This is a genomic window from Streptomyces sp. NPDC050564 (assembly GCF_044457265.1).
Classification (GTDB): domain Bacteria; phylum Actinomycetota; class Actinomycetes; order Streptomycetales; family Streptomycetaceae; genus Streptomyces.
The window spans coordinates 1-115,343 of record NZ_JBITGS010000016.1 but is presented as its reverse complement, the minus strand read 5'-3'; the positions used below and the strand labels follow the sequence as shown (position 1 = coordinate 115,343).

91 protein-coding genes, 1 tRNA gene and 1 rRNA gene (1 of these 93 running past the window's edge) are annotated in these 115,343 nt (G+C 69.8%); 28 read left to right on the top strand and 65 right to left on the bottom strand.

The features are described 5' to 3' along the window. Together ACIBK0_RS25410 and ACIBK0_RS25405 are read left to right on the top strand one after the other, a co-directional pair. On the top strand, window positions 1-179 hold the final stretch of the coding sequence (locus ACIBK0_RS25410; protein WP_399084233.1) for an ATP-binding protein. 1,573 nt of this gene lie to the left of the window's left edge; the window shows 179 of its 1,752 coding nt (coding positions 1,574-1,752); the start codon falls outside the window, past its left edge; it ends in the stop codon at window positions 177-179. After that, a complete protein-coding gene (locus tag ACIBK0_RS25405; protein ID WP_399084230.1) occupies window positions 176-856 on the top strand; it encodes a response regulator in 681 nt (226 codons plus the stop codon). The genes ACIBK0_RS25410 and ACIBK0_RS25405 overlap by 4 nt, the downstream gene beginning before the upstream one ends. Before the next feature lie 136 nt (window positions 857-992). Here ACIBK0_RS25405 and ACIBK0_RS25400 read toward each other — a convergent pair whose 3' ends face one another. Genes ACIBK0_RS25400 through ACIBK0_RS25390 form a run of 3 tightly spaced genes read right to left on the bottom strand, consistent with a single transcriptional unit; the run spans window position 993 to window position 3,785 of the window. Then, window positions 993-2,054 carry an ABC transporter substrate-binding protein gene (locus ACIBK0_RS25400; protein ID WP_399084227.1) on the bottom strand — a complete coding sequence of 354 codons (1,062 nt, stop codon included), beginning with the start codon at window positions 2,052-2,054 and terminating at the stop codon, window positions 993-995. 50 nt (window positions 2,055-2,104) lie between these two features. After that, window positions 2,105-2,980: an ABC transporter permease gene (locus ACIBK0_RS25395; protein ID WP_399084224.1), complete on the bottom strand. Its 876-nt coding sequence runs from the start codon at window positions 2,978-2,980 to the stop codon at window positions 2,105-2,107. Beyond that, on the bottom strand, window positions 2,970-3,785 hold the full coding sequence (locus ACIBK0_RS25390; protein ID WP_399084221.1) for an ABC transporter ATP-binding protein: 816 nt from the start codon (window positions 3,783-3,785) through the stop codon (window positions 2,970-2,972). Before ACIBK0_RS25390 ends, ACIBK0_RS25395 begins: the two co-directional genes overlap by 11 nt. A 161-nt stretch (window positions 3,786-3,946) precedes the next feature. Here ACIBK0_RS25390 and ACIBK0_RS25385 point away from each other — a divergent pair, with 161 nt between their 5' ends. Continuing rightward, window positions 3,947-4,639 (top strand): response regulator, encoded by a 693-nt coding sequence (locus ACIBK0_RS25385; RefSeq protein ID WP_399084218.1) that lies wholly within the window; start codon window positions 3,947-3,949, stop codon window positions 4,637-4,639. A gap of 60 nt (window positions 4,640-4,699) precedes the next feature. Here ACIBK0_RS25385 and ACIBK0_RS25380 read toward each other — a convergent pair whose 3' ends face one another. The 6 genes from ACIBK0_RS25380 to ACIBK0_RS25355 form a co-directional block, all read right to left on the bottom strand. Continuing rightward, window positions 4,700-6,292 carry a cation acetate symporter gene (locus ACIBK0_RS25380; protein WP_399084215.1) on the bottom strand — a complete coding sequence of 531 codons (1,593 nt, stop codon included), beginning with the start codon at window positions 6,290-6,292 and terminating at the stop codon, window positions 4,700-4,702. Continuing rightward, on the bottom strand, window positions 6,289-6,777 hold the full coding sequence (locus ACIBK0_RS25375) for a DUF485 domain-containing protein (protein WP_399084212.1): 489 nt from the start codon (window positions 6,775-6,777) through the stop codon (window positions 6,289-6,291). The genes ACIBK0_RS25380 and ACIBK0_RS25375 overlap by 4 nt, the downstream gene beginning before the upstream one ends. A 104-nt stretch (window positions 6,778-6,881) precedes the next feature. Further along, entirely contained in the window at window positions 6,882-7,571 is a 690-nt protein-coding gene (locus ACIBK0_RS25370) for a response regulator (RefSeq protein WP_399084209.1), read from the bottom strand. After that, window positions 7,568-8,719 (bottom strand): sensor histidine kinase, encoded by a 1,152-nt coding sequence (locus tag ACIBK0_RS25365; RefSeq protein ID WP_399084206.1) that lies wholly within the window; start codon window positions 8,717-8,719, stop codon window positions 7,568-7,570. Before ACIBK0_RS25365 ends, ACIBK0_RS25370 begins: the two co-directional genes overlap by 4 nt. Further along, window positions 8,716-9,240, bottom strand: a complete 525-nt coding sequence (locus tag ACIBK0_RS25360) for a DUF1453 domain-containing protein (protein ID WP_399084203.1) — start codon at window positions 9,238-9,240, stop codon at window positions 8,716-8,718. The genes ACIBK0_RS25365 and ACIBK0_RS25360 overlap by 4 nt, the downstream gene beginning before the upstream one ends. Window positions 9,241-9,606: 366 nt before the next feature. Then, window positions 9,607-11,730: a type IIA DNA topoisomerase subunit B gene (locus tag ACIBK0_RS25355; protein WP_399084200.1), complete on the bottom strand. Its 2,124-nt coding sequence runs from the start codon at window positions 11,728-11,730 to the stop codon at window positions 9,607-9,609. Between the two features lie 440 nt (window positions 11,731-12,170). On the opposite strand from ACIBK0_RS25355, the gene ACIBK0_RS25350 reads away from it, so the two are divergent. Then, entirely contained in the window at window positions 12,171-12,401 is a 231-nt protein-coding gene (locus ACIBK0_RS25350) for a hypothetical protein (RefSeq protein WP_327432225.1), read from the top strand. A gap of 275 nt (window positions 12,402-12,676) precedes the next feature. On the opposite strand, the gene ACIBK0_RS25345 is transcribed toward ACIBK0_RS25350, so the two are convergent. The 7 genes from ACIBK0_RS25345 to ACIBK0_RS25315 all read right to left on the bottom strand — a co-directional run bounded on the left by ACIBK0_RS25345 (window position 12,677) and on the right by ACIBK0_RS25315 (window position 23,271). Beyond that, window positions 12,677-13,495: a S1 family serine peptidase gene (locus ACIBK0_RS25345; RefSeq protein WP_399084197.1), complete on the bottom strand. Its 819-nt coding sequence runs from the start codon at window positions 13,493-13,495 to the stop codon at window positions 12,677-12,679. Between the two features lie 131 nt (window positions 13,496-13,626). Further along, entirely contained in the window at window positions 13,627-15,162 is a 1,536-nt protein-coding gene (locus tag ACIBK0_RS25340) for an RNA polymerase sigma factor (protein ID WP_399084194.1), read from the bottom strand. Between the two features lie 408 nt (window positions 15,163-15,570). Then, window positions 15,571-16,458, bottom strand: coding sequence for a FadR/GntR family transcriptional regulator (locus tag ACIBK0_RS25335; RefSeq protein WP_399084190.1), 888 nt, complete (start codon window positions 16,456-16,458; stop codon window positions 15,571-15,573). A 162-nt stretch (window positions 16,459-16,620) separates the two neighbouring features. Next, the gene (locus ACIBK0_RS25330) at window positions 16,621-18,381 is read right to left on the bottom strand and encodes an ATP-binding cassette domain-containing protein (protein WP_399084187.1); all 1,761 of its coding nucleotides are present in this window, start codon (window positions 18,379-18,381) and stop codon (window positions 16,621-16,623) included. A 124-nt stretch (window positions 18,382-18,505) separates the two neighbouring features. Next, complete coding sequence (locus tag ACIBK0_RS25325; protein ID WP_388877077.1) at window positions 18,506-19,264, bottom strand: NUDIX domain-containing protein; 759 nt, start codon at window positions 19,262-19,264, stop codon at window positions 18,506-18,508. 131 nt (window positions 19,265-19,395) lie between these two features. Beyond that, complete coding sequence (locus ACIBK0_RS25320; protein ID WP_399084182.1) at window positions 19,396-21,528, bottom strand: glycogen debranching N-terminal domain-containing protein; 2,133 nt, start codon at window positions 21,526-21,528, stop codon at window positions 19,396-19,398. A 354-nt stretch (window positions 21,529-21,882) separates the two neighbouring features. Beyond that, window positions 21,883-23,271, bottom strand: a complete 1,389-nt coding sequence (locus tag ACIBK0_RS25315) for a DUF4192 domain-containing protein (protein ID WP_399084179.1) — start codon at window positions 23,269-23,271, stop codon at window positions 21,883-21,885. A 505-nt stretch (window positions 23,272-23,776) separates the two neighbouring features. On the opposite strand from ACIBK0_RS25315, the gene ACIBK0_RS25310 reads away from it, so the two are divergent. Continuing rightward, a complete protein-coding gene (locus tag ACIBK0_RS25310) occupies window positions 23,777-25,957 on the top strand; it encodes a RecQ family ATP-dependent DNA helicase (protein ID WP_399084175.1) in 2,181 nt (726 codons plus the stop codon). A 222-nt stretch (window positions 25,958-26,179) separates the two neighbouring features. Beyond that, a complete protein-coding gene (locus ACIBK0_RS25305; protein ID WP_399084172.1) occupies window positions 26,180-26,815 on the top strand; it encodes a hypothetical protein in 636 nt (211 codons plus the stop codon). A 331-nt stretch (window positions 26,816-27,146) separates the two neighbouring features. Here the strand turns inward: ACIBK0_RS25305 and ACIBK0_RS25300 are convergent, their stop codons facing one another. The 3 genes from ACIBK0_RS25300 to ACIBK0_RS25290 all read right to left on the bottom strand — a co-directional run bounded on the left by ACIBK0_RS25300 (window position 27,147) and on the right by ACIBK0_RS25290 (window position 29,249). Beyond that, window positions 27,147-27,773, bottom strand: coding sequence for a hypothetical protein (locus ACIBK0_RS25300; protein ID WP_399084169.1), 627 nt, complete (start codon window positions 27,771-27,773; stop codon window positions 27,147-27,149). Between the two features lie 68 nt (window positions 27,774-27,841). Next, window positions 27,842-28,543 carry a ribonuclease HII gene (locus ACIBK0_RS25295; RefSeq protein WP_399084166.1) on the bottom strand — a complete coding sequence of 234 codons (702 nt, stop codon included), beginning with the start codon at window positions 28,541-28,543 and terminating at the stop codon, window positions 27,842-27,844. An 82-nt stretch (window positions 28,544-28,625) separates the two neighbouring features. Continuing rightward, window positions 28,626-29,249 carry a TetR/AcrR family transcriptional regulator gene (locus ACIBK0_RS25290; RefSeq protein WP_399084162.1) on the bottom strand — a complete coding sequence of 208 codons (624 nt, stop codon included), beginning with the start codon at window positions 29,247-29,249 and terminating at the stop codon, window positions 28,626-28,628. Window positions 29,250-29,423: 174 nt separating this feature from the next. Between ACIBK0_RS25290 and ACIBK0_RS25285 the strand changes: the two genes are divergently transcribed. Then, complete coding sequence (locus ACIBK0_RS25285) at window positions 29,424-30,971, top strand: MFS transporter (protein ID WP_399084159.1); 1,548 nt, start codon at window positions 29,424-29,426, stop codon at window positions 30,969-30,971. A gap of 118 nt (window positions 30,972-31,089) precedes the next feature. On the opposite strand, the gene ACIBK0_RS25280 is transcribed toward ACIBK0_RS25285, so the two are convergent. From ACIBK0_RS25280 to ACIBK0_RS25265, 4 genes are all read right to left on the bottom strand, one after another. Then, entirely contained in the window at window positions 31,090-32,529 is a 1,440-nt protein-coding gene (locus ACIBK0_RS25280; protein ID WP_399084156.1) for a DUF4153 domain-containing protein, read from the bottom strand. A gap of 614 nt (window positions 32,530-33,143) precedes the next feature. Beyond that, a complete protein-coding gene (locus tag ACIBK0_RS25275; RefSeq protein ID WP_399084153.1) occupies window positions 33,144-34,073 on the bottom strand; it encodes an ADP-ribosylglycohydrolase family protein in 930 nt (309 codons plus the stop codon). 12 nt (window positions 34,074-34,085) lie between these two features. Beyond that, window positions 34,086-34,745: a histidine phosphatase family protein gene (locus ACIBK0_RS25270; RefSeq protein WP_399084150.1), complete on the bottom strand. Its 660-nt coding sequence runs from the start codon at window positions 34,743-34,745 to the stop codon at window positions 34,086-34,088. 105 nt (window positions 34,746-34,850) lie between these two features. Further along, window positions 34,851-35,456, bottom strand: a complete 606-nt coding sequence (locus ACIBK0_RS25265; protein WP_399084147.1) for a DUF4937 domain-containing protein — start codon at window positions 35,454-35,456, stop codon at window positions 34,851-34,853. Between the two features lie 153 nt (window positions 35,457-35,609). On the opposite strand from ACIBK0_RS25265, the gene ACIBK0_RS25260 reads away from it, so the two are divergent. Continuing rightward, window positions 35,610-36,143, top strand: a complete 534-nt coding sequence (locus ACIBK0_RS25260; protein ID WP_399084144.1) for a TerD family protein — start codon at window positions 35,610-35,612, stop codon at window positions 36,141-36,143. 138 nt (window positions 36,144-36,281) lie between these two features. On the opposite strand, the gene ACIBK0_RS25255 is transcribed toward ACIBK0_RS25260, so the two are convergent. Together ACIBK0_RS25255 and nrdR are read right to left on the bottom strand one after the other, a co-directional pair. Beyond that, window positions 36,282-39,176 carry a vitamin B12-dependent ribonucleotide reductase gene (locus tag ACIBK0_RS25255; RefSeq protein ID WP_399084141.1) on the bottom strand — a complete coding sequence of 965 codons (2,895 nt, stop codon included), beginning with the start codon at window positions 39,174-39,176 and terminating at the stop codon, window positions 36,282-36,284. Between the two features lie 151 nt (window positions 39,177-39,327). After that, window positions 39,328-39,891, bottom strand: coding sequence for a transcriptional regulator NrdR (gene nrdR, locus ACIBK0_RS25250; RefSeq protein ID WP_399084139.1), 564 nt, complete (start codon window positions 39,889-39,891; stop codon window positions 39,328-39,330). A gap of 519 nt (window positions 39,892-40,410) precedes the next feature. Between nrdR and lexA the strand changes: the two genes are divergently transcribed. Continuing rightward, a complete protein-coding gene (gene lexA / locus ACIBK0_RS25245) occupies window positions 40,411-41,187 on the top strand; it encodes a transcriptional repressor LexA (protein ID WP_189188217.1) in 777 nt (258 codons plus the stop codon). A gap of 733 nt (window positions 41,188-41,920) precedes the next feature. Here the strand turns inward: lexA and ACIBK0_RS25240 are convergent. From ACIBK0_RS25240 to ACIBK0_RS25220, 5 genes are all read right to left on the bottom strand, one after another. After that, window positions 41,921-43,897, bottom strand: a complete 1,977-nt coding sequence (locus ACIBK0_RS25240; protein ID WP_399084134.1) for an ATP-dependent DNA helicase — start codon at window positions 43,895-43,897, stop codon at window positions 41,921-41,923. An 88-nt stretch (window positions 43,898-43,985) separates the two neighbouring features. Continuing rightward, window positions 43,986-45,989, bottom strand: coding sequence for an IucA/IucC family protein (locus ACIBK0_RS25235; protein ID WP_399084131.1), 2,004 nt, complete (start codon window positions 45,987-45,989; stop codon window positions 43,986-43,988). Window positions 45,990-46,046: 57 nt separating this feature from the next. After that, window positions 46,047-46,943 (bottom strand): GNAT family N-acetyltransferase, encoded by an 897-nt coding sequence (locus ACIBK0_RS25230; RefSeq protein ID WP_399084128.1) that lies wholly within the window; start codon window positions 46,941-46,943, stop codon window positions 46,047-46,049. Window positions 46,944-46,982: 39 nt separating this feature from the next. Then, a complete protein-coding gene (locus ACIBK0_RS25225; protein ID WP_399084125.1) occupies window positions 46,983-49,070 on the bottom strand; it encodes an IucA/IucC family protein in 2,088 nt (695 codons plus the stop codon). A 341-nt stretch (window positions 49,071-49,411) separates the two neighbouring features. Then, window positions 49,412-50,881, bottom strand: coding sequence for a diaminobutyrate--2-oxoglutarate transaminase family protein (locus ACIBK0_RS25220; protein ID WP_399084531.1), 1,470 nt, complete (start codon window positions 50,879-50,881; stop codon window positions 49,412-49,414). A 310-nt stretch (window positions 50,882-51,191) separates the two neighbouring features. Between ACIBK0_RS25220 and ACIBK0_RS25215 the strand changes: the two genes are divergently transcribed. Together ACIBK0_RS25215 and ACIBK0_RS25210 are read left to right on the top strand one after the other, a co-directional pair. Next, window positions 51,192-52,421, top strand: coding sequence for a trypsin-like serine peptidase (locus tag ACIBK0_RS25215; RefSeq protein ID WP_399084122.1), 1,230 nt, complete (start codon window positions 51,192-51,194; stop codon window positions 52,419-52,421). 188 nt (window positions 52,422-52,609) lie between these two features. Beyond that, complete coding sequence (locus ACIBK0_RS25210) at window positions 52,610-53,794, top strand: trypsin-like serine peptidase (protein ID WP_399084119.1); 1,185 nt, start codon at window positions 52,610-52,612, stop codon at window positions 53,792-53,794. Between the two features lie 89 nt (window positions 53,795-53,883). Here ACIBK0_RS25210 and hflX read toward each other — a convergent pair whose 3' ends face one another. The 6 genes from hflX to miaA all read right to left on the bottom strand — a co-directional run bounded on the left by hflX (window position 53,884) and on the right by miaA (window position 62,464). After that, window positions 53,884-55,380 carry a GTPase HflX gene (gene hflX, locus ACIBK0_RS25205; protein ID WP_399084116.1) on the bottom strand — a complete coding sequence of 499 codons (1,497 nt, stop codon included), beginning with the start codon at window positions 55,378-55,380 and terminating at the stop codon, window positions 53,884-53,886. A gap of 195 nt (window positions 55,381-55,575) precedes the next feature. Beyond that, the gene (locus tag ACIBK0_RS25200; RefSeq protein ID WP_399084113.1) at window positions 55,576-57,072 is read right to left on the bottom strand and encodes a M1 family metallopeptidase; all 1,497 of its coding nucleotides are present in this window, start codon (window positions 57,070-57,072) and stop codon (window positions 55,576-55,578) included. Window positions 57,073-57,232: 160 nt separating this feature from the next. Next, a complete protein-coding gene (locus ACIBK0_RS25195; protein WP_399084110.1) occupies window positions 57,233-59,407 on the bottom strand; it encodes a RelA/SpoT family protein in 2,175 nt (724 codons plus the stop codon). Window positions 59,408-59,846: 439 nt separating this feature from the next. Further along, on the bottom strand, window positions 59,847-60,716 hold the full coding sequence (gene dapF, locus ACIBK0_RS25190) for a diaminopimelate epimerase (protein ID WP_399084107.1): 870 nt from the start codon (window positions 60,714-60,716) through the stop codon (window positions 59,847-59,849). A gap of 174 nt (window positions 60,717-60,890) precedes the next feature. After that, window positions 60,891-61,418: a hypothetical protein gene (locus ACIBK0_RS25185; RefSeq protein ID WP_399084528.1), complete on the bottom strand. Its 528-nt coding sequence runs from the start codon at window positions 61,416-61,418 to the stop codon at window positions 60,891-60,893. 107 nt (window positions 61,419-61,525) lie between these two features. Next, window positions 61,526-62,464 carry a tRNA (adenosine(37)-N6)-dimethylallyltransferase MiaA gene (gene miaA, locus ACIBK0_RS25180; RefSeq protein WP_399084104.1) on the bottom strand — a complete coding sequence of 313 codons (939 nt, stop codon included), beginning with the start codon at window positions 62,462-62,464 and terminating at the stop codon, window positions 61,526-61,528. Window positions 62,465-62,647: 183 nt separating this feature from the next. Between miaA and ACIBK0_RS25175 the strand changes: the two genes are divergently transcribed. Beyond that, window positions 62,648-62,905, top strand: coding sequence for a hypothetical protein (locus ACIBK0_RS25175; RefSeq protein WP_399084101.1), 258 nt, complete (start codon window positions 62,648-62,650; stop codon window positions 62,903-62,905). 24 nt (window positions 62,906-62,929) lie between these two features. Beyond that, complete coding sequence (locus ACIBK0_RS25170; protein WP_399084098.1) at window positions 62,930-63,193, top strand: antitoxin; 264 nt, start codon at window positions 62,930-62,932, stop codon at window positions 63,191-63,193. Between the two features lie 286 nt (window positions 63,194-63,479). Here ACIBK0_RS25170 and ACIBK0_RS25165 read toward each other — a convergent pair whose 3' ends face one another. The 5 genes from ACIBK0_RS25165 to ACIBK0_RS25145 all read right to left on the bottom strand — a co-directional run bounded on the left by ACIBK0_RS25165 (window position 63,480) and on the right by ACIBK0_RS25145 (window position 66,766). Beyond that, window positions 63,480-64,208, bottom strand: coding sequence for a class III extradiol dioxygenase subunit B-like domain-containing protein (locus tag ACIBK0_RS25165; RefSeq protein WP_399084095.1), 729 nt, complete (start codon window positions 64,206-64,208; stop codon window positions 63,480-63,482). Window positions 64,209-64,338: 130 nt separating this feature from the next. After that, window positions 64,339-64,467 (bottom strand): hypothetical protein, encoded by a 129-nt coding sequence (locus tag ACIBK0_RS25160; protein WP_399084092.1) that lies wholly within the window; start codon window positions 64,465-64,467, stop codon window positions 64,339-64,341. 87 nt (window positions 64,468-64,554) lie between these two features. Next, a complete protein-coding gene (gene miaB / locus ACIBK0_RS25155; protein WP_399084089.1) occupies window positions 64,555-66,081 on the bottom strand; it encodes a tRNA (N6-isopentenyl adenosine(37)-C2)-methylthiotransferase MiaB in 1,527 nt (508 codons plus the stop codon). Window positions 66,082-66,129: 48 nt separating this feature from the next. After that, window positions 66,130-66,252, bottom strand: a complete 123-nt coding sequence (locus tag ACIBK0_RS25150; protein ID WP_399084086.1) for a hypothetical protein — start codon at window positions 66,250-66,252, stop codon at window positions 66,130-66,132. A 109-nt stretch (window positions 66,253-66,361) separates the two neighbouring features. Then, on the bottom strand, window positions 66,362-66,766 hold the full coding sequence (locus ACIBK0_RS25145) for a MazG nucleotide pyrophosphohydrolase domain-containing protein (protein ID WP_399084083.1): 405 nt from the start codon (window positions 66,764-66,766) through the stop codon (window positions 66,362-66,364). A 324-nt stretch (window positions 66,767-67,090) separates the two neighbouring features. Between ACIBK0_RS25145 and ACIBK0_RS25140 the strand changes: the two genes are divergently transcribed. Then, a complete protein-coding gene (locus tag ACIBK0_RS25140) occupies window positions 67,091-68,086 on the top strand; it encodes a TAXI family TRAP transporter solute-binding subunit (RefSeq protein ID WP_399084080.1) in 996 nt (331 codons plus the stop codon). A gap of 37 nt (window positions 68,087-68,123) precedes the next feature. On the opposite strand, the gene ACIBK0_RS25135 is transcribed toward ACIBK0_RS25140, so the two are convergent. Next, complete coding sequence (locus tag ACIBK0_RS25135; RefSeq protein ID WP_399084077.1) at window positions 68,124-69,515, bottom strand: ATP-binding protein; 1,392 nt, start codon at window positions 69,513-69,515, stop codon at window positions 68,124-68,126. Between the two features lie 9 nt (window positions 69,516-69,524). After that, entirely contained in the window at window positions 69,525-70,211 is a 687-nt protein-coding gene (locus ACIBK0_RS25130; RefSeq protein WP_399084075.1) for a response regulator transcription factor, read from the bottom strand. A gap of 283 nt (window positions 70,212-70,494) precedes the next feature. Here ACIBK0_RS25130 and ACIBK0_RS25125 point away from each other — a divergent pair, with 283 nt between their 5' ends. The 8 genes from ACIBK0_RS25125 (at window position 70,495) to ACIBK0_RS25090 (ending at window position 77,356) form a co-directional block, all read left to right on the top strand. Then, window positions 70,495-71,271 carry an amino acid ABC transporter ATP-binding protein gene (locus ACIBK0_RS25125; RefSeq protein WP_399084071.1) on the top strand — a complete coding sequence of 259 codons (777 nt, stop codon included), beginning with the start codon at window positions 70,495-70,497 and terminating at the stop codon, window positions 71,269-71,271. An 81-nt stretch (window positions 71,272-71,352) separates the two neighbouring features. Continuing rightward, window positions 71,353-72,192 (top strand): glutamate ABC transporter substrate-binding protein, encoded by an 840-nt coding sequence (locus tag ACIBK0_RS25120; protein WP_399084068.1) that lies wholly within the window; start codon window positions 71,353-71,355, stop codon window positions 72,190-72,192. A gap of 96 nt (window positions 72,193-72,288) precedes the next feature. Further along, window positions 72,289-72,957, top strand: coding sequence for an amino acid ABC transporter permease (locus ACIBK0_RS25115; protein ID WP_399084065.1), 669 nt, complete (start codon window positions 72,289-72,291; stop codon window positions 72,955-72,957). Beyond that, window positions 72,954-73,862 carry an amino acid ABC transporter permease gene (locus ACIBK0_RS25110; RefSeq protein WP_399084062.1) on the top strand — a complete coding sequence of 303 codons (909 nt, stop codon included), beginning with the start codon at window positions 72,954-72,956 and terminating at the stop codon, window positions 73,860-73,862. The genes ACIBK0_RS25115 and ACIBK0_RS25110 overlap by 4 nt, the downstream gene beginning before the upstream one ends. 175 nt (window positions 73,863-74,037) lie before the next feature. After that, on the top strand, window positions 74,038-75,711 hold the full coding sequence (locus ACIBK0_RS25105) for an FAD-dependent monooxygenase (RefSeq protein WP_399084059.1): 1,674 nt from the start codon (window positions 74,038-74,040) through the stop codon (window positions 75,709-75,711). 479 nt (window positions 75,712-76,190) lie between these two features. Continuing rightward, window positions 76,191-76,346 carry a putative leader peptide gene (locus ACIBK0_RS25100; RefSeq protein ID WP_399084055.1) on the top strand — a complete coding sequence of 52 codons (156 nt, stop codon included), beginning with the start codon at window positions 76,191-76,193 and terminating at the stop codon, window positions 76,344-76,346. Window positions 76,347-76,421: 75 nt separating this feature from the next. Continuing rightward, window positions 76,422-76,961, top strand: a complete 540-nt coding sequence (locus ACIBK0_RS25095; protein ID WP_399084052.1) for a cysteine dioxygenase — start codon at window positions 76,422-76,424, stop codon at window positions 76,959-76,961. Further along, on the top strand, window positions 76,958-77,356 hold the full coding sequence (locus ACIBK0_RS25090) for a rhodanese-like domain-containing protein (RefSeq protein ID WP_399084049.1): 399 nt from the start codon (window positions 76,958-76,960) through the stop codon (window positions 77,354-77,356). Before ACIBK0_RS25095 ends, ACIBK0_RS25090 begins: the two co-directional genes overlap by 4 nt. A 142-nt stretch (window positions 77,357-77,498) precedes the next feature. Here the strand turns inward: ACIBK0_RS25090 and ACIBK0_RS25085 are convergent, their stop codons facing one another. The 4 genes from ACIBK0_RS25085 to recA all read right to left on the bottom strand — a co-directional run bounded on the left by ACIBK0_RS25085 (window position 77,499) and on the right by recA (window position 83,117). After that, window positions 77,499-80,033 (bottom strand): FtsX-like permease family protein, encoded by a 2,535-nt coding sequence (locus tag ACIBK0_RS25085; protein ID WP_399084046.1) that lies wholly within the window; start codon window positions 80,031-80,033, stop codon window positions 77,499-77,501. Continuing rightward, on the bottom strand, window positions 80,030-80,716 hold the full coding sequence (locus tag ACIBK0_RS25080) for an ArsR/SmtB family transcription factor (RefSeq protein WP_399084043.1): 687 nt from the start codon (window positions 80,714-80,716) through the stop codon (window positions 80,030-80,032). The genes ACIBK0_RS25085 and ACIBK0_RS25080 overlap by 4 nt, the downstream gene beginning before the upstream one ends. 370 nt (window positions 80,717-81,086) lie before the next feature. Then, window positions 81,087-81,989: a recombination regulator RecX gene (gene recX, locus ACIBK0_RS25075; protein ID WP_399084041.1), complete on the bottom strand. Its 903-nt coding sequence runs from the start codon at window positions 81,987-81,989 to the stop codon at window positions 81,087-81,089. Between the two features lie 3 nt (window positions 81,990-81,992). Continuing rightward, window positions 81,993-83,117 (bottom strand): recombinase RecA, encoded by a 1,125-nt coding sequence (gene recA / locus ACIBK0_RS25070; protein ID WP_399084037.1) that lies wholly within the window; start codon window positions 83,115-83,117, stop codon window positions 81,993-81,995. 358 nt (window positions 83,118-83,475) lie between these two features. On the opposite strand from recA, the gene ACIBK0_RS25065 reads away from it, so the two are divergent. After that, a complete protein-coding gene (locus ACIBK0_RS25065) occupies window positions 83,476-84,276 on the top strand; it encodes a hypothetical protein (protein WP_399084034.1) in 801 nt (266 codons plus the stop codon). Window positions 84,277-84,279: 3 nt separating this feature from the next. Here the strand turns inward: ACIBK0_RS25065 and ACIBK0_RS25060 are convergent, their stop codons facing one another. Next, window positions 84,280-85,494, bottom strand: a complete 1,215-nt coding sequence (locus tag ACIBK0_RS25060; RefSeq protein WP_399084031.1) for an AI-2E family transporter — start codon at window positions 85,492-85,494, stop codon at window positions 84,280-84,282. Window positions 85,495-85,556: 62 nt separating this feature from the next. Continuing rightward, entirely contained in the window at window positions 85,557-85,751 is a 195-nt protein-coding gene (locus ACIBK0_RS25055; RefSeq protein ID WP_189188176.1) for a DUF3046 domain-containing protein, read from the bottom strand. 80 nt (window positions 85,752-85,831) lie between these two features. Between ACIBK0_RS25055 and ACIBK0_RS25050 the strand changes: the two genes are divergently transcribed. After that, a complete protein-coding gene (locus ACIBK0_RS25050) occupies window positions 85,832-86,776 on the top strand; it encodes a hypothetical protein (RefSeq protein WP_399084028.1) in 945 nt (314 codons plus the stop codon). Between the two features lie 200 nt (window positions 86,777-86,976). Here the strand turns inward: ACIBK0_RS25050 and ACIBK0_RS25045 are convergent, their stop codons facing one another. The 3 genes from ACIBK0_RS25045 to ACIBK0_RS25035 are packed head-to-tail and all read right to left on the bottom strand — an operon-like array spanning window position 86,977 to window position 88,999. After that, window positions 86,977-87,285 carry an AzlD domain-containing protein gene (locus ACIBK0_RS25045; RefSeq protein ID WP_399084025.1) on the bottom strand — a complete coding sequence of 103 codons (309 nt, stop codon included), beginning with the start codon at window positions 87,283-87,285 and terminating at the stop codon, window positions 86,977-86,979. Continuing rightward, window positions 87,282-87,965, bottom strand: coding sequence for an AzlC family ABC transporter permease (locus tag ACIBK0_RS25040; RefSeq protein ID WP_399084022.1), 684 nt, complete (start codon window positions 87,963-87,965; stop codon window positions 87,282-87,284). Before ACIBK0_RS25040 ends, ACIBK0_RS25045 begins: the two co-directional genes overlap by 4 nt. Beyond that, entirely contained in the window at window positions 87,902-88,999 is a 1,098-nt protein-coding gene (locus ACIBK0_RS25035) for an AraC family transcriptional regulator (RefSeq protein WP_399084019.1), read from the bottom strand. The genes ACIBK0_RS25040 and ACIBK0_RS25035 overlap by 64 nt, the downstream gene beginning before the upstream one ends. A gap of 275 nt (window positions 89,000-89,274) precedes the next feature. Between ACIBK0_RS25035 and ACIBK0_RS25030 the strand changes: the two genes are divergently transcribed. From ACIBK0_RS25030 to ACIBK0_RS25020, 3 genes are read left to right on the top strand one after another with little or no spacing between them, the layout of a single operon-like run. Then, complete coding sequence (locus tag ACIBK0_RS25030) at window positions 89,275-94,266, top strand: ATP-dependent helicase (protein ID WP_399084016.1); 4,992 nt, start codon at window positions 89,275-89,277, stop codon at window positions 94,264-94,266. A 56-nt stretch (window positions 94,267-94,322) separates the two neighbouring features. Next, entirely contained in the window at window positions 94,323-95,165 is an 843-nt protein-coding gene (locus tag ACIBK0_RS25025; RefSeq protein WP_399084013.1) for a DNA-formamidopyrimidine glycosylase family protein, read from the top strand. Window positions 95,166-95,197: 32 nt separating this feature from the next. Continuing rightward, window positions 95,198-95,959, top strand: a complete 762-nt coding sequence (locus tag ACIBK0_RS25020) for an SDR family NAD(P)-dependent oxidoreductase (protein ID WP_399084010.1) — start codon at window positions 95,198-95,200, stop codon at window positions 95,957-95,959. A gap of 202 nt (window positions 95,960-96,161) precedes the next feature. On the opposite strand, the gene ACIBK0_RS25015 is transcribed toward ACIBK0_RS25020, so the two are convergent. From ACIBK0_RS25015 to ACIBK0_RS24970, 10 genes are all read right to left on the bottom strand, one after another. Continuing rightward, the gene (locus ACIBK0_RS25015) at window positions 96,162-96,431 is read right to left on the bottom strand and encodes a hypothetical protein (RefSeq protein WP_399084007.1); all 270 of its coding nucleotides are present in this window, start codon (window positions 96,429-96,431) and stop codon (window positions 96,162-96,164) included. A 103-nt stretch (window positions 96,432-96,534) separates the two neighbouring features. Next, window positions 96,535-97,005 carry a Dps family protein gene (locus ACIBK0_RS25010; protein ID WP_399084525.1) on the bottom strand — a complete coding sequence of 157 codons (471 nt, stop codon included), beginning with the start codon at window positions 97,003-97,005 and terminating at the stop codon, window positions 96,535-96,537. 255 nt (window positions 97,006-97,260) lie between these two features. Continuing rightward, a complete protein-coding gene (locus ACIBK0_RS25005) occupies window positions 97,261-97,632 on the bottom strand; it encodes a helix-turn-helix domain-containing protein (RefSeq protein ID WP_399084004.1) in 372 nt (123 codons plus the stop codon). A 109-nt stretch (window positions 97,633-97,741) separates the two neighbouring features. After that, entirely contained in the window at window positions 97,742-98,287 is a 546-nt protein-coding gene (locus ACIBK0_RS25000) for a CinA family protein (RefSeq protein ID WP_399084001.1), read from the bottom strand. Next, on the bottom strand, window positions 98,284-99,006 hold the full coding sequence (gene pgsA / locus ACIBK0_RS24995) for a CDP-diacylglycerol--glycerol-3-phosphate 3-phosphatidyltransferase (RefSeq protein WP_399083998.1): 723 nt from the start codon (window positions 99,004-99,006) through the stop codon (window positions 98,284-98,286). Before pgsA ends, ACIBK0_RS25000 begins: the two co-directional genes overlap by 4 nt. After that, window positions 99,003-100,478, bottom strand: coding sequence for a 30S ribosomal protein S12 methylthiotransferase RimO (gene rimO / locus ACIBK0_RS24990; RefSeq protein ID WP_399083995.1), 1,476 nt, complete (start codon window positions 100,476-100,478; stop codon window positions 99,003-99,005). The genes pgsA and rimO overlap by 4 nt, the downstream gene beginning before the upstream one ends. Window positions 100,479-100,570: 92 nt before the next feature. Next, the gene (locus ACIBK0_RS24985) at window positions 100,571-101,425 is read right to left on the bottom strand and encodes a helix-turn-helix domain-containing protein (protein WP_399083992.1); all 855 of its coding nucleotides are present in this window, start codon (window positions 101,423-101,425) and stop codon (window positions 100,571-100,573) included. 265 nt (window positions 101,426-101,690) lie between these two features. Next, window positions 101,691-104,420: a DNA translocase FtsK gene (locus ACIBK0_RS24980; protein WP_399083989.1), complete on the bottom strand. Its 2,730-nt coding sequence runs from the start codon at window positions 104,418-104,420 to the stop codon at window positions 101,691-101,693. A gap of 233 nt (window positions 104,421-104,653) precedes the next feature. Then, window positions 104,654-105,337, bottom strand: coding sequence for a two-component system response regulator (locus ACIBK0_RS24975; protein ID WP_399083986.1), 684 nt, complete (start codon window positions 105,335-105,337; stop codon window positions 104,654-104,656). A 339-nt stretch (window positions 105,338-105,676) separates the two neighbouring features. Further along, window positions 105,677-111,181, bottom strand: a complete 5,505-nt coding sequence (locus tag ACIBK0_RS24970) for a HAMP domain-containing protein (protein ID WP_399083983.1) — start codon at window positions 111,179-111,181, stop codon at window positions 105,677-105,679. Window positions 111,182-111,499: 318 nt separating this feature from the next. Here ACIBK0_RS24970 and ACIBK0_RS24965 point away from each other — a divergent pair, with 318 nt between their 5' ends. Further along, window positions 111,500-114,247 carry a SpoIIE family protein phosphatase gene (locus tag ACIBK0_RS24965; protein WP_399083980.1) on the top strand — a complete coding sequence of 916 codons (2,748 nt, stop codon included), beginning with the start codon at window positions 111,500-111,502 and terminating at the stop codon, window positions 114,245-114,247. Between the two features lie 64 nt (window positions 114,248-114,311). On the opposite strand, the gene ACIBK0_RS24960 is transcribed toward ACIBK0_RS24965, so the two are convergent. The 3 genes from ACIBK0_RS24960 to rrf form a co-directional block, all read right to left on the bottom strand. Next, window positions 114,312-114,387, bottom strand: a tRNA-Thr gene (locus ACIBK0_RS24960). Between the two features lie 84 nt (window positions 114,388-114,471). Next, the gene (locus ACIBK0_RS24955) at window positions 114,472-115,134 is read right to left on the bottom strand and encodes a DegT/DnrJ/EryC1/StrS family aminotransferase (RefSeq protein WP_399084522.1); all 663 of its coding nucleotides are present in this window, start codon (window positions 115,132-115,134) and stop codon (window positions 114,472-114,474) included. Between the two features lie 114 nt (window positions 115,135-115,248). Then, window positions 115,249-115,343, bottom strand: a 5S ribosomal RNA gene (gene rrf / locus ACIBK0_RS24950); the annotation flags it as partial.

The window sequence follows — 115,343 nt, the reverse complement described above, 5'->3', positions numbered from 1 at the left end:
AGTTCACGGTCGTACTGCCGGAGGCGCTCACGGAACCGGAGCTCGCCCCGGAGGCAGTGGGTCCGGCGACACCTGACGCGGGCCTTGTGCCCGAGCCCCACCTCGTGCCGGGACCGTCCCACTCCGCGGAGACCACCACCGCCATGGACGCCACGGATGCCAAGGAGGAGTCGCGATGATCGAGGTCCTGGTCGTGGACGACGACACCCGGGTCGCGCGGGTCAACGCCGCCTATGTGGAGAAGGTCCCGGGCTTCCATGTCGCCGGCGAGGCGCACAGCGCGGCCGAGGCGCTGCGCCGGATGGAGACGCTGCCCCACCTGGATCTGGTCCTCATGGACCACTATCTGCCGGACGAGACGGGCCTCGCGGTCGTCCAGGAGATGCGCCGGCGCGGCCAACAGACCGACGTGATCATGGTGACCGCGGCCCGTGACATCTCGACGGTCCAGGCCGCGATGCGGCAGGGCGCACTCCAGTACCTGGTGAAGCCGTTCGCCTTCGCGGGCCTGCGCGCCAAGCTGGAGGCGTACGCGGATCTGCGCCGCACCCTCGACGGCGGCGGCGAGGCCGAGCAGTCCGAGGTGGACCGGATCTTCGGTGCCCTGTCGGCGAGCGCGGAGCCGGGTCTGCCCAAGGGCCACTCCCCCGCCACCGCGGAGTTGGTTCGCCGCGCCCTGGTGAACGCGGAGGGCCCGTTGTCGGCCCAGGAGGTCGCGGAGGAGACCGGCCTGAGCCGGCAGACCGCCCAGCGCTATCTGAAGCTCCTGGAGCGCACCGGGAGGGCCAGGCTGACCCTCAAATACGGCGACGCGGGCCGCCCGGAGCATCGCTACGTCTGGGCGACCCGCGCCTGAGGGCACGGCCGGCGGTGCGGGGGAAGCGGCCGCGCACCACCGCGCGTACGGCTGTCGGGAGCCCAGCCGTACGCGCGCGAGGAGAGTTCAGCCGGTGGCCAGTTCACGAAGGCCGTCGCCGGCCTTCCTCGTGGACTCAGCCGGTGACGTTCTGCACGAACTCCGTGGTGTACGTCTTGCTCAGATCCACGTCGGCGTTCTTGATGTTGGGGTTGAACGCCTTGAGGACCTTCTCGACCGTCTCGGGACCGTCCTTGGGCATCACGCCGTCCTTGGTGAACATCGGCAGCGTGCTCTGGATCGCCCCGGCGTAGAGCGTCTTGTTGCCCTGGGAGTAGTCGGCGGGCATCTTGTCGGCGATGTCGGAGGCGCTGTGCGTGGACATCCACTTGAGGGTCTTCACGAAGGCGTTGGCCAGCTTCTGGACCGTCTCCTTGTGGCCGTTCACCCAGTCCGTCTGCATGTAGAGGCTCGACGAGGGGTACGGACCGCCGAGCGCCTTCTCCGACCCCTGCGGCGTACGCATGTCGATGAGCACCTTGCCGAGGTTCTTCTGCATGACCGTGGCGACGGTCGGGTCCGTCGTCATGCCCCCGTCGATGGCCCCCTTCTGAAGGGCGGAAATGAACGTCGGTCCCGCGCCGACGGCGACCGGTGTGAACTCGCTGACCTTCACACCGTTCTTGACCGCCAGGTACTTCGTGAGGAAGTCGGTCGAGGAGCCGAGTCCGGTGATGCCGAGCTTCTTGCCCTTGAAGTCCTTGGGCGAAGTGATGTCGGCAGCCTGCTTGTTGGAGACGATCTCCACCTCGCCGGGCGCGTGGGAGAACTGCACGACGGACTCGACCGACTTGCCCTTGGTCTGCAGATCCAGGGTGTGATCGTAGAAACCGACGGCGCCTTGCACCTGTCCTGAGACAAGGGCGGTCTCTGCCTGAACACCGGCCGGCTCACTCAGGAGTTGGACATCCAAACCCTCCTCCTCGAAGTAGCCGAGCCGCTGCGTGAGCATCGCGGGCAGGTAGATGACCTTGTCCAGGCCGCCGACCATGATCTTGACGTGCTCACCCTTGCCGCCACCCCCATTGCTGCCGGAGTCGGCCGTCGTACTGGCCGCGTCGTTGGCACAAGCGGTGAGCGAGGTGAGAGCGAGCAGACCGGCGGCTGCCAGCGCGGAGTATCTGGCGGTCTTGCGCATGGTGGGTCACGTCCTTGTGAGAGAAGAGAGTTGGTGCCTGCGGCGGGAGATCAGCGGTCGGAGTCCGACGGCTTCCACCGGAAGATGCGGCGCTCGGCGAAGGTCAGCAGTCCTTCGGCGAGCAGGGCCACGACCGCGAGGATGACCATCGCGGCGTACACACCGGCCGCGTTGAAGGTGCCCTGCGACTGGGCGACGAGCAGGCCGATGCCCTTGGTGGCGCCGATGTACTCGCCGACGATGGCGCCGATGAGCGCGAAGCCGAAGCTGACATGGAGGCTGGTGAAGATCCACGAGGTGGCGGACGGGATGACGACCTGAAGCGTCACCCGGCGATCGCTGGCACCGAGGATCCGGGCGTTGGCCACCAGGTTGCGGTCGACTTCCCGAGCGCCCTGGAAGGCGTTGAAGAAGACCGGGAAGAAGACGAGCACCACGGCCGACGCCACCTTGGATGCCGGTCCGAGCCCGAACCAGATCACGAAGATGGGCGCAAGGACGATCCGCGGTATGGAATTGAGCACCTTGATGTATGGACCAAAGACATCGGCGAGGAAGGCGATCCGCCCGAGGGCGATACCGAAGACCACACCGGCGATCACACCGATGACCCAGCCGAGCAGCGCTTCGTGGAGCGTGTACCAGACCTGCTCCCCCAAGGACCCGAGCGCGGTCCCGTGCATCACCCAGGTGTAGATCTGGTCCCAGATCTTCGACGGCATGGAGAAGTTGAACGGATCGATGACCTTGGCCCGCGCGAACAGCTCCCACAGGCCGAGCACGGCTACCAGGAGCAGTGCGCGAGCGGTGGCGACGATGGCCTTGCGTCTGCGGGCGGCACGGGCGCGGGAGTGTGCGCGCCCCTTGTTGTCGGGCTCGGTCATCGCCAGGGCGACAACGGCCTCGGGAATGGTGTCAGGCGACATTGGCCGCGCCCCTCTCACGGGTGATGCGGACCTCTTCGCCGAGGGACTCCCAGATCTCGCGGTAGATCTCGATGAACCGCGGCTCCAGGCGCACCGATTCGACCTTGCGCGGCCGCGGCAGATCTATGTCGAAGACGTGCTTGACGGTGGCGGGGCCGGCGGTCATCACGACGACCTTGTCGGCGAGCGCGATGGACTCCTCCAGGTCGTGGGTGACGAAGACGACGGAGGCGCCCGTGCCCTCCCACAGTTCGAGCAGTTCGTCGGACATCAGGGCCCTGGTCTGCACGTCGAGCGCCGAGAAGGGCTCGTCCATCAGCAGGATCTCGGGGTCGTTGACGAAGGTCGCGGCGAGGGCGACACGCTTGCGCTGGCCGCCGGAGAGCTGGTGCGGATAGCGGTCCTCGAAGGCCGCGAGCCCGACCCTGGCCAGCCACTCGCGCGCCTTCCGCTTCGCCTCGGCCTTGGGCACACCGCGGAAACGGGGTCCCGCCATCACATTGGACAGGACCGTACGCCACGGGAACGTGGCGTCCTGCTGGAAGACGAAGCCGACCTTGTCGCCGACGCCGGCGACCGGCTCACCGGCGACCAGGACCTCACCCTCGGTGGGCTCTTCGAGCCCGCTCACCAGGGTCAGCGTGGTCGACTTCCCGCAACCGGTGGGACCGACGATGGCCACGAACTCGCCCCGGCCGATGGTCAGGTCCAGCTCCCTGACCGCCGTGTGCAAACCCCCTGACGGGGTCTTGAAGATCTTGCTCGCGCCCCGCAGCTCGATGGCGGGGCTGGTGTCTGCGCTCATGGCCCGGGACGGTAGATGTGGCGCGGGCCACAGCATCAGTCTTCTGAGCGCATGGAGTTCTTTTGCTTGCAACAGCCTGTTGTGCTCATTTTGCTCGCGCTACAACAGCGGAGCCGAAACACGGGCTTAACGCTCGCCAGGCCTTGAGAGAAAGAGGCCCGATGATTGACGTCCTGGTCGTGGACGACGACTTCCGCGTCGCCGAGATCAACGCCAAGTACGTGGGAAAGGTTCCCGGCTTCCGGGTGGCCGCCCGCGCACACAGTGCTGCCCAGGCCATGGCCGCCGTCGAGCGTGCGCCCATCGACCTGGTGCTGCTCGACCACTATCTGCCCGACCAGACGGGCCTCGAACTGGTCCACCGGATGCGCGAGCGAGGCCATGGCACCGACGTCATCATGATCACCGCGGCGAGCGACGTGGTCACCGTCCAGGCGGCGATGCGCCTGGGCGCCCTGCACTATCTGGTCAAACCGTTCACCTTCGCAGCCCTGCGCACCCGTCTCGACTCGTACGCCGCCCTGCGCCGTACTGTCGACCGGGTGGGCGGCCGCGGCGTGGCGGGCCAGGAGCAGGTCGACCGCATCTTCGGCGCTCTGCGCACCGCGCCCGCACCCTCGTCGCCGGGGCTGCCCAGCGGTCACTCGGAGCCGACCACGGACCTCATCTGCGACGTACTGCACCGCGCGAGCCAGCCGCTCTCGGCTCACGAAGTCGCCGCCGAGACCGGTCTGAGCCGATCCACCGCCCAGCGGTATCTGCGCCATCTCGAACAGGCCGGACGCCTGCGGCTCTCGCTCAAGTACGGAGACACGGGGCGGCCGGAGCATCGGTACGCGTGGGTGGCGCCATAGGCCCGGACGTACGTGCGCGGCGGCTTCCCCGGTTCGCCGCATACGTCCCTGGAGGCGCCCTCAGACGGCCCCGGCTCCGGTGAGCGCGCGCACCTCGGTCTCGGCGTGCTTGGCCTCGTCCGGCGGCTCCGCGGACGTCACCGTGCCGAGCCAGCCGGCGAGGAAGCCCAGGGGAATCGAGACGAGACCCGGGTTCTGCAGCGGGAAGTACTGGAAGTCCACACTCGGGAACAGCGATTCGGGGCTCCCCGACACCACCGGTGAAAGGAGCACGAGCCCCAGCGCGGGCACCAGGCCGCCGTATACGGCCCACACAGCACCGCGCGTCGTGAAGGACCGCCAGAACAGTGAGTAAAGCAGCACCGGCAGGTTCGCGGACGCGGCGACCGCGAAGGCGAGACCCACCAGGAAGGCCACGTTGAGATCGCGGGCGAGCAGCCCGAGCGCGATCGCCACCACGCCGATCCCGACGGCCGCCGTACGTGCCACGGCCACCTCGCTGCGCGGCTTCGCGTGCCGACGACGCAACGACGCGTGCAGGTCGTGGGCCACGGACGCCGAGGACGCGAGGGTGATTCCGGCGACGACCGCCAGGATGGTGGCGAAGGCGATGGCGGCGACGATCGCAAAGAGAACCGTTCCGCCGGTGGAGTTCACGCCGCCGCCCAGATCGAGCGCCAGCAAAGGAACCGCCGTGTTCCCTGCCGCGCTCGCCCCGCGCACCGCCTCCGGGCCGACGAGCGCGGCCGCGCCGAAGCCCAGCACGATCGTCATCAGATAGAAGCCCCCGATGAGCCCGACAGACCAGACCACCGAACGGCGCGCGGCCCGCGCGGTCGGCACCGTGTAGAACCGGGACAGGATGTGCGGCAGCCCGCCTGTGCCGAGCACCAGAGCCAGGCCCAGACTGATGAAGTCGAAGCGCGCGGTCCAGCTCCCGCCGTACTTCAGTCCGGGCGCCAGAAACGCGTCACCGTGCCCGCTGCGCTCCGCCGCCGAACGCAGCAGCTCGTTGAAGTCGCCGTGGAAACGCACCAGGACCAGCACGGTCAGCGCCAACGCCCCGCTCAGCAACAGCACCGCCTTGACGATCTGGATCCAGGTGGTGGCCCGCATCCCTCCCAGCGACACATAGATCACCATGAGCGCGCCGACGCCGACCACCGTCCAGTTCCGAGCGGCCTCGCTCGTACCCCCGAGAAGCAGCGCGACCAGGCTGCCCGCTCCCACCATCTGCGCCACCAGATACAGAACGGACACGGTCACCGAGGAAGTTCCCGCCGCGATGCGCACCGGTCGCTCGCTCATCCGGGCCGCGACCACGTCGGCGAGGGTGAACCGTCCGCAGTTGCGCACCAGTTCGGCCACCAGGAAGAGAACCACCAGCCAGGCGACGAGAAACCCCACGACGTACAACAACCCGTCGTAGCCATAGAGCGAGATGAGCCCTGTGACACCCAGGAACGAAGCCGCCGACATGTAGTCGCCGGAGATGGCAAAACCATTCTCCATCGGCGAGAACAACCGCCCGCCGGCATAGAACTCCTCCGCCGAACCATGGCGGTTTCGGCTCACCCATGTCGTGATCGCCAGCGTCACCGCCACAAACGCGCTGAACAGCAGAAGCTCCAGCGTCTGATGGTTGCCGGTCACCTCTCACCACCCCTCACGTTCCGCGTCAGCTCCTGGGTGTCCCAGCGCAGATCGAGCGCGGCTCGGTCCCTGCGCAGCCGCGCATGGCGCGCGTACGCCCAGGTGAACAGGAACGTCGTGAGGAACTGCCCGAGCCCCGCGAGCAGCGCCACGTTCACGACACCGGCGACGGGCCTGGCCATGAACCCGGGCGCCGTCGTCGCGGTCACCACATAACCCAGATACCAGGTGAAGAACAGGGCGACGCCCGGGATCACGAACCTCCGGTACCGGCTGCGCACTTCCTGGAAGGCCGCGCTGCGCTGCACTTCCAGATAGATGTCGGCCGTCCCACCCGTCCGCCCTTCGTGCTCCGGGCGCGCGGCCGGCACGGCAGGAGCGGGCGCACCCGTACCGTCCAACTCACCCCAGCCGGAGGCGAGCGCGTCGTACCAGGGGTCGTCGAACCGGACCTTCCCGGTGTCGCCGCCGTCGTGCTTCTCCACCGAACTCTCCTTGTCCGCGACCCGTTGCGGCCGCGTGCCCAAGGATGGGCAGATCGGGAAGATCCCGGACTCTTCTCTCCGTGCTCTTCACCCCATCAGGTGACTCAGTCCGCCGGTGGCCGTACGAGGCCCTTCCCATAGGCATAACGCACTGCCTGAGCTCGGTCCTTGAGTCCCGTCTTGGCGAAGAGGTTGTTGATGTGGGTCTTCACTGTGGCCGTTGAGACATGCAGCTTGCGGGCGATCTCATGGTTGCTGAGCCCCTCCGCGATCAGCAGGAGCACCTCGGTCTCGCGCGCGGTGAGCCCGTCCGGCGCCTCCGAGAACGGGGCAGGCTCCGCTTTCGGCTCCGACAGCCGCTCCAGCAGCCGCCGTTGCACGCTCGGCGAGAGCCCCGCATCCCCGGACAGCACACTCTCCACGGCCCGTACGATCTCGTCGCCCCCCGCGTCCTTGGTGAGATAGCCGCGAGCCCCCGCTTTGAGCGCAGGGAACAACGACTCGTCGTCCGCGTACGTCGTGAGCACGACGACTTGCGTCCCAGGGTGCTCGGCTCGGATGCGCCGAGTTGCCTCGACACCGTCGCAACGCGGCATGCGCAGGTCCATCAGCACCACGTCCGGGGCAAGTTCGGCGACAAGCTCCACCGCCTCGTCCCCGTCGCCGGCCGCTCCGACGACCTCGATCCCGGGCAACAACCCCAGCAGCATCACAATGCCCTCGCGCACCACGGTCTGGTCGTCCGCCACCACGACCCGCGCCGGCTTCCTGCCCGCCTCCTCCGTCTCCGTCATACGGGCACCTTCAGCGTCACCACGAACCCCTCCTCGTCAGGCCCGGCGTCCAACGAGCCGCCCAGCAACTCGGCACGTTCTCGCATGCCCAGCAGACCGTACCCGGCTCCCGAGCCGCTGAGCTCGCCCGGCGACCCGCCCGAGTCCCGTACGTCCAGCGTCACTTCGTGCTCGCCGTAGTCCAGCCGTACGTGGACCTTGGCGCCCGGAGCATGCTTGCGCGCATTCGTCAGAGCTTCCTGCGCCACTCTGCGTACTGCCTGCGAGGCCTCGGCAGGGAGCGGCTGCCGTTCGCCCGTCACGGTGACGTCGGTGCCGTCGGCCGTGGCGACGAGCTCGCTGAGGAAGTCCTCCAGCGGGAACATCTCTCCGCGCAGCGCGGAGAGCGCCTGCCGGGTCTCCGCCAGCCCCTCACGGGCCATCCCCCGTGCCGCCACGACCCGTTCGAGAATCGTCTCCCGGTCCGCGCCCCGCTCGATGAGCAGCCGGGCCGCCTCGAGGTGCACAAGCTGCGCCGAGAGGCTGTGGGCCAGGACATCATGGATCTCCCGGGCGATCCTGGTCCGCTCGGCGAGCGCCGCCGACTCCGCCTCGGCCTCGCGTGCCGCACGCTCCTGGGCGAGCAGCCGCTGGGCGCTGCCGCGAGCCTCCGCGTCCAGGCGCAACACATATCCGCCCAGGACGAGGCCCACCGTCGTGGCAACGGTGGTCAGCCACACATCGTTGTTGACTGCCGCGTACGCGCTCAGTGCAACTGAGGTGACGGGCAGTGCCGCCGCGAGAGGCAGCCGTTCGATGGCGCTGATGGCGCACCCGCACCACAGGACCAGAGCCGGTACCCGGAAACCCATCCCCTGACCCACCGTCGCGATGGCGAGCAGGAGCGCAAGGAGCCCCAGGGACGGCAGCAGGCGGTGTTCGAGCGTGGTCTGCCAGAAGCCCCACGCGGCGACTGCGCACACGAGGATTCCCGCAACGCCCGCAACCGCACCCCAAGCGTGCAGGTGGCTGTTCGCGAAGGTCGTCGCGATGAGCGCGCCGAGGGCGATGGCCCGCGTGGTCCAGGCGAGCGCGCGCCGGGCCCTCGGCACTCCCTCTCGGGAGAGGGCCTCGCGGGAAGGCCAGCGCCTCCAGGCGTTCTCGGTCACACGCGCTCCTTCCACGAGCCTCGGGGCACGCCGTCACCGTACGCCGTGCCCTGCGCGACAGCCGGGCTCAGGGACTGAGAGCGCCAGACCAGGAACCCGGAGCGCACCAGCAGGGTCGCGGCAAGCGCGAGCAACAGAGCGGAGGAGTCCTGGTGCACGCCGAGCAGCGCTCCGATGCCGAACAGGCCCACACGCAGGCCTATGCCCACGATCCAGACGGCCAGGCTGGCCTTGGTGCTCTTGCTCCACACCGAGCCGTCCGGCTCCACCCAGATCCGCGTGGTCCATGCCCAGCCGGCTCCGGTGGCCAGGCCTATGAGCAGCTCGGTGCCGAGCAAGAGGATCGCCTCGGTCCGGTGATGGGGGTCGATCACCCCGGGCTCCCGCACAGCAATGAAGACCAGGATGGCGGGCACGATCCACCAGCGCCTGTCCGTGCTGATCCTGCGGGTGCGGAACTGGCGCGCGATCACCAGCACGACAACGGCGCAGATCACCAAAGCATTGACGAGCCCGGACATCACAGCCTCCGTGGGCGAGGAAGAGCGGGTATCGGCAGCGAGAGCTGTCGACGCCTTCGACGCTACGGAAATCCGCTGGTCAGCAGATCGGAGCCGGGGTGGATCGTGGGTGGATCCCCCATCGCCCCGAGCCTCCACCCACGGGTGGAGACCCCCCTTTCCGGCCACCCCCGCCGGGTGGCCAGGCCCAGGCTTTCGTCCCCTCCGCCCCTACCCTCCCCCAAGCTAGCGCTTACGTGGTTGGCAACAGGACGAGTCATGAAAGCCGAGCGATCTGCCTCCGGCGACGGGGCGGATGTACCGGCACGGCCCCGACCCGACCCACCCACCCACCAGACAGCGAACCGCCCAGCCCAGCCGCAGCGACTACGCGTCGATCCGCGATCGATCCAACGTAGCCGCCGAGCTGGAGATGAACTCCTTGCGCGGCGCCACGTCGTTCCCCATCAGCAGATCGAACACCTGCTCGGACGCCTCGAGGTCGGAGATGTTGATCCGCCGCAGAGTCCGGTGCCGCGGATCCATCGTCGTCTCGGCCAGCTGATCGGCGTCCATCTCACCCAGACCCTTGTAACGCTGGATCGAGTCCTTGTACCGCACGTTCTTGCGCTGCAGTTCCAGCAGCGTCTCCCGCAGCTCACGGTCCGAGTACGTATAAACGTACTTATCCTGCCCCTTCTTGGGCTGACTGAGCTCAATACGGTGCAGCGGCGGCACCGCCGCGAACACCCGCCCCGCCTCGACCATGGGCCGCATGTACCGCTGGAACAGCGTCAGCAGCAGAATGCGGATGTGCGCGCCGTCGACGTCGGCGTCGACGAGAAGAATGATCTTCCCGTAGCGCGCCGCGTCGATGTCGAAGGTCCGTCCCGAGCCTGCTCCTATGACTTGGATGATCGCGCCACACTCGGCGTTCTTCAGCATGTCCGTCACGGACGCCTTCTGAACGTTGAGGATCTTGCCGCGAATCGGCAGCAGCGCCTGGAACTCGGAGTTCCGGGCGAGCTTGGCCGTACCGAGCGCCGAGTCGCCCTCGACGATGAAGAGCTCACTGCGCTCCACGTCGTCGCTGCGGCAGTCGGCAAGCTTGGCGGGCAGGGAGGAGGACTCCAGAGCCGTCTTCCGGCGCTGGGCGTCCTTGTGCTGACGGGCGGCGATCCGCGTACGGGCTGCGGCGACGGCCTTTTCCATGACGACCCGCGCCTGCGCGGCAGCGTCCCGCTTCGTCGAGGTCAGGAACGCCTTGAGCTCCTTGGAGACCACAGTCGTCACGATGCGGCGGGCCGCCGAGGTGCCGAGGACCTCCTTGGTCTGGCCCTCGAACTGCGGCTCGGCGAGACGCACCGTGACCACGGCCGTCAGGCCCTCCAGAGCGTCGTCCTTGACGATGTCGTCCTCGGCGACACGCAGCAGCTTCTTGGCGCGCAACACCTCGTTCATCGTCTTGGCGACGGCCTGCTCGAAGCCCGCGACGTGGGTGCCGCCCTTCGGGGTGGCGATGATGTTCACGAACGACTTCAGAGTCGTGTCGTAGCCGGTGCCCCAGCGCAGCGCGACATCGACACCGAGCTCACGCGTGACCTCGGTCGGCGTCATCTGCCCGTGGTTGTCGAGGACCGGGACGGTCTCCTTGAAGGTGCCCTGCCCAGAGAAGCGGAGGACGTCGCAGACGGGCTTGTCGGTGGCCAGGTACTCGCAGAATTCGCTGATGCCGCCGTCGAAGCGGAAGGACTCCTCGCCCTTACTGCCGCCCTCGCCGAGCCCGTACTCGTCACGGACGACGATGGTCAGGCCGGGCACCAGGAACGCCGTCTGGCGGGCGCGCTGGTGCAGGTTCTCCAGGGAGAGCTTGGCGTCCTTGAGGAAGATCTGGCGGTCGGCCCAGTAACGCACGCGCGTGCCGGTGCGCGTCTTGGGGATCCGCTTGATCTTGCGCAGCCCGCTGGTCGCGTCGAAGGGGGCCTCGGGACCGTCCGCCTTGAACACCCCCGGAGTACCGCGCCGGAAGCTCACCGCATGGATCTGGCCGCCCCGGTCCACCTCGATGTCCAGGCGGGCGGAGAGCGCGTTCACCACAGAGGCGCCCACACCGTGCAGACCGCCGGAGGCCGCGTACGAGCCGCCGCCGAACTTTCCGCCGGCGTGCAGCTTGGTCATCACGACCTCGACACCGGAGAGGCCGGTCTTGGGCTCCACGTCGACCGGGATGCCACGGCCGTTGTCCCGCACCTCCACCGAGGCGTCGTCGTGCAGGACCACCTCGATGTGGTCGCAGTAGCCCCCAAGGGCCTCGTCCACGGAGTTGTCGATGATCTCCCAGAGGCAGTGCATCAGACCGCGGCTGTCGGTCGACCCGATGTACATGCCCGGGCGCTTGCGCACGGCCTCGAGCCCCTCGAGGACGAGTAGGTGCCGCGCGGTGTAGTTGGAACCGTCCCGGTCTGCTCCGGTCAGCAGCGCTGTGGACGGCACGGACGTCTCGGCGGTCACGCGGTTCGCTCCTCGCTGAATTTCAGATGGGACCCTTTTGGGTAAGGGCCCGGCTTCGGTCGCCGCTCAGAGGGTACCGAGGCCTGGTAGAGCCGATGTAACGCCACCCTCGCATGAACTCAGACTAGTCCAGAGTCGCATGGGTGTTCGATCCCTCGATGGAGTGAAGTACATATCACGTTCCCTTCCAGGCATGAACCATTTAGGCTCCGGGCACGTCCTCATGAACAACCGGCAACCCAGCCGGGAGGACTGACCCTGACAGACTGCGCGAACCCGTAAGACGCGAAGACACGCAATACGGCTCATTCGCCGCCACCCGGCAGCAGACAGCCGCCCCGGAGAGAAATTTTCGAGGAAAAGCCACGAGCGGGAACGTTTTCGGCCTGGTTGGATGTTGACCCTGGTACGACAGCTCGTCGAGCTAGAGAAGAGGCGACGTGACTACTGTTCTGACCCCCGCGAGCCCGCTGACGGCCGCTGACCGCTGCGACCGTTGCGGCGCCCAGGCATATCTGCGCGTCGTCCTCCTGAGCGGCGGAGAACTGCTCTTCTGCGCCCACCACGGTCGCAAGTTCGAGCCGGAACTCAAGAAGATCGCCGCTGAGATACAGGACGAGACGGAGCGACTGACGTCCGTTCCGGCAAGCGTCAACGACGAAGAACGCTGACACTTCGCATCAACGACGAGCGAGTGCCGGCACAGGCCGGCGAGCGGGCGGCCACTCTCTGGACACAGAGAGTGGCCGCCCGCACTCGTATCGCATACCCCGTTCCCTCCGACGGCCTCCCGCCACGCGTCAGGGACGTTGCTTGAGCGGCTCCCACCACGCGTCGGGGTAGCCTCCAGCGGCCCCCACCACGTGTCAGGAGGTCGCATTCAGCGACCCCCACCACGGGCAGGACGTCGCGTTCAGCGACCCCACCGCGCCTCCGGACACAGCGTTCAGCGGCTCTTGCCGAGAGTCCTGACCACGTCCGAGACCCGCGTATAGACCCCGGGGCTCCCCGCCCGCCCACAGCCGCTCCCCCAGGACACCAGGCCTATGAGCCGCCCCTGGGCGACCAGCGGCCCGCCACTGTCCCCCTGACAGGCGTCCCGCCCGCCCTGGTTCTGCCCGGCGCACAGCATGGACGCAGCCCGGTAGGTGCCGTCGGAGCTGCCTGGATAGGCCTCCTCACAGGCGGCGTCGGGGAGTACGTTCACGCGCGCGGCCCTGAGACTGCCGGCGTAGTCACCGCCACCCGTGGTGTCACCCCAGCCATAAACCGTGGCGGAGGTACCCGGCTCGTACGCTGGGTCTCCCGACGCCGCCATACCGATGACCGAGCTCTCGGGAAGCGGGGCGGCGAGCGTGAGCACGCCGAAGTCACCGGCATTCGTATAGGCGTCGTAGCCCGGGTTGACCCAGATGTCGCGTACGGAGATCTCCTTGCCGCCGCTCGACAGCAAATCTCCGCGGCCCGCGATGACCTTCAGGTCACGCACCCGTCGAGACGGCGGCCCCAGCACATCCGAGCCCAGGCAGTGGGCCGCGGTCAGAACCTTGGAGGGGCTGATCACCACTCCCCCGCAGAACTGCCCCGCGCGCGTACCCCCGAACCGGTCACGACTGGACAGCGCCACTGTCCACGGGCTCTCGGAGATCTCGACCGGAAAGCCTCCGATGACGACACTGTCCGCAGCCGCCGGGGCGGGGGACGCCAGCGGTATCGCGGCTGCGGTGGCCGCGAGGGCCAGCATTGAGGCAAAAGGACGGCGCATGTGCGCTCCTCACTCTGGGATGGTCATGGAACACCCACAGTGATCCAGCACGCGCGTGCACGCACTCCGCGCACACGCCGAGGGCCCGGCTCCCCACGGGAGCCGGGCCCTCAGTGACGTATGGCCGAGACCTAGTCGAGGTAGTCGCGCAGCACCTGGGAACGCGACGGGTGACGCAGCTTCGACATCGTCTTGGACTCGATCTGGCGGATCCGCTCACGGGTCACCCCGTACACCTTGCCGATCTCGTCGAGGGTCTTCGGCTGACCGTCGGTAAGACCGAAGCGCATCGAGACGACGCCCGCCTCACGCTCGGACAGGGTGTCGAGCACGGAGTGCAGCTGCTCCTGGAGGAGCGTGAAGCTCACCGCGTCGGCCGGGACGACGGCCTCGGAGTCCTCGATGAGGTCACCGAACTCGCTGTCGCCGTCCTCGCCCAGCGGGGTGTGCAGGGAGATGGGCTCGCGGCCGTACTTCTGGACCTCGATGACCTTCTCCGGGGTCATGTCGAGTTCCTTGGCCAGCTCCTCCGGGGTGGGCTCGCGACCCAGGTCCTGGAGCATCTGGCGCTGCACGCGCGCGAGCTTGTTGATGACCTCGACCATGTGCACCGGGATACGGATGGTGCGGGCCTGGTCGGCCATCGCGCGGGTGATCGCCTGACGGATCCACCAGGTGGCGTACGTGGAGAACTTGTAGCCCTTGGTGTAGTCGAACTTCTCGACCGCGCGGATCAGACCGAGGTTGCCCTCCTGGATGAGGTCCAGGAAGAGCATGCCGCGGCCGGTGTAGCGCTTGGCCAGCGAAACCACCAGACGGAGGTTGGCCTCCAGAAGGTGGTTCTTGGCGCGGCGGCCGTCCTCGGCGATGATCTCCAGCTCGCGCTTGAGCTTGGGGGCGAGCTTGTCGGCGTTGGCCAGCTTGTCCTCGGCGAACAGACCGGCCTCGATGCGCTTGGCGAGCTCCACCTCCTGCTCAGCGTTGAGCAGCGGGACCTTACCGATCTGCTTGAGGTAGTCCTTGACGGGGTCGGCGGTGGCACCGGCAGCGGCAACCTGCTGCGCGGGCGCGTCGTCCTCGTCCTCGTCGGACAGCACAAAGCCCTGGGCGCCGTCCTCGGTGGGCTCTTCGGCACCGGGCTTGCCCGGGGTCTCCTCGACCGCCTCGTCGTCGATCAGCTCGACGTCGTCCTTCTTGGCGGTGGTCTTCTTGGCCGCCGTCTTCTTGGCGACCGTCTTCTTTGCGACGGCCTTCTTGGCAGTCGCCTTCTTGGCAGGGGCCTTCTGGGCAGACGCGTCCTCAGCCGGATCGTCGGCGACAGGCACTGCCGGAGCAGCGGTGGCGGTGGCCTTCTTCGCAGTCACCGTCTTCGCCGCCACGGTCTTGGTGGCGGTGCGCTTGGCCGGACTCTTCGCTGCGACGCTCTTTCGGGTGCGCTTGGGCTCCGCGGCACTGACCATCAGCGTCACACCCTCTTCCTCGAGGATCTGGTTGAGGCTGCGCAGTACGTTCTTCCACTGAGTGGCCGGAATCTGGTCAGCTTCGAAGGCCCGACGCACGTCATCGCCGGCGATCTGCCCCTCAGCCTTTCCCCGCTCAATGAGCGCCATGACAGAGACGGACTCGGCGATCTCAGGCGGGAGCGTACGGGATGTGCTGGCCGACACGAACAACCTCTCGGAACGTTGGAAAACGGCTTCCGGCCCCGTCCACTATGGACAGGAGCCGACGACCGTCGGCTTGGGGATGGGCCGACGACGCGGGCGGGGGCCGGGAAGATGCACAGCGCCGTAAACGGCGTCCGTATTCCCTCCTCGGCTGTCACCTCTTAGGTCATCGCGCTGTTCCGAGGAGCGTTACGCCCAATCTGCGTGGCCCCAGTCACACCCCGTAAGCGCTCAAAAGCGGCCAGATGTGGTCGAAGGGGGTCAGCCGGTGGTCACCGGCCCCCTCGCGCTGCCGGACCCCGCCGAGACCACGAAGGATCCGACGGGGTCCCGACGCGCGATGGTTCGCCGGCCAAGCGGTACCACAAGAGGGCACACGCCCCCGACCACGCCGCCCTCGGTGCGCGGTCAGTGTTCGCGCGGCGCGGGCACCACGCGCTCCACCTCGGGGTGGACGGTGAGCAGTTGGCGCATGGCCGTCTCGGCAGCCGCACCATCCGCCGCACCGAGGGCCTCGACGATGCGCGCGTGGTGCGCCAGGGAGACATCGTTGGGCCGGTCACAGCCGGTGACGGGGCCGCCGGAGACCTGTAGCGCCGCCGACACGATCCCTGAGAGGTGCTCCAGCATCCGGTTGCCCGCGAGCTGGATGAGCAGCGAGTGGAACTCCGCGTCGGCCCGCGAGAAGGTGAGCGAGTCACCCTGCGCCATGGAATGGCTCATGATCTCGACCATGTCGCCGAGCCGCTGCTGGACCTCCTCGCGGCCGTGCCCGGCCGCGAGGCGCGCGGCGAGCGGCTCGATGGTCCAGCGCAGCTCGCTCAGCTCACGTCGCTGGTCGTCGCGCTGCGGCCCGAAGGCCCGCCATTCGATGATGTCCGGGTCGAGGAGGTTCCAGTCGCTGACGGGACGCACGCGCGTGCCGACATTCGGCCTGGCGCTGACCAGTCCCTTCGCCTCCAGGACCCGGAGCGACTCACGGACGACGGTGCGGGAGACCTCGAACCGCTGACCGATCTCCTCGGGGACGAGCGGGCGGTCCGCGCCCAGGTCGCCGGAGACGATCATCTGGCCCAGCTGTTGAACGAGTTGGCCGTGCAGCCCGCGTCCGCGGCTGCCCGCGGCGCGTCGGCCCACACGGCCGAGCTCCGGGTCCGCGCTCTCCCACGCGGGGGCGCCCACGCGGTCGGCACCAGAGGCCTCGGCATAGGGGTAGCGGTCGAGTTCGCCCGGGCCGGCCAGGCCGGAGTCTGCGGAACGGGCGGCGGTCATCATGGTCTGCGCAAGGGTACTCACGGATCCTTTGTCGGCGCTGGCTCCAACTCCCTTGAGGTCTTTGGTGAAAAGCACACGAAAGGGTGATCGCTCACCCCGTCGCAATTGACGCCTTATCGGAAAGAAATGGGCTTTCTTCGGGGAGTTGTGCGCACGGCGGGAACGGAAGGATCCGGACGGTCGTCATCGGACCCTGCTCCGCAGGGTCGTGAGCAGATATGCGCAGAGCAGGGCGGTCAGCGACAACATCAGTGCACCGCCCACGGGTTGGGCGATCACGCGCACTACGGCCGCCAGATAGCGTTCGCCCCCGAACGGCCACTGCATCAGCACCAGCTCGCGCAGCCTCAGGGGGAACCCTGCCGCAGTCCGCACGGACGGCCCCTCCAAGGCCTTTTGTACGAGCGGTACGACGAGGATCGGCACCGCGACCACCGCCGCGAGCCCGGCGGTCGTGGACCGGAAGGTGCCCGCGGCCAGCACACCTGCCCAGGCGCAGCCCACCACGAGGCCGATCCAACTCGCACTCAGGGCAAGCCAGTCCGCGGGAACCTCGGTGAGCTCCCGTCCGTAGACGAGGTACAGCACTTCGAGGTCGCATCCCACGGTGAGGAAGGCCAGCGTCAGCGCGGTGGCCGAGGCGACGAGGAGTTTGGCGGCGAGCAGCCCCATGCGTCTGGGGACGGTCCCGCGGTCCGTGGCCAGGGCGGGGTGGCGGAACTCTTCACCGAAAGCGATGGCGCCGAGCAGGCCCGCGCCGAGCGCGGCGGGCGGCAGCGGAAATTCCCGCGGCCAGGCGGCCAGGAGACGCGGCTGGGGCGTGTGACCGATTCTGGCCAGGAACACGGACAGGAGGGCCGAGATGACGAGAACGGCGGCCGCCGTGAGGTAACCGGTACCCACTCCGGCGGCACGGCGCAGCTCATAGCGCAGGGGGCGCAGGGGGCTCGGAGCCTGACGTACGGCGATGGGGGGCGGGAGGGGAGGCAGGGCGGTCGAGGCCAGTGTCTCGGCCGAGCGTTGCTCTTCGGCCTCCTGCGCGTCCCCCTCGGCGGGCGGCGGGGCGACCGGTCCCATGTCGCCGATTTCATCGGCGAGTTGATGTACGAGGATACCGTGCCGGAAGGCGGTCTCACCTACGTCGGCACATGTGCTGCCGTACACCGAGAGCCGGTTGCCGTCTTCACATACGACCTCGATGGAGCGCTGCGCGCCGCGTGCCTCCTTGGCCAGCAGGGCGCTGAGCCGGACGGCGTGCGGACTGCGGACCGCGACCCGGGGGCGGAGCCGGGTGCGGGCGAAGTCCGCGACCTCTTGGTCGGCGACGAGCCGGCCCTCCTCCAGTGTGACGACCCGGTCGGAGGTTCGCGCGGCCTCCTTGGGGTCGTCCGTGGTGAACAGCACGGTGCCTCCCTGGGCAGCGTGTGCGCGGAGCATTCCGTGCATCCAGCGGCCTTCGCGGGCGGAGAGCCCTTCGACGGGGGCGTCGAGGACGAGGGTGTGCGGGTCGGACAGGAGCGCGCACGCCAGGCCGAGGCGGCGATCCATGCAGCGCGAGAGCGTGCCCAGGCGTTCGTCGCGGAGGCTGACAAGCCCGACCACGTCCAGCACTTCGTCCGCGCGTCGCACGGGCACTCCGGTGGCGGCGCACAGCATGCGAAGTTGGCCGCGGACCGTCCGCGCCGGGTGACCGGGCACCTCACCCAGGAGCACGCCGACTTCACGCGACGGATGGGCGATCCGGTGCAGCGGGCGGCCTCTGAAGTAGGTGATTCCGCGGCCCTGTTGGAGTTCGAGCATGAGCTGCAGCGCCGTCGTCTTGCCCGCGCCCGGGGCTCCGAGGACCGCGGTGACGTGGCCCGCGCGCGCCTCGAAGGACACGTCGTCAACAGCGGGCGGAAGCTCCTTGCGGGGGTTGCTGGTCAGTCCGATGGCCTGGATCACTCGAAGCAAGATAGCGCGACATTTCCGATTTTCCGGGCACCTCGAGGCTCGTCTCGGGCAGGTCTCACACCGTCTGCGAGTACAACCCGGCTGCCGCAGCCGAAACCGGCCTCTCCCGCCCTGGTCAGACCTCGGGACGCAGCATCGGCGGGTTGAGCAGCGTGGCGCCGCCCGCACGGAAGAGCTGGGCAGGGCGGCCGCCCTGCCGCGTGGTCGTGCCGCCCGTGGGCACCAGGAAGCCTGGCGTGCCCGTCACCTTGCGGTGGAAGTTGCGCGGGTCGAGCGCCACGCCCCACACCGCCTCGTACACACGGCGCAACTCGCCGACGGTGAACTCGGTCGGGCAGAAGGCGGTGGCCAACGACGAGTACTCGATCTTGGACCGGGCGCGCTCCACACCGTCCGAAAGGATCTGCGCATGGTCGAAGGCGAGCGGCGCAGCCTGCTCTCCGTCGCGTCCGTAGCCACCCTGCTGCAGCAGCTCTTCGACAGGCGCCCAGCGCGCGCTGTTGGCGTCGCCACCCGCCCGGGGCGCGGGCAGATCGGGAGCCAGCGCGAGATGGGCGACGCTGACCACCCGCATCCGCGGGTCGCGCTTGGGGTCGCCGTACGTCGCGAGCTGCTCCAGGTGCGCGCCGTTGTCCTGCGCGGGAGCGGACGGGTCGTGGGCGCACAGCCCGGTCTCCTCGACCAACTCGCGCGCGGCCGCCTGCGCCAGATCCTCGTCGGGCCGTACGAAGCCGCCCGGGAGCGCCCACCGCCCCTGGAAGGGCTGCTCACCCCTCCGCACCGCCAGCGCGCACAGGGCATGGCGTCGCACGGTCAGCACGACCAGGTCCACGGTCACGGCGAAGGGCGGAAAGGCCGACGGGTCGTAGGGCATGCCGCGATCATAGTCGTCTGCCTGACGATAAACACTCCCTTCGCCAACCGCATCCAGGGTTGATCCACTTCCGTCCGGTACGGCTCCCACCAGCTGCCGCGGGTCGCCGTCAAAGGACGCGTCTCGCAAGGTCACACCCCCAACTGCAGTCCATCGGCCGCCTCCTCGACCATGGCGAGGCCGAGCCTGCTGACCCGGACGGAGAAGGGCGAGCCCGAGATCCGCAGTCCCGTCAGCCCGATCTCGCCCAGCGGCGCACCACGGACCGGGCACAGCGTCACCGTTCCGGCCGGGGCATCGGGGCGGATCCCGGCCAGGGAGGTGAGCAGCAACACCCCGGCGGCAGCGGCCGTGGCCGCAGGTCGGCAGGCAGCGGGATGGGGCAGCGGGGCGCTCCCTTCCGTGCGCTGCTCCCCGGCGTACATCTCGGGCAGCCGGTGGCCGAAGGCATCGGCCGCGGCGAGTACGCCACGCAGCAGCGAGCTAGCCTCCTTCTCGTAGCCTGCGGCGGCCAGCCCCGCGACGGCGACCACCGTCTCCTGAACGCGCACGGCGCCGGCGCGATGACCGAACGGGTTGTACGCCGCCTCCTTCGTCCCCAGACTGCGCAACCCCCAGCCCGAGTCCATGGCCGGGCCGCCGAACAGCCGCGCCAACTGCTCGGTCTTCACCTTGTCGAGCAGGCAGGGAGCGAGAGCTCCGGAACCCAGCAGACCGGTGTCGAGAAGGTGGGCGGTGCCCGAGCCCAGGTGCGGCACGAGGCGGCCGTCCGGAGTCCGGGCGGCCGCCGGTCTTCCGCCTCCCCGGTCTTCGACCCAGAAGTCGTCGCAGAACGCTGCCCGCAGCTCTTGGGCCCACTGCCGCAGCCCCGCGCCGCCCGGCCGCCCATGCGCGTCGAGCAGATCGGCGCCCAGCAGTGCCGCCCGGTGGGCGTGAGCCTGTGTCTCGCAGCGGAGCGGCCCGCCGGGGTGCGGATCGGGCAGATAGATGCCGCCGCCGACGGCGGTCCGCAGCCACTCGAGGCATCGCTCGGCCGCGGGCAGCAGCTCCTCGACCTCCTGCTCCGCAAGTCCCCAGCGGCGGGCCTCGGCGAGCAGCACGGGGAAGAGCAGTGTCGCCTCGGTCGCCGTGCAGCCCGGCGGCAAATGCGGGCCCCCGTCCCGACGCGGTCCGGGAATCAGGCCGGACCGCGGTCCCGGACCGGCGAGTTGAGTGCGGGCGAGAGTCCGTAGGGTGCCCGCGGCGAGACGGGTACCCAGCGGCAGCGCCATCCGGGCCGCCGCGAGCGCCTCCGCAGGCGCCAGGCCGCTCCGCCAGGGAGCCCCCGCCGCGAGGTGCGTGTCGGACGGGTGCCGGGTGTCGCGCACCAGCAGCGCCTGGAGATCCTCGACGCACGTGCGCAGGAGTGCGCCGACCCTGGGGTCGTCCCCCGCCGCCCGGGCCGGAGCGAACGGGCTCGCCGCGCCGCGTCCCATCACTCTGATGGGCCCGGCACCGTCCGGCCGTACGCGCAGCTCCACGCTCCGCGTGCCGCCCGGCGGCAGTTCGAGCTCCCAGCGCAGCAGTCCCGCGGAGGCCAAGGCGTCGCTGGGCGGCGGGTCGGCAGTGACGATCACGTGGGCTGTCGGGCAGGACCACCGCAGGCCGGAGTCGTGGACAGTGGCAGGCAATTCGGGTCCGGCCCGGCCCGAGGCAATCGCACCCAGCTCCGCGAGATCCGTGCCGAGCGCGACCTCGACGGGCAGGCGCAGGGTACGAGGGGCCGCGCTCTGCAGGGTGATCCGCTCGATGCCGTCCGCATACCGCGTCCGCTCGACGACCACGTCCGGATCCGGGCCGACGTCGGGAGACGCACGCAGCGTCCCCACGAAGCGCGCTCGGTCGGCCGCGACCATCAGGGCCTGCACGGCGACCGGTTCCCGACCGGCGACCCGCACCTGGCAGCGGGAGAGCATGCGTCGCCCCGCTCTGTAGAACCCTTCCAGCCCCTGGCCGGTCAACTGCCCGCGCTCCGTTGAGATCGCCAGCCCGGGCAGAGCAACGCAGATCAGGGCCGTGTGAGCGGGTGGCAGGTCCACGACCCGGCGCGGCACCGGCGACGACTGGAGAGCCGTGGAGCCGCCCACTCCCGCCAAGGGGGACGAGGTGCTCGCCATTACCGAGATCGAGCTCGGCGGGTCGCCGCGACGCATGACGGACTGCGCGGTCCTGCGCACGGGCGGACGGTCGCCATCGGGGGCCGAGGACGGCCTGGGCATGGGCATGGGGCAGCTTCCTCCGCGCGCGATGCACCTTGGGTGCGCTCGGCGCCGGGTGGGGGGCTCCGTAGGGTCGGGGGCGTTGCGGCGGCGCGGCCTGGTCACGGGTTCCGCCACTCAGGTGAACGGAGCGGCCCTGCCCAGGGTCACGCCCTCGGCCCGGGAAGCCGACCGAATGGCGGTGTGGTGACGGACCGACCAGCGTCCCCTTCACCCGGGGCGCACGCTCGCTCGACCGCCCCGGAGCCAATCCCTGCACCAGGGCCAGGTCCCAACCCGCCCCATCCGATGCGCCCCGAACCAGGGCCAGGCCCCACCTCACCCCATCCAATCCGCGCCGCACCAGCCAGGTCCGGACGCTCACATCTCCTCCCTCACCCCGTGCCGATCGCCTTCGCGGCGTGCTCGTGGCCGACGGCTCGTGCCCTCGGCGGCGCGCCCTGGCCCTTCCCCGGCGGGCGAGACCTCGTCGGCGGGCCGGCGTCGGCGGACGCTCGCTGTCCCCGGGCCGCGTCGGCTTGGACGCATTGCGCCGTTCCCGGCCGGGCGGATCCGGCGTCGGCGCCGGGTGGCGGTCCCAGCGTCCGAAAGCCGGGGGTCCGGCGTCGGTGCGACGGACGCGAGCGGTGCCTCGAGATCGGCGGGTTTCCCCTTTCCCGCGGACGCACGGCCGGTGCGCTCCGCGCGTAGGCAGCGGCGGACGGACTCCGGGTCCAGGCCCTCGTTGCACGCCTGGTGCAGGAGGCGGGCGAAGAGATAGTCGGGATCGGCGCCGAGCGCCATGGCGAGGGCCTCCCGGGCCTCCAGTTCATCGCCCGTGGACCAGGCGACCCACCCCGCGAGGGTGAGGGGCGCGGCGGCGTGCTCGCGGTAGGGGCCGACGCAGCGGCGGGCCAGCGCACGCCACAGGCGCAGAGCAGGGCCGGCCTCAGTGCCCTCCATCCACTCCGCGGCACGGTCGCGGGTCGTGCGGTCCTGGAGGCCGAGGATCAACGCGGCGGCTTCCTCGTGTCCGAGGAGTCCGTCGTCGCGCAGGTCCGCCTGACGTGTGCCGGACACCGGTGGAGCGTCGGCGAGGCGTCCCATGATCCGCCCGGCCAGTTCGAGAGCCTCCTCGGCCACATCGGCACGGCTCTCGCCGTCCAGGATCCTCGGGACGAGAGCCATGCTCGCCGTATCGAGCGCGGCTTCCTGCTCCGACGCGGCCGCTGTCTCCCAGGGAAGCAACCTGGCTGTCAATTCCCGTAGGGACCCACGTACTTGGAGGCCCGCGTACGTCGCGGCGGCTGCGAGTACGGACGTCCCCGGCAGCCCCATCGCCTCACCCTCGGGCGGACAGCACCCCTGGCCCGGGCAGGTGTACGACCAGAAGCGACCGTCGGAGATGCAGAGAGCCTCGATCACGGGGACGTCGAGGCGACCGCAAGCCCTGCGCAGCAACTGCGCGAGCGGGCGCAGACGCTCCATGACCTCCCGCCCCGATTCACCGCTCCCCGGTTCCTGGCAGAGGTACGCGACCATGCTCTCGGGCCGGGCACCTCGGCGCTCGCTTCCCCTCACCAGACCCTGTGCCAACTGCTCGGCCACCGACGGCCAGCCCTCCGCGTGGGCGGGGATACCGAGCCGTGCACGGCCGCCGAACCGGCCGCGCCGCTCCCGGTCGTGCAGGGCCACCAGCACGATGCTGTCCTCCGGCCGATACCCGAGCAAGTAGGGCAGAGCGTCGGCCAGTTCTGCCGGGGTGCGCAACGTGACCTGATGCTCCCCACCGGGAACACCCGGACCACAGGGGGTACGGGGGACGCCGTGACCCACATACCGCTCGGACCGTCCATGGCCGGCGTGTCCGTCGCCATCCCGCCCCACCTGCCCGATGAGCTCGCTCCCTCCCGCCCGATCCCCAGGCGCATCACGTCCTGCGCACGCGCTGTACTCGCCGTGGCCGGGAAGCCCGTCGGGCGGTTCCTGTCCAGCGGGCCCGGAAAGACCGTCCGGCGCACTCAGCCGATCGCACTCACCTCCTCCGTCACAGCCGTCGTGTCCGCCCTGCCCGTCCTGCCCACCGAGCCCGCAGATGTCCTTGTCGCCGGACCTGCCGGCCGCTTCGTCGTGATTCGTCATGCCGTGACCATCCCGCGGATCGCAGAATTCCGCTTCGACCTGTGGATAACCACGAGCATGACCACGACAGAAGTTGTCCACAGCTCGACGAGCTCGTTCGCGCAATGTCCGACCCATCGGGTTGCATGGGGCCATGACCAACGAAGACCCGCGACCCACAGCCACCGAAGACCTCCGTACCGCGGCCGATGCCGTACTGGCCCGCCTCGTCGGCGCCCAGGCCGGCCGGGCTCGGCTCCGCGAGGACCAGTGGCGCGCCATCGAGGCGCTGGTGGCCGACAAGCGCAGAGCGCTGGTCGTGCAGCGCACCGGCTGGGGCAAGTCCGCGGTGTACTTCGTCGCGACGGCGCTGCTGCGCGAGCGGGGCGCCGGGCCCACGGTGATCGTCTCGCCGCTGCTCGCGCTCATGCGCAACCAGGTGGAAGCGGCCGCCCGCGCCGGAATCCACGCGCGGACGATCAACTCCTCCAACACGGAGGAATGGGAGACGATCCAGGCCGAGGTCGCCGCGAGCAAGGTCGATGTCCTGCTGGTGAGCCCGGAGCGGCTCAACAATCCGGACTTCCGCGACCAGGTGCTGCCCAAGCTGGCAGCGGCGACCGGCCTGCTCGTGGTCGACGAGGCGCACTGCATCTCCGACTGGGGCCACGACTTCCGGCCGGACTACCGCCGACTGCGCACCATGCTCGCCGATCTCCCGCCCGGCGTCCCCGTCCTGGCCACCACCGCGACGGCCAACGCGCGCGTGACCGCCGATGTCGCCGAGCAGCTGGGCACCGGAGCCAGCACGGACGCACTCGTCCTGCGGGGGCCGCTGGACCGGGAGAGCCTGAGCCTCGGCGTGCTGAGCCTGACGGACGCCGCCCACCGAATGGCCTGGCTCGCCGAGCATCTGAAGGACCTGCCGGGCTCGGGCATCATCTACACGCTCACGGTGGCAGCCGCCGAGGAGGTCACGGCCTTCCTGCGCCAGAGCGGACACACGGTGACGTCGTACACCGGGAAGACGGAGAACGCGGACCGGCAGCAGGCCGAGGAGGACCTGCTGGCCAACCGCGTCAAGGCCCTTGTCGCCACGTCCGCACTGGGCATGGGCTTCGACAAGCCCGACCTGGGGTTCGTGGTGCACCTGGGTTCGCCCTCGTCCCCCATCGCCTACTACCAGCAGGTGGGGCGCGCGGGCCGCGGTGTGGAGCATGCCGAGGTGCTGCTCCTGCCGGGCAAGGAGGACCAGGCGATCTGGGAGTACTTCGCGTCGATCGCCTTCCCTCCGGAGGAGCAGGTGCGCCGCACGCTGGACGTCCTGGCCAGGGCCGAGCGGCCACTGTCGCTGCCCGCGCTCGAACCACTGGTCGAGCTGCGCAGGTCCCGTCTGGAGACCATGCTCAAGGTGCTCGATGTGGACGGGGCGGTACGCCGGGTCCAGGGCGGCTGGATCTCCACGGGCACTGCGTGGACGTACGACACCGAGCGCTACGCCTGGGTCGCCAAGCAGCGGGCTGCCGAGCAGCAGGCGATGCGGGACTACGTCACGACGACCGGCTGCCGGATGGAGTTCCTGCGGCAGCAGCTGGACGACGAGGGGGCGGCGCCGTGCGGGCGCTGCGACAACTGCGCGGGGTCGCGGTTCGAGGCGTCCGTGTCCCCCGCGGCGCTGGACGCTGCCAACGGCGAGCTCGGCCGCGCGGGCGTCGAGGTCGAGCCCCGGAAGATGTGGCCGACGGGTCTGCCGGCGGTCGGCGTCGACCTGAAGGGACGCATTCCGGCCGGTGAACAGTTCGCTCCCGGGCGCGCTTTGGGACGACTCTCGGACATCGGCTGGGGCAACCGGCTGCGACCGATGCTCGCACCCCAGGCCCCGGACGGACCCGTACCGGACGATGTCGCCAAGGCGGTGATCGACGTGCTGACCGACTGGGCGAAGGGACCCGGCGGCTGGGCCTCGGGACAGCCCGACGCGCAGCCGCGCCCGGTCGGCGTCGTGACCGTGGCTTCCCGTACGCGGCCGCGGCTGATTCAGTCGCTGGGCGCGCGGATCGCGGAGATCGGCCGGCTGCCGCTGCTGGGTTCCGTGGAGTACGTCGGTGAGGGGTCACCGATCTCCCGGAGCAACAGCGCCCAGCGACTGAAGGCGCTCGACGGGGCACTGACCATCCCGCCCGAGCTGGCCGCCGCCCTGAAGGAAGCAGGAGGTCCCGTCCTGCTGGTGGATGACGCGACCGAGACGGGCTGGACGCTTGCCGTGGCCGCCCGCATGCTCCGCCGGGCCGGTGCGCAGGGGGTGTTGCCGCTGGTCCTGGCCGTACAGTCCTGACTCACGCATCGTCGAGCGAACTCTGGGCAGGGATATAGCCGACGCATCGCCTGAAAACGGTCTGTGGCCCCAATTGCTCGTTGCCGCAGCCAAGTTCGACAGGAAGAATTGAGGTCCGCTCCCCGCACGGTTCGCCCGTGGTCCGGTAGGGCTCTGCTGCGGCGTGCGCTCCCCCAAGTCCGACCCCGCCCGCAGTGTGGGCGCGTAGCCGAAGGGAGGACCGTGACCTTCGGATTCGCTCCGTCCTCGGCGGCATCCTTGTCGACGTCTGCCGACCTGTCCGCCGCTTCCGCCAACCCACTGGTTCGGATGCTCGAACCCGCCGAATGGGCCTCCGCGGGGATTCCGCTGCTGCGCAACCCCCGGGAAGTCGTCAGCGGACTGCACGCGCGGCACCTGCCCAGGCCCTCGACCGCGGTCGTGGCTGTCCTCGACCCGGACGAGCGGCTGGCGGCGAGCGCTTCCTTCGTTCGGCGTCCGGCCCCGGCTGACGGCTGGATGTTCCGCAACGCGCTGCTCGCGCAGCTGCGCCGGGTCATCCCGCACGACCTGCGACGCCGCACACCGGTACGTACGGCAGTGCTGCTCTACTGCCGCGACGGCGACGCGCGTTGGACCGAGGAGGACGGGGCGTGGATGTGGGGCTTGCGGGACGCCTGCACACTCCATGGGCTGCGCTGTGGGGCGTACATCACCCTGACGCGTGACGGCTGGCAGGTCCTCGGCGAGGGCCGCGGTGGACGCCGCCCCAACTCGGACTCACCGCCGGAGCCCTTCGCCACGGCCGAAGCGCTGCCACCGCTGCCGCGCACCGGAGGTGCCGCGTCGGAGGTACTGCGCCGGGCAGCCGCTCGCTGAGACGCCCACCCCAAGGCGCCGACCCGGGCGGGCATGCCCGCTCACACCACGGTGACACCTCACGCCGACCTGGCGAGCAGCCAAGGCAGGCAGGAGTGAGACGAGGCAGCGGTGATCCAGTGGTCGGTGGGCCGGCCTTGCGCCCACCCCAGGAACGTACGACAGACCCTCGACACGGACAGCAGGCACACGCAGCGGCAGGCCGCACCAAGGCGTCCCGCGCGCGAGGCCACGCACTGCGGGCATGCCGAAACGACCGCCGTACAGGTGCCGCCGCAGCGGCACCCTCAGCGTTCCACCGAACGAATCCCGGACGGTGCCTGGAGCCCGCTCAGACGCCCGCGCCCAGCACCGAGTTGATCTGCTGCGGGTCGCCGCAGACGATCAGCAGGGCGCCGGCCCGGCCGAGGGCCAGGGGCAGGGCCGAGGCGGCGGCAGCGTCGGGACCGCCGTTGACGGCGACCACGACCACGGGACGGGACGCGGCCCGGCCGGCGGCGGAGGCGTCGGCGTAGAAGACGTCGTCGCCCGCGTCGTGCTGCGCCCAGTACGCGGCGTCGCCGAAGGAGAGTTCGTGCGCGGCCCACGGGTGCGGTTCGCCGGTGGTGATCACCAGCACCTCACCAGGGGCGCGACCCGAATCCAACAGCAGGTCGACGGCTTCTTCGGCGGCGTCCAGCGCACCCTGGGCCGAGGCCGGGATCAGCTGGATCTGCGGAGTGGCGGCAGCGGGTGCGGCCGCCGGGGCGGAGGGCCCCGGCGAGGCCACGACCGGCTCGCGCGGGGTGCGTTGGGCCGGCATCGGCCGGACAGGACCCGGACGGCCGGGACGCGGCGGAGCCGCGGGACGGGGGCCGGGTACGGGGCGGGGGGTCGGCGCGGTGCGGCCACTGGCCGGAGTGGCGCGGGGACCCTGGGCACTCTCGTGAATCTGAGGCTCCTCGGGAATGAGAGGCATGAGCTGATATTTATCAAACGCCGGTGCGACTCGCGTCGGCGGGGGGCACATGAGTGCGAGCGGAATCGTCAGAAATCGAAGCCGAGCTGACCCTCGATCTCCGGAACGTTTCCGTCCGCCCAGCTGCGGACCTTCTTGAGGTGCCGCCACTGGGGCAGCGCATCAAGATACGCCCACGACAACCGGTGGTACGGGGTGGGGCCCCGATCCTCCAGCGCGGCCTTGTGGACCGGCGACGGGTACCCGGCGTTGGCCGCAAAACCGAAGTCTGCATGGTCGATACCCAGTTCGGCCATCATTTTGTCGCGCTGAACCTTGGCGATCACCGAAGCCGCCGCGACGGCGACGCAGGACCGGTCGCCCTTGATCACCGTGCGGACCCGCCAGGGAGCGCCGAGATAGTCGTGCTTCCCGTCGAGAATGACCGCATCGGGGCGGACCGGCAGAGCCTCCAGGGCGCGTACGGCCGCAAGGCGCAGCGCGGCCGTCATCCCCAGGTCGTCGATCTCCTCCGGAGAGGCATGCCCCAGGGCGTACGACGTCACCCATTTCTCCAACTCGGCGGCGAGCGCGGTACGCCGCTTGACGGTCAGGAGCTTGGAGTCGGTGAGCCCATCGGGCGGACGGCGCAGTCCCGTGACGGCGGCGCAGACGGTGACCGGGCCGGCCCACGCACCGCGGCCCACCTCGTCGACACCGGCAATGATCTTCGCTCCGGTCGTGGCGCGGAGGGAGCGCTCGACGGTGTGGGTGGGTGGTTCGTACGGCATGGCGCCCTCAGCCTACGCCGCCCGGAGTCGCTCGCGACACCCAGGTTTCCCGGAGCAACCAGGGTGTCCGTACGGGAGTCGATCAGGCGGCCCGCTGCCGCAGCAGCGGAACCATCAGCTGGTCGATCATCTCCTCCAGATCCCGCTCACTCCATTCGCTCGCGCACACCTTGGAGCGGTACATCATCATCGCCGGGATGGCATCGAAGACATAGGCGTTCGCGGCGTCGGGACGCACTTCTCCCCGCTCGATTCCGCGGTCGATGATCTCGCGCAGCAGGCGCATGTTCGGCTCGATGACCCCTCCGAGGATCACCCGCTGAAAACGTTCGGCCTGGACCGCGTCGCATTCGTAAAGCACCGAACGCAGGGCGTATCCGGGCTGCGAGAACATCGCCTCACGCACCCGCCGGCACAGCTCCAGGAGGTCCTCCCGGACGCTCCCGAGGTCGGGCGCCCCGGTCAGGCTCGGGAGGCCGGCCTGCAGCGCGTCCGCGACAAGATCCTCCTTGGACGGCCAGCGGCGGTAGACCGCGGCCTTGCCGGTCTGGGCGCGGGCGGCGACACCTTCCATCGTGAGCCCGTTCCAGCCGACTGTGCCGAGCTGCTCCAGCGCGGCCTCCAGGATCGCGCGCTCGAGTACGGCACCGCGTCGGCGCGAGGAGGCCGTCTGAGCGGGGGCGGCCGTCCAACGCGAAGTAACCATCTGAGTGTCTCCGTTGTGCAGGGGAGCGGGATTTTCAGGGAGGGGCGAGCGATCGAGTTCGACGCCACGCGGCAGCGACTTCAGTGAACGCTTGCGTTCACTGACGGGGACTCACTACCGTTGACGCGACAGTGAACGCGAGCGTTCACTAACGCACTTGTGGGGGACCCAATAGTGACAACCTCTCAGTTGATTCAGGACTCAAAGCCAGGAGCGGCCCGCCGGGAGGGGCATCCCGGCATCGCGCTCACCGTCATCGCGGCCTGCCAACTCATGGTGGTACTCGACGCGACGATTGTGAACATCGCCCTCCCGCACATTCAAGACGCGCTCAAGTTCAGCACGACCGACCTGACATGGGTGATCAGCGCGTACACCCTCACCTTCGGTGGCCTGCTGCTTCTCGGTGCCAGGGCCGGTGACATCCTCGGTCGGCGCCGGGTCTTCATGGCCGGCATCCTGCTCTTCACCTTCGCCTCGCTGCTCGGCGGACTCGCCCAGGAACCATGGCAGTTGCTGGCCGCGCGTGCTCTGCAGGGCGTCGGTGGCGCAATCGCGTCGCCCACCTCGCTGGCGCTCATCACCACTACGTTCCCCGAGGGGCCGGAACGGAACCGGGCGTTCGCCGTCTTCGCCACGGTATCGGCCGGCGGCGGTGCCATCGGTCTGCTCGCCGGCGGGATGCTCACGGAGTGGCTCGACTGGCGGTGGGTCCTCTTCGTCAACGTGCCCATCGGTGTCCTGATCGCCGTGCTCGCCCCGATGTACATCAACGAGTCCGAACGCCATCCCGGGCGCTTCGACATCGCGGGCGCGCTCACCTCGACGGCGGGAATGGCGTCCCTGGTGTACGGCTTCATCCGCGCCGCGGAGGAAGGCTGGCGGGACAGCCTCACCATCGGGTCGTTCGGCGCGGCCGTGCTGCTGCTGCTCGCCTTCGGGGTCATCGAGACGCGGGCCAAGGAGCCCATCACCCCGCTGAAGATGTTCGCCGACCGCAATCGCTCGGGCACGTACGTGATCATGCTGAGCCTCGCCGCGGCGATGTTCGGCATGTTCTTCTACATCGTGCTCTTCGTGCAGAACGTGCTGGGGTACAGCCCGATCTCGGCCGGTGTGGCGTTCCTCCCGGTGACGGTGGCGATCGCGATCGGCGCGGGACTGTCGCAGCGGTTCCTGCCGGTGCTCGGCCCCAAGCCCTTCATGGTCGTCGGGTCGACGCTCGTCGCACTCGGGCTCTTCTGGCTGACCTTCATCAGCTCGGACAATTCGTACGTCGGCGGAGTGCTCGGCCCGATGCTGCTGTTCGGCTTCGGCATGGGCCTGAACTTCGTGACGCTGACGGTCACCGCGGTCTCGGGTGTCGCCCAGCACGAGGCGGGCGCGGCCTCCGGTCTGCTCAACGTCACCCAGCAGGTGGGCGGTTCACTCGGCCTCTCCATCCTCACCACGGTCTTCGGTTCGGCCAGCCGTGACGAGGCGGAGAAGCAGATGCCGAAGTTCCTGACGGACGGCTCGGCCGAGCAGAAGGCGGAGTTCGCCAAGACGCACCAGCTGCCCGCTCCTTGGGGTCATCAGGTGCTCGCCGAGGGCATCTCGACCGCCTTCATACCGGCGGCCGCGATGGCGCTGCTCGCCCTGATCACGGCCGCATTGGTGATCCGGGTCCGCAAGAGCGATCTGGACGCCCTCGCCGGCACGGCAGGACCTGCCGGGGGCTGACAAGGGCACGCGGAGGCCGAACCGGGGTCCGGGGGACCCGACGGCGAGGACGCCGGTCCGGCCATCCGCAGGAGGACACCGAGGGCGCGCCCCTAGACCGAGGGGCGGGAGCGGGCGCTCACCGGTACATCAGGTCGTCCGCCATCCGGCTGCACGCGCTCCAGTCCGGGTCCTTCGACGGTGGCCGGTCACGAAGAATGTCCCGGGCGTGTGCCTCGCCCCAACTGGTGGCGTACCAGGGACCCTCGTCCTCGCCCAGTTCGACGGCGACGGAGCTCAGCGCGCAGGAACGCAGCGGCTCCTTCAGCTTGTCGAGGGCCGGTACGGCGTCGGCGGACAGGCCACGCGCGTACTCGAGGTCGAACTTGCCCGTGTCCTCGTACCGCTGAACGTTGCGCTCGGCGATCAGACCGTCGGGCGACATCAGGCCGAACGCGAGCACGCCCGCCGCCGCACTGGCCGCGACGGCACGCGGCAGCCAGCGGGCGCCCCAGACCCCGGCCGCCATGATGAGCACGATGATCAGGCCGAGCCAGAGCTCCACGGCCACCACCGAGACCCTCAGCCGTGTCAGTCCGTAGGCTTCCACATACATGTCCATACGGCGCACCGCCGATGCGACGACAACGAGCGACAGCCCGCACAGGGTTCCCAGCACGCCCCGCACCAGCTTCCGGTCGCGCGCCTCGTCGCGCGGCGCCCAGCGCAGCGCGAACACGATGACGAGCAGGGTCAGAAGCGTGACGAGCAGCAGCTGCCAGAAGCCCTGCCGGGCGTATTCGGCGTACGTCTGACCGGTCTTCTTCAGTACGGCGTCGTATCCGCCGAACAATACGGCCAGTTGGACTGCATTGAAGGCCGCGAAGAGCACGGTGAGCACGATCAGCGGGAGCGCCCACTCCAAGCGGCCGCGCGGGCGGCCCTTGGGCACTTCGACCCGGTCCCACTGGACGGGCGCGGCAGCCGTGTGGGCCGCCGCGAGCGCTCCGACCAGGCCGAGGGCCAGAAGCACAACGCGCCAGGGACCGCCGGAGACGGACGCATCCGGCATCAGTTCACCGAGCAGATCCGCGAAGGCGGCGTCGGCCCCCGCGAACAGCGCTCCGAAGACCAGCAGCAGGACCGCGGTCACAGCCAGCGCACGCAGCCCGGCACCCACACGGCGGCGCGCGCCGCCGAACCGTTCGCGCAGCCCGCGCCATCCCCAGGTGGGTCCGGTGACCAGGGCGTTGAACACGCCGATGGGGCCGAGCAGGACGGCGGGCCAGGTGCGGCCTCCGTGCAGCGCGAGTGAGCCCAGCGCGACCGCGGTGACGACCGCGAGGAACGAAGGCCAGTCGGCGTCACGCAGGGCAGGCACGATGAGCAGACCGATGCCACCGATGCCCCAGACCAGCGTCCACGCGCGCGTGCGTCGTCCCGCGGCCTGGGCTGCGAAGTACGCGGCGAGCGCGGCGGGAATCGCGACGAGCAGGAGATTGAGCGCCAGGCCGTCATCGAGGAGCAGCATGCTGAGCACGCCGGTGGCGAGCGCGGCCCACAGTGTGGCCGTACGCACCGGGGCGGGTGACCTGACCTGAAGCCCGGACGACCAGGGGACGGGAGTGGGCGACGGGGAGGCCCAGTCGGATTCCTCTTCGGCTTCCTCCTCCGCCTCGGTGTCATCCCCCTTTGAGCCGGAGTCGGAGTTCGACCCAGTCGATTTCGGTTCCCCCGGATCTGCCGAGTCCGTGGGGTCCGTGGGTTCCGCGGGTTCCGTCTGACCGGTGGGAGCCGTCGACTCCGCCGCCCCCTTCGGCCCCGTGACCTCCCTTGGCTCTTCCCCCTCCCTCGGCTCCTTCGCCTCCGGATTCCTCGGCTTCGCCCGTCTATGGCCTCTCGGCTCGGACGCGGACGGTATGTCGGACACAGCACCCCCTCCCAGCCGGCCCTTGGACAGCCCACAACACGCCATGGCGGCAGAAAGCTGTTGACCGGTGTCTCGTCGGCGCACGCCCGCAGTGATCAACAGGCGGCGTGGCGGACAGGGTATGCACGGGCAAGGCGCCTCAGGGAGTGGCGGCCATGCTGTAGCAAGCCTGTGACAGAGACGACCGGCATTGGCTACGTTCGCCGACTCCCACGGCAGGCCTCCGGGACTTCACGCGGGGCACGGAGCGCTCCGTACAGCCCCTACGCGCCGCTCGCCGTACGCCCGTACGTGGCCCCCTGCACCCAGTCCGGCAGCTCCTCCGTGGACTCCGCCCAGGCAGCCGGTGGCCCTCCCGCCTTCCCCCCGGCGACCACCCCGCCCACGATGGCGCAGGTGGTGTCCACGTCGCCGCCGACCTGGGCGGTGACCCAGAAGGCCTCTTCGTAGTCGCCGAGGGCCCGGGCCGCCGACCAGAGTGCGAACGGCACGGTGTCGTGCGCCGACGTACGCCGTCCGCAGCCCAGGACGGCAGCCACGGTCGCGGCGTCTCCGTAGTCGAGCATGTCCCGGGCGCGCCTCAGACCCGCGCCGACGGCGCTGCGCGGCACGAGCGCGACGACGCCGTCGAGCAGCGCCTCGGCACTCGGCGGGCCCGCCGGGTCGGCCGCCAGAGCCGCGGCCGCGGCGACGGCCATGGCGCCCACCACGGCCTCGCGGTGCTGGTGCGTGGGGTACGCGGAGATCTCCGCCTGATGCGTCGCCTGCTCCGGGTCATCGGCGTACCAGGCGCCCAGGGGGGCGATCCGCATCGCGGCGCCGTTGCCCCACGAGCCCTGGCCCTTGAAGAGGGCGGACGCCAGCTCGCGCCAGTCGCCGCCCTCCCTGACCAGCCGCAGCAGCCTGTTGACCGCAGGTCCGTAGCCCCGGTCGAGGTCGTGGTGCTCGGCGAAGGAACGGGCCAGTGCATCCTGGTCAATGCGGTGGTGCGCGGCCAAAACGGCCACTACAGAGCAGGCCATTTCGGTGTCGTCCGTCCACTGCCAGGAGCGGGGCGGCAGCTCACGGCGCTTGAGCAGCGGGTAGTTCGCGGGCGCGAAGAACTGTGAGCCCAGTGCGTCTCCCACCGCGAGTCCGCGCAGGCTGGCCAGGGCGCGGCCCAGGCGCCTGTCGGGAGAGGAGTCAGCGGTCATCGCTCTGCCACTCTATCCGGTGGCTCCGTACGATTCCGGATCGCGCCATCGCTCGAAGGGCCGGTCAAGTGTGTACCTGCCGTCCTCCCCCAGAACGAGCATCCGCGTCTCCCCGTTCCCTGGGTTCGACAGCGATTCGAATTCCGCGACCGTCCAGTGGAACCAGCGCATGCAGAACAGCCGCATGGCCAGGCCATGCGTCACCAGGAGCACGTTCGGCGGGTGGTCGGGTGCCTCGAAGCTGCGGTACAGGCTCTCCAGGAAGCCGCCGACCCGGTCGTACACGTCGGCCCCGGACTCGCCCTGCGCGAAGCGGTAGAAGAAGTGCCCGTACGCGTCCCGGTACGCCTTCTGGAGGCGTACGTCATCTCGGTCCTGCCAGTTGCCCCAGTCCTGCTCACGCAGTCGCGGCTCCTCGCGCACCCGCACGAGGTCGGGGTCGAGGTGGAAGGCGCGGAACGTCTCGAGCGTGCGGCGGTAGGGCGACACGTAAACGCTTACGCGCTCCCGTCCGAAGAGCTCCCGCAACTGTTTGCCGGTGTCCTCCGCCTGCTGCCACCCCTTCTCCGTGAGCGCCAGAGCGTGGTCGGGCTCGCGTTCGTACACGGTGTCATCGGCATTGCCCACCGACTCGCCGTGCCGGACAAGAACGATGCGCCGTGGTCGTGCCATGCCAATGACCCTAGATCGTGTTGCGGCCGATCGAGCACTCGTATGGACTCATACGGTGTAGGTCACACGGCTCCCGCACACAGGAACCCCCACCACGTGACCCGATCAGACGGTCCAGCCGGGCTCCAGGTCCACGAGGTCACCCGCGAGGGCCGCGACGTCGGCCTCGATCTGGGCGCGCAGCGCGAGCCGTTCCACCCGCTCGGCGCGGTACTTGCCGTGCTCGGCCGCCGACTGCCACATGGACAGGATCAGGAACTCATGGCCGGGGGCCTCACCGAACAGGCCGCGCACCATGCCGGGCGAGCCGGCCATCGCAGGGTTCCAGACCTTCTCCTGCATCAAGGCGAAGTGCTCGGCACGCTCCTCGTGGATCCGGCAGTGGGCCACGCGCACCAGGTCGGCGTCCGTGAAGCGCGGTTCGAAGCCGGTCTTCACGTCGAAGCGGTGATCGAACAGCTTGACCTGGGAGTCCTTGAAGGTGCCCGACTGAGCGGCGGCGAGCCGGTCGTGGGAGCGGGCCATGAAGGAGTCGTAGAAGGCACGGCTTTCCCAGAAGGCGAAGATGTGTGCGACGCCGGACCGCCCCCGGCTCCATCCCCCGCCCTGTCCCCGGAAACCCGGCTCCCCCAGAAGCCCCGCCCACTTTCGCTGCCCCCGCTCGAAACCGCGGCGGTCCACCACGGTGCAGCGAATCCACTTGACCAGCACCGCGCCATCGTAAGGCCACGGAGCGTGGCGCCGGTCACGCTCCGGCGGAGTACATCCGCGCGAGCGCCCCGGCGCGCGTGGCACGATGGACAACCGGCCCTGACCACAGGGTAGTTGGGCCAGGGCAGATGGGGAACGGGGAGGGGAGATCCGGTGAACGGTCTCAACAAGGGCATCCGCAAGGTCGAGCTGGCGGTGAAGTGGGATCCGAGTCCTGTGAGGGAGCCCGCGACCGATCTCGACATCATCGCGGCGACCTATCTGGCGGCCGCCCCGGGCCAAGGCCCGGCCTATGTAGTCCACTTCGACAGCCGCTCGCCGGACGGCACCATCTATCTGAACCGGGACAGCAAGGACGGCAAGGGCTTCGGCTGGGACGAGGTCATGACGCTGGAGCTCGACCGCCTGGACAGCCGGTACGCGCGCGTGGTGGTCGGCGTCCTCATCCAACAGCGTGCCGGTCACAAGACATTCGTGGGTGTGCTCAATCCCGCCTTCCGCATGCGTGAGGGCTACACCGTCCTCGCTGAGGACGACTTCGGCGACGTCCTGGGGGCTACCGCCGCGACCGTCGGGGAGTTCGTACGCGACGACTCCGGGGGGTGGACCTTCCACCCGGGCATCCACGGCTACGACACGGACCCGGCGACCTTCGCCAGGGTCATGGGCAGCCCTCAGGACGCCTGAATCGCACTCCCCGGGAACCGCATTCCAGAAACAGGCCCCTTCGAAGAGCCGTGGCACCCGAAACCGGCTCTCCATAGGGCCATGAAAACGCCGAAGGGCGGCACGGCAGGTAGCCGTGCCGCCCTTCAGGGCTTCGGATCAGCTGCAACCGCTGGTCGAACCGCAGCCCTCGCAGATGTAGCAGGAACCGGCCCGCTGCATCTTCGTACCGCAGGAGAAGCACAGGGGGGCGTCCGCCTGGATGCCCAGCTGCATCTCCACCAGTTCGGCACTGGTGTGGGCCTGCTTCGGGGCGGGCTCGGCCACCTCGACCTCGACCTTCGGGGCGGCGACGGCCTTCAGCTCCTGCGCACGGGGTGCGGACTGGGCCAGGCCCTCGACGTCGACCTCGTCGTCGGCGGGCTCGTAGGAGCCCGTCTCCAGGTGACGCTGACGCTCCTCGGCGGAGTGGATACCGAGCGCGGAGCGGGTCTCGAAGGGCAGGAAGTCCAGCGCCAGGCGGCGGAAGATGTAGTCGACGATCGACTGCGCCATCCGCACGTCCGGGTCGTCCGTCATGCCCGCCGGCTCGAAGCGCATGTTCGTGAACTTCGAGACGTACGTCTCCAGGGGCACGCCGTACTGCAGACCCACCGAGACGGCGATCGAGAAGGCGTCCATCATGCCCGCCAGGGTGGAGCCCTGCTTCGACATCTTCAGGAAGACCTCGCCGAGACCGTCGTCCGGGTAGGAGTTGGCCGTCATGTAGCCCTCGGCGCCGCCGACCGTGAAGGACGTCGTGATGCCGGGACGGCCCTTGGGGAGACGCTTGCGGACCGGGCGGTACTCGACGACCTTCTCGACCGCGGTACGGATGGTCTCCTCGGCCTTCGCCGTGACCTCGGCCTTCTCCTTCTCCTTGGTCTTCGCGGAGAGGGGCTGGCCGACCTTGCAGTTGTCGCGGTAGATCGCGAGCGCCTTGACGCCCATCTTCCACGCCTCGAAGTAGACCTCTTCGACGTCCTCGACGGTCGCCGTCTCCGGAAGGTTGACCGTCTTGGAGAGCGCGCCGGAGATCCACGGCTGGATCGCGGCCATCATGCGGACGTGGCCCATCGCGGAGATGGAGCGCTCGCCCATGGCGCAGTCGAAGACCTCGTAGTGCTCGTGCTTGAGGCCCGGGGCGTCGACGACATTGCCGTTCTCGGCGATGTGGGCGACGACCGCCTCGATCTGCTCCTCCTGGTAACCCAGGCGGCGCAGGGCCTGCGGCACGGTGCCGTTGACGATCTGCATCGAACCGCCGCCGACCAGCTTCTTGAACTTGACCAGCGCGAGGTCGGGCTCGAGGCCGGTGGTGTCGCAGGACATCGCGAGACCGATGGTGCCGGTCGGGGCAATGACGGAGGCCTGCGCGTTACGGAAGCCGTTCTTCTCACCGAGGCGGACCACGTCCTGCCAGGCCTCCGTGGCGGCGGCCCAGATGGGGGTGTCCAGGTCGTCCATGCGGACGGCCGTGGTGTTGGCGTCTGCGTGCTGCTTCATGACGCGCTGGTGGGGCTGCGCGTTGCGGGCATAGCCGTCGTACGGGCCGACGACCGCGGCGAGCTCGGCGGAACGCTTGTACGACGTACCCGTCATGAGAGAGGTGATGGCACCGGCGAGCGCGCGGCCGCCGTCGGAGTCGTACGCGTGGCCGGTCGCCATCAGGAGGGCGCCGAGGTTGGCGTAACCGATGCCCAGCTGACGGAAGGCGCGAGTGTTCTCGCCGATCTTCTGGGTCGGGAAGTCAGCGAAGCAGATCGAGATGTCCATCGCCGTGATGACCAGCTCGACGACCTTCGAGAAGCGCTCGACGTCGAAGGACTGGTGGCCCTTGCCGTCGTCCTTCAGGAACTTCATCAGGTTCAGCGAGGCAAGGTTGCAGGACGTGTTGTCCAGGTGCATGTACTCGCTGCACGGGTTCGAGCCGTTGATACGGCCGGACTCCGGGCACGTGTGCCAGTGGTTGATCGTGTCGTCGTACTGGATGCCCGGGTCGGCGCAGGCCCAGGCGGCCTCGGCCATCTTGCGGAACAGCGCCTTGGCGTCGACCTCCTCGATGACCTCGCCGGTCATGCGGGACGTCAGGCCGAACTTGCCGCCCGACTCGACGGCCTTCATGAACGTGTCGTTCACACGGACCGAGTTGTTGGCGTTCTGGTACTGGACGGACGTGATGTCGTCGCCGCCCAGGTCCATGTCGAAGCCCGCGTCCCGCAGGGCGCGGATCTTCTCCTCCTCCTTGACCTTGGTCTCGATGAAGTCCTCGATGTCGGGGTGGTCGACGTCGAGGATGACCATCTTGGCCGCGCGGCGCGTGGCGCCACCCGACTTGATCGTTCCTGCGGAGGCGTCGGCACCGCGCATGAAGGAGACGGGACCCGAGGCGTTGCCGCCCGAGGAGAGGAGCTCCTTGGAGGAGCGGATGCGGGAGAGGTTCAGGCCGGCGCCGGAGCCGCCCTTGAAGATCATGCCCTCTTCCTTGTACCAGTCGAGGATCGACTCCATGGAGTCGTCGACGGACAGGATGAAGCAGGCGGAGACCTGCTGGGGCTGCGGCGTGCCGACGTTGAACCACACCGGGGAGTTGAAGCTGAAGATCTGGTGCAGGAGGGCGTACGCCAGCTCGTGCTCGAAGATCTCGGCGTCGGCGGGCGAGGCGAAGTACTTGTAGTCCTCACCAGCCTTCCGGTACGTCTTCACGATGCGGTCGATGAGCTGCTTGAGGCTCACCTCTCGCTGTGGGGTGCCGACGGCACCGCGGAAGTACTTGCTGGTGACGATGTTGACCGCGTTCACCGACCAGAAGCCGGGGAACTCGACGCCACGCTGCTCGAAGTTGACCGAGCCGTCGCGCCAGTTGGTCATGACGACGTCACGGCGCTCCCACTCCACCTCGTCGTACGGGTGCACGCCGGGGGTGGTGTGAATGCGCTCGATGCGCAGTCCCTTGATGGCCTTGGTGCCCTTGGCGCGGGAACCTCGTGCCGGACCGCTCGCCGTCTCTGTCATGCCGCCTCCCTGTATCGGGCTAAAACGCCCTGAAGTGCCTCGTTCTTCCCGTGGCACGGTGTGTGTCTGGTGCTGCGCGCGCCGTATGCGCGGCCGCCCGCAGCAGGTCTGTGGTCGCCGCCGATGAGCCGACTCGAGTCGGCCTTCCCCCTCAGTCGGCGGCGCTGGCGGGCACGGGGACCTGCACGGCCTCTCCGGACCCGCGGTCGCTTTCCGGGCGCTCCGCGGCGGCGTCTTCGTCGACCGCCTCGTCCGCGGTGGGCCGCTGCCTCGTCTCTTCCCTGAGTTCCGCGATGGCGGCCTCGAAGTCCTCGAGCGAGTCGAACGCCCGGTAGACGGACGCGAACCGCAGATAGGCGACGAGGTCGAGTTCCTGCAACGGGCCGAGTATGGCCAGCCCCACGTCATGGGTGGTCAGTTCGGCGCTTCCGGTGGCCCGCACCGCCTCCTCGACCCGCTGGCCGAGCTGGGCGAGAGCGTCCTCGGTGACAGGCCGCCCCTGACATGCCTTGCGCACGCCGTTGATGACCTTGGTACGGCTGAAGGGCTCGGTCACGCCGGAGCGCTTGACCACCATCAGCGAGCAGGTCTCCACGGTCGTGAAACGACGGGAGCAGTCGGGGCACTGGCGGCGCCTGCGGATCGACGTGCCGTCATCGGTCGTACGACTGTCGACGACGCGGCTGTCCGGGTGCCTGCAGAAGGGGCAGTGCATGGCTCCAACCCTCCTTCACAGCACGACTCATAGACCTCGCGAGACCTCTCGGGCCCCTCGAAGCAGCCCCAAGCATAGGCGATGGCCGGAGGCCCGGAGACCCGGGGGACCACAACACTTGGGCTGATGTTGCAATCCAACCACTAGATGTGGGGATCGACGCGAAAATTGGCCCACGACGCGCGTGTCGCACACGGATTGGCATGTGCCGCACGGCCATACCGATCCCGGACACACGGAGATACCGTGGTCGCCGTGCAGATCGGGGGGTCGGTACCCGGTTGACGGGGTGCCGGATGGCAGACTGGACCCCGGCCCACATCTGTCGGCACGGTCATCGCCCCGGCGGTGAAGAGTACAGCAATACGCCCTTTTGTCCGCCAGGTGCAGCGTTAGCCATACACCCAGACACATGATCACGCGAGGCAATCCGCGTTTTTTCACTCGAACGTGTGTTTGGCGCAACCTTTCGAAAGCAACTACCGTTGTCCAGCAGGGAGACCATCGAGAGGGGCCGACGTGACCACCACCGCAGACAGTGCCACCATCACTGCCCAGGACCGCTCCCAGGGCCGACTCGAGCCGGTGCATGCGATGAACGAAGCCGTGAATCATGAGGGACCCAAGCGCTCCCTACCGGGCCGACCTCCAGGCATCCGGGCGGACAGCTCCGGGCTCACGGACCGGCAGCGCCGGGTGATCGAGGTGATCAGGGACTCGGTGCAGCGACGCGGCTACCCGCCGTCGATGCGGGAGATCGGACAGGCGGTCGGCCTCTCCAGCACCTCCTCGGTCGCGCATCAACTGATGGCGCTGGAGCGCAAGGGCTTCCTGCGCCGCGACCCGCACCGCCCGCGCGCGTACGAGGTCCGGGGCTCCGACCAGTCCTCGGTGCAGCCCACCGACACGGCAGGCAAGCCGGCCGCGTCGTACGTCCCGCTGGTCGGCCGGATCGCCGCCGGTGGCCCGATCCTCGCCGAGGAGTCGGTCGAGGACGTCTTCCCCCTCCCCCGCCAGCTGGTCGGTGACGGCGAGCTGTTCGTCCTCAAGGTCGTCGGCGACTCGATGATCGAAGCCGCCATCTGCGACGGGGACTGGGTGACGGTCCGCCGCCAGCCGGTCGCGGAGAACGGCGACATCGTGGCCGCGATGCTCGATGGCGAAGCCACGGTGAAGCGCTTCAAGCGCGAGGACGGGCATGTGTGGCTACTGCCGCACAACTCCGCGTACCAGCCGATTCCCGGCGACGAGGCGACCATCCTCGGCAAGGTCGTGGCAGTGCTGCGGCGGGTGTAACCACCTGCGAAGGGCGGGACGCGCCGCCCCGCCCCTGACCGGGCCCCGGGACCAACTGCGCCGGTTCCGGGGCCCTGCGTTTTTATGGCCGGAGGCCTTGGCGGGACGTGGGGTTCCTGGCGGCTCTGGGTGGGGGTGAGGTTCTGGGCCAAGGGCTCTGCGTGACACTGCCCGGCCTCGGGGCCTCGCGTGAGGGGTGTACGCCTTTCCTGACGAGGGGCGGCTCCGCCTGACGAGCGCTCCACAAGTTGGGGGCTTTGGGCGGGGGCGCCTCCTGGACCAAGGGTTCTCCGCGGAGTGCGCTGCCCGGGCCTGGGGGCGGGGCCTCGGGTGAGGGGTGCGCTCCTTGGGGCGGGCATCTGGGTCTCTGAACGCTTACCCAGCGGGAGTGGGCGGCGGAATGCTCTTCGGTCGAGGGTGCGGGGCCGCTGCAGTCGACGGCCGGCCAGGCGGCGCAGCTCCCGGACCGGTGATTTGAGCGCGCTACGCCGTCCTCGGGAGGACTGCGGGGCTCGCTTCGCGGATGGGCGGCGCGCTCTGGGAGAGCAGATCTGGGTGCGCGCCGGGACGGCCGGACACGGCGCTGGGACGCCCGGCTTGCGGCGCCCCTGGCTCGGTCGCCCGGGCTCAACACACTCGCTCTCGGCCCGCGCACGACGGACCCCCCTGTCGGCGAACGCGGCCGGCGCACTGTGGCCCGGGCCAACCCACCCTCGCGGGCCGCCCCCAGGCGCTACGCCTCCTCCGACTTCCGCGCCGCCTCATCGATCGCCGCGAGTGATCTGCGGACCTGGTTACGGTCCGTCGTGTACCAGAACTCGGGCAGTGATGCCTTGAGGTAACTGCCGTAGCGGGCGGTGGCCAGGCGCTGGTCGAGTACGGCGACCACGCCCCGGTCCCCCGAGGCTCGTACGAGGCGGCCCGCGCCCTGGGCCATCAGGAGGGCGGCGTGGGTGGCGGCGACCGCCATGAAGCCATTTCCGCCGTTGTCCTCTACCGCCTTCTGGCGGGCGCTCATCAGCGGGTCGTCGGGGCGCGGGAAGGGGATCTTGTCCATGACGACCAGCTGGCAGCTTGGGCCCGGGACGTCCACGCCCTGCCAGAGCGAGAGTGTCCCGAAGAGGCAGGTCTTGGGGTCGGCTGCGAAATTCTTGATCAACTCGCCGAGCGTCTCCTCGCCCTGCAGCAGGATCGGGTACTCGGGGATGCGCGTGCGCAGTTCCTCGGCCGCGAGCTGAGCGCCCCGCATGGAGGAGAACAGGCCCAGCGTGCGACCACCGGCGGCCCGGATCAGCTCGGTGAGCTCGTCGAGCATGTCCCCGCGGTCGCCGTCCCGCGCGGGACGCGACAGGTGCTTGGCGACGTAGAGAATGCCCTGCTTGGGGTAGTCGAAGGGCGAACCGACGTCGACGCCCTTCCACTGCGGGAGATCCTCGCCCTCCGAACCCTCGGGCGCGAGACCCAGCGACGCTCCCACACCGTTGAAGTCGCCGCCGAGCTTCAGCGTCGCGGAGGTCAGGACCACGGAGCGGTCCGCGAAGAGCTTCTCCCTGAGGAGTCCGGACACGTTCATGGGAGCGACGCGGAGCGATGCGCCGAAGCGGTCGTGGCGCTCGTACCAGACGACGTCCCACTCCGAGCCGTTGGTGATGCGCTCCGCCACGTCGTGCACGGTCTCCAAGGAGGCCAGGGCCTGCTTGCGTACCGCGTCCTCGTCCTGAACGGACTTGTCGCGCGTGGAGCCGAGCGCCGAGATGACCGTACGAGCGGCGTCGCGCAGCGCCATCAAGGCATACCCAAGGTCCTCGGGGATGTCCTCCAGGCGTCCCGGCAGCGCCAGCTCCATGAGGCGCTCGAAGCCCTCGGCTGCGGTCTGGAGCTGGTCTGCGGCCTTCTCGTTGACCAGCTTCGCGGCACGGCGGACGGCGCGGTTGACCTGGCCTGGGGTGAGCTCGCCGGTTGCGACACCGGTGACCCGCGAGACCAGCTCATGTGCCTCGTCGACGATCAGCACTTCGTGCTGCGGTAGGACCGGCGCTCCCTCGATGGCGTCGATCGCGAGCAGCGCGTGGTTGGTGACGACGACCTCGGCGAGCTTGGCACGCTCTCGGGCCATCTCGGCGAAGCACTCCGCTCCGTAGGCGCATTTGGTGGCGCCGAGGCACTCCCGGGACGACACGGACACCTGGGCCCAGGCGCGGTCGGAGACGCCGGGCGTGAGGTCGTCGCGGTCGCCGGTCTCGGTCTCGTCCGACCAGTCCCGCAGCCGCAGCAGGTCCTGGCCGAGCTTGCTGGTGGGCGCGGCCGCCTCGAACTGGTCGAAGAGGCCCTCCTCCTCGTCCTGCGGCACACCCTCGTGCAAGCGGTGCAGGCACAGATAGTTCGACCGGCCCTTCAGCATCGCGAACTCGGGGCGCCGGCGCAGCAGCGGATGCAGCGCGTCGACAGTGCGCGGCAGGTCACGCTCCACGAGCTGGCGCTGCAGCGCCAGAGTCGCGGTCGCCACGACCACGCGCTCCCCGTGCGCGAGTGCGGGCACCAGATATCCGAGCGACTTTCCGGTGCCGGTGCCCGCCTGGACCAGCAGGTGGGAGCTGTCGTCGATGGCGTCCGCGACGGCTTCGGCCATGGTCACCTGGCCGGGGCGCTCCGTACCGCCGACGGCGGTGACGGCAGCATGCAGGAGTTCGGGGAGTGAGGGCTTCGTCATAGCGCTGCCACCCTACGGGGCGCCACTGACATTCGGGCGATCAAGGTGGGGACGACGGACGTGATCAAGACGAGTCCAGGCAGCGTGATCAAGACTGGTGCAGGGGGTTCGGGACCGTGCCGTGCACGGCGGCGTGCGGGCGATCGGGGCGGTCGCGGTAACCGTCGAGGTGCAGCCGGTTGCGGTTCAGGCACAGCCGCTCGATACGGGGAGTGAACAGGTCGAACATCTCGTAACGCTCCTTGAGCTCGGGAAAGCGCGTCTGGTGGCGGATGATCTCCGCTCGTACGAGGGACCAGAACTCGCCCTCCGGCACGCCCAGTTGCTCCTCGTAGAGTGGGGCGAGGTAGCGGAACACCCCTACGAAGAGCCCGGAATGGATGAACTGGGTCAGGAACGCGGGCGGCTCGGTGAGCAGCACACGCCGTACGTCGTGCGGCATGGAGGCATGCTCGGGCAGTGGCTCCGCGCTCACATTGATGTCGTCCACGAAGTCCTTCACCGCAAGCCGCACGGGTACGTCATGGTCGTCGAAGACGACGATCACGTTCTCCCCATGTGGGCTGAACACAGTGCCGTATCGATAAAGGCAATGCAGCAAGGGCGGTAGGAGCGCCGCGAAGAGACGGCGCAGCCAGACTTTCGGAGTCAGCCCCGATCGGGCGACCAGCTGCGCCGTGAAGGCACGCCCCTCCGGGTCCGTGTGCAGGAGCGCGGCCAGGGTGCGGGCGCGTTCGCCGGGGGCCAGATGTCGGGAGATCGGTTCGCGCCAGATCGCTCCGAGGAGCTCCTTGTACTGATAGGGCACTTCAGGGAGGCCGTCGTACACCGGATGTCCGACGGTCACCGAAGCGACCTCGCCGAGCATGATCACTCCGCAGGTGTCACGCAGGAACGGGTCGGCGTCGCGCAAGCCGTGCATCCACGCGGTGACGGCGGGAGCCGCGAGCGTCCGTTCCGTCGGGATGCCACGCCACACCAGCGTGTTCAGGACGGACAGCGGCAGCTTCACGGCGTGCCGGTCCGGCCGCGAGACATTGAGGAATGTACGGATCGACTGCTGAGGCAGGCGCAGATCACCGTCCGAGTGCAGCGGCACGATCGCGTCCGAGGCGACATGGGGCGCGAAGAGGGGCAACACGACGTCGTCCCACTGCCAGGGGTGAACGGGCAGATAGAGGTACGACTCCGGCGTGAGCCCACGCGCGCGGAGTACCCCGTCGAAGGACTCCCTCGTGACAGGGGCGAGCTCGCGCGCGTACAGGTGTTCTGCGGTGTCGAGGCCCCGCACCCCCCTGTAGGCGGCAAGCGTGGTGTGCACCGCGATCCACGGAAGCGCCGTCGCTCGGCGGGCCTCCGGCGCCCAGTGGGCGGCGTCCCTCGCGGAGAAGCCGAGGCGACCCTTGTTGAGCACGATCCAGGGGTGCCCGGTCTGGTGGCCCTCCAGTTCCGCGTATCCCAGCTCGGCCAGCTCGGCGGCCGAGCTGGCATTGTGGTCGAGGCGCGCGTCCGCGGCGAGCGTGGTGCTCAGCTCGCGGATGACATGACCGAGCGTCGCTCCGTCCAGCCCCAATGTGCCTCGGGCTCGCGTGAGGAAGCCGATCGGGTCGGTGAACGGCCGGGGCTCCGCCCCTCCCTCGTCGAGGGTGAGCGAATCGGGGTCCACACGCCAACTGCCGTACGCTGTACGGCGGGCGCGGAAGGACAGACTGCCGCCTGCGTCGAGGCGGAGGGCGTAGTGGGGGCGGCGGCTGTCGGCCCCAGTCGATTTCCTCTCGGGCTTGGCGAGAGGGGCCGAGGACAGGTCCGTTCCTGGAGCCGAGGACAGGCCCGTGCCTGGAGCTGTGGACGCTGAAGTCCGAATGACGTCCCGCTCCGGCTCCGGCTCCGGCTCCGGCTCCGGCTCCGGCTCCGGCTCCGGCTCCGGCTCCGGCTCCGGCTCCGGCTCGATGATCCCCTCGTACGCGAACTCGCCGATCATCTTGGCGAGGAGGCGGCGGCCGGCCCGATCCCATGGCTCTTTGCACAGCTCAGGCGGGTCGTAGAGGCTGGGCGGCTCTCCGGATGCCGGGGCGGCGGCTGGATTCGGCACGAGGACTCCTCGACAGGGAACCGGATCGGGACGAGCGGTGTACTAAGAGTGACAGCGCTACAACAGATCGCGCAGGGCCCGGTCTCGGACCATGAGGGCTGCCCGCTTGTCGGGCAGATCAACCTCGGCGGAGAACCGGAAGCCGGCGCTCAGAAAGGCGGAGACGGAGGGAGTGTTGCGAAGATCGGGTTCCGCGACGACGCGAGCGCATGACGGGCGCTTGTCCAGTACGTGGTCGGCGACTGCCCTGAGCAGGGTGGAGCCAAGGCCGCGCCCACGGTTGGCGACACCGCCGATGAGGAGGTGAATTCCGGTGTCGTGCGGTCGGGCGGGGTAGTGGCGAGCCAGGAGATCGAGATCCGCGCGGTAGATCTCCCAGTAACTCATCGGTGTGCCGTCCAGCATGCCGAGGCACGGGACGCTGCGTCCGTCCCCCTCGAGCTGGCGGCGCAGATGCGCCTCCGCCACCGACTCGGGCCCCGCCAGCTCCCAGAACGCCGCGACGGCAGGGTCGTTCATCCAGCGAGCGATGAGCGTGAGATCGCGCTCGACGCGCACGGGGACGAGGTGGAAGACACCGACGGGCGTGCCGGTGGGCCCCCAGCCACCGACGCGGTCGAGCAGGTCGTCGGCCGGAACGACGGCGGGGTTCTCCGCCGTGCGCGGGCGCTCTCCCCTGGCCTGTCCCGAGACGTCACCGATGTCTCCTCCCGAGACGTCGCCCATGTCCCCCGCCGTGACGTCACCTGTCGCCCCGCCTCGTGTCCCGGCTTCCCCGGCGAAGAGCGCGATGAGCTCGTCGGGGAGACGCAGGTCAAGGGTGTCCTCGCTGTCGGTGCTCGCGCCGGAGCCCGAACCGGGACCCGAGCGGGGCCCCGTGTCGGTGGCGAAGTCGGCGGCACGTTCAGTGGCGGGGACGGTACCGGCGTCGGTGCTCGCATCGGTGGGAGGCACGGCGACGCTCCTCTCAGGAGACGGGGTGGGTCATGTTCCTCAGGAATGAAGGGGGTTGGAGATGGTGACGTAGACGGACTGGGTGTCCACGGGACCGATAAGTTCGTCGAGGCCGTGCAGCCGGGTCAGCAGGTTGGCCTTGCACCGCAGGACGGGTGAGTCGAGCAGGTGGGCCGGCAGAGACGTACGCAGCCGAGCCGGGCCGGTGGCCACATCGGCGAGGAAGCGGCGGAAGGCGGCCAGCAGCAGCTGTTCGTCGGCGAGGCGTTGGGAGCCGAACGCACCGACGAGGCCGAGCACGTTGTTGATGGCCAGGTAGTAGGCGAAGCGTTCGTCGGTGACCTCGTCGGAGACGAAGGTGTCGCTGTACCGGCCGATGCCGGGCAGCCGGGCGTCGAGTTCCGCACGCCGTGACTCGCGGAAGTAGTAGCCCTGGTTGTCGCGGTAGCGGCCGCCCTTGGGCCAGCCCTCGGGGTCCAGCAGAAGCAGGGTGTTCTGCTGGTGCGCTTCCAGAGCGATGCCCGCCTCACTGTCCAGCCACAACACGGGGCGTACGACGTGTTCCAGATAGCGCAGGAACCACTCGGTGGCGACCGCGCCGCGCGAGCGGCCGGTGCGTCCCGCGAGACGGGTGACGATCTCGGTGAGCCGGGACCGCATGAGGGGCCGGCCCTTTGCCAGGGTCCGTGCGCCGGGCTGGGCGTGCGGCCGGGGCGAGACCAGTCCCGCGATACAGCCGGCATCGTCCGTCGGGCTGAACGGGTTGTGTCGGATCATCACGTCGAGCCCGGGCAGGGGGCTGCCGTCCGGGCCGTTGACGGCGAGCCAAGCCGGGTCGCGGACGATGTCGAAGCCCGGGTGAGCGGCCTGCCACTGCTTGAACAGGCCACTGCGCAGCAGGCGGTGGACCTCCACGCCACGGTGGAGTTCCTTGCGGAGGTTCTCACGACGGGAGTTGGTGATACGCAGGCCCAGCGAGAGCTTGAACATCGCGGGGGCACCGGAGCGGTAGACGGTGCGGACCGAGGAGGTGGCGTGCCACGGGGAGCCCTGCGGGCCGAGGTCCTGGAGCAGCCCGGCATTCAGCAGGGCGGCGGCCTCTCGACCGTGGCGGACCTCGCGCATCTGCCAGGGGTGCAGCGGCAGTGCCGCATACCCCTCGGGCAGCGACAGCCCCGTACCGGCCAGCCGCGTGGTGAGCTGCTCCGCCGGAACGGGGCGGCCGCGTTCCGTCCACGCGGAGTCGGCTGCCAGCACCGAAGGGGCGACCGCCATCCAGTGCAGGGGGAAGGAGCCGCGCAACTCGGGTGAGTACAGCCGGGCTTCGGCCTCGGAGAGTCCTTCGCGTCCCTTCGGCGTGGGATGCAGCGGGTGGCCCAACAGCAGCGCCTGCTCGGCGGCGAGAAAGAGGTCGGGCTCGTCGGCGGGGCGTTCTCTGCGATCGCGGATGAACACGGCCGTGCGCCGAACGGAGTCGGCGACGCGCCCGACGAGGTCGGAGCCGTCACCGACCGAACTGAGCGGGGCCACCTGAGCCACGGGGCGAGTCGCGGCGGGGCCGAGGAGAGCTCCGCCGGGCCCGGTTGCGCGAGGCGTGGTGGTCGCCGGGTCGACAGTATCGGGCGCGGGGTGAGCAGGGACGGGAGCCAGATCGACGGTGGTGGGCGCCTGGTCGCCCTTGGTGTCTGTCGATGTGCCGGTCGGCGCTTGCCGTGCGAGAAGGGCCGCCACCGTTACCGCGTCGGCGGGCGGCGCCTCGTCGGGGGCGTCGGCGAGGTAGGGCAGGCCGAAGCGGTGCCAGCCGGTGGCGGACCAGTGATGCACGGGGACCAGGAGGGTCATGCCGCTGGCGGGAAGGCGGATGCGGAGCGTGCCGTCGTCGGGCGCGGGCAGGTTGTTCTCCCGGACCCAGCAGCGCAGCAGGTTCTCTACGGCCGCCGCCTGGGCCGCCGTCTGCGGATCGGGGTGTTCCAGCAGGTCGACGGTGGCGCCGCGCAGCCCCTCGGTCTCGCGGACCCCTTCCTTCTGCCGGGGGACCGATTCGCCCGTCACGAGCGGGGTCTGCGTGCCACAGGCCGCTCGCTCGTGGGTGTGGGGACGGCCGTCGGGGGCGGGGGTGGCGTTCACGGGAGTTCCTTGTGGGGTCGTTCGGGTTCGTGCGGCGACGAACCGGGTCGGTACGTGCGGCCTTCGGTGTTCCTGGTTGATTCGGGTGAGAGTGGGGTGCTTCGGATAGAGGTCGTTGGCTGTGTGTGACGGGTTGGCTTCAATGTGTGGCGGCGTTGATCGGGATGGAGCCTGAGTGGGCGGCGAACGCGGCTCGAGGCGGATGGGCCGGTCCGGTCCTGGCGGTGCCTGCCGGGTGAGAGCGAGTCCCCCACGCCCCGAGGCTGTGCGCCGGGCTCCGAAGCCGACACCCCGCCCGACGCGCTCTTCGGCGCCGTGGCCTCACCGTCCGGCCTGCGGCACTACGGCGTTCGCCGGTGCCCCAGCTCCCGACCGTCACCGTGAAGCTCGCCCTCAGCGCGACCCCCATCAGCACGGCGAGCCTCGCCGACACCGCGAGGCCGATGTCCGCCACGCGCCACCGCCCCCACCGCGTCCGCCAGCCGGTCGAGCACCGCGGTTGTCTGTTCGTCGCTGATGGTCAGGGGAGGGAGGAGACGCACCACGCTCGACTGACGGCCGCCCAGTTCCACGATCAGGCCGCGGCCAAGGCACTCTCGCTGGACGGCGGCGGCGAGTTCGGGGGCGGCTGGTCGGGGACCGTCGGCCGCAGGATCCGGGGGTGCTTCGGGGTCGACGAGTTCCAAGCCGATCATCAGTCCCCGGCCGCGTACATCGCCGATGCAGGGGAACTCGTCGGCGAGTCTACGGAGTTGGGCCAGCATCCGGGCACCCAGAGTCGCGGCACGCTCGGCCAGACGGTTCTCGCGGACGTACGCGAGGGTCGCCGCGCCGGCGGCCATGGCGAGCTGGTTGCCGCGGAACGTGCCCGCGTGGGCGCCGGGTTGCCAGACGTCGAGGTCGTCGCGGTAGATGACGACCGCCAGCGGCAGGCTGCCGCCGATGGCCTTCGACAGGACCATCACATCCGGCGTGATCCCACTGTGTTCCACGGCCCAGAAGGTGCCGGTCCGGCCGACGCCGGTCTGGACCTCGTCCGCGATCAGGGGGATGTTCCGTGCCGCGGTGATCTCACGCATCCGGCGCATCCAGTCGTCGGGCGCGGGAATCACCCCGCCCTCGCCCTGCACGGGTTCGAGGATCATTCCGGCGGGACGCGGCACACCGGACTTGCTGTCGTCGAGCACCGACTCGGTCCAGCGCGCGGCGAGTTCGGCGCCCCGCGCGCCGCCGACACCGAACGGGCAGCGGAAGTCCTGCGGATAGGGCAGTCGCGCGACTCGCACCTCGGTCGCACCCCCGGATGCTTCGAGCGCCCCCGCGGTCATCCCGTGGTACGCGCCGGTGAAGGCGAGCATCCCCGTGCGCCCGGTCGCCGCACGCACCAGCTTGAACGCGGCCTCGACGGCGTCCGTCCCGGCCGGTCCGCAGAACTGGACCCGCGCGCGGTCGGCGAACCCGGGCGGCAGGGTACGGAACAACTCGGTGGTGAAGGCGTCCTTCACGGGCGTGGCGAGATCGAGGACGTGCAGCGGCGCCCCCGAGTCGAGGACCTTTCTGATCGCCTCCAGGACCACCGGGTGGTTGTGCCCGAGGGCCAGGGTTCCGGCGCCCGAGAGACAGTCGAGATAGCGGCTCCCGTCGGCGCCCTCGATGGTCAGTCCGCGCGCCCGCACCGGAACGATCGGAAGAGCACGCGCGTAGGTGCGCGCCGCCGACTCGCGTGCCGACTGGCGCCGCAGAATCCCCTCGTGCGCCGCGCGCGCCCCTTCCGGCGCGCCAGGAACAGCCTCCAGCGCCCCCTCGGACACCCCGGGCGCCCCCAACGGCACCACCGCAGACTCGGTCACGGCCACGACTTCAGGTCCTCCCGCTGTCAAGAGGCGACTTGGCAGGGGGCTCTGAACGCAGGCGGCAGGTCCCCCGTACGTACCAACGACGCGGACCGCGTAGGGAAGCGGGTAAGTCGAAGATCCTTGCCGTGACGGAACCGTTGCCGTTCCGTCGGATGTCCCCCACAGCGACCGCATAGTCTTTGGTGCCGTTCAGCCGTACCGATGAGGCAAGGCTGATCGGCGCCCACCAGCGCACAGTTCTCTTACCTCCAGGGGGAGTTACACCATGCGATCGATACGCCCGCCCTTCGCCGCTCGCCGAGGGAGGAGCGCGCGCCGCAGAACCTCCCCCGTGCTGGCCGCCGTCGGCCTCACGGCTGCGCTGGCGCTGACCGCCACCGCCTGCAACTCGGGCGACGACAAGGCGAGCGGTGAGCCCACCGCGTCCGCCGCCCAGAGCGGCGACGACAAGATCAAGATCCCGGACGACATCAAGAACAAGCTCAAGCAGCACGGGATCGACATCGACAAGTGGAAGAACGGCGCCTGGAAGAACTGGAACAAGGACGACTGGCTGCGCGAGGCCGACGACTTCGTCAACCCGATCATCAAGGGGCTGTGGGACCCGGATCGGATGCGCGGCGCCGACGACCCGGACAAGAACAAGGGCGTCGACGACAACGACCTCTCCGGTGACCAGGGCGTCACCGACCCCGAGCCGGCGCCCGTGACCGCGCAGGCCGTGAAGACGGCGTACCACGCCAATGTGCCCGAGGCCGGCAAGGTGTTCTTCGACTCCCCCGAGGGCACAATGGTCTGCTCCGCGACGGTGGTCGAGGACCCGGCGCACCCGGGCAAGTCCAACCTCGTATGGACCGCGGGCCACTGTGTGCATGCCGGCAAGAAGGGCGGCTGGTACCGCAACATCGCCTTCGTGCCCTCGTACAACGACTCCGGTAAGCCGGCCGCCCAGATGGAGAAGGCCACCCGCCAGGAAGTCGCTCCGTACGGCGTCTGGTGGAGCGACTGGGCGCAGACCTCGGACCAGTGGATCGAGCAGGGCGGCTCCACGGGCGGACAGGGAGCCCCGTACGACTTCGCCGTGCTGCACGTGACGCCCGAGAAGGGCAGCGACGGCAAGTCGCTGGAGGAGACGGTCGGTTCGGCGCTTCCGGTGAACTTCAACGCTCCTGCCGTGCCCAAGGTGTCGAGCATCACGGCGACCGGCTACCCGGCCGCGGCGCCGTTCGACGGTCAGAAGCTGTTCCAGTGCACGGACAAGCCGGGACGGTTGTCGGTGGCGCAGTCCGACCCGACGATGTACCGCATCGGGTGCACCATGACCGGTGGCTCGTCCGGTGGCGGCTGGGTGGCCACGGGGTCGGACGGCAAGCCCGCGCTGGTGTCCAACACCTCGATCGGACCGGTCAAGTTCGGCTGGCTGGCAGGTCCGCGCCTGGGTGATGTGGCCAAGGGTGTGTACGACTCGGTGAGCAAGAAGTTCGCCGGACAGTGATGCGCGCGACGTAACCGGCTTCGGACAGACGGCGGTGGGCCCGCTCACAGGAACCTTCACCGGCCCACCGCCGTTCGTCTCCAACTGCGCAGGCATAGTGGGGTGTCGCGTCCGGGCGGGTTTCGCGGAGAGCCGCGCCATGCCTGACAAGCACATGACATAAGAGCTCCAACGGGGGTCACAGCACCATGCGTTCCTCAAGAAGCCGGCGCACCTTCCTCACCGCCACCGGCCTGGTGGCGGTTCTGGCACTGGCCGCCACCGCCTGCAACTCGGGCGACGACAAGGCGAGCGGCGACTCCAATGCCTCCTCGTCGCAGACCTCACCGGGCGGCGACGACAAGATCAAGATCCCGGACGACATCAAGGACAAGCTCAAAGAGCACGGCATAGATGTCGATCAATGGGAGAACGGCGGCTGGAAGAACTGGGACAAGGACAAGTGGCTCAGTGAGGCCAAGGACTTCGTCAACCCGGTGATCGAGGGGCTGTGGAAGCCCGAGCGGATGAAGTCCGCCAAGGATCCGGACAAGACGATCTCCGCGAAGGACGCGGCGGCCGACCAGGGCGTCAGCGACCCGGAACCGGCGCCGGTCGAGGCGAAGGCCGAGAAGACCCCATACCACAACTACGCCGCTCCGGTCGGGAAGGTCTTCTTCGACTCCCCCGAGGGCTCGATGGTCTGCTCGGGCACGGTCATCAAGGACGTGAACCACCCCGGCAAGTCCAACCTCGTGTGGACCGCGGGCCACTGTGTGCACGCCGGCGGCAGCGGTGGCTGGTACCGCAACATCGCGTTCGTCCCGTCCTACAACGACCAGGGCAAATCCGAATCCGAGCTGGGCAACGCCACGGCGTCGGAGATCGCCCCGTACGGCCAGTGGTGGACGGACTGGGCCGCCACCTCCAACGAGTGGATCTCGGGCGGCGACGAGACGGGCGGCGCGGGCGCTCCGTACGACTACGCCGTGCTGCACGTGAAGCCGGAGCAGGGCAGCAAGTCGCTCGAGGAGACGGTCGGCAACGCGCTGGACGTGGACTTCTCCGCGCCGTCCGCCCAGGACGTCAGCGCGATGGGCGCCTGGGGCTACCCGGCCGCACCGCCGTACAGCGGTCTGAGCATGTTCAAGTGCGTCGACAAGCCGGGCCGCCTCTCGCTGGACCCGACCCTGCCGACGATGTACCGCATCGGGTGCACCATGACCGGCGGTTCGTCCGGCGGCGGCTGGTTCCGTGTCGTCGACGGCGAGACGAAGCTCGTCTCGAACACGTCGATCGGCCCGTCCGACAACACCTGGCTGGCGGGACCGCAGCTGGGCAAGGGCGCCGAGGCGCTCTACGAGAACATGAGCAAGGAGTACGGCGGCCAGTAGACACCGTCGTCCACGTACGCATGAGGAAGGCCCGCTCCCTGGGACAGGGGGCGGGCCTTCCTCATGCGTACCAGTGCGTACGTGTGTCGCTACCGGAGCGCCGGCGCCGGAACGTACGGCGCCAGATCCGCCGCCAGTTCCTCGTGCACCCGCACCTTGAGCAGCGTGCCCTCCGGGGTGTGCTCCTCGGAGATCACCTCGCCCTCGGTGTGGGCACGGGCAACCAGCTTGCCGTGCGTGTACGGCACCAGCGCCTCGATCTCGACGGAGGGACGCGGCAGCTCGTTGTCGATGAGCGCGAGCAGCTCGTCGATGCCCTTGCCGGTACGGGCCGAGACCGCGATGGAGCGCTTCTCGATCCGCATCAGCCGCTGGAGCACCAGCGGGTCGGCCGCGTCCGCCTTGTTGATCACGACGATCTCCGGTACGGCGGTGGCACCGACGTCCCTGATCACCTCGCGCACGGCGGCCAGCTGCTCCTCCGGCGCCGGGTGCGAACCGTCCACCACGTGCAGGATCAGGTCGGAGTCGCCGACCTCCTCCATGGTGGAGCGGAAGGCCTCCACCAGGTGGTGCGGCAGGTGGCGTACAAACCCGACCGTGTCGGCCAGCGTGTACAGCCGCCCGCTCGGGGTCTCGGCGCGGCGGACGGTCGGGTCCAGGGTCGCGAACAGCGCGTTCTCGACCAGCACGCCCGCGCCTGTGAGGCGGTTGAGCAGGGAGGACTTGCCTGCGTTGGTATAACCCGCGATGGCGACCGAAGGCACCTTGTTGCGTCGGCGCTCCTGGCGCTTGATCTCGCGGCCCGTCTTCATGGCCGCGATCTCCCGGCGCATCTTCGCCATCTTCTCGCGGATACGGCGCCGGTCCGTCTCGATCTTGGTCTCACCGGGACCACGGGTGGCGAGGCCGCCGCCCTTGCCGCCGCCCATCTGACGGGACAACGACTGACCCCAGCCACGCAGCCTCGGCAGCATGTACTGCATCTGCGCGAGCGCGACCTGTGCCTTGCCCTCTCGGGATTTGGCGTGCTGGGCGAAGATGTCGAGGATCAGGGCCGTACGGTCGATGACCTTGACCTTGACCACGTCTTCGAGGTGGATCAGCTGGCCGGGGCTCAGCTCACCATCACAGATCACGGTGTCGGCCCCGGTCTCCAGGACGATGTCCCGCAGCTCAAAGGCCTTGCCGGATCCGATGTACGTGGCCGCGTCGGGCTTGTCGCGGCGCTGGACGACGCCGTCGAGGACGAGCGCGCCCGCGGTCTCCGCGAGGGCTGCCAGCTCGGCGAGCGAGTTGTCCGCGTCCTGAATGGTTCCCGTGGTCCAGACACCGACGAGCACCACACGCTCCAGGCGGAGCTGTCGGTACTCGACCTCGGTGACGTCCTCGAGCTCGGTGGACAGGCCCGCCACACGGCGCAGCGCCGCACGCTCGGAGCGGTCGAACTGCTCGCCGTCCCGCTGTCCGTCGATCTCGTGGCTCCAGGCGACGTCCTCTTCCATCAGGGCATCGGCCCGAAGACCTTCGGGATAGTTCTGCGCGAAGCTCTGCGCGTCCTGGGAAGGGGAAGAAGAGGAGGTCATTGGATCCTTACGTCGATGGGGAACAGCACTGCGGCGACGGATACCACCCGTCACAGGCGATAACGTCCGAGGCTTCCGGGAGATTCCCGGATTCCGCCGCGCCAACCCTGCGAGGGGCCGCGCCGCCGACCTGAAGATGGTCGCACGGCACGGCCCGTCTCGTCACGCGAGTTATCAACGGCCTGTACGCGCTCGTCAGGAGCCCTTTCGCGCTTTCGGGGGGTCGCTCTTCCAGTCCGGGTGCCCCGGCATCGGCGGTGTCTTCTCGCCGTACAACCACGCCTGGAAGAACCCGCTCAGATCGCGGGTGGCGACGGCGGAAGCAAGGTCCACGAAGTCGGCCGTCGAGGCTGCACCGTCGCGGTGGACACTCGCCCAGGTCCGCTCCAGGCGTTCGAAGGCGGAGCGCCCGATCTCCTGGCGCAGCGCGTACAGGGCCAGCGCCGCGCCGTCGTAGACGTTCGGCCGGAAGATACTGATCTTCTGGCCCGGCTTGGGGCCCTTCGGCGCCGCGGGCGGTCCTCCTGCCGCCCGCCAGGAGTCGGACGCGCGGTAGGCCGCCTTCATACGCTCCTCCATGGGCTTGTGCGCCTTCTCCTCGGCGTACAGAGCCTCGTACCAGGTGGCGTGCCCCTCGTTGAGCCACAGGTCGGACCAGGTACGCGGGCTGACGCTGTCGCCGAACCACTGGTGCGACAGCTCGTGCACCATGATCGACTCGACGTACCACTTCGGGTACGCGGGCTCGGTGAAGAGCCCTCTCTCGAAGAGAGAGAGCGTTTGTGTCTCCAGTTCGAAGCCCGTCTGGGCCTGGGCCATCAGCAGCCCGTAGGTCTCGAAGGGGTACCGGCCGACCTTCCCCTCCATCCAGGCGATCTGGTCGGGCGTCTTCTTGAGCCACGGTTCAAGCTGCTCGCGGTCCTTGGTGGGCACCACATCGCGTACGGGCAGACCGTGCGGCCCGGTCCGGTGCAGCACGGTGGAGCGTCCGATGGACACCTGGGCCAGTTCGGTGGCCATGGGGTGCTCGGTGCGGTACGTCCAGGTGGTGGACCGGCGGGAACGTTCCGCTCCGGCCTGCAGTCCGTTGGCCACGGCGGTGTACCCGCTGGGCGCGGTCACGTGGATGGTGAACATCGCCTTGTCGGAGGGATGGTCGTTGCACGGGAAGACCAGGTGCGCGGCGTCGGCCTGGTTGGCCATGGCGAGCCCGTCCTTGGTCTGCACCCAACCGCCGTCCTGGCCCTTGGCGGCGACCGGGTCGCTGGTATGGCGCACGGTGATGCGCATCCAGCTGCCGGCGGGCACCGGCTTCTCAGGCGTCACCACCAGGTCCTCACCGGCGCGCGTGAACGTCGCAGGCGCCCCGTTGACCTGGACGGATGCCACCGTTCCGCGCGCGAAGTCGAGATTGATGCGTTCGAGCCGGGAGGACGTCACGGCGTCGATGGTGGTGACGGCGGCGAGCGGCTTGCTGTTGGTGCCGGGATAGGTGAAGGCGAGGTCGTACGACTCGACGTCGTATCCGGGGTTACCCAGGTGCGGGAAGAGGCGGTCACCGACACCGAGGGGCGCGGCCGGGACGGGGGCGCTCGCGGCGATCAGGCAGACCGAGACGGCCGAGGCGAGGAGGGCCGCCTTGATACGGCGGGGCCGGGATCGTGGGGGCCTTGGGCGGAGGGTGCGCAGCATGGACCACCGCTACCAGCGCGCGCCCGTCCCGCAGTGACGACTCGCGCCGAGACCACCCGAACGGGTCGGCAGGGGGGCCAACGAGTCGACAGGGAGACCTGGAAAGCCCGGGAAGGCCTATTGCCCGGTCGACAGGGAGACCCGGGAAGCCCGGGAAGGCCTATTGCGCCGCCGCCTGATGCTGCGCCCGGCTCACGTCGTACACCCCCGGCACATTGCGCATGGCCCGCATCAGCCCGGGAAGGTGTGCCGCGTCCGAGAGTTGGAGCGTGTATGTGTGGCGTACGCGCTGCTGGCTGGGGGGTTCGACGGTCGCCGAGACGATGGCGACGCCCTCAAGGGCGATGACTTCGGTGAGGTCGGCGAGCAGATGCGGGCGCCCGAAGGACTCGGCGACCAGCGTGACGCGGCACTCGGTGCTGTCACCCCAGCGCACGCCGACCTCTGGGCGCCCCCCACTCTTCATGCGCGCCACTCCGGCGCACTCCACGCGGTGGACCGTCACCACTCCCCCGCGCACGGCGAAGCCGGTCACCTCGTCGGGCGGTACGGGCGTACAGCAGCCCGCGAGCCGTACGGTCGCGCCGGGCTGGTCGACGACGGCATTCGCCGCGGGCCGCGCGGCGCGCACGTCCACTGTCGGCCGAGGAGTCGCGGCGGGGGCCTCCGGAGTCTCCGCGCCGCTGGGTGAGGGATGCGCGGCCATCCAGCGCTGGATGGCGATCCGCGCGGCGGGCGTGTGTGCGTGCTCCAGCCACTCTCTGGAGGGCTCGGAGGCGGGGTCCTGGCCCATGAGGAGCTGCACGGTGTCGCCGTCCTGCAGGACCGTACTCAGCGTCGCCAGACGGCCGTTGACGCGGGCGCCGATGCAGGCGTGCGCGTCCTCGCCGTACTGCGCGTACGCCGCGTCGACACAACTGGCGCCCTCGGGAAGGCCCAACGCGCCGCCGTCGGCGCGGAAGACGGTGATCTCGCGGTCCTGGGCGAGGTCTTCGCGCAGTGTGGACCAGAACGTGTCCGGGTCCGGGGCACCTTCCTGCCAGTCGAGGAGCCTGGAGAGCCAGCCCGGACGGGTGGGGTCGGCGCGCTCGCCGTCGAAGGGGCGTCCCCCGTCGCCGTCCGCCTGCTCCTCCGAAGGAGGAGCGTAGGGATTGCCGAGCGCGATGACGCCGGCCTCGGCGACCTTGTGCATCTGGTGGGTGCGGATGAGGACTTCGGCGACCTCGCCGCCGCCGCGCGCGACGGCTGTGTGCAGCGACTGGTACAGGTTGAACTTGGGGACCGCGATGAAGTCCTTGAACTCCGAGACCACCGGAGTGAGACAAGTGTGCAGTTCACCGAGGACTCCGTAGCAGTCCGCGTCCTCGTTCACGAGCACCAGGAGCCGTCCGAAGTCGGCACCGCGCAGGGGGCCGCGTTTGCGTGACACGCGGTGCACGGAGACGAAGTGGCGTGGCCTTATGAGGACTTCGGCCTGGATCCCGGCGTCGCGCAGGACCGCGCGCACCTCCTCGGCGATCTCCGCGAGTGGATCGTCCCCGCGTGCCGCATTGTCGGCGATCAGCTCCCTGGTGTGCTCGTACTCCTCGGGGTGCAGGATCGCGAAGACGAGGTCTTCCAGCTCGGTCTTGAGCGCCTGGACGCCGAGCCGTTCGGCGAGCGGGATCAGGACGTCCCGGGTCACCTTGGCGATGCGCGCCTGTTTCTCGGGGCGCATGACGCCGAGGGTCCGCATGTTGTGCAGCCGGTCCGCGAGTTTGATCGACATCACGCGGACGTCGTTGCCCGTCGCGACCAGCATCTTGCGGAACGTTTCCGGCTCGGCGGCGGCCCCGTAGTCGACCTTCTCCAGCTTGGTGACACCGTCCACCAGGTAGCAGACCTCGTCACCGAACTCCTCCCGCACCTGATCGAGCGTCACTTCCGTGTCCTCGACGGTGTCGTGGAGCAGGGATGCCGTCAACGTCGTGGTCTCCGCGCCGAGTTCGGCGAGGATCAGGGTCACGGCGAGCGGGTGCGTGATGTACGGCTCGCCGCTCTTGCGCATCTGGCCGCGATGCGAGGACTCGGCCAGGACGTAGGCCCGGCGCAGTGGCTCCAGGTCCGCGTCGGGGTGATGGGCGCGGTGTGCTTCGACCACATGGCCGATCGCGTCGGGCAGCCGGTCGCGAGCCGCGGGGCCGAGCAGCGCGGCCCGGCCCAGGCGGCGCAGGTCGATCCGCGGAAGGCCCTTCCTGCGGTGCGCTGGGGGTGCCCCCTGCTCGCGCGAGCCCGAGAGCTTGGGGGAGGGCGTGGCAGGACCTGGCGTCGCGGGATTCGTCGCCTCCGCACTCATGGGCACCTCCGGCTGCGTAGACCGGCGGACGGGTGCCCCATGGCGTACACGGCTCAGGGGATGGCATCGATCCCCCGTCCGGGCCGGTGCTTGATGCTACCGAGCCCACCACGCCCGGTTGACCGCCTCTCGCCGAGCGTGAAACGGATCACCCATTCGAGCGAAGGATCAGGGGTTTACGGTTTCGAACTCTTGGAAGAGGCGGGGGTCCGCCTCCTGGCTCCGGACAGGGGAAGCGGGGCGCTGTGCCAGAGGCTCACGGTTGCACGTCGTCAAACCCGAGGCGCACTGGCTGGGCGCGTCGTGGGCCGGGAGGCGCGGCGCCGCGTCTCACAGAGGCTCAGAAATACGCGGCGGCATATGCCGGCAACGCCCAGGAGCGCGCGGCGCGCTATGCCGGCAACGTTCAGGAGCGGCGCCGCCCTACCGCCGGGAACGCTCAGTGGCGCGCGGTGTCGAGCCACTCCGCGTCGATCTCGCCCTCAGCGACGATCACCGCGGGCCCCGTCATCTCGATCTCGCCGTCCGCGCGCTCGGTGATCACCAGGCGCCCGCCGGGTACGTCGACGATGTACGTCGCCGGAGCCCCGGTCATGGCCGGGTCGGTGCCGTCGCGGCGGGCCGCGGCGACAGCCACGGCGCACGCGCCCGTGCCGCACGAGCGGGTCTCTCCGGCGCCGCGCTCATGGACACGCAGGGCCACGTGACGCGGACCCCTGTCGACCACGAACTCGACATTGACCCCGTCCGGGTACGCCGACGCCGGGCTGAACGGCGGCGGCGTGAACAGATCGCCGGCGTGCGCGAGGTCGTCCACGAAGGCGACGGCGTGCGGGTTGCCCATGTTGACGTTGAGCGCGGGCCAGCTGCGCTCTCCGACACTCACGGTGACGTCCCCTTCGGGGAGGAGCGCCTTGCCCATGCCGACCGTCACGTCACCTTCCTTGACGAGGTGCACGCTCTTCACGCCCCCACGCGTGGCGATCGCGATGTCCCCTTCGGCCACATGACCGGCACGCTGGAGGTAGTGCGCGAACACACGGACTCCATTGCCGCACATCTCGGCGATCGAGCCGTCGCCGTTGCGGTAATCCATGAACCACTCCGCCTCGGCCGCCATCTCCCTGGCCTCGGGGTGCGCGGCGGACCGTACGACATGCAGCAGACCGTCACCGCCGATGCCCGCACGACGGTCGCACAGGGCCGCGACCGCGGTCGGGGGCAGGTCGATGACATTCTCCGGGTCCGGGATGATCACGAAGTCGTTCTCGGTCCCGTGGCCCTTGAGGAAGGCGATCCGCGTGCTCATTCCTCGATCGTACGGGGTCGGTACGACACTCCGGCCCACGTGGGGGCGTCTGCGGAGCACCGCCAGGAGGACGGGGTGGGCCTGGACGAAGGGGATGCACGGCCGGGCCCTGCCTCGGGTTCGGCGCAGCCGGGCCGCGCCTCGGAGTCGGCACAGTCGGAGCGCGCCTCGGAGTCAGCGCAGCCGGGCCACGCGCCACACGGCGAGCACCGCCACCGCCGCGACCACCACGACGTACGCGATCACCACCCGCCAGTCCGGACGGCGGCCGGAGCCACGCTGCGGGAACCCCGGCCAGGTGTAGCCGACGCGGCGGGCCGCCATCATGCCCCAGCCCGCGGCGCACGAGCAGATCAGCAGGCCGAGCATGGCGACCACGGCACCGCCGTCACCGAACTCGAAGGCCAGCGGGAAGGCGAACATCAGCGAGCCTGTCGCGGCCAGCGTCACGATGGGCGCGAGCTGCCAGATGCGCAGCCGACGCTGCGGGCGCAATTCGACCTCGACCTCGGGTCCCGGGGACATCTCGCCGGGCCCGGGGCCGTCGGCGGTCACCCCGCCGGGGGTGTCCTCGGGCCCGTCCGAGCTCAGACGCTCCCCGCCCAGACCTGTCTCGTCGCCCGGATCGATACCCAGACGATCTCCGTCCGGATCGGCACCGTGCTCAGCGTCTCGTGCAGTGTCGCGAGGGCCGGCCTCCATCGCCACGCGCCCTCCCAACTCGGACTTCACTGGTCGATCGAAGCTCGATGATGGCACGCCGCCGGAGGCCGGGATGACGGCCGGAGCGTCCCGATGCCATGACGTGATCAGGCTGTAACCGGTCGTTCGACCAACGCCATTGCAAGCTCGGGCAGTTCCGTGAGATCCGCCTCAGCCCCACTGAGCCAATGCACCCGAGGGTCGCGCCGGAACCACGAATCCTGGCGGCGCGCGAAGCGCTTGGTGGCGCGTACGGTCTCGGCCCGCGCCTCTTCCTCGGTGCAATCCCCCGCGAGCGCCGCGAGGACCTGCTGATACCCGAGCGCGCGTGATGCCGTGCGCCCCTCACGCAAGCCCTGCGCCTCAAGGGCGCGCACCTCGTCGACGAGCCCGGCCGTCCACATCCGGTCGACCCGGCGCGCGATGCGCTCGTCGAGTTCGGGGCGCGCGACGTCGACGCCGATCTGGAGGGTGTCGTACACCGAGTCGTGGCCCGGGAGGTTCGCTGTGAAGGGCTTGCCGGTGATCTCGATGACTTCGAGGGCGCGGACGATACGGCGGCCGTTGCTCGGCAGGATCGCGTGGGCGGCCTCGGGGTCCGCCATCGCCAGACGCGCGTGCAGTGCGCCGGAGCCGCGCAGTGTGAGCTCCTCCTCCAGCCGGGCCCGTACCTCGGGGTCCGTACCGGGGAACTCCAGGTTGTCGACAGCCCCACGGACATACAGCCCGGAGCCGCCCACCAGGATCGGCCAGTGGCCCTCGGCGAGCAGCGCGTCGATGCGGGCACGGGCGAGCCGCTGGTACTCGGCGACGCTGGCCGTGACCGTCACGTCCCAGATGTCCAGGAGGTGGTGCGCGATCCCTCCGCGCTCCTCGGGCGTCAGCTTGGCGGTGCCGATGTCCATCCCTCGGTACAACTGCATGGAGTCGGCGTTGACGACCTCTCCTCCGAGACGTTGGGCGAGGAAAACGCCCAGATCGGACTTTCCTGCCGCGGTCGGTCCGACGACTGCGATGACCCGGGGGGCGGGGGGTGCGCTACTCACCGTCCCAGTCTCGCAAACCCCACCCCCTCTCCTCGAACGAGTTACGTGACGCCACGCGTCCGGCCTCGTTGCCTGTTGCGAGGTTCCAGCCGCCGGTTTTCGAGGACCGGTGACCCGGGCGACGCAATGGGACGCACTGGGTGACGCGGGATTTCGCCCTCACGAGTAACGTATGGAGTGGATATGGGCGTTTTTGCACGACTTCTCCGGAGGTCGAAGGCTACGGAGGAGGCGTCAACCGCCGAGGCGCAGGCCGACCCACAGACGGCCGAGACCGAGGCGGAGGTGGCGGAGCAAGCGAAGGGTTCGTCCCCGACCGAGGGTGAGGCGACGGCGGAGGAGACCGCCGAGGCCGCCACCGCGGAGGACGTCGACATCCCCCAGCAGCAGACCGCCGAGAAGGCCGCCGACAACGAGGCCGGTGAGGGCGCCCGCAAGTAACTGCCCCGCGAGGGAAGGTGAACCATGGGTCTCCTGGACAATCTCAAGGCCAAGCTGGCGCCTGCCAAGGACAAGGTGTCGGACCTCGCGCAGCAGCACGGGGACAAGGTCACTCACGGTCTCGACAAGGCCGCGAAGGTGGTCGACGACAAGACCAAGCACAAGTACAGCGACAAGATCCAGTCGGGCACGGGCAAGGCGAAGGGCGCCATGGACCGACTCGCGCACAAAGACAGTGACGGCGCCACGCCCCCGCCGGACGCGCCAACAACGCCTCCGGCTTCCTGAGCGACACACATCGGCGGACGGCTGCGGAGCCCCCAGGGCTCCCGGCCGTCCGCCGTGTTCACGTTCCTGCAGTCCCAAGGGGTCGAGTCCGCTCCGGGCCGTGTTCAGGCTCCCGGTGCCCAGTCCGCTCATGGCGGCATGCGGGCCGGTGACGCCCAGGACGGCCGAGCCCGGCCAGTGCCGCATTCGGGCCGGTAAGGCCCCAGACGGCCCAGCCCGCACAGGGATGTGTCGCCGGGCTCGGGCCCGTACGGCCCAAGGAGCCGCAACTTTCCGAGAAGGCCCGCTACGACCAGGCCGCCACCAGATACCCCACCCCGTACGGCGCATCGTCGTAGAGCAGCGCGCCGCCCAGCCCCGCGCCCTCGGCCGCGCCCGCGAGGACCTGCCAGGGGGCTCGCCCCGAGACCTTCAGCTCTTGCGCCAGTTCGGCGTCCAGCGCCTCGAGGGCCGTCACGTCCGCCGCGCCCAGCGCACGCGCGATCTCCGCGTCGAAGCCTGCGGCGCGCTCGTCGAGATAGCCCGGCGCCTTGAGCGTCCGGCACGCGCTGGCGTCGCCCATCACCAGCAATGCCACCCTCTCGGCCCGGCCACCGATTTCCCCTCCGACTTGGATACACCGCTCGGCCTCGAGAGGTTCCCCCACCCCGAGACCTTCGACAGGCGCGTCGGACCAACCCGTCCGTTCCAGCAGCCACGCGGCGACAGCGAGCGAAGGCGGAAGCTCACGTGCCGAACGCTCCGCCGCCCCTGGACCCGGCCTGTCTCCCCCGAGGCGTACGTCGAGATCGACACCGAATCCGCGGAACGAGCCCCGGGTGCCTTCTGGGTGCGGTCCGCGCCCGCTCTGCTCGGTGGGGCCCACGACGACCAGCAGGTCGGGGCGGGAGGCGGCGAGCACGCCCAGTGCGTCCGTGCACGCCGCGCGCGCGGCATCCAGCTCGGGCGCCGCACCGGCGGCGACCTGGGGGACGAGCAGCGGCGGACAGGGGCAGACTGCGGCGGCTACAAGCATGATCGGCAGCGTAACGCGCTCAGTAGGTGATCTGTCCCGAGTCCCACTCCAGCTCGGTGAGCATGAAGTGGTACGTGAACACACCGCCGGCCGCGCCGTCGCCGATGAGCATCCAGCCGTCACCGGTGCGCTACCGCCGTCTCCCCACCGGGTACAGCCGGCGCTTGGGGCGGTACAGCCGTACGAGCTCGCCGAACCGTGCCACGGCCTCCCCGTGCGTGCCGTCGACCGTCGCCATCAGTTCGTACTGCCTGCGCAACGGCCCCTCACCGGGTGGCTTGTCCAGCAGCAGTGCCCAGCGAGCCGTTCGCCCGTCCCCCGTCCCCCGTCGTCAACGCTCGCTCCGTCAGTCGCAGCCGCACCCGCTGCCCGTGGCCACCGGCAGCGGCTCCGGAGCCCCGATCTTCGGCAACCCGAGCATGACGCCCGCCGGCTTCGCCGCCTCGGCGGCGTTGCGCTTCTCCCAGGCATCGCCCGCGCGCGTGCGGCGCACGTTCAGGACCGCGCCCTCGGCGAGCAGATGGTGCGGGGCGGCGTACGTGATCTCGACGGTGACCACGTCGCCGGGGCGCACCTCTTGGTCGGGCTTGGTGAAGTGGACCAGGCGATTGTCGGGCGCGCGACCGGAGAGACGGTGCGTGGCCCCGTCCTTGCGGCCCTCGCCCTCGGCGACCATCAGCTCCAGGGTGCGGCCGACCTGCTTCTTGTTCTCGTCCCAGGAGATCTCCTCCTGGAGGGCGACGAGACGCTCGTAGCGCGCCTGGACGACCTCCTTGGGGATCTGCCCCTCCATGGTGGCCGCGGGCGTTCCGGGGCGCTTGGAGTACTGGAAGGTGAACGCCTGGGTGAAGCGGGCCTCGCGGACCACGTGCATCGTCTGCTCGAAGTCCTCCTCGGTCTCGCCGGGGAAGCCCACGATGATGTCGGTGGTGATCGCGGCGTGCGGGATGGCCGCCCGGACCTTCTCGATGATGCCCAGGTAGCGGTCCTGGCGGTACGAGCGGCGCATCGCCTTCAGGACGGTGTCGGAGCCGGACTGAAGCGGCATGTGCAGCTGCGGCATCACGGTCGGTGTCTCGGCCATGGCGGCGATCACGTCGTCCGTGAAGTCGCGCGGGTGCGGCGAGGTGAAGCGGACACGCTCCAGGCCCTCGATCTGCCCGCAGGCCCGCAGCAGCTTGCTGAAGGCCTCGCGGTCGCCGATGTCGCTCCCGTAAGCGTTTACGTTCTGCCCGAGCAGCGTGATCTCGGAGACGCCCTCGCCGACCAGGGCCTCGATCTCGGCCAGGATGTCGCCGGTCCTGCGGTCCTTCTCCTTGCCGCGCAGCGCGGGGACGATGCAGAAGGTGCAGGTGTTGTTGCAGCCGACCGAAATGGAGACCCAGGCGGCGTACGCACTCTCGCGGCGGGTCGGCAGCGTCGACGGGAACGCCTCGAGCGACTCGGCGATCTCGACCTGCGCCTCTTCCTGTACGCGGGCGCGCTCCAGGAGGACCGGGAGCTTGCCGATGTTGTGCGTCCCGAAGACGACGTCCACCCAGGGCGCCTTCTTCACGATGGTGTCGCGGTCCTTCTGCGCGAGACAGCCACCGACGGCGATCTGCATCCCGGGGCGCTTCGTCTTCATCGGGGCGAGGCGGCCGAGGTTGCCGTACAGCCGGTTGTCGGCGTTCTCCCGTACGGCGCAGGTGTTGAAGACGACCACGTCCGCGTCGCCGTCCGAACCCTCGGGGGCGCGCACGTAACCGGCGTCTTCGAGGAGCCCGGAGAGCCGTTCGGAGTCGTGGACGTTCATCTGGCACCCGTAGGTGCGCACTTCGTACGTCTTGGATTGCTGAACGTCCACTGCCTGACTCCGGTCGCCGCTGCTCATGTGACAAGGGTAGGCGGTAGCGGGAGGGGGTCCTGTCCCGGTGCGGACTCACCCCCGTAGTGAGCGTGCCGTCACGCCGTCCCGTTCCCGCAGCAGGGTGCGCAGGACGCCGGGATTCTCGTAGCCGACGCGGCGGGCCACCGGCGCCATGGGCAGGTCGACAGCACTCACGACGGCAAGCTGTACGCGCACGGGACGACGACGCGGCCGAAGGCGGCGACAACGGCGACAGCCGAGAGCGGCGGCCAAAGGGGGCGACAACCGCGACAGCGACTCGGTGCTACGCGTCCGCCGCACTCCAGCCCTGGCGCCGCAGGACCTCCGAGACGTCCGGGGCACGGTAGTGGTCCCCCTTGAGGACCTTGCCGTCGGCCCTGCGGGCGACCCCGCCGTCGGGGCCCAGTTTCGTCATATTGGAGCTGTGGACCTCGGCGATCACCGCGTCGAGGTCGATCCCGTGGACGAGCGCCGTCCCGTAAGCCACGTACACGACGTCAGCCAGTTCGTGCGCCAGCCGGTCGAGCGGGCCGGTGACCGAGACCTCGGCGACTTCGGCGGCCTCCTCGGCGAGCAGTTCGCCGCGGTGGGCCGCCAGCTCCGAGGACACCTCTGTCGGCACGGTGCGGGCGTCGAGGCCGAAAGCGAGGTGGAATTCACGGACCAGCGAGACGGGAGAGGGCTGCATCCGCCGACCCTATCGATCCACCGAGGTCCCCCGGCGAGGACGGCGACCCCGGTCGATGAGCCCGCCCTGGTCAGGACCGCCCCCCAGTGCCGCGTCAGCCAAGGTTCGCCCCGTCGCGACGCCCGGCACGCTCCCCCACTGCCTTAAGGGCGTGGGAGCTGCCCCCACTCGCCGCACCGGCCGAAAGCCCAAGTACATCCAGTACGAGGACTTCCGGCCGGCACTCCCCCAGCCTTCGGCCGGGGCCCCCAGAGCACGCACCGGACGCCGCTCCTTAACGGGCAAACCTTGGCTGACGCGGCACTAGCTGGCAGGATCGCGCGCATGCTCCAGGCACTCCCCCGTATCGGCCGGCGCCGCGCGCTGCTCGGCTCGGCGGCCGCTTTCGCGGTCTTCGGGCTGCTGCTGTGGTGGCTGCTGCCGGGCGAGGAGTCGCCCAGCGGGACGATCACGTTCAGCACGGGCACGCCGACCGGGGTCTACCAGAAGTACGGCACGCTCCTTCAGGGCGCCATCGCCAAGGACATGCCGCGCGTGGACGTGCGGCTGCTGAACAGCGACGGGTCGCAGGAGAACGTACGGCGTGTGGCGACCGGGAAGGCCGACTTCACCATCGCGGCGGCCGATGCGGTGGAGACGTACATACTCGAGAACAAGCCGGGAGCGGGTCGGCTGCGCGGCTGCGCCCGGCTCTACGACGACTATGTGCACCTGGTGGTCCCGCGCTCGTCGTCCGTGAAATCCGTGGCGGACCTGCGGGGCAGGACGGTCGCCGTGGGACCGAGTGGTTCCGGGGTGCGGCTGATAGCCAACCATGTGCTCCAGGCAGCCGGACTCGACCCCGAGAGCGACATCGAGCCGCGGGCCGACGGCATCGCGACCATGCCCGACCTTCTCAAGCGACACAAGATCGACGCCTTCTTCTGGTCCGGCGGCCTGCCTACGAGTGCGGTGCTGGAGCTCTCGAAGACCTACGACATCAGGCTCGTGTCGATCGGGGGCGACCTCATCAAGAAGCTGCACGAGCAGGGCGGCGCCTCGCGCTACTACCGGGCCGCCGTGATGCCCGCCGACGCCTACCCCAGGGCACAGCGCGGCGCGTCGGTGCAGACGCTGGCCGTCGCCAACTACCTGATCACACGGGAGGACGCGGACGCGAAGCTCACCGAGGAGCTCACCCGCACAGTCATCGCCAGTCGCGACCACATCGGCGCCGTGGTGCACGCGGCGCAGCTGGTGGATCTGCGCACGGCCATCTACACCGATCCGCTGCCGCTGCACGAGGGCGCGCGACGCTACTACCGGTCGATCAAGCCGTAGCCGCTCGCACCTCGTGGTCGCTCCCCGGCGAGGGGCCTCAGGAGGCCGGCCCCGTCCTCGGCACCGTCACCGTCACCCGCAGGCCGTGCGGCTCGTGATGGGCGTACGCGATGGAGCCGCCACCCGCCGCGAGCAGCACGCGTGAGATGGACAGACCGAGGCCCGAGCCCTTGATGTTCTGGTGCCCCGCGCTGCGCCAGAAGCGGTCGCCGATGCGGGCCAGGTCCTCGTCGCTGAGGCCGGGGCCGCCGTCGGTGACCACGACGGTCGAGACCTCGCCGTTCGAGGCGACCTTCACCTCGACGCTCTCCCCCTCGGGCGTGAACTTCAGCGCGTTGTCGATGACCGCGTCCAGGGCGCTGGACAGCGTGACCGGGTCGGCCCAGGCGGTGGTGGCCGGGCAGGTCCCGGCCAGCCGTACGCCCTTGTTCTCGGCGAGCGGCTGCCAGGACGACACACGCTCGGCCGTCAACGCGCCGATGTCGGTGAGCCGCAGATCCGCCTCGGCGTGCTCGGCGAGCGCCAGGTCGAGGAGGTCGTCGAGGACCTGGGCGAGGCGCTTGCCCTCGGTACGGACCGAGGCGATCTCCTCATTTCCCTCCGGCAGTTCCAGGGCGAGCAGCTCGATGCGCAGCAGCAGCGCCGAGAGCGGGTTGCGCAGCTGGTGCGAGGCGTCGGCGACGAAGGCGCGCTGCTGCTCCAGCACATCTTCGACGTTGTCCGCCATCTCGTTGAACGACCGGGCCAGGCGCCGGAGTTCCGGCGGACCGCCGGCGGCCGCGACCCGGGACTTCAGGCGTCCGGTCGCGATGTCGTGGGTGGTGGCGTCGAGGACGCGTACGGGTCTGAGCACCCACCCGGTGAGGCGCAGCGCGGCGCCGAGGGCGATGAGCATCGCGGCGATCTCGCCCGCGCCGATGAGCAGCCAGCCACGAAGGATCTTCGAACGCATCTGCCCGGTGGGCGAGTCGGTGACGACGACGGCGATGACGTCGCCGTCCCTGATGACCGGGGAGGCCACGACGAGACGGTGGCGCTGCCAGGGCCAGACCTGCTCCGGGTCGTGGCTGCGGCGGCTGAAGAGCGCCTCGTTGAATGCGTCGCGCCCTTCACCGGTCTTGGGGAGGAACCAGTTCGTCGGGGCGTTGGCCATGGGCCTGTCGTTGCGGTAAAAGACGCCGGCCTTTATGCCGTACACGCCGTAGTAGCGGGCGAGTTCCTTGTTCAGGGTCTCGCGGCGTTCGTCGGAGCCGGTCGGCGAATCGGTGACGAACTGGGCGAGGGCAGCGAAGCGCGCCGTGTCGTCGATGCGGTCGACGACCACCCGCTGCTGCTGAGCGGCCGCGACACTCACGGCGAGCGGCAGGCCGAGCGCGAGCAGCACGGCCGCCATCAGGACGATGAGCAGGGGGAGAAGGCGAGTGCGCACCCGTGCCCGCTATGCCGCAGGGGCGACGAGCCGGTACCCGACGCCGCGCACGGTCTCGATCAGCGCCGGCATGCGCAGCTTGGAGCGCAGGGACGCGACATGCACCTCCAGCGTGCGCCCGGTCCCCTCCCAACTGGTGCGCCATACCTCGCTGATGATCTGTTCCCGGCGGAACACGACTCCGGGGCGCTGGGCCAGCAGCGCGAGAAGGTCGAACTCCTTGCGGGTCAGTTGGACAACCAAACCGTGGACGGTGACCTGACGGTTGGGGAGCTCGATGTGCACGGGGCCGAGCTTCAGCGCGGTGTCGCCGGGGGCCGCGGCGTCGTCGGGCACGCTGCGCCGGCTGACGGCGTGGATACGGGCGAGCAGCTCCCCCGTGTCGTACGGCTTCACCACGTAGTCGTCGGCGCCGAGGTTGAGGCCGTGGATCCGGGAGCGTACGTCCGCGCGCGCGGTGACCATGATCACCGGGGTGCTGGTCCGCTTGCGGATCTTTCCGCAGACCTCGTAGCCGTCCTGGTCGGGCAGGCCGAGGTCGAGCAGCACGACGCCGAAACCGTCGCTCTCCGGGACCAGCGCCTGCAGGGCTTCCTCGCCGCTGCGGGCGTGCGTGACGTCGAAGCCGTGCCGCGCCAGCACCGCGGACAGGGCGGCGGCGACATGGTTGTCGTCCTCGACGAGGAGCAGTCGCATTTCGGCCCCCTCCGGTTCATCGGTCGTACGGTCTCGGCTTGTAGACGCGGTGCACGCGCGCGTGCACCATGGAAGTCACGCCGAAGAACAAGGATGGCGTCAAGAGGCTTCAGGTTGCGGAGGGCTTCCGTTACCCAGCCGGTACGCGGTCACGGACGACTGCTACGACACGTGTCCGATTGCTACCGGATCGTGATGCTCAAGTTCCCCTCAGATGTAATGACGCTGGTCGTACGGGGTTACTACTGTCCTCCGAAACCGAGGAGGACGGAGCCAAAGAGCGATGACCGAAGTATCGGTGGCCAAGGACGCTGTGGCCGCGACCGACGAACTGGTCGTCCTGAAGAGCGTCAACAAGCACTTCGGCGCGTTGCACGTGCTCCAGGACATCGACCTGACGATCGCCCGTGGCGAGGTCGTCGTGGTCATCGGACCCTCCGGGTCCGGGAAGTCCACCCTGTGCCGCACCATCAACCGCCTGGAGACGATCGACTCGGGCGACATCTCGATCGACGGCAAGCCGCTGCCCGCGGAGGGCAAGGCGCTCGCCCGGCTGCGGGCCGACGTGGGCATGGTCTTCCAGTCCTTCAACCTCTTCGCGCACAAGACGGTGCTCGACAACGTGATGCTGGGACAGGTCAAGGTCCGCAAGAGCGACAAGAAGGCCGCCGAGGAGAAGGCCCGCGCACTGCTCGACCGCGTCGGCCTCGCCAATCAGGCGGACAAGTACCCCGCTCAGCTGTCGGGCGGCCAGCAGCAGCGCGTCGCGATCGCGCGAGCACTGGCGATGGACCCCAAGGTCATGCTCTTCGACGAGCCGACCTCGGCGCTGGACCCCGAGATGATCAACGAGGTCCTCGAGGTCATGCAGCAGCTCGCGCGTGACGGCATGACCATGATCGTCGTCACCCATGAGATGGGCTTCGCTCGTTCGGCTGCCAACCGAGTGGTCTTCATGGCCGACGGTCGGATCGTCGAAGAGGCTGTGCCGGACCAGTTCTTCAGCAATCCCCGCAGCGACCGGGCCAAGGACTTCCTGTCGAAGATCCTTCACCACTGACGACCCCATCGCGTCTCTGACGACCTGCGTCATCCGCCCCTGACGGGCCCGCATCTCTTCACCAGTCAAAGGATGTTCACCATGAAGCTCCGCAAGGTCACCGTTTTCGCCACCACCGCCCTCGTCCTCTCCTTGACCGCGACCGCGTGTGGGGGCGACAACAAGGACTCCGGCTCGAGCTCCAGCGGAGGCGGCAAGATCAAGGTCGGCATCAAGTACGACCAGCCCGGCCTCGGCCTGAAGGAGCCGAACGGTTCCTTCTCCGGCTTCGATGTGGACGTGGCGACGTACGTGGCCAAGCAGCTCGGCTACAAGCCCAGCCAGATCGAATTTGTCGAGACCAAGAGCGCCGACCGTGAGAACGCGCTGGCCCGCGGCGACGTGAAGTTCATCGCGGCCACGTACTCGATCACCGACGAGCGCAAGCAGAAGGTCGACTTCGCCGGCCCCTACCTGCTGGCCCACCAGGACCTGCTGGTCAAGGCCAACTCGGACATCTCCAAGGCCACGGACCTCAACGGCAAGAAGCTGTGTTCCGTGACCGGCTCCACCTCGGCGCAGAACATCCACGACACGATCGCCCCGAAGGCCAACCTGCGTGAGTACAGCGGCTACTCGGAGTGCATCGCGGGCCTGCAGAGCGGCGCCGTGGACGCGGTGACCACCGACGACTCGATCCTCGCGGGCTTCGCCGCCCAGGACAAGTACAAGGGTCAGTTCAAGCTCGCCGGCCTCAAGCTGAGCAACGAGAACTACGGCATCGGTGTCAAGAAGGGCGACACCGCGACGGTGAACAAGATCAACTCCGCGCTGGAGAAGATGGTCAGCGACGGCTCCTGGAAGAAGGCGGTCGAGAAGAACTTCGGCCCGGCCAACTACAAGAACGAGCCCGCCCCGAAGATCGGCGTCATCGTCAAGTAACCCAGGGATTCACCGGCGCGCCGCCGCCCGCCGCGATCACGGCGGCGGCGCGCCGCGCCCTCCACGTACGCCACACACCCGGAAGCGCGGGAGATCGTGTTCGACTTTCTGCAAGGTTATGACGTCCTCGGGGCGTTCTGGACGACGGTGAAACTCGCCGCCCTCTCCGCCGTCGGCTCCCTCGTCCTGGGCACCGTGCTCGCCGCGATGCGGGTCAGCCCGGTCCCGCTCATGCGCGGGTTCGGCACCGCCTATGTGAACATCGTCCGGAACATCCCCCTGACCGTCATCATCGTCTTCTCCTCGCTCGGCCTCGCCGACATCTTCGGTGTGACGATGGGCGCGTCCGACGACTTCAAGGTCCAGGGCTTCCGGCTGGCGGTGCTCGGTCTCGTGGCGTACCACGCGGCCTTCGTCTGCGAGGCGGTGCGCTCCGGTATCAACACCGTGCCCGTCGGGCAGGCCGAGGCGGCACGCGCCATCGGGCTGAGCTTCAGTCAGGTCCTGCGGATCATCGTCCTCCCGCAGGCCTTCCGTTCGGTGATCGGACCACTGGCAAACGTACTGATCGCGCTGACCAAGAACACGACCGTGGCGGCCGCGATCGGCGTCGCCGAGGCGGCCAGCCTGATGAAGTCCATGATCGAGAACGAGGCCCAGACGGTGGCCATCGGCGCGGTGTTCGCGTTCGGCTTCGTGGTACTGACCCTGCCCACCGGCCTCTTCCTGGGCTGGCTGGGGAAGCGACTGGCGGTGAAGCGATGACCTCCGTTCTCTACGACGCCCCCGGCCCCCGGGCCAAGCGCCGCAATGTGTTCGTCTCCGCGGTCTTCGTCGTCCTGCTCGCCCTCCTCCTTTGGTGGATATGGCGGACGATGGACGACAAGGGCCAGCTGAAGTGGTCCCTATGGGAGCCGTTCACCACCTCGGAAGCCTGGACGACGTATCTACTGCCGGGCCTGCGCAACACGCTGAAGGCCGCGGCGCTCTCCATGGTTATCGCGCTCCCGCTGGGCGCGTTCTTCGGCATCGCACGCATGTCCGACCACCGGTGGGTCCGGGTCCCGGCCGGCGTGGTGGTCGAGTTCTTCCGGTCGATCCCGGTACTCCTGCTGATGCTGTTCGCCAACGAGTTCTATGTGCGCTCCACGGACATCAGCAGCGACCAGCGACCCCTGTACGCCGTCGTCACCGGCCTGGTGCTCTACAACGCCTCGGTCCTCGCCGAGATCGTACGAGCGGGCATCCTCGCCCTGCCCAAGGGGCAGACGGAGGCCGCCTACGCGATCGGTCTGCGCAAGGGCCAGACGATGACCAGCATCCTGCTCCCGCAGGCGGTCACCGCGATGCTGCCGGCCATCGTCAGCCAGCTCGTCGTCATCGTGAAGGACACCGCGCTGGGCGGCGCGCTGCTGACGTTCCCGGAGCTGCTCAACGCGCGCAGCACCCTCGCGGCCAATTACGCCAACGTCATCCCGAGCTTCATTGTGGTGGCGATCATCTTCATCGTGCTGAACTTCCTCCTGACCAGCTTCGCGAGCTGGCTGGAGGGCAGGCTGCGGCGCAGCAAGAAGAGCACGGGCGCGGTTCTCGGCGCCGATGACGCGGTGGAGCTCAACCCCGCCGAGGTCAGGGGTTCCTTCGGCACCGGTGACGGCGGCTCGATCTGATGAACAGTCAAGTGGCATGAACGGCACGGGGGCAGCGGCATGATCGCCACTGCCCCCGTCACTTGACGCAAGCACCGGCAATGGGTTGCATACGTTCTGTGATCGTGCACCCCGCCCCAACTGCCTGTTCCCCCATGTCCCTCAGGACACCGCTCCGGGCAGGGGGCAGCGCGCCGTGGACCCGGTGATCATCGTCGGAGCGGGGCCCGTGGGGCTCATGCTCGCCCTGGCGCTGGCTCGCCAGGAGGTCCCCTCCGTGGTTCTCGACGAGGGGCCGGGCAAGGACGAACAGCGGCTCGCACGGACAGTGATACTGCGCGAGGACACTGCAGCGCTCATCGAGCGGCTGACGGGGTTTCCCCCCTCCGAGGCCGGTTTCCATTGGACCGGATGGCGGTCGATGCGCCGCAAGCAGGTGATGCGCGAGATCGACTTCGGCGACGGCGCACCCGGCGCCACGCGCGGCGCCCGGGACAGCGCGCACGGCTCGGGAAGCGGCGCGCCGGAGTACGAACGCGCCGACGTGCCCGCCCCGCTGCACATCGCCCAGCACGCGCTGACCGGTGCCCTGCGCGACGCCATCGTGCACGAGCCGCTGATCAAGGTCGCCGTGGACAGCCGCCTCGACTCCATCGAGCAGGAGACATCGGGCGTGACCGCGCACACCCGCGGCCCCAGGGGCACGTGGTGGCGCGGCAGTTATCTCGTCGGCTGCGACGGGCCGCGCTCGACAGTGCGCAAACTCCAGGACATCCGCTTCCCCGGGCGTACGGCCGTCGAGCGACACGCCGTGGCGGCACTGCGTACGGAACTTCCGTGGCCCGGCGAGGCGTTGTTGCATCGGATGCCGCCGTGGCGGACGTCGGGCCCCTCGGCCGGGGAGGTGACCGCGCGTCCTCTCGCCGACGACGCATGGCGCCTGGACTGGCTGCTGCCACCCGGCAAGGACCTGGTCACGCCTGACCTGCTGCTGGCGCGCATCCGGGAGACTCTCGCGGGCTGGAGCGGGGGCTCCACACCGCCGTACGAGCTGCTCGACACCGGAGTCCACACCGTCCACCACCGCCTCGCCCGCCGATGGCGGGCCGGCCGGGTCTTCCTCGCCGGGGACGCCGCCCACCTGCTCGGCGCGCTCGGCAGCCAGGGCCTGGACGAGGGTCTGCGGGACGCCGACAACCTCGCCTGGAAGCTGGCGCTGGCCTGGCACCATGGGCCGCACGAGACGCTGCTGGACAGCTACCAGGTGGAGCGGCGCTCCGTCGTGGCCGCCCGGCTGCGCGCCGCCGACCAGGCGCTGCCGCTGCTGCGCGGCGGCGGAGGCCTGCGCTCGTACGTGCCTGGGTCTGCCCGCGGCCACGACGCGCTGCTCACGGACGGCCACCTGGGGCGGGGCCCGCTGGGCGCGCCGGGGGTGTACGCCGATTCGCCGCTCTCGCCTCCCTACGCCGAGTGGGCCGCCCCGGTGGATACGGCACCCGGTGCGCCGGTCACCGATGTGCGGGTGACCGCGGAGGACGGCTCCTTCGTCCGGCTGCGGGAGCGGCTGGGACGCGGGGTCCTGCTCGTCGTGCTGATCGCACCGGGTACGGGAGTGTGGGAGCGCAAGCACTGGGTGACCGCCGGGATCATGCCCCGGCTCGCGGCCGCCGTGACCGCGCTGCCACACTCCGCCGAGCTGCTGGTCGCCGAGAGCTACCCCGGCGCGGCCGCGCACACGGTGCTCCTCGTCCGCCCCGACGGCCACCTGGTCAGCGCGCTCAGCGGGGTCCGCCCAGCGGATCTGTACGCGGCGGCCGAGGCAACGCTCGGCGGACCGACGAAGGCGGAGGCCACTGTGGGTACGGGCTGAGCCCACCGTGACATGGCGCAGGCGGAGCCGACGGTGACGGTACGGGCCATCGGGGAGGGGGCGCCGGAGCCTGTGGGGACGGTCCGGGCCACCGCCGGGGATCGCCGGCGTCCGAACCCGTGGTGCCGTCCGAGCCACCACCGGAGACCTGGGTCGTGCCAGCCCGTGGTGACCGTGCGAGCCGTGGCCGGAGACGGAGCCGAACCAGCCGTGGTGACGGCCCATCGCCCAAGACTGGAGCCGAACCAACTGCGGCGACAGGCCGAGCCACCACCCCAGGACCAGAGCCGGACCAGCCGTGGTGACGGCGCGGACCGCCCGGAGTCCGGCTTGGTCGAGTCCCCGGTCCACCGTCCGGACCGCCCGCGACCTGGGGTGTCGTAGCCCGATGCCTGACCGGGCTCAGGGCCCTCGGCCGTCAGCCCTCAGCCCTCAGCCCTCAGCGGTCAGCGGTCAGCGGTCAGCGGTCAGCGGTCAGCATGGTGACCGTGCGTCCACATAGTGACGGTGAGTTGACCGGTCTGCACCACCATGGTGTACTCCGGATCGTGACCGACACCTGTGTGCGCCTGTGGCGGAGGGTCCATATGGACCTCGTCCGCTATGCGGGCTGCGTGTGTCGCCCGTCCTGCTGAATTCGCATCCCATCACCTCCGCGCGCCGCCCGTGTGCTGCCGCGCGCTCCCACGCGAACCCTCAGGACGGTACGAGTGTCTGTGTCCCCTTCTGTTTCCGCACCCACACAAGCTGCCCCCCAGGCTCCCACCCAGGCCGACCTGCTCGACTTCGTACGCCGTACGGCCGCCGACGCCGAGCTGATCGACTCGCTCCCGCTCGACCCCGAAGGCCGTACCTGGGTGCGCCTCGAAGGCCCCGGCGGCAGTGAGGCCTGGCTCATCGGCTGGCCTCCGGGCACCGGAACCGGCTGGCACGACCACGCCGAGTCGGTCGGCGCCTTCGTCACCGCGTCGGGCGAGCTGAAGGAGAACTCGCTCACCGCCCGGTTGCCCGCCGACGGCTGGAAGACCCTGGAACTCGCCGAAGGCATCGACCGGGAGCGAACACTGCCGGCGGGCAAGGGCCGCTCCTTCGGCCGCCACCACGTGCATGAGGTACTCAACGAGGCCACCGAAAAGCACGCGATCTCGGTCCACGCCTACTACCCGCCGCTCCCGCAGATCCGCCGTTACAGCCGCACGGGCCAGGTGCTGCGCCTGGAGCAAGTCGAGCGTCCCCAGGACTGGCAGTGAGCACCCACCGCCCCGTGGGCATCGACGAGTTGCTGGAACAGGTCCGCGAGAGGCTGGATCGTGTGGAGGCCAAGGAAGCCTACGAAGCCGCACAGGCGGGCGAGGTGCTCCTGGTCGACACCCGGTACGCCGCCCTGCGCGAGCGCGATGGGCTGATCCCCGGCGCCCTCGTCGTCGAGCGGAACGAATTGGAGTGGCGACTCGACCCCCAGGGCAGCCACCGCTCCCCGGAGGCCACGAGCCACGATCTGCGGGTCGTGGTGTTCTGCAACGAGGGCTACGCGTCGAGCCTCGCGGCCGCGTCCCTGCGGCAGTTGGGACTGCGCCGTGCCACCGATCTCGTCGGAGGTTTCCAGGCCTGGAAAGCGGCCGGGTTCCCGGTGACCGCAGCCTAGGCCGCACAGAATTCCTCAGGCCGCCCGGAGAGTCCGTCGAGTCGTGCGGAAGGCTCTATACGTCGTACAGAAGGTTCTTCAAGTCCTACACAGTGGTGGGCACCCCTCGATGTAAGGGGCGCCCACCCTGGAGTACTGCCCCTTACTCCTTGGCTGTGGCCACCGCGACGGGACGAACCTGCAGAGCGACCCGGCCCGGCAGCGCGGTGGCGACGAGGGCGAGTACTCCGGCCACGGCGACGACCGCCACGTACACCAGTGGCGTGACCGCCGGAGCCGCGCTGCCCGTCATCCCGACGCTGAAGGCGGTCAGGACGGCGAGCGCGATTCCGCTGCCGAGCGCGGCGGCGAGCAGCAGGACCGACAGCGCCTCGGTCCGCAGCATCCGCAGCACCTGTCGGCGGGTCGCCCCGGCGAGACGGAGCATCGCGAACTCGCGGACCCGCTCGGAGACCGACATGGCGAGCGTGTTGACGACGGCGATGGCGGTGAAGGCCAGGACCAACCCCATGGCGAGGTAGTTGACCTCCGCGTTCGCCTGCTGGCGCGCGGCCTGGATCGAATCGGCTGCGGCCGGTGCGAGGACATGGACCGCCGGGAACTCACGGAGAGTAGTCGCGAGTTGTGTCTGTGTACGGGCGGTGCTGACGAGGACGGAGGTGGCGAGCGGGTTGTCCACATGTCGGGCGACCAGGTCGTGGGCGAAGGTGAGGTCGCCGAACCCGAGACCCTTGGCGTAGACGGCGGCGACGGCGAGCGTGACGGGCGTGCCGTCGCCGAGAGCGAGCTTCAGGGTGCTGCCGGGCCTCAAGTGGAGCTGATCAGCGGCGAGTTCACTGACGGCGACGGTGGTGTCCTTGAGGCCGTTCAGGGAGCCCGCGGTGACGTCGGGGTCCCACGTGCGGGTCAGACCGGCCGGCGTGACGCCCTGGGCCGCGTACTTGTCCAGACCCACGCGGACGGTCGTACGGACCACTTCGGTGACGACGTCGTGGTGCGTACGCAACTGCCGCGCGGCCTCGGCCGGGACGCCGGGGCCCTGGGCGGCGAGCACCCAGTCGGCGCGGACGCCTTCGCGTGCCTGGGCGCGGGCCGCGTCGCCGAGGGTCGGCTGGGCAAAGAGAACGGTGCAGGTCATTCCGATGAGGAGGGTGAGGGGAGTGACGACGGAGGCCATGCGGGCCGCGTTGCCGCGGAGGTTGGCGCGTGCGAGACGGCCCCCGGGACCGGTCAGCCGCAGCGGACCGGAGAGGGCGGCCGCGGCCGCCTTGACCAGGAGCGGGCCGAGCAGTGCCACGGCGGAGGCGAGTACCACGACGGCCAGGAAGGTCACGGGGGTTGAGGCGGGCTCGGTGCGCAGCACGCTGAGCACGGCGACGAGGACGGCGCCGCCCGCGAGCACCGCGAGACCGGCGAGCATGCGTCCCCATGCGGGGCGAGTGCGCTCGGCCTGGGCTTCAGCGAGCGCTTGGGCGGGGCGGATCCGGGTGATTCGGCGGGACGAGATACGCGCGGCGGCCCAGGCGCCGAGCAGAGTGGCGGTGACCGCGGCGAACAACGGGAAGACGCTGACGGTGTGCTGAAGCGTGGCCGGGACGGCGCCCATGGCGACGAACCGGCTGTGCAGCCAGCTGCCCAGCGGCAGTCCCGCGAGCGCGCCGAACGCACCGGCGGCCGCCCCGACGATCAGGGCCTCCCTGCCGAGGAGGGCGCGGATCTGGCCCGGCGTGGCGGCGATGGCGCGCAGCAGGGCGAGTTCGCGATGGCGTTGCTGCACGGAGAGCGCGAAGGTGCCGACGACCACCAGCACGGCCACGAGCAACGAGGTGCCGCCCATCGCACCGCCCATGCTGACCAGCTTCGTCCGGGCGGCGGCCGCGTCCAGGAACTCGACCGGGCCACGCTCGTCTCCCGCGCTGACCTGCGCGGTGGTGCCGTGCAGCGCCTGGGCCACGGACTGCTTGAGGGTGGCGATGTCCGTGCCCTTGGCGGGCAGCACGCCGAAGGCCGTGACCTGCCCGGGGTGTGCGGCCAGACGCCGGGCCTCGGAGGCCGAGAAGAAGAGGGACGTCTGGTGGAGTACGGCCTTGGCCGGCTCGGCGACTCCGGTGACCCGATAGGTACGCGGGGACTGCGTCGACTGGACGGTGAGGCGATCGCCGGGCTCGAGGTGGGCCCGCTCCGCGAACTGACGGTCGACGACGAGGTCGCCATCGGTCTTGGGTGCGGTTCCGGTGGTGAGCGTGTACGGCGTCAGCGCGGCGGAGTCCCAGGCGTGACCGTAGACGGGCCGGTTCTTGTCGACGCTTCCGGTGGAAGTCAACGGCTGGGCCAGGAAGGTCAGTTCGGGGATGACGCGGTCCACCCCGGGGGCCCGGCGGAGCCGCGCGGCGAGGTCGCTCGACAGCCAGGCCCGCTCGGCAATGGGCTTGGCCTTGTGCTTGACCTTGGTCTTGCCCTTCTTGTGCTTGACGGTGGTCTGGTGGACGTTCTGGTCGGCCGACACCACGACGGGGGTCGCGGCATACCGCTCGGTGCGGATCGTCCCGCGCAAGCCCGTCTCGAGCAGGGTGCCGCAGGCGGTGATGAGGGCGGCCGCGCACATCAGGGCGAGGAAGGCGCCGAGGAAGCCGCCTTTGCGGGCTCGGACGGTCTGCAGGGCGTAGCGCAGCATCATGAAGGGTCGCTCTCTCTTCTGTTGTGGTGTGCGTTGGCGTCTCCGCCGTGAGGCGCCGGGCGGCCCTCGGGCTCGGCGTCGGGGGCCGGGAAGGCAAGAAACCGGGTGAGTACCATGCGCGCGTCGGGCGGGGTGTCGGCCTCAGCGCGCTTGTAGCGGTTGAGGAGAGCGATGTACTCCTCGAAGAACGCACGGAGTTCGGGGAGCGTCAGCCGGATGCTGCCGCGCGAGTACGGGAAGGCGTCGGCCCAGGGATCATCGCCCGCGTCTCCCTGGAGCTGCAGCCGCTCGAAGAGTTCGAGGTCGGCGGCGTACGCGTGATGGTTCAACTCGTCCATGACGAGCCGCATCTCGGGGCTCTGACGGCTGCGCGGCGGAAAACGCCGGTCCCCGGGGACGGCCCGCCACCAGCGCCGGCGGCCGTGGCCGTTGCCCTCTACCTGTTCCTCCACGAAGCCGTACCGCGCGAGTTCGCGCAGGTGGTAGCTGGTGGCTCCCGTGTTCAGCCCCAGCGCTCGGGCGAGCGTCGCCGACGTGGCGGGGCCGTGCACAGTGAGGTGCTGGAGCATGCGCTGCCGACGGGGCTGCGCGAGGGCCTTGAGCGCGGCGAGGTCGGAGAGCTCGATGGGGGCGTGCGGCGCCTTCGGGGGTACTTCCGTTTCCGCGCCGGGTTCCTGTGCCATGCGTACACAGTCGTCTGTGCACAGGTGTCTGTGCATTGCGGCGGCCCGGCGTCTTCAGCCGGGGGTTAACCCCACCCAGGCGAACGGAAGTTGAGCCGCCACCCCCGGCCCCCGGGCAGTCCGGCCGCGGGCCCTGAACGCGATCGGCGCCCCCGCGCGTCTACCGTGTTCAGGGCCCGCGGTCGGACTGCGGTGACCCGGCCGAACCGGGTTCTGCGTTCCCGGGTTCTGTGTTCCCAGGTTCCGGGACATGCCGGGAACTCTCGGCCAACGCTCTCCGGGCGTTCATGGCGCCAGACCTTCTTCTCCCCGAGGGAGTTCAGAAACCCGTGGGTAGGGGCGGCGGGGGCGAGAATCCTCCCCGAGGGGGTCAGAACCCCTCGTCCCCGAGCCCCTCCGTGTCCTCGCCCTCTTCCTCCAGCGCCTGGCGGACCACGCGCAGCGCCATGCCCTCTGAGTAGCCCTTGCGGGCGAGCATGCCCGCGAGGCGCCGCAGCCGCTTGTCGCGGTCGAGGCCGCGCGTGGACCGCAGCTTGCGGGCGACCAGCTCGCGCGCGGTCGCCTCCTCCTGCTCGGAGTCGAGTTGCCCGACGGCCTCGTCGATCAGCGTCGAGTCCACGCCCTTGGTCCGCAGCTCCTGCGCGAGCGCCCGTCTGGCCAGACCCCGGCCGTGGTGCCGGGACTCCACCCAGGCGTCCGCGAAGGCACTGTCGTTGATCAGGCCGACCTCCTCGAACCGTGACAGCACCTCGTCCGCCACGTCGTCCGGGATCTCGCGCTTGCGCAGTGCGTCCGCGAGTTGCTTTCGCGTGCGCGGAGTCCCGGTGAGCAGGCGTAGACAGATCGCCCGCGCCCGCTCAGCCGGGTCCCCTGGGGGCTCCCCCTTCTCGGCCGTCGACGAGGAAGGGGCGCCTCCGTCCTGTGGGTCGCCGGACGGCTCGCCGAAACCGGCACGCCTCCGACGCCCTCGTCCGCCACGTGGCCCGCCGTCACCACGCCGGCCAGTGCCTCGGCGCGGGCCATCACCCGGTGAACCGTGACCGCCCGGCAGACCGTCACCGCGCCGCGGGCCTCCGTCCGGCGAACCTTCGCCGTCCGGATCCCCGCCGTAGAGCCCGTCGGCGCCGTACGTCCCACCGCCGTACGCCCCGGCGCCGCCGTATCCCCTCTCACCGTCTCCGGCCGAGCCGCCATTGCCCCCGTGGTACCCCTGCCCTGGCCCCTCAGGGGCGACAGGGTAGGCGTACTCGGCCCAGTCGGTTCGTCGCGTCACGGGCTAGCTCTTCGCCGCCGTGGCCTTCGACTTGGTGGCCTTGGCCGCCGGAGCGGACACCGTCTTCGCGGCGTCGTCCGGGGTGGCCGAGACCGCCGCGTCCGCGCCCGGCTCGGCGGTGGGCTCCTCGGGCTTCACACCGACGCCCAGCTTCTCCTTGATCTTCTTCTCGATCTCGTTGGCGAGGTCGGGGTTGTCCTTCAGGAAGTTGCGCGCGTTCTCCTTGCCCTGGCCGAGCTGGTCGCCCTCGTACGTGTACCAGGCGCCGGCCTTGCGGACGAAGCCGTGCTCCACGCCCATGTCGATCAGGCCGCCCTCGCGGCTGATGCCCTGCCCGTAGAGGATGTCGAACTCGGCCTGCTTGAAGGGCGGCGCGACCTTGTTCTTCACGACCTTGACGCGGGTGCGGTTGCCGACCGCGTCGGTGCCGTCCTTCAGCGTTTCGATGCGACGGATGTCGAGCCGCACCGAGGCATAGAACTTCAGCGCCCGGCCACCCGTCGTGGTCTCCGGAGAGCCGAACATCACGCCGATCTTCTCGCGGAGCTGGTTGATGAAGATCGCGGTGGTCTTCGACTGGTTGAGCGCGCTGGTGATCTTCCGCAGGGCCTGGCTCATCAGACGGGCCTGCAGACCCACGTGCGAGTCACCCATCTCGCCCTCGATCTCCGCGCGCGGCACCAGGGCGGCGACGGAGTCGATGACGATGAGGTCGAGTGCACCGGAGCGGACCAGCATGTCCACGATTTCCAGAGCCTGCTCGCCGTTGTCCGGCTGCGACAGGATCAGGTTGTCGATGTCGACGCCGAGCTTCTTCGCGTACTCGGGGTCGAGGGCGTGCTCGGCGTCCACGAAGGCCACCTGGCCGCCGGCCTTCTGCGCGTTCGCCACCGCGTGCAGCGTCAGCGTCGTCTTACCGGAGGACTCCGGGCCGTACACCTCCACCACTCGGCCTCGCGGCAGGCCGCCTACACCCAGGGCGACGTCGAGCGCGGTCGACCCGGTGGGGATGACCTCGATGGGCTCATTCGGCCGCTCGCCCAGGCGCATCACGGCGCCCTTGCCGAATTGCCGTTCAATCTGTGCGAGCGCGGCGTCGAGCGCCTTCTCGCGGTCGGTTCCTGCCATGGGTTCCACCCGGTTTGCTTGAGTCGATCGCTTCACGTCAAAGACGCTAACGCCTGCCACTGACAATGCGCCCCGACGCCCGTCCGGCCTGTGGATAACTCGGGCACATCTCCATGAAAACCCTGACGAAATCCCCGTCGAGAGCCCAGCCGGAACCTCCATAAGAATGGATGTTCGATTTTCGTGTCAAGCGCACCACACGGCATCCACACGGCATCTCCGAGACTACGTTCGCGGTCTGACACCACCCCGGATTTCCCGTCGGCACGGGTTCGACACCGGGCTACTCTCCCGGACGTACGGCGGGTGTCTTCGGCCGTACGACGACGTCGTGGGGGCTGCCCGCGAAGCTTGAGCCATGGAAACCACGAGGTCCCAGTCCCTGGCGCCCCTGAAGCTCACGCTGACGCCGTTGAAGCTCACGCTCCGTCCGGCCGAGCGGCTCTGCTACGCGACGGGCGCCCTGCTCGTCGTCTCGGGACTCGTGCATCTGGCGGTCTTCGCTGTCGATGGCGGGCCCTGGGACGGGCCCGTCTCCTGGCGCAAGCCCATCACCTTCGGGCTCTCCTTCGGGCTGACACTGATCGCAATCACGTGGGTCACGTCGTATCTGCGCGTCGGGACGCGGCTGCGCACCCCGTTGCTCGTCGTATTCGCCGCCGACTGTGCCGTGGAGGTCGGCGGGATCACCCTGCAGGCGTGGCGCCGGGTGCCCTCGCACCTCAACGTGGAGACCGGCTTCGACACGTCGGTGTCCATGACGCTCGCTGTGGGCGGCGGGGTTCTCGTGGTGCTGCTCACCGTGTTCGCGCTCGCCTCGTTCCGGAACCGGCCCACGGGCCCCCTGGGCATGCCACTCGCGCTGCGCTCCGGGTTCGCGATCCTGCTTGTCGCGCTGCTGTCGGGCGCCGCGATGATCGCGCGCGGGGTGGTCCTCACTCGCACCGGCCACCAGGATGCGGCCTACCATTCGACGGCCCCGCTCAAGCCGCTGCACGGAGTGAGCCTGCACGCCGTGCTGGTGCTGCCCGCGCTGGCTTGGCTGCTGTCCCGTACGTCCTGGAGCGACCGCGTCAGGCAGCGGAGCATGTATGCCGCGGTCGGCTGCTACGTGGTGGCCGTGGTCGGCGGCTGTGTGTGGGCGGTCCTCACCTGGTGAACATCACCGGCCGAACAGTCCCCGCACGCGCGCGAAGAGACGGCCTTGGGCCCCTGTCCGGTGCCCGTGCACCCGGGGGTCGTCCGTGACGTCGTACCGCTTCACATACGCCCCCAGGAAGGCCTGCAGGGTGGCGACGGCGGGGATGGCGATCAGCGCGCCGACGGCGCCGAGAAGCGCGGTGCCCGCGATGACCGACCCGAAGGCGACGGCGGGATGGATGTCGACGGTCTTGGCAGTCAGCTTGGGCTGCAGGACATAGTTCTCGAACTGCTGGTAGAGCACGACGAAGATGAGCACCCACAGCGCGTACCAGGGGTCGATCGTGAAGGCGATCAGCATCGGCAGGGCGCCCGCGAGATAGGTGCCGATGGTGGGGATGAACTGCGAGACCAGGCCCACCCAGACGCCGAGCACGGGCGCGTAGGGCACACCCAGGGACTCCAGCAGGATGTAGTGCGCGATGCCGGAGATCAGCGCCATCAGACCGCGTGAGTACAGATAACCGCCGGTCTTGTCGACGGCGATCTCCCACGCGCGCAGCACCTCGGCCTGCCGGGCCGGCGGCAGCACCGAGCACAGCGCGCGCCGCAGCCGTGGTCCGTCGGCGGCGAAGTAGAACGAGAACAGCGCGATCGTCAGCAGCTTGAAGAGGCCGCCCAGCACCTGCGCGGACACATCGAGGACGCCGGTGGCGCTGTTCTGCACGTACTTCCGCAGCCAGTCGGAGTGGACCAGGCTGTCTTGGATGTCCACCCGTCTCAGGTCCGTGTGGAAGTGGGTGTTGATCCAGTTGATGACCGAGTCGAGGTAGTCGGGGAAGCCCTCGATCATCTTGATGATCTGGCCCGCGAGCATCGAGCCCATCAGCGTGATGAATCCGGCGATAGCGATCATCGCGCCGAAGAAGACGAGGAAGGTGGCCAGTCCTCTGCGCATGCCGCGCGAGGCCATCCAGCTCACCGCGGGTTCTATCGCGAGAGCCAGGAAGAACGCGATGAGGATGTTGATCAGCAGGCTGGTGAGCTGGTGGAACGCCCAGCTGCCCAGCTGGAAGACGGCGACGAGCGCGAGGGCGAGCACCATGGCGCGCGGCAGCCAGCGCGGCATGCGGACGCCGGGGGCTGCCGTGTCCGCGGCCGGGGGGCCACTGGGCGGCGTCGTGCCGAACGGTGATGACTGCTGGGCGACCTGCGCGGTCTCGTCTGTCGGGGCCACGGGTGCAAGTCTCGCCCACACCTCCGACAATCGACCCCCGCCCCCCGGATCCTCGTGACCCGTCAACGGTTTTCGTACGGAACGTTCATGGCCGTGCACACCACGCGCCACACGTCCTTGGCTTCCCAGCCGGCGTTCAGAGCCTCGTGCACGGTGCGCCCACCGAGCTCCGTCATCACGTGATCGCGCGCGAAGGTATCGGCGTACCCCGCACCGAAGTGATCCGCCATCCGCTGCCAGAAGACCGTCAACCGCATGACTCCAGTATCCCGCCCCTGAGAGTGGGCCCGAGCCGGGACCGCTTGCCGAGACCGCTTTCCGTCCTACGGTCTGACGCATGGCCGAAACAGGAGCATCCCCACTCCCCCCGACGCCCCCGGCGCACTCCCCGCTCTCTCGCGCCGAGCACTTCGTCTGGCTCACCGCGCGCGTGCTGGAGCAGCGCCGGTTCGAATATCACTTCCTCGACGGCGGTGCCGACGCGGTGGAGACCGCGCTGGCCGCCTACCGCAACGAGGACGAAGGGTACGGTCACGCGCTCGAACCGGATCTGCGCGGCCCGGTCAGCCAGCCGCTGCACACCGGGCACGCGCTGCGCGTGCTGGACTCGATCGGGCGCTGCGGCGGACAGCGCGTGGAGCGCGTGTGCCGCTATCTGACCTCCGTGTCGACGGCGGACGGCGCGCTGCCGGCGATCCACCCCAGCCAACGCGGATATCCGGCGGCTCCTTTCGTGCCGGTCGTCGACGATCCGCCGAGCGAACTCCTCGCCACCGGGCCCGTGGTGGGCCTGCTGCACCACAACGAGGTGTGGCACGCGTGGCTGTTCCGGGCCACCGACTTCTGCTGGCAGGCTGTCGAGTCCCTGGAGAAGTCCCATCCGTACGAGATCGAGGCCGCCGTCGCCTTCCTGGACTCCGCGCCCGACCGTCCACGCGCGGAGGCGGCTGCCGACCGTCTGGGCCGCCTGGTGCGCGATCACCGGCTCGCGGCGCTGGACCCGGAGCGCCTTGAGGCGTTTCCGGTCGCGCCCGGTTACGCGCCGGGCGAGCACCACTTCCCGCACGACTACGCGAAGACTCCCGGCTCGCTCGCGCGCGCGTGGTTCACCGACGAGGAGATGGCACGCTCGCTCGACCACCTGGCCGACGAGCAGGAGGAGGACGGCGGCTGGCCGGTCCGCTGGCGTCAGTGGGCGCCGGGCACCGCCCTGGAATGCCGCCCCATGGTGACGATCGAGGCGCTGCGCACGCTCCGGGCGTACGGACGGTCGATCGGCTGACGTTCAGGAACGCGAGCGGACGGTCATGGGGGGACGGCGGAGCGCCGTTCAGTGGAGCAGTCCCAGCGTTGTGGCGGTGGCCCTGCGGTCCTGCTGGTGGGCGAGGTGGATCTTCTGCGCTGCCCTCGGAGAGGGCAATGGGTCCGTACGCACGCAGGCGTACGGACCGTGCGCGTACGGACCGATCGTGTGTCCCGACGTCAGCCGGTCATCGCCCGCACCCCCGCGGTCACCACCACTGCCGCGGCGACGACGAGCAGGAAGGGAGCCCGCAGAATCAGTGCGACGGCCGCCGCGGCCAGTCCCGCCGCCTTCGCGTCCACGACCAGGACGCGCCCCTCGGCGAAGGTCTGCTGGGCCGTGAGGGCGGCGAGGAGGGCGACCGGCAGCAGGGCAGCGAGGCGCTGTACGAGCGGCCGCTCCAGCACGCCGGCGGGGACCAGCAGCCCGATGAGTTTGACCGCGTAGCAACCGACGGCGGTCGCGCCGATGGCGATCCAGATGTTCAACGGTCTTCCCCAGATGCGTCGTTGGCGGTCTTCACACTGCGGCGCCCCTCTACGTAGAGGACGGCGGGAGCGGCCAGCGCGGCCACCAGCACGGGAACTCCGGCAGGCAGCACGGGCAACAGACCGAGCCCCAGAAGGACAGCGATACCCGCGGCCGCGCGCTCGGTGGTGGTCTTCAGCATGGGTGCGAGCAGCGCCAGGAAGACAGCGGGCCCGGCAGCGTCCAGCCCCCACGCGTCGGTGTCACCGATGGCCTCGGCTCCGACGGCGCCGAGCAGAGTGGTGAGATTCCACAGCACGTACAGGGAGAGCCCTGTGACGGTGAAGCCGATGCGGACGCCGCGGCGGGTGGGCTGAGCGAGCGCGACCGCCGTGGTCTCGTCGATGACCCACTGCGCGGCGAACGGGCGCACCGCGCGCGGGAGGGCGAGCAGTTGCGACAGGCGCAGCCCGTAGAAGGCGTTGCGCACCCCGAGGAAGAAGGCGCCCGCGGCCGCAGTCAGGGGGTTGCCCCCCGCCGCGAGCGCGCCCACCAGTGCGAACTGCGAGGCACCGGTGAACACCAGGAGGCTGAGCACGCACGTCTGCAGCAGCGTGAGCCCGCTGCCGGCCGAGGTCACTCCGAAGGCGAAACCGGACAGCCCGACGGCGACCCCGACTCCCAGGGCGTCCCGGACCACGGCAGCATCGGGTTTTCCGACGTCTCCACTGCGTCCGGCGTCTCCTTGGCGTCCGGCGTCTCCTTGGCGTCCGCCGGCTGCGCCGCGTCCGGCGTCTCCACCCCGTCCGGCGTCTCCACCGCGTTCGCCGTCTCCACCGCGTATGTCTGCGAGAGCTGTCTGTTCTGCCACGCCCTGGACGGTACGAGTAGTCCGCCGTCACCGTCTTGTACGTTCTTGCGCTCGCGCTGGTAGGCGCCCGGGGGCACACCCACGATCCGGGTGAAGTGCCGATTGAGGTGCGGCTGATCGGTGAAGCCGACGGCTACGGCAGCCTCGGCAGGCGCGGCGCCGACGTCCAGGAGGTGGCGTGCCCGGCGTACGCGGGCGTCGGTCAGCCAGGTGTGGGGCGGCATGCCGTAGACGTCCCGGAACGCGCGCAGGAGTGCGAACGGGCTGGTGCCGAGGTCGGCGGCGAGCCGCTCCAGGGTCGGAGGCGCGGCCATCTGCTCCTCCAGCACGGCACGCGCGCGTGCAGCGATGCGAGCGCCCGCGGTGCGTACGGCCCGCTGCGGCAGCGGGCCTCCGTTCAGGCGCAGCAGCCGGGTCACCGCCACGCGCAGCAGGGTGTCGGCGGCGAGCGCGTTGCCCTCCTCCGCGGCCCGCAGTACCTGGTGGACCAGGCCCGCCGCGTACGGGTCATCGAGCACCGGACTGGTGAATCCGGGGGCGCCGCGGATCGTGGTCGTCTCGGCGGCGATCTCGGCCACCAGCTCCGGCGACGGGTACACGGCCCCGTACCGCCAGCCTTCGGGGACCCCGGCGCGACCGGTGTGCGGAGTGTCCGGGTTGACGAGCGCCAGGGCGCCGGGGCCCGCGTACTGATCGGCACCGCCGTGGTGGAAGACCTCGACACCCTCTGCGATGGCGGCGATGACGAAGTTCTCGTGAGTGTGCCGCACGAAGATCTTCTCGACGTAGCTGGCCCGCAACAGATCGACACCGGGCAGTTCCGCGTACTGCCAGTGCCGAGCCCGCTCCTCCGAAGCCGCCATGTCCCCCATTCTGCGCCAGCGGCCGCAGGCACCTCCCGGTCCGCGGCCGACCCCGCTCACGGCCTCGCTGTCACCGCCCGCCGTCCGCCGGCCGGCCACCAGCACCAGCACCAGCACCAGTCAATGCGAACCTCTGCGGCCGGGCAAAGACTGCCACCGTCTCCCAGCAAGGCACCCCACATCCCCCACCCCGTCGAGTCGGCCGCCTACCCTCCACCGCCACGACATTTGCGCAGGTCAAGGCCATTGTCAGTGGCCGGGTGCAGGATGGACGCATGGTCAGCTCCGCACACCGAGCCCTCGACGGCTTCTCCCCCGCGACCCGCGGCTGGTTCACGGGGGCCTTCTCCGCGCCCACCGCGGCCCAGGCCGGGGCATGGGCAGCCATCGGTGCGGGCTCGGACGTCCTGGTCGTCGCCCCGACAGGCTCCGGCAAGACCCTGGCCGCGTTCCTCGCCGCACTCGACCAGCTGGCCTCGACCCCGCCGCCGGCGGACCCCAAGAAGCGCTGCCGGGTGCTCTACGTATCACCGCTGAAGGCCCTCGCGGTGGACGTCGAGCGGAATCTGCGCAGCCCGCTGACCGGCATGCGACAAGAGGCGGTGCGGCTCGGCCTGCCCGAGCCGGAGGTGAAGGTGGGCATCCGCTCCGGCGACACCCCGGCCGCCGAGCGCCGCGCGCTGGCCACGCGCCCGCCGGACATCCTGATCACGACCCCTGAGTCACTGTTCCTGATGCTGACGTCGGCCACGCGCGACGCGCTGACGGGCATCGAGACGGTGATCCTGGACGAGGTGCACGCGGTAGCGGGCACCAAGCGCGGCGCCCATCTGGCGCTCACCCTGGAGCGGCTCGACGAGCTGCTGCCCAAGCCCGCCCGCCGCATCGGCCTCTCCGCGACGGTCCGTCCGGTGGACGAGGTCGCGCGCTATCTGTCCCCCCGGCGCAAGGTGGAGATCGTCCAGCCGCCGTCCGGCAAGGAGTTCGACCTCTCCGTGGTCGTCCCGGTGGAAGACTTGGGCGAGTTGGGCGGCTCCCCGGTCGCCGAGGGCAATGAGGGCGCCGAGAAGCCCTCCATCTGGCCTCATGTCGAGGAGCGGATCACCGACCTGGTCCAGTCCCACCGTTCGACGATCGTGTTCGCCAACTCGCGCCGCCTGGCGGAGCGCCTCTGCAACCGGCTCAACGAGATCGCGTACGAGCGGGCGACCGGCGAACCCCTCGAAGAGGCGCACGCCCCCGCCCAGCTGATGGGCGGCTCGGGCGCGGCCCAGGGGGCTCCGCCCGTCATCGCCCGCGCCCACCACGGGTCCGTCTCCAAGGAACAGCGGGCCCTGGTCGAGGAGGACCTGAAGGCGGGCCGGTTGCCCGCGGTGGTCGCCACCTCCAGTCTCGAGCTGGGCATCGACATGGGCGCGGTGGACCTCGTCGTCCAAGTGGAGTCACCGCCGTCCGTGGCCTCCGGGCTCCAGCGCGTGGGGCGCGCGGGACACCAGGTGGGCGCGGTCTCCACGGGCGTCGTGTTCCCCAAGTACCGCGGCGACCTGGTCCAGGCAGCCGTGGTCACCGAGCGGATGCGCACCGGCTCCATCGAGTCCCTGCGGGTCCCCGCCAATCCCCTGGACGTGCTGGCCCAGCAGCTCGTCGCCATGACCGCGCTCGACACCTGGCAGGTCGACGACCTGCTCGCCACGGTCCGCCGGGCGGCCCCCTTCGCGTCGCTCCCGGAGTCGGCGTTCACGGCCGTGCTCGACATGCTCGCGGGCCGCTATCCGTCCGACGCCTTCGCGGAGCTCAGGCCCCGCGTGGTGTGGGACCGCGTCGCCGGTACGGTCACCGGGCGCCCCGGTGCGCAGCGCCTCGCCGTCACGTCCGGGGGCACCATCCCCGACCGCGGACTCTTCGGGGTCTTCTTGGCGGGGGCCGACCCCAAGAAGGGCGGCGGCCGGGTCGGCGAGCTCGACGAGGAGATGGTCTACGAGTCCCGCGTCGGCGACGTCTTCACGCTGGGAACCAGCTCCTGGCGCATCGAGGACATCACCCGAGACCGCGTTCTGGTCTCCCCCGCCCCCGGAGTCCCGGGGAGGCTGCCCTTCTGGAAGGGCGACCAACTCGGCCGCCCGCTCGAACTGGGCCGCGCGGTCGGCGCGTTCCTCCGGGAGGTCGGCTCTCTCCGGCAGGAAGACGCCCGACTCCGACTGCTCGCCGCGGGCCTGGACGCCTGGGCCGCCGACAACGTGCTGTCGTATCTCGCCGAACAGCGCCAGGCGTGCGGGCACATCCCGGACGACCGGACCATCGTCGTCGAACGCTTCCGCGACGAGCTGGGGGACTGGCGAGTCGTCGTGCACTCCCCCTTCGGCGCCCAGGTCCACGCCCCCTGGGCCCTCGCACTGGGCGCCAAGCTCTCCGAGCGGTACGGCATGGACGCCCAGGTCATGCACGCCGACGACGGCATCGTGCTGCGCCTGCCCGACGCCGACCTGATGGGCCTGGATCTGCTCGACCAGACCCCCATGAAGGCGGGCACGGAGTACGACGCGGACCAGGCGCCGGTCGGCGCGGCGGACGTCGCCTTCGACAAGGGCGAGGTCGACCAGATCGTGACCGACCAGGTGGGCGGCTCGGCACTGTTCGCCTCTCGTTTCCGCGAGTGCGCCGCCCGCGCGCTGCTGCTGCCGCGCCGCAACCCCGGCAAGCGAACCCCACTGTGGCAGCAGCGGCAGCGCGCCGCACAACTGCTCCAGGTGGCCAGCGAGTTCGGCTCCTTCCCGATCGTCCTGGAGGCGGTCCGCGAATGCCTCCAGGACGTCTTCGACGTCCCTGGCCTCACGGAGCTGATGGGCGACATCGAGTCCCGCAAGGTGCGCCTGGTCGAGGTCACCACACCGGAGCCTTCCCCCTTCGCCCGCTCACTCCTGTTCGGATACGTCGCGCAGTTCCTGTACGAGGGCGACTCACCGCTCGCCGAGCGCCGCGCCGCCGCCCTGTCGCTCGACTCACGGCTGCTGGCCGAGCTCCTCGGCCAGGCCGAGCTGCGCGAGCTCCTCGACGCCGATGTCCTGGCCGAGCTGGAGCGGGAGCTCCAATGGCTCACGGAGGACCGTCGCGTCAAGGACGGTGAAGGCGTCGCCGACCTGCTGCGTCTGCTGGGCCCGCTCACGGACGCCGAGCTGGCCGAGCGCGGCGCCGAGCCGCAATGGGCCCAGGAGTTGGCAGCCGCGCGCCGCGCCATCCGGGTCCGGATCGCCGGGGCCGACCACTGGGCGGCTATCGAGGACGCCGGCCGACTACGCGACGCACTTGGTACGGCGCTCCCGGTCGGCGTCCCCGAGGCCTTCACCGAGCCGGTCAAAGACCCGCTCGGCGACCTTCTCGCGCGATACGCGCGCACCCACGGCCCGTTCACTTCGACGACGGCAGCCGCCCGCTTCGGTCTCGGTACGGCGGTCACCGACGGAGCGCTGCAGCGACTCGCCGCGAACGGCCGTGTCGTACAGGGAGAGTTCCATCCGGCGGGCATCGGCCAGGAGTGGTGCGACGCGGCGGTGCTGCGGCGGCTGCGGCGCCGTTCGCTCGCGGCCCTGCGCCATGAGCTGGAGCCGGTGCCGCCCGCCGCGCTCGCGCAGTTCCTGCCGCAGTGGCAGCACGTGGGCAGCGGGCACGGACTGCGCGGTATCGACGGACTGGTGCGCGCCATCGAGCAGTTGCAGGGCGCTTCCGTGCCCGCGTCCGCGCTGGAGAAGCTCGTCCTGCCGTCCCGGGTCGCCGGGTACGCCCCGGCGATGCTCGACGAGCTCACGGCCGCCGGGGAGGTCGTCTGGGCCGGTGCGGGAGCACTGCCCGGCAAGGACGGCTGGGTCTCGCTGTATCTGGCGGACGCGGCCCCACTGCTCCTGCCGGCCCCGCACCCCCTGGAACTGACCGCGCTGCACCAGTCGATCCTGGACACCCTCTCCGGGGGCTACGGCCTGTTCTTCCGTCAGATCGCCGACCAGGTGCGCGCCACCACGCATCCCGACGCCACAGATCCCCAACTGGCCGACGCCGTCTGGGACCTGGCCTGGTCCGGATGCCTCACGAACGACACGCTCGCGCCGATGCGCTCCCTTCTGGGCTCGGGCCGTACGGCCGGGTCCACGGCCCATCGCGCCAAGCGTTCGGTCCCACGCGGGCGCTACGGCTCCCTGACCGGCGCCGCGCGCCCCCAGTCCCGTACGGGCCCGCCGACCGTGGCGGGCCGCTGGTCGCTGCTGCCCGGGCGCGAGCCCGACCCCACCGTGCGCGCCCACGCCCTGGCCCGCACCCTGCTCGACCGGCACGGTGTGGTGACCCGAGGCGCTGTCGCCGCGGAGGGCGTCGAGGGCGGTTTCTCGGCGGTGTACCGCATCCTGTCCGCCTTCGAGGACAGCGGCCAGGCGCGCCGCGGCTATGTGGTCGAAGGCCTCGGCGCTGCCCAGTTCGCGATGGACGGCGCGGTGGACCGTCTGCGCGCCGCGGCGAACGCGCGGGACCGGGGCGAGGCCCTGTCCGATTCTGGCCTCGCGAACGGATTCCCGGGCTCGCAGGGTTTCCCGGCCGACGGCAGGCGCACGAACGGCCGCCCAGGCACCCCGGGCCCAGGGCATGCCCACGGCTTCCCGGACGGCTCCGGCTTCGGCAACGCCCACGGCTTCCCCGACGACCCCTCCTTCGCCGACGACGACGGCTTCGCGAGCAGCACCGGTTTCGCGGACGACCACACCTTCACGGCCGATCACGCCTTCCCGGACGACCACACGTTCGCGGCGGACTCCGCCTTCTCGGCCGAGCCCCCGGGCCGGGCCTTCCCCAGCAGCCCCGCGTTCTCGAACACCCGCGCCCGCACCCGGGAGACCACCCAAGCCGTGGTCCTCGCCGCGGCCGACCCCGCCAACGCCTACGGCGCGGCCCTGCCGTGGCCAGACCCCCCGACAGAGGCCGGGCACAAACCGGGCCGCAAGGCGGGCTCCCTGGTCGTGCTGGTCGACGGCGAGCTCACCCTGTACATGGAGCGCGGCGGCAAGACCCTGCTGGCCTGGCCCTCCGACCCGGACGGGTCGGTCACGGAGGACATACGTCTGCGCGCTGCCGCCGAGGCCCTCGCCACGGCGGCCCGTGCGGGCTCCCTCGGCACGGTCACTGTGGAGCGCGTCAACGGCGCCTCCGCGCTGACATCCCCACTGGGCACCCTGCTGGAGACGGCGGGCTTCATCGCGACGCCCCGCGGACTGCGGCTTCGCGCGTAAGCCCCGGGGCCGTGCGGCACGCCCCCTACCGGACAACCCGTGCCACCCTTGAACCCATGCCCGAAGGAGACACCGTCTGGCAGGCCGCGAGACGGCTGCACCTCGCCCTCGCGGGAAAGGTGCTGACCCGCTCCGACCTGAGGGTGCCCAAGTACGCCACCGCCGACCTGACCGGACGCAGGGTCCTGGACGTCACACCGCGCGGCAAGCACCTGCTCACGCGCTTCGAGGGCGGAGTGACCCTGCACTCGCATCTGCGGATGGACGGCTCGTGGAAGGTGTACGCGAACGGCCAGCGCTGGAGCGGCGGTCCCACGCACCAGATCCGGGCCATCCTCGGCACCGCGGACCGCACGGCCGTCGGCTACCGGCTGCCCGTGCTGGAGCTGCTCCGCACCACCGACGAGGACCGTGCGGTCGGCCATCTCGGCCCCGATCTGCTGGGCCCGGACTGGGACCCGGACCGGGCGCTGGAGAACCTCCTGCGGGACCCGGCCCGCCCCCTCGGCGAGGCCCTGCTCGACCAGCGCAATCTCGCCGGCATCGGCAACGTCTACAAGAGCGAACTCTGCTTCCTGCTCGGCGTCACCCCCTGGCTCCCCATCGGCGACCTGCCCGCCGACCGCGCCGCCCAACTGCCCGTCCTCGCCAAGAAGCTCCTCGAAGTCAACCGCGACCGCCCAGCGCGCAGCACCACGGGCCGCCGCGACCAGAACCTCTTCGTCTACGGCCGCGCACCCCGCCCCTGCCTTCGCTGCCGCACCTCGATCCGTTCGGCGGACCAGGGCGACGGCTCCCGCGAACGCCCCACCTACTGGTGCCCGACGTGCCAAAGGGGGCCCACGCCGCTGCCGGGTGCCGCCCAACCCCGTACAAGTCCCCGACGCACGACCAATTGACGACCCGTCAGAAACGCTCGTACCGTCCCTGCATGCCCCTCAAGGCGTACGACCTCACCGGACGCACCGCATTCATCACCGGCGCCGCCGGCGGCATCGGCCGCGCATCCGCCGTTCTGCTCGCGGAGGCAGGCGCCACGGTCCACTGCGCGGACCGTGACACACAGGGCCTGCACGAGACGGCGACCCTGATCAAGGACCGGGGCGGCGCCGCCCACACCCACCCGCTCGACGTCACCGACCGCGACCAGCTCCACCAGGCCGTCGCCTCCTGCGAACGCCTCGACATCATGGCGGCGGTCGCCGGGATCATGCACAGCAGCCCGGTGCTGGAGACCCGCGACGAGGACCTCGACCGGGTGCTGAGCGTCAACTTCAAGGGCGTGCTGTACGCCTGCCAGGAAGCTGCCCGGCTCATGATCGCGAAGAGCGTCCGCGGCAGCATCATCACGATGGCGTCGGGTGCCATAGACACCGGCGGCCCCGGCCTGTTCTGCTACAGCGCGGCGAAGGCGGCCGTCGTGCAGATGACGAAGACCCTGGCCACCGAGGTCGGCCCGCACGGCATCCGCGTCAACGCGGTCGCGCCCGGCTGGATCCGTACGCCGATGACCAACCGCCACGGGGAGGCGCAGGCGCACACGGAGGCCTTCATGGCGCGCCTGTCACCGCTCGGCCGGGTCGGTGAGCCCGAGGACATCGCCCACGCCGTGCTCCACCTGGCCTCGGAGGCCGCGGCGTTCACCACGGGCCAGATCCTCCGCCCCAACGGAGGCGTGGCGATGCCGTGGTAGCGCTGCCCCTCACCCGCGTACCGCCGATCCCGCCCATACGCCCGGGCGCCCTCATGCGCCCGGGCACCCCGTATGCCCGGGCGCTGCCGCTGCGCTCCCCCGAGCCCCCGGCACGCCTGAACGCAGCGCTCCGGCGGGCTCCCGGCCCTCCCGTCCTTGACCGCCCCCTCCTCCGCCACGGTCGGCCAGGCGCCTCCACCCTCTACTCCGCGGGCCGCGCACGCCCCCCGCGCTCCGCCCGCCGCCGCCGGGACTCCTGCCAGGCCAAGCGCCATCGACCCGACCCGGTGGACCCCACCGCCCGGGCCTTCGGCATGCAGTGCACCGGCAGCAGGCTCAGCCCCCATCCCCCGGCCGCGACCGCTCCCTCCAACACCCCGGCATCGGGCACCAGCGCGAGCCGGAGCACACTCCACCACCACAGCGCGCCGAACCCAAGTGCGGCCCCCCAGCGCACTATCCGCCCTGCCATGGTGTCCACCTCCAGCCCCAGCCCGACGCTAGACCGCGACCTCACGCCCCGGCAGGGCGCACCAGCGGCACACAGGCGCATCCCGGGCAGCACCCGAGGGCGGTCACCCGTTCTCCGCCTGAAACATCCAGTGGTGCTTCTCGAGGTCGGCCGTGATCCCGATGAAGATGTCCTGGCTCACCGGATCCGGGTCCGCGGTCGTCGCCACCCGCTCCCGCATCCGCGTGATCACCGCGCCAAGGGCCTTCACGAGCGTCTTCACGGCGTCGGTGTCCTTGATCCAGCCCTCGGGCGTCGCGCCGATGCCGCTCTTGGCGGCCACGGTCGCGGCCCGGCCGTCCGGCGAGACCCCCAGAGTCGAGGCGCGCTCCGCCACGGTGTCGGAGTGCAGGCGCGCACTGTCCACGACCTCGTCGAGCTGGAGATGGATGGAGCGGAAGCGCGGTCCCACCACGTTCCAGTGGACCTGCTTCGCCACGAGGGAGAGGTCCACCAGGTCGACCAGCGCGCCCTGCAGCGCGTCGGCCACGGTCTTCAGGTCCACATCGGACAGGGGGCTCTTCACGACGTACATCCGCATCCTCCGATGCTGACGATCGCGACCATGACGATGACCGCGACGTACGAATCGATGACGTAACAGCCGGCCATGCGCCGACCGGCCCCCGCCCTGCCCTCCACCATGGCCGCCACACCGGATACCGGCAAACGGACCCGGGACACCCCTACAACGCAAAGACCCCGGCCGCACTCCTCCGGGTTTCCCCGGAGAAGCCCCGGCCGGGGCTTCACACAAGATCCTCAGCTCATGAGCGCGAACCCGTGAGCGTCAGGCGGCGACGACGTCGACCGCCTCGGTAGGCGCCTTGATCGTGACCCGTTCCGGTGGCACACCGGTCACCGATACGGAATTGAGCATCGGGCGACGCACCGGTGCGGGCACCGGTTCCGCAGCCGACTGTGCCAGCTCGGCGAGGGCGAGCTCGTCGCTCACTTCCCGCATGAGCTCGGACATCCGTACGTCCAGCGCGTCGCAGATCGCGGAGAGCAGTTCGGAGGATGCCTCCTTCTGCCCCCGCTCCACCTCGGAGAGATAGCCGAGTGAAACTCGGGCGGACGAGGAGACTTCGCGCAGAGTACGGCCCTGGCGCTGGCGCTGCCGACGCAGCACGTCACCCAGCAGGCGACGGAGCAGAATCATCGGTGGCTCCCTCCTCGGACCGCGTAGCCGCATCCTTCACGCCCCACCGTACCGCCTTGCGCCGCGGCCGTGCGGGGAGCGATGTCGTGTTCACTCAGGGCTGCAAACATCAAAACCCCCCGTTCTGTTCCGTATCCTGTGCCCGCTCATTCCCAGTCTGTTCGCTCGCAAGCCCCTTCAGGAGCAGTGCGAGTACGCTCCGTACACTCTCCATACGGATTTCCGCCCGGTCGCCGTTCAACCTCAGCGGTGTCACTTTCCCGCCACCGGCGGGATGAAAAGATGCTTGGGACGGTCCGTCGACAGCCACGAAGACCGTGCCCACCGGCTGTCCGTCCTGAGGTTCGGGACCGGCGACACCCGTGGTCGCGATTCCCCAGTCCGCACCGAGAGCCTTGCGCACACCGACCGCCATCTGGGCCGCGACCTGCGGATCCACCGCACCGCGCTCGGCCAGCAGAGTGGCGTCGACGCCGAGCAGCTCGTGCTTGAGCTCAGTGGCGTACGCGGTCACGGAGCCGCGGAAAACCTTGGAGGCACCCGGCACCGCGGTGATCTCCGCCGCCACCAGACCACCGGTGAGCGACTCGGCAACGGCGAGCGTCTCGCCCTTCACCGTGAGTAGTCGCACCACTTCAGTGGCCAGGGAACTCACCGCTCCGCCTCCTCGGCCGCCGCCCGCCGCTCGGCGATACCGCGCCTGCGCAGCACAATGGCCTGTCTCACATAGTCGAGCCCGGTGACCACGGTCAGAACGACCGCCACGGCCATCACCCAGAACCTCAAGGTGGCCAGCGGCCCCGTCAGTGCCAGCACATACATCCCGACGGCCGTGCCCTGGGCCAGCGTCTTGATCTTGCCGCCGCGGCTCGCCGGGATGACCCCGTAATGGATCACCAGGAAGCGCAGCAGGGTGATCCCGAGCTCACGCCCGAGGATCACGCCCGTCACCCACCAGGGCAGATCACCGAGGTAGGACAGACAGATCAGGGCCGCTCCCATGATCGCCTTGTCGGCGATGGGGTCGGCGATCTTCCCGAAGTCGGTGACCAGGTTGTACGTGCGCGCCAGATGACCGTCGAAGATGTCGGTGATCATGGCGACGGCGAAGGCCGCCCAGGCCCATGCGCGCATGGCGGGGTCGTACCCGCCGTCGGCCAGCATCAGCGCCACGAAGCCCGGCACGAGGACGAGCCGGATCATGGTCAGGATGTTGGCGATGTTCCAGAGGCTGGCCTGGTTGACGGCCGCAGCGCCCAGCTTCCCGCCCCGCGCCGGCTTCGCGCCTCCCGGAGTACCGGATGCGCCGGGAGCGCCCGCCGCACCTTTCGCGCTGGGGGAGCCGCCCGCCGCGGATGCCGGGACTCCGGTCATCTGGCCGCCTCCTCAGTACACGGGAGCGAGCCCAGGAGCGGCTCGGCCACCAGGTCGACACCTTCCGTACCGACCACCTTGGCCTCGACGATACGGCCGACGGTCAAACCCTCGCCGCTCGTGAACAGCACCTGGCCATCCGTCTCCGGCGCCTGGTGGGCGGCACGGCCGACCGCGCCCTCCTCGTCGTCGATCGACTCGACGAGCACCTGCACGGTCTCACCGACACGCTCCTCGGCGCGCTGCGCGACCAGCTCCTCGGCGAGCCGGGACACGCGCGCGAGGCGCTCGGCGACGACGTCCTCATCGAGCTTGTTCTCGTACGTCGCCGCCTCGGTGCCCTCCTCGTCGGAGTACCCGAAGACGCCGATCGCGTCGAGGCGCGCACCCGTGAGGAAGCGCTCCAGCTCCGCAAGATCGGCCTCGGACTCGCCAGGGAAGCCCACGATGAAGTTGGACCGCACGCCGGCCTGCGGGGCCTTGGCGCGGATGGTGTCGAGAAGCTCCAGGAAGCGGTCGGTGTCGCCGAAGCGCCGCATGGAGCGCAGCACGTCGGGCGCGGAGTGCTGGAAGGACAGGTCGAAGTAGGGCACGACATTCGGCGTCGAGGTCAGGACGTCGATCAGTCCCGGGCGCATCTCGGCCGGCTGCAGATAGCTGACCCGCACGCGCTCGACGCCGCCGATCTCGGCGAGCTCGGGCAGCAGGGTCTCCAGGAGGCGGATGTCGCCCAGGTCCTTGCCGTACGAGGTGTTGTTCTCGGAGACCAGCATGATCTCCTTGACGCCCTGCTCGGCGAGCCAGCGGGTCTCGTTCAATACGTCGCTGGGGCGGCGTGAGATGAACGAGCCGCGGAAGGACGGGATGGCGCAGAAGGAGCAGCGCCGGTCGCAGCCCGAGGCGAGCTTCACCGAGGCCACGGGCGAGCCGTCGAGGCGGCGCCGCAGGGGCGCGCGGGGGCCGGACACCGGAGCCACGCCTTCGGGGAGGTCCGAGGGGGCGCCGTGGCCGGGAAGAGCCACTTCCTCGCCGGCGCTCTGCCGCTCGGCCGGGCTGATCGGCAGCAGCTTCCGCCGGTCGCGCGGGGTGTGGGAGGCGTGGATGCCGCCGTTCAGGATGGTCTGGAGGCGGTCGGAGATGTCGGCGTAGTCGTCGAAGCCGAGCACGCCGTCGGCCTCGGGCAGAGCTTCGGCGAGCTCCTTGCCGTACCGCTCGGCCATGCAGCCCACTGCCACGACGGCCTGGGTTCTGCCATGTCCCTTGAGGTCATTGGCTTCGAGGAGGGCGTCGACGGAGTCCTTCTTGGCGGCCTCGACGAAGCCACAGGTGTTGACGACAGCGACGTCCGCTTCCTCGGCGTCCTCCACGAGTTGCCAGCCGTCCGCCTCCAAGCGGCCTGCGAGCTCCTCCGAGTCCACCTCGTTACGGGCGCAGCCAAGGGTGACGAGTGCGACGGTACGGCGTTCAGGCATGGGCTCAAGACTACTTTGTCTCACTGACAGCCCACGTCGACGGGGTTGGCCGATCTTGGCCAACCCCGTACCAGCACGCCCCTTCGGACCGTTTATCCGACCTGGGGGTCGCCCTTTGTATACGTGAGGCGCTCGACCGCGCCGGGCTGGAAGTCGTCCTCGATCTTCTTGCCGTTCACGTAGAGCTGGATCGCGCCGGCGTCGCCGAGGATCAAGTTGATCTTCGAGCTGTCCTGGAAGGTCTTGGACTCGCCCTGCTTCAGCAGCCCGTCGAAGAGCATGCGGCCGTTGTGGTCCTTGGCGGAGATCCAGCTACGTCCGTCCGCGGCGCTGACCTGCACGGTCACCTTGTCCTGCGGGGCGGCCGCGATGGCGCTGTCGGACGGGTCCGGCTTCGGATCGGCGGGCTTGGTCTCGGTCGGCTTGGTCACGGGCTTGCTGGTGGTCGGCGTGGACCCCTCGGCGACCTGCGTCTTCGTGTCGTCCCCGCTGTCGCTGCCCTTGACCACCGTGAACCCGACGAAGCCGATCACCGCGACGATGGCGGCGACCATGGCGGCGGTCCAGTTCGGCCCGCGCCGCTCGGGACGGATACGTTCCGCCTCGAAGAGCGGGGCGGCCGGCGTCGGTGCGGGGCGCCCGCCGTGCTCGAGGTCGTAGCGGGCGAGCAGCGGGGCCGGATCGAGGCGCACGGCGCGTGCCAGGGTCCGGAGGTGACCGCGCGCGTAGACGTCGCCGCCACAGGGGGCGAAGTCGTCCTGCTCGATCGCTTGGACGATGGCGATGCGGACCCGGGTGGCGTTGCTGACTTCGTCGACGGTCAGCCCGGCCTCGATGCGTGCCTGCCGCAGGGCACGGCCGATCGAAAACTGCTCGGCCGCGCGGTCGTCTTCGAACGGACGCTCGTCTTCAGGGGAGTTGCCGTCAGGGGAGTTGCCGATGGACACGGGGGCGCCTTTCGAGCGTGTAGCCACCTGTGCTGGAAGTTCAGTCTAGGGGGGGTACGAAAGGGTGGGGCAACCGGGCGGTAGCACTTTGTACGCCATCAGAATGGCCGGTCATCCTGATGCTGGGACATGTACGTGTCCCCTCGCTCAACTTGACGTACGACGGAGGGAAACGGTTGCTCGCCGATCACTTACGGGTGAGTCACGTTCGATTACTTTATTGTCGCCGACCCACCCGTGGCGTGACCGACCTGTCCCGTTTTCCTTAAGCTTCAGCTTCCCCACGAATCACGGCGAGCACTCCATCCAGCTCGTCAGCCTTCACAAGAACGTCACGTGCCTTGGAGCCCTCGCTGGGACCGACGATGCCGCGGGACTCCATGAGGTCCATCAGCCGTCCGGCCTTGGCGAATCCGACGCGCAGCTTGCGCTGGAGCATCGAGGTGGACCCGAACTGCGAAGTGACGACCAGCTCGGCAGCGGCGCACAGCAGATCGAGGTCGTCACCGATGTCCTCGTCGATCTCCTTCTTCTGCTTGCTGCCGACGGTGACGTCGTCCCGGAAGACCGGCGCCATCTGGTCCTTGCAGTGCTGGACGATCGCCGCGACCTCGTCCTCGGTGACGAAGGCGCCCTGCATACGGGTCGGTTTGTTGGCCCCCATCGGCAGGAAGAGCCCGTCGCCCTTGCCGATCAGCTTCTCGGCGCCCGGCTGGTCGAGGATGACCCGGCTGTCGGCGAGCGAGGAGGTGGCGAACGCGAGCCTGGAGGGCACGTTCGCCTTGATCAGACCGGTGACGACGTCGACGGAGGGCCGCTGCGTGGCGAGCACCAGGTGGATGCCGGCCGCACGCGCGAGCTGAGTGATGCGCACGATCGCGTCCTCGACGTCGCGCGGCGCGACCATCATCAGGTCCGCCAGCTCGTCGACGATCACCAGCAGGTACGGGTACGGCGAAAGCTCACGCTCACTGCCCTCGGGCAGCTTCACCTTGCCGTTCCTGATGGCCTCGTTGAAGTCGTCGATGTGCCGGTAGCCGAACGCCGCGAGGTCGTCGTAGCGCAGGTCCATCTCCCGCACGACCCATTGCAGCGCCTCGGCGGCCCGCTTCGGGTTGGTGATGATCGGTGTGATCAGGTGCGGGATGCCCTCGTACGCGGTCAGCTCGACCCGCTTGGGGTCGACGAGGACCATCCGCACGTCCTCGGGGGTCGCGCGGACCATGACGGACGTAATCAGGCAGTTAATGCACGAGGATTTGCCGGAACCAGTGGCTCCGGCCACGAGCACGTGCGGCATCTTCGCGAGGTTGGCCATCACATAGCCGCCCTCGACGTCCTTGCCCAGCGCGACCAGCATCGGGTGGTCGTCCTCGGCCGCGTCCGCGAGGCGTAGCACGTCACCGAGGTTGACCATCTCGCGGTCGGTGTTGGGGATTTCGATGCCGACCGCCGACTTGCCGGGGATCGGGCTGATGATCCGCACGTCGGGGCTGGCGACCGCGTACGCGATGTTCTTGGTGAGCGCCGTGATCCGCTCGACCTTCACTGCGGGGCCGAGCTCGACCTCGTAGCGCGTGACCGTCGGACCGCGTGTGAAACCGGTGACGGCGGCGTCGACCTTGAACTCCATGAAGACGTTCTGGAGCGAGGCGACCACAGCGTCGTTGGCGGCGCTGCGCGTCTTGCCAGGACCGCCGCGCTCGAGCAGGTCGAGCGACGGCAGGGAGTAGGTGATGTCGCCGGACAGCTGGAGCTGCTCGGCACGCGGGGGGAGCTCGCGCGGCCCGTCGGGCGCGGCCTTGGTGAGGTCGGGCACGACGCTCTCGACCGGCAGGGCCTCCTGCTTGGGCGGCTTGGAGCTCTTGGTGCGCGCGGCCGGTACCGGCGTCGTCTCCTCGTACCCGTCGCGCTCCACGGAGACGCCCTGCGTCAGATCGGCGACCAGCGGCGAGGGCGGCATGCCGTGCAGCACGGCACCGTCGAGCGCGGCAGCGGCGGCCGCGGCGACGTCCACCGCGTCCATCGGCCGATGCATGTCGGGTTGCTGCACCGCGGGCCGCCTGGGGCGGCCCCGGCGCTTGGTGAGCGCCTCCTGCTCGGCGCTGTCGGGGTCGTACGTCTCGGGGTCGCTCGAGCGCCGCCGCGAGCGCGCGGGGAGCGCCTCGCGCCACTGCTCGTCATAACGCTCGTCGTCCTCGCCGAACTCGTCCTCATCGACGTCGGCCTGAACGATGCCCAGCTTCTGCCCCAGGAGCCGCAGCCGCTGCGGAATCGCGTTGACCGGGGTCGCCGTGACGACCAGCAGCCCGAAGATAGTGAGCAGCACGAGAAGCGGTACGGCCAGGACGTCACCCATCGTGTACGTCAGGGGGGTGGACGCGCCCCAGCCGATGAGTCCACCGGCGTCCCTTATCGCCTGCATGCCGTCGCTGCGCGCGGGCGCCCCGCACGCGATGTGGACCTGGCCGAGCACACCGATCACGAGCGCGGACAGGCCGATCACGATGCGGCCGTTGGCCTCGGGCTTCTCGGGATGCCGGATGAGCCGGGCCGCGATGACGCCGAGCAGTATCGGGACGAGCAGGTCGAGACGGCCGAAGGCGCCGGTCACCAGCAGCTCGACGAGGTCACCCACGGGGCCCCGCAGATTGGACCATGTACCCGCCGCGACGATCAGCGCGAGGCCGAGCAACAGGAGCGCGAGACCGTCCTTGCGGTGCGCCGGGTCGAGTCCCTTGGCGCCCCGCCCTATGCCGCGGAACATCGCCCCGACGGCGTGGGCGATGCCCAGCCACACGGCGCGTACGAGTTTGTACACGCCCGCGGTCGGGTTGGGCGCCGGCGGGGGAGCGGCCTTCTTCGCCGCGGCCTTCTTGGCGGGCGCCTTCTTGGCGGCTGCCTTTTTCGCGGGGGCCTTCTTCGCCGGAGCCTTCGTCGGAGCGGCCGCCTTCTTCGCGGGCGGCTTCTTGGCTGCGGACTGACGTGAGGCCATGTGTGTGAGGTTACCGGTGGAGACGACAGCGGACACGTGTGCCCAGTGCTTCACCCGTTCGTGTCGCCGTTGCCGAGGACCGAAACTGACGTCGGCTCACACGAGACGCAGAGCTCGATGGCGCTCAGTTCCGCGACTGCAGCGCCCAGTTCTGCTGAAGCGACACTCACTTCCGCTGGAGAGCACTCAGTTCCGCTCTGCTGGAGCAGCCCTCAGTTCCGCTGGAACAGCACTCAGCTCTGCGACGGCACCGAAGGTGCGCCGCTCCCCGTGCCCGGCTCCAGCGCGTCCAGCGCCCTGCGCAATCCCGTGAGTTTGCGTTCGAGATGGGCTGCGGTCGCCACCGCCGCCGCGTCGGCCGAGTCGTCGTCGAGCTGCTTGGACAGCGCCTCGGCCTGCTCCTCAACGGCCGCGAGCCGCGCGGAGAGTTCGGCGAGGAGTCCGGCGGGCTCCTTGGTGTCGCCGAGCGCCGCCTTGCCCCCGCCCTCCAGCTGGAGCCGCAGCAGGGCCGCCTGCTCCCGGAGTTGGCAGTTCTTCATGTAGAGCTCGACGAAGACGGAGACCTTCGCGCGCAGCACCCACGGGTCGAACGGCTTGGAGATGTAGTCCACCGCACCCGCCGCGTACCCCCGGAAGGTGTGATGCGGGCCGTGGTTGATCGCGGTGAGGAAGATGATCGGGATGTCCCGGGTCCGTTCTCGCCGCTTGATGTGCGCGGCGGTTTCGAAACCGTCCATGCCCGGCATCTGGACGTCCAGCAGAATGACCGCGAAGTCGTCCGTGAGCAGTGCTTTGAGCGCTTCCTCCCCGGACGATGCCCGTACCAGTGTCTGATCGAGCGCGGAGAGGATCGCCTCCAGCGCCAACAGATTCTCCGGCCGGTCATCGACCAGGAGGATCTTGGCCTTCTGCACCATGGCCCGCCCTCCTCGCCCCGGCATGGGGCCTCCCCTGTCCGCAGGACTTGGGGAAGCACCGGACGCCGCCCCAGGGGACGACTCCCTTGCGCCGCCCGTCCTTGTGCCGGTCATGGTAGCCGCACCCCGCCTGTCGCCACACCCTGTCACCGCGATGTCACTGTGCACGTAGCAGAAACGTAGCGGGAGACCAGAAGGTTCCCCGAATCCCGCACTTCTACACGGCCTCGGCCACAGTCAGTTATCCGACGCCGGGCCCGTCGCGCCACCGGTTCGGCGCGCACGGCCGGCGCTCCGGTCGCTGACACCGCGTAGCGACCGGACTCGGACACCAGTCTGTCACTCCTCACGCATCCACTGCTCCATCACAGAGAGCAGGTGATCGGGATCGACCGGTTTCGTCACGTAGTCGGAGGCACCCGACTCGATGGCCTTCTCCCGGTCGCCCTTCATCGCCTTCGCCGTGAGCGCGATGATCGGCAGCCCGGCGAACTGCGGCATCCGGCGAATCGCCGTCGTCGTCGCATAACCATCCATCTCGGGCATCATGATGTCCATCAGGACAACCGTCACATCATCGTGCTGCTCCAGGACTTCGATGCCCTCGCGGCCGTTCTCGGCGTACAGCACCGAGAGTCCGTGCTGCTCGAGGACGCTGGTCAGCGCGAACACATTGCGGATGTCGTCGTCGACGATCAGCACCTTCTCGCCCTCGAACCGGATGCCGCGGCGCGGCTGCGGCTCCGCGTCCTGCCGGCCCGCGGCCGCCCACTGCTCCTGGGCCGCCCCTGCGGCGCCGTTCGGCTGCCCCTGCCCCGGCAGGGCGCTGCGCTGCTCGACCGCGGACACCGCCCTGCGGCGCCTCCTGAAGAGCGCGGCGGGCCCGTTCTGCGTCTCCCGGTACGACTTCACCTCGGCCGGCGTCTCGATGTCGGCGCCGGACAGCTCCGCCTCGGAGGCCAGCAGTTCCCCGGCCTCCAGCGCCGGCGCGAGCTGCCCATAGCCCTGCGGCGGCAGTTCGCTCGGGTGCAGCGGCAAATACAGCGTGAACGTCGAGCCGCGCCCCGGCTCGCTCTGCGCGTGGATCTCACCGCCCAGCAGCCGCGCGATCTCCCGCGAGATGGACAGCCCCAGCCCCGTACCGCCGTACTTCCGGCTCGTCGTGCCGTCCGCCTGCTTGAAGGCCTCGAAAATGACGCGCATCTTGCTGGCCGCGATCCCGATGCCGGTGTCCGTCACGGAGAACGCGATCAGATCGGCGTCCGCGTCCCGCAGCGAACCGGACTCCAGGAGCTGCTCCCGGATGGCCACCGGAACGTCCGCACCGGCGGGCCTGATCACCAATTCGACCGCTCCGGAGTCGGTGAACTTCACCGCGTTGGAGAGCAGGTTGCGCAGCACCTGGAGGAGCCGCTGTTCGTCGGTGTGCAGTGTGGCGGGCAGTTCCGGCGACACGCGTACGGAGAAATCGAGACCCTTCTCCGCCGTCAGCGGACGGAAAGTGGCCTCTACGTAGTCGACGAGTTGGACCAGCGCGATGCGCGTCGGCGACACGTCCATCTTGCCCGCCTCGACCTTCGACAGGTCGAGGATGTCGTTGATGAGCTGGAGCAGGTCCGAGCCGGCGCCGTGGATCGTCTCGGCGAACTCGACCTGCTTCGGGGTGAGGTTCGTGTCCGCGTTGTCGGCGAGCAGCTTGGCCAGGATCAGCAGGGAGTTGAGCGGCGTACGCAGCTCGTGCGACATGTTCGCCAGGAACTCGCTCTTGTAGCGCATGGAGACCGCGAGCTGCTCGGCACGCTCCTCCAGGACCTGCCGGGCTTCCTCGATCTCGGTGTTCTTCACCTCGATGTCGCGGTTCTGCTGGGCCAGCAGCTCGGCCTTCTCCTCCAGCTCCGCGTTCGAGTCCTGGAGTGCCTTCTGCCGGTTCTCCAACTCGGCCGAACGCTCCCGCAGTTGCTCGGTGAGCTCCTGCGACTGGCGGAGCAGCACCTCCGTCTTGGTGTTGACGGAGATGGTGTTGACACTCGTCGCGATCATCTCGGCGATCTGGTTCAGGAAGTCCTTCTGGATCTGCGTGAACGGCGTGAAGGACGCCAGCTCGATGACACCGAGCACGGTCCCTTCGAAGAGCACCGGAAGCACGATGACCTGTGCCGGGGGCGCCTCGCCGAGCCCGGAGGAGATCTTCAGATAGCCGCTCGGCGCGTTCTCCACGAGGATCGTGCGCTTCTCCTGGGCCGCCGTCCCGATCAGCGCCTCACCGGGCCGGAAGGACGTCGGCATGGAGCCCATCGAGTAGCCGTACGAGCCGAGCATGCGCAGCTCGTACGCGTCCTCGTCGTTGCCCGCCTCCTTGCCGTCGACCAGCGGCATGGAAAGGAAGAACGCACCGTGCTGCGCGGAGACGACCGGCGTCAGCTCGCTCATGATCAGCGAGGCCACGTCGTCCAGGTCGCGGCGGCCCTGCATCAGGGCGGAGATGCGCGCGAGGTTGCCCTTCAGCCAGTCCTGCTCCTTGTTGGCGATGGTGGTGTCGCGCAGGTTGGCGATCATCTTGTTGATGTAGTCCTGAAGTTCCTGGATCTCGCCGGAGGCGTCCACGTCGATCTTCAGGTTCAGGTCGCCGCGGGTCACCGCGGTCGCCACGCGCGCGATGGCACGCACCTGCCGGGTCAGGTTCCCGGCCATCTCGTTCACCGACTCGGTGAGGTCGCGCCAGGTGCCGTCGACGTCGCGTACGCGCGCCTGGCCGCCCAACTGCCCTTCGGTGCCCACCTCGCGGGCCACTCGAGTGACCTCCTCGGCGAAGGACGACAGCTGGTCGACCATCGTGTTGATGGTGGTCTTGAGCTCCAGGATCTCGCCGCGCGCGTCGATGTCGATCTTCTTGGTCAGGTCGCCCTTGGCGATGGCCGTGGTGACCATCGCGATGTTGCGCACCTGGCCGGTCAGGTTGGACGCCATCCCGTTCACGGACTCGGTGAGGTCCTTCCACGTACCGGACACGCCCGGCACGCGCGCCTGGCCGCCGAGAATGCCGTCCGTGCCCACCTCGCGGGCCACCCGGGTGACCTGGTCGGCGAACGAACTCAACGTCTTCACCATGGTGTTGACGGTGTCGGCGAGCTGGGCGACCTCGCCGCTCGCCTCGACCGTGACCTTCTTGGTGAGGTCGCCGTTGGCCACCGCCGTCGCGACCTGCGAGATGTTCCGCACCTGGTTGGTCAGGTTGTTGGCCATCACGTTGACGTTGTCGCTCAGGTCCTTCCAGATGCCCGTGACACCCGGCACCCGCGCCTGACCGCCCAGGTTGCCCTCGGTGCCCACCTCGCGGGCCACCCGAGTCACCTGCTCGGCGAAGTTGGACAGCTGGTCGACCATCGTGTTGACGGTGGTGACGAGTTCGAGGATCTCGCCCTTGGCGTCGACGGTGATCTTCTTCGACAGGTCGCCCTTCGCGACCGCCGTCGTGACCTCGGCGATGTTGCGCACCTGAATGGTCAGGTTGTTCGCCATGAAGTTCACGGACTGGGTGAGGTCCTTCCAGGTGCCGGAGACACCCTGCACCTCGGCCTGCCCGCCGAGCATGCCCTCCGTGCCCACCTCGCGGGCCACCCGCGTGACCTGCTCGGCGAAGTTCGAGAGCTGGTCGACCATCGTGTTGAGGGTGTTCTTCAGCTCCAGGATCTCGCCGCGCGCGTCCACATCGATCTTCTGCGACAGGTCACCCCGGGCCACCGCGGTCGCGACCTGCGCGATGTTCCGCACCTGGGCGGTGAGGTTGCCCGCCATGCCGTTCACGGAGTCCGTCAGATCGCGCCACACACCGGCGACGCCGGGCACCTGCGCCTGACCGCCGAGGCGGCCTTCCGTACCCACCTCGCGGGCGACCCTGGTCACCTGGTCGGCGAAGGCGGAGAGCTGGTCGACCATCGTGTTGATGGTGTTCTTCAGCTCCAGGATCTCGCCGCGCGCGTCCACATCGATCTTCTGCGACAGGTCACCCCGGGCCACCGCCGTCGTGACCTGCGCGATCTGCCGCACCTGCGAAGTCAGGTTCCCCGCCATGAAGTTGACGGAGTCGGTGAGTTCCTTCCAGGTGCCCGACACACCGTCCACGCGGGCCTGACCGCCGAGGCGGCCCTCCGTACCCACGTCACGGGCCATCCGTGTCACCTGGTCGGCGAACGAGGAGAGCTGGTCCACCATCGTGTTCACGGTGTTCTTCAGCTGGAGCATCTCGCCGGAGACATCGACCGTGACCTTCTGCGACAGATCGCCGTTGGCGACCGCCGTCGTCACCTGCGCGATGTTGCGCACCTGGCCGGTGAGGTTCCGGAACGCCGTGTTGACGGAGTCCGTCAGGTCCTTCCATGTTCCCGCCGCGCCCGGCACCTGTGCCTGGCCGCCCAGTTCACCCTCGACACCGACCTCGCGCGCCACGCGCGTGACCTCGGCACCGAACGCCGACAGCTGGTCGACCATCGTGTTGACGGTGTTCTTGAGCTCCAGCATCTCGCCGGCGACATCGACGGTGACCTTCTGGGAGAGGTCACCGTTGGCCACGGCGGTGGTCACCGCGGCGATGTCGCGCACCTGGGTCGTGAGGTTCCGGAAGACCGTGTTGACGGAGTCCGTCAGGTCCTTCCAGGTCCCCGCCGCACCCGGCACATTCGCCTGGCCACCGAGCCGTCCCTCGCCGCCGACCTCGTTGGCCACCCGCGTGACCTCGTCCGCGAACGTCCGCAGCGTCTCGGTCATCTGGTTGATCGTCTCGGCGAGCTGCGCGACCTCGCCGCGTGCGGAAACCGTCACCTTCTGCGACAGGTCACCGCTGGCGACCGCCGTCGTCACCTGCGCGATCCCGCGCACCTGGGCCGTGAGGTTTCCGGCCATGAGGTTCACCGAATCGGTGAGGTCCTTCCACACACCGGCCACACCGGGCACCTGTGCCTGACCGCCCAGCTCGCCCTCGGTGCCCACCTCACGCGCGACTCGCGTCACCTCGGAGGAGAAGGAGGACAGCTGGTCCACCATCGTGTTGACGGTGTTCTTGAGTTCCAGCATCTCGCCGGCCACGTGAACCGTGACCTTCCGGGACAAGTCACCCTTGGCGACCGCCGTGGTCACGAGAGCGATGTCACGCACCTGGGCCGTCAGCCGGTACGCCATGGTGTTGACCGAATCCGTGAGGTCCTTCCACGAACCGGACATCCCGCGCACCCGCGCCTGACCGCCCAACTTGCCCTCGGTACCCACCTCGCTGGCCACCCGCGTGACCTCGTCGGTGAACGTCGACAGCTGGTCGACCAGATTGTTGACCGTCCGCCCGACCTTGAGGAACTCTCCGCGCAGCGGATGCCCGTTGCCGTCGGCCGCCTGTGCCCGCAGCTCCATGCGGGGCGACAAGTCGCCCTCCGCGACCGCGGACAGCACCCGGCCGACCTCGGAGACAGGCCGTACGAGATCGTCGACGAGCGCGTTCGAGGCGTCGATCGCCGCTGCCCACGAGCCCTCGCAGGCGCCCGCCTCCAGCCGCTCCGTGAGTTTTCCCTCACGTCCCACCATGCGACGTACGCGCGACAACTCACCCGTGAGATGCAAATTTCGGTCAGCCACTTCATTGAAGACCGCCGCGATCTCGGACATCACTCCGTCGCCGGAGACCGTGAGCCGCTTGCGGAAGTTGCCGTCCCGCATCGACACCAGGGCTGCCAGCAACCGGTTCAGGGCCGCCGTGTCCACCTCGGTGGTGCCATTGCGCGGTGTGCGCTCGTTGTTCAGGGACTGTCCGCCTTTCGCGCGCGTCTTAGTGCCCCGCGTCGCTGCGCCAGACTCCACTGTGTCCCTCCCGCAAGGGTCGACCGTTACTGCTCGGCGTACTCGGGTACTTCTGCTCGGCGTGCTGGAAGGCACTCAGCCTGCCCGAACCGTCTCTTGGAGCTTGCCCAGTGTTTCACCCTGGCTGAACCAGGCCATAACAGTTCGGCAGCTTCGCACATCGTCCGCACACCCTCCGGACGGAAACACAGGCGACCGGCATCCGCATGGACGGCGAAGGTAAGTAACCTTGCATGCGGCTGTCCAGCCGTGCCGGTCCCGTCCGGCCTGGGCGGTGGCACGAGCACGAGCGGGCAGGCATCGGAGGGGCGCCGCACCATGACCACCGGACTGCATCCTGGGGGACCGCCCCAGGATCCTCGGCCGACGGGGAACCACGCTCTGCCACGGCAGGAGCAGGTCGGCCACGGAGCCCTGCACGCCGACAACCGGACAAGGAGTTCTGTGATCACCGCGCGCGCGGCCGCCAGTTTCGATCCCCTGGGGCGATCGGTCGCGACCGCCCGCTCCTTTGTCCGTGACACCCTGCAGGGCTGGGGCTTCGCCGACATCGTCGACGATGCCGTGGTCCTCACCAGCGAACTTGTCACCAACGCTGTCGTGCATGCGGGCACCTCCGCGGACGTTCTGTGTCTGCGCAGCGACGACGGCGTACGCATCGAGGTGGCGGACCGCTACCCGGAACGTGAAATTCCACTCCAGGCGACGGCTGTGAACATGGGCAGCCCCGACCGCGAAGGCGGCCGCGGTCTCCAGCTGTGCGCGGCGCTGGCGGGCCGCTGGGGTGTCGAGTACACGCCCACCCACAAGCAGGTCTGGTTCCAGCTCGACCTCCCCGAGCGTCCCGTGGGCACCCGCACCGCCGGTCCCTCCCTCCCCGCCGATCTCCTCCCGCTCGCCGACGGCCGCGTCCGCGTCGCAGTCGTCCAGATCGACCGCGTCGGCGCCATCAACGCCTGGAACGAGGACGCGGAGGAGCTCTTCGGGTACGCCGCCGAGCACGTCACCGGAAAACCGCTCACCGACCTCGCCGCCTGGCCGCACACCCCCGGGACCAGCACCGGCATCGTCGAGGCCCTCCAACTCTCCCGCTGGGAAGGCAGCTACGGCATCCGCGGCGCCAACGGGCGCGTCACCCCCGTCTACGCCTCACACCTTCGGGTCCGTGACACCGGCGGCGAACCCTCCACGGTCTGCCTTCTCGTACGCGACCACGAACGCGCCGTCCTGCAGACCCCGTTGCGCGTCAACGCCAGCGACACGACCACCAGCTCCGAGGGCCAGGCCTCCGACCCCTTCGAGGTCTTCATCGGCTCGCCCGCCCCCGACGACCTGGACGGCCTCCTCCAGCGCACGGTGGAACGCGCCCGCGACATGCTCGACGGCGACTCCGCCTTCCTGCTCCTCGCGACCGACGACGAAACGGAATTGGAGGTACGAGCCTCGACGGGCCTCCCCTCCGCCCGCCAGCGCTTCGCCCGCGTCCCCGTCGAGGCGGGCCCCGGGCGCTACGGCTCGGCCCGCATGCCCGCCGTGCACGAGGATCTGACGGTCGTTCCGGGCGCCGTCCCGCTGCTGAGCGGCACTGGCATGCGCTCGGTCGTCACGGTCCCGCTGAAGGTCGAAGGACGCCTCACCGGCTCACTCGGCGTCGCGGCCGAGTCACCCAGCAGATACTCCAACGAGGAGGCCCTGCGCCTCCAGTTCGCCGCCGACCGCATCGCGCTCGCGGTGGAGTCCGCCCGGCTGGGCGAACTCGAACGCCTGCGCCGGGGCTCACTGTCCTTCCTCGTGGAGGCCTCCGACCTCCTCGCCGGCACCCTGGACCGCGACCAGACCCTGGCCCTCATGGCCCAGATGACGGTGCCGACCCTCGCCACCTGGTGCGCCGTCTACACGATCGCCGACCAGGCCTCGGATCCGTATCTCTCGTACGTCCTGCACGAGGACGAGGAACGCATCGACGGCCTCAAGGCGTTGCTCTCCAAGATCGCCCCACCGGACCCGGTCCCCACCCCGGGCGCCCGCGTCTGGTCGGCACCCGCCGAAGCGGCCCACGAGGCGGCCTTGCGCACCTCTATGCGCAGCCTGGGCCTGGGCGAGTCCTCGCCGGTGAGTTCCGGCATCGGCACGACGCTGGCGACGGCCTCGGCGGTCGGCGGCGAGACAGTCGTACTCCCCCTGGTGGCCCGCAACCGCGTCATCGGCATGCTGACACTCGGCAAGCCGTCGGACGAACACTTCCGCCAGGAAATCCTGGAGTTGGCCGAAGACCTCTCACGCAGGGCCGCCCTGGCGTTGGACAACGCCCGCCTGTACTCGGAGCGCGTGGCCATCAGCCAGTCCCTCCAGCGCAGCCTCCTTCCCCCCGAACTCCCCCACATCGAGGGCGTCGAGGTCGAGGTCATCTACCGAGCGGCCGGCGAGGGCAACGAGGTCGGCGGCGACTTCTACGACCTCTTCCCGATCCGTGACGGCGCATACGGCTTCGCCATCGGCGACGTCTGCGGTACGGGCCCGGAGGCGGCGGCGGTAACCGGCTTGGCCCGGCACGCGCTCAGGCTGCTGGCCCGCGAGGGCTACGGCGGCCCGGCCGTCCTGGAGCGCCTGAACTCCGCGATCCTCGACGAGGGCGCCCGCAGCCGCTTCCTGACGCTCCTGTACGGCGAGTTGTGGCCCCAGGAGGACGGCAGCGCACTGCTGAAGGTGGTGTGCGCCGGCCACCCGCTCCCGCTGCGCCTGCGCCAGGACGGCACGGTCGAACCGGCCGCCGAACCCCAGCCGTTGCTCGGCGTCATGGAGGACCTGGAGCTGTACGAGCAGACGGTCACGCTGGATCCGGGCGACGTCCTGCTGTGCGTCACGGACGGCGTCACGGAGCGCCGCGAGGGCACCCGCATGCTCGGCGACGACGGGCTCACGGACGTCCTCACCACGTGCACGGGTCTGACGGCGGGCGCGGTCGCCGCCCGCATCATGCGCGCGGTCGAGCGCTTCGCCTCCGACGCCCCGTCCGACGACATGGCGATTCTGGCGATGCGGGTTCCCGGTCTCCACAAGGACTGAGGCACGGCATGGCCTCGGGGTACGAGAAAGGCCCCCGCCCGTAAGGGCGGAGGCCTTTTCCTGATGGAGCCCCCAAACGGAATCGAACCGTTGACCTTCTCCTTACCATGGAGACGCTCTACCGACTGAGCTATAGGGGCCAGTTGCCATTTCGAGGTTTCCCTCGCGGCAACGGAATAGATCATACCCCGAACAGAAGCGTGTTCCCAACCACGCTCGGTGGGTCAGAAGGCAGGCTGAAGCAGTCCACCGAGCGCATTGCACGCCGAGACGATCCGCTGCATCTCGCGCTTGGTCAGAGAGGCATCGACCGGCAGCGCGAGAGTCTCATCCGCGGCCCGCTCGGTCTCCGGCAGGTGCACGTCCCGACGGAATGCCGGCATGCGGTGCACGGGAGTCTTCACCGGCACCCAGCACTCAACTCCCCTGGCCCGCACGGCCCGTGCGAACGCGTCCCTGTCCGGCCGCCCATTGCCCGGCACCCGCACGACGTACTGCTGGTAGGTGTGCCCGTCACCACCGTCGGGCGTCCGCACACCGCTCAACCGCCCGTCAAGGTAGACGGCCCGCTCCCTGCGCTGCGCTATCTCGTCGTACGGCGCCACGGACTCACCCTGCTCCAGCACCAGGAACCCGTGCCGCAGTCCCATCCCCCGCAGCCGCACCATGTCGGCCGACCGACCGAAGCGATGAACCACAACCATGGCCACCGACTGGGGAGTTATGACCGCCTCGACCGAGTTCGGGTCGAGGCAGTATGTCGCCGGGTCTATGTCGGCGAAGACGGCCGTCGCCCCGGCCTGCGTCACGGCCTCGGCCACCTCGACGTTCCCGAACGCCGGCACGATGACCTCGTCACCGGCTCCGACACCCGCGGCCCTGAGCATTGCAGCAGTACTCATACGGCGGATGCTTGTCGCGCAACGTGAACGCCAAGTGACGCAAAACAAAAAAGAGCTGGTCCCTGAACCGAAGTTCAGGGACCAGCTCTTTGAATAATTGTTCGGCGGCGTCCTACTCTCCCACAGGGTCCCCCCTGCAGTACCATCGGCGCTGTAAGGCTTAGCTTCCGGGTTCGGAATGTAACCGGGCGTTT

Excerpts from the sequence above, each read along its gene's own strand:
- ACIBK0_RS25405 (WP_399084230.1), top strand. The coding sequence starts at position 176 with ATGATCGAGGTCCTGGTCGTGGACGACGACACCCGGGTCGCGCGGGTC.
- ACIBK0_RS25400 (WP_399084227.1), bottom strand. The coding sequence starts at position 2,054 with ATGCGCAAGACCGCCAGATACTCCGCGCTGGCAGCCGCCGGTCTGCTC.
- ACIBK0_RS25395 (WP_399084224.1), bottom strand. The coding sequence starts at position 2,980 with ATGTCGCCTGACACCATTCCCGAGGCCGTTGTCGCCCTGGCGATGACC.
- ACIBK0_RS25390 (WP_399084221.1), bottom strand. The coding sequence starts at position 3,785 with ATGAGCGCAGACACCAGCCCCGCCATCGAGCTGCGGGGCGCGAGCAAG.
- ACIBK0_RS25385 (WP_399084218.1), top strand. The coding sequence starts at position 3,947 with ATGATTGACGTCCTGGTCGTGGACGACGACTTCCGCGTCGCCGAGATC.
- ACIBK0_RS25370 (WP_399084209.1), bottom strand. The coding sequence starts at position 7,571 with ATGACGGAGACGGAGGAGGCGGGCAGGAAGCCGGCGCGGGTCGTGGTG.
- ACIBK0_RS25360 (WP_399084203.1), bottom strand. The coding sequence starts at position 9,240 with ATGTCCGGGCTCGTCAATGCTTTGGTGATCTGCGCCGTTGTCGTGCTG.
- ACIBK0_RS25345 (WP_399084197.1), bottom strand. The coding sequence starts at position 13,495 with ATGCGCCGTCCTTTTGCCTCAATGCTGGCCCTCGCGGCCACCGCAGCC.
- ACIBK0_RS25325 (WP_388877077.1), bottom strand. The coding sequence starts at position 19,264 with ATGCCCTACGACCCGTCGGCCTTTCCGCCCTTCGCCGTGACCGTGGAC.
- ACIBK0_RS25320 (WP_399084182.1), bottom strand. The coding sequence starts at position 21,528 with ATGCCCATGCCCAGGCCGTCCTCGGCCCCCGATGGCGACCGTCCGCCC.
- ACIBK0_RS25310 (WP_399084175.1), top strand. The coding sequence starts at position 23,777 with ATGACCAACGAAGACCCGCGACCCACAGCCACCGAAGACCTCCGTACC.
- ACIBK0_RS25300 (WP_399084169.1), bottom strand. The coding sequence starts at position 27,773 with ATGCCTCTCATTCCCGAGGAGCCTCAGATTCACGAGAGTGCCCAGGGT.
- ACIBK0_RS25295 (WP_399084166.1), bottom strand. The coding sequence starts at position 28,543 with ATGCCGTACGAACCACCCACCCACACCGTCGAGCGCTCCCTCCGCGCC.
- ACIBK0_RS25290 (WP_399084162.1), bottom strand. The coding sequence starts at position 29,249 with ATGGTTACTTCGCGTTGGACGGCCGCCCCCGCTCAGACGGCCTCCTCG.
- ACIBK0_RS25275 (WP_399084153.1), bottom strand. The coding sequence starts at position 34,073 with ATGACCGCTGACTCCTCTCCCGACAGGCGCCTGGGCCGCGCCCTGGCC.
- ACIBK0_RS25270 (WP_399084150.1), bottom strand. The coding sequence starts at position 34,745 with ATGGCACGACCACGGCGCATCGTTCTTGTCCGGCACGGCGAGTCGGTG.
- ACIBK0_RS25255 (WP_399084141.1), bottom strand. The coding sequence starts at position 39,176 with ATGACAGAGACGGCGAGCGGTCCGGCACGAGGTTCCCGCGCCAAGGGC.
- nrdR (WP_399084139.1), bottom strand. The coding sequence starts at position 39,891 with ATGCACTGCCCCTTCTGCAGGCACCCGGACAGCCGCGTCGTCGACAGT.
- ACIBK0_RS25240 (WP_399084134.1), bottom strand. The coding sequence starts at position 43,897 with ATGACGAAGCCCTCACTCCCCGAACTCCTGCATGCTGCCGTCACCGCC.
- ACIBK0_RS25215 (WP_399084122.1), top strand. The coding sequence starts at position 51,192 with ATGCGATCGATACGCCCGCCCTTCGCCGCTCGCCGAGGGAGGAGCGCG.
- ACIBK0_RS25210 (WP_399084119.1), top strand. The coding sequence starts at position 52,610 with ATGCGTTCCTCAAGAAGCCGGCGCACCTTCCTCACCGCCACCGGCCTG.
- hflX (WP_399084116.1), bottom strand. The coding sequence starts at position 55,380 with ATGACCTCCTCTTCTTCCCCTTCCCAGGACGCGCAGAGCTTCGCGCAG.
- ACIBK0_RS25200 (WP_399084113.1), bottom strand. The coding sequence starts at position 57,072 with ATGCTGCGCACCCTCCGCCCAAGGCCCCCACGATCCCGGCCCCGCCGT.
- ACIBK0_RS25195 (WP_399084110.1), bottom strand. The coding sequence starts at position 59,407 with ATGAGTGCGGAGGCGACGAATCCCGCGACGCCAGGTCCTGCCACGCCC.
- dapF (WP_399084107.1), bottom strand. The coding sequence starts at position 60,716 with ATGAGCACGCGGATCGCCTTCCTCAAGGGCCACGGGACCGAGAACGAC.
- ACIBK0_RS25185 (WP_399084528.1), bottom strand. The coding sequence starts at position 61,418 with ATGGAGGCCGGCCCTCGCGACACTGCACGAGACGCTGAGCACGGTGCC.
- ACIBK0_RS25175 (WP_399084101.1), top strand. The coding sequence starts at position 62,648 with ATGGGCGTTTTTGCACGACTTCTCCGGAGGTCGAAGGCTACGGAGGAG.
- ACIBK0_RS25170 (WP_399084098.1), top strand. The coding sequence starts at position 62,930 with ATGGGTCTCCTGGACAATCTCAAGGCCAAGCTGGCGCCTGCCAAGGAC.
- ACIBK0_RS25165 (WP_399084095.1), bottom strand. The coding sequence starts at position 64,208 with ATGCTTGTAGCCGCCGCAGTCTGCCCCTGTCCGCCGCTGCTCGTCCCC.
- miaB (WP_399084089.1), bottom strand. The coding sequence starts at position 66,081 with ATGAGCAGCGGCGACCGGAGTCAGGCAGTGGACGTTCAGCAATCCAAG.
- ACIBK0_RS25145 (WP_399084083.1), bottom strand. The coding sequence starts at position 66,766 with ATGCAGCCCTCTCCCGTCTCGCTGGTCCGTGAATTCCACCTCGCTTTC.
- ACIBK0_RS25140 (WP_399084080.1), top strand. The coding sequence starts at position 67,091 with ATGCTCCAGGCACTCCCCCGTATCGGCCGGCGCCGCGCGCTGCTCGGC.
- ACIBK0_RS25130 (WP_399084075.1), bottom strand. The coding sequence starts at position 70,211 with ATGCGACTGCTCCTCGTCGAGGACGACAACCATGTCGCCGCCGCCCTG.
- ACIBK0_RS25125 (WP_399084071.1), top strand. The coding sequence starts at position 70,495 with ATGACCGAAGTATCGGTGGCCAAGGACGCTGTGGCCGCGACCGACGAA.
- ACIBK0_RS25120 (WP_399084068.1), top strand. The coding sequence starts at position 71,353 with ATGAAGCTCCGCAAGGTCACCGTTTTCGCCACCACCGCCCTCGTCCTC.
- ACIBK0_RS25110 (WP_399084062.1), top strand. The coding sequence starts at position 72,954 with ATGACCTCCGTTCTCTACGACGCCCCCGGCCCCCGGGCCAAGCGCCGC.
- ACIBK0_RS25100 (WP_399084055.1), top strand. The coding sequence starts at position 76,191 with ATGGTGACCGTGCGTCCACATAGTGACGGTGAGTTGACCGGTCTGCAC.
- ACIBK0_RS25085 (WP_399084046.1), bottom strand. The coding sequence starts at position 80,033 with ATGATGCTGCGCTACGCCCTGCAGACCGTCCGAGCCCGCAAAGGCGGC.
- ACIBK0_RS25080 (WP_399084043.1), bottom strand. The coding sequence starts at position 80,716 with ATGGCACAGGAACCCGGCGCGGAAACGGAAGTACCCCCGAAGGCGCCG.
- recA (WP_399084037.1), bottom strand. The coding sequence starts at position 83,117 with ATGGCAGGAACCGACCGCGAGAAGGCGCTCGACGCCGCGCTCGCACAG.
- ACIBK0_RS25065 (WP_399084034.1), top strand. The coding sequence starts at position 83,476 with ATGGAAACCACGAGGTCCCAGTCCCTGGCGCCCCTGAAGCTCACGCTG.
- ACIBK0_RS25055 (WP_189188176.1), bottom strand. The coding sequence starts at position 85,751 with ATGCGGTTGACGGTCTTCTGGCAGCGGATGGCGGATCACTTCGGTGCG.
- ACIBK0_RS25050 (WP_399084028.1), top strand. The coding sequence starts at position 85,832 with ATGGCCGAAACAGGAGCATCCCCACTCCCCCCGACGCCCCCGGCGCAC.
- ACIBK0_RS25035 (WP_399084019.1), bottom strand. The coding sequence starts at position 88,999 with ATGGCGGCTTCGGAGGAGCGGGCTCGGCACTGGCAGTACGCGGAACTG.
- ACIBK0_RS25030 (WP_399084016.1), top strand. The coding sequence starts at position 89,275 with ATGGTCAGCTCCGCACACCGAGCCCTCGACGGCTTCTCCCCCGCGACC.
- ACIBK0_RS25025 (WP_399084013.1), top strand. The coding sequence starts at position 94,323 with ATGCCCGAAGGAGACACCGTCTGGCAGGCCGCGAGACGGCTGCACCTC.
- ACIBK0_RS25020 (WP_399084010.1), top strand. The coding sequence starts at position 95,198 with ATGCCCCTCAAGGCGTACGACCTCACCGGACGCACCGCATTCATCACC.
- ACIBK0_RS25015 (WP_399084007.1), bottom strand. The coding sequence starts at position 96,431 with ATGGCAGGGCGGATAGTGCGCTGGGGGGCCGCACTTGGGTTCGGCGCG.
- ACIBK0_RS25010 (WP_399084525.1), bottom strand. The coding sequence starts at position 97,005 with ATGTACGTCGTGAAGAGCCCCCTGTCCGATGTGGACCTGAAGACCGTG.
- ACIBK0_RS25005 (WP_399084004.1), bottom strand. The coding sequence starts at position 97,632 with ATGATTCTGCTCCGTCGCCTGCTGGGTGACGTGCTGCGTCGGCAGCGC.
- pgsA (WP_399083998.1), bottom strand. The coding sequence starts at position 99,006 with ATGACCGGAGTCCCGGCATCCGCGGCGGGCGGCTCCCCCAGCGCGAAA.
- rimO (WP_399083995.1), bottom strand. The coding sequence starts at position 100,478 with ATGCCTGAACGCCGTACCGTCGCACTCGTCACCCTTGGCTGCGCCCGT.
- ACIBK0_RS24980 (WP_399083989.1), bottom strand. The coding sequence starts at position 104,420 with ATGGCCTCACGTCAGTCCGCAGCCAAGAAGCCGCCCGCGAAGAAGGCG.
- ACIBK0_RS24975 (WP_399083986.1), bottom strand. The coding sequence starts at position 105,337 with ATGGTGCAGAAGGCCAAGATCCTCCTGGTCGATGACCGGCCGGAGAAT.
- ACIBK0_RS24965 (WP_399083980.1), top strand. The coding sequence starts at position 111,500 with ATGACCACCGGACTGCATCCTGGGGGACCGCCCCAGGATCCTCGGCCG.
- ACIBK0_RS24955 (WP_399084522.1), bottom strand. The coding sequence starts at position 115,134 with ATGCTCAGGGCCGCGGGTGTCGGAGCCGGTGACGAGGTCATCGTGCCG.